Source organism: Pseudoalteromonas sp. PA2MD11 (assembly GCF_017808125.1).
GTDB classification, from domain to species: domain Bacteria; phylum Pseudomonadota; class Gammaproteobacteria; order Enterobacterales; family Alteromonadaceae; genus Pseudoalteromonas; species Pseudoalteromonas simplex.
On record NZ_JADKNF010000004.1, the window covers coordinates 156,866 to 272,208 of the forward strand.

Annotated in this window: 103 protein-coding genes (1 of these 103 cut by a window edge); 48 read left to right on the top strand and 55 right to left on the bottom strand. The window is 41.7% G+C overall.

Annotated elements, in window-relative coordinates; translation table 11 throughout:
* The 3 genes from tsaD to ISP07_RS07045 all read right to left on the bottom strand — a co-directional run.
* Positions 1-473: the 5' portion of a tRNA (adenosine(37)-N6)-threonylcarbamoyltransferase complex transferase subunit TsaD gene (tsaD, locus tag ISP07_RS07035; protein WP_054551076.1), read on the bottom strand. It extends 541 nt beyond the left edge of the window; the window shows 473 of its 1,014 coding nt (coding positions 1-473); it begins with the start codon at positions 471-473; the stop codon falls past the left edge of the window.
* Positions 474-535: 62 nt separating this feature from the next.
* Complete coding sequence (locus tag ISP07_RS07040; protein ID WP_054551075.1) at positions 536-1,126, bottom strand: YjaG family protein; 591 nt, start codon at positions 1,124-1,126, stop codon at positions 536-538.
* Positions 1,110-1,475, bottom strand: coding sequence for a DUF2007 domain-containing protein (locus tag ISP07_RS07045; RefSeq protein WP_054551074.1), 366 nt, complete (start codon positions 1,473-1,475; stop codon positions 1,110-1,112). Before ISP07_RS07045 ends, ISP07_RS07040 begins: the two co-directional genes overlap by 17 nt.
* Positions 1,476-1,561: 86 nt before the next feature.
* On the opposite strand from ISP07_RS07045, the gene ISP07_RS07050 reads away from it, so the two are divergent.
* From ISP07_RS07050 to ISP07_RS07065, 4 genes are all read left to right on the top strand, one after another.
* Positions 1,562-1,969, top strand: a complete 408-nt coding sequence (locus ISP07_RS07050) for a DUF2721 domain-containing protein (RefSeq protein WP_054551073.1) — start codon at positions 1,562-1,564, stop codon at positions 1,967-1,969.
* Between the two features lie 51 nt (positions 1,970-2,020).
* Positions 2,021-3,547, top strand: a complete 1,527-nt coding sequence (locus tag ISP07_RS07055; RefSeq protein WP_054551072.1) for a response regulator — start codon at positions 2,021-2,023, stop codon at positions 3,545-3,547.
* Positions 3,548-3,666: 119 nt separating this feature from the next.
* Entirely contained in the window at positions 3,667-4,554 is an 888-nt protein-coding gene (locus tag ISP07_RS07060) for a LysR family transcriptional regulator (RefSeq protein ID WP_054551071.1), read from the top strand.
* Between the two features lie 140 nt (positions 4,555-4,694).
* On the top strand, positions 4,695-5,315 hold the full coding sequence (locus ISP07_RS07065; protein WP_209327190.1) for a 2OG-Fe(II) oxygenase: 621 nt from the start codon (positions 4,695-4,697) through the stop codon (positions 5,313-5,315).
* Here ISP07_RS07065 and ubiA read toward each other — a convergent pair whose 3' ends face one another.
* Together ubiA and ISP07_RS07075 are read right to left on the bottom strand one after the other, a co-directional pair.
* Positions 5,316-6,194, bottom strand: coding sequence for a 4-hydroxybenzoate octaprenyltransferase (ubiA, locus tag ISP07_RS07070; protein ID WP_209327191.1), 879 nt, complete (start codon positions 6,192-6,194; stop codon positions 5,316-5,318). It lies immediately after the preceding gene.
* On the bottom strand, positions 6,191-6,736 hold the full coding sequence (locus tag ISP07_RS07075; protein ID WP_209327192.1) for a chorismate--pyruvate lyase family protein: 546 nt from the start codon (positions 6,734-6,736) through the stop codon (positions 6,191-6,193). The genes ubiA and ISP07_RS07075 overlap by 4 nt, the downstream gene beginning before the upstream one ends.
* Before the next feature lie 201 nt (positions 6,737-6,937).
* Between ISP07_RS07075 and ISP07_RS07080 the strand changes: the two genes are divergently transcribed.
* Positions 6,938-7,306, top strand: a complete 369-nt coding sequence (locus ISP07_RS07080) for a flagellar basal body-associated protein FliL (RefSeq protein ID WP_371351978.1) — start codon at positions 6,938-6,940, stop codon at positions 7,304-7,306.
* A gap of 40 nt (positions 7,307-7,346) precedes the next feature.
* Here the strand turns inward: ISP07_RS07080 and glpG are convergent, their stop codons facing one another.
* From glpG to ISP07_RS07110, 6 genes are all read right to left on the bottom strand, one after another.
* The gene (gene glpG / locus ISP07_RS07085; RefSeq protein ID WP_209327193.1) at positions 7,347-8,162 is read right to left on the bottom strand and encodes a rhomboid family intramembrane serine protease GlpG; all 816 of its coding nucleotides are present in this window, start codon (positions 8,160-8,162) and stop codon (positions 7,347-7,349) included.
* Positions 8,159-8,476, bottom strand: a complete 318-nt coding sequence (gene glpE, locus ISP07_RS07090; RefSeq protein ID WP_054560963.1) for a thiosulfate sulfurtransferase GlpE — start codon at positions 8,474-8,476, stop codon at positions 8,159-8,161. The genes glpG and glpE overlap by 4 nt, the downstream gene beginning before the upstream one ends.
* A gap of 54 nt (positions 8,477-8,530) precedes the next feature.
* Positions 8,531-9,556 (bottom strand): L-threonine 3-dehydrogenase, encoded by a 1,026-nt coding sequence (gene tdh / locus ISP07_RS07095; protein WP_209327194.1) that lies wholly within the window; start codon positions 9,554-9,556, stop codon positions 8,531-8,533.
* A 55-nt stretch (positions 9,557-9,611) separates the two neighbouring features.
* Positions 9,612-10,808 (bottom strand): glycine C-acetyltransferase, encoded by a 1,197-nt coding sequence (locus ISP07_RS07100; protein ID WP_054560964.1) that lies wholly within the window; start codon positions 10,806-10,808, stop codon positions 9,612-9,614.
* A gap of 149 nt (positions 10,809-10,957) precedes the next feature.
* Positions 10,958-11,509 (bottom strand): D-glycero-beta-D-manno-heptose 1,7-bisphosphate 7-phosphatase, encoded by a 552-nt coding sequence (gmhB, locus tag ISP07_RS07105; protein WP_209327195.1) that lies wholly within the window; start codon positions 11,507-11,509, stop codon positions 10,958-10,960.
* Positions 11,509-12,567: a glycosyltransferase family 9 protein gene (locus tag ISP07_RS07110; protein WP_209327196.1), complete on the bottom strand. Its 1,059-nt coding sequence runs from the start codon at positions 12,565-12,567 to the stop codon at positions 11,509-11,511. Before ISP07_RS07110 ends, gmhB begins: the two co-directional genes overlap by 1 nt.
* A 124-nt stretch (positions 12,568-12,691) precedes the next feature.
* Here ISP07_RS07110 and ISP07_RS07115 point away from each other — a divergent pair, with 124 nt between their 5' ends.
* Entirely contained in the window at positions 12,692-13,414 is a 723-nt protein-coding gene (locus ISP07_RS07115) for a 3-deoxy-D-manno-octulosonic acid kinase (RefSeq protein WP_209327197.1), read from the top strand.
* Here the strand turns inward: ISP07_RS07115 and hldE are convergent.
* The 3 genes from hldE to ISP07_RS07130 are packed head-to-tail and all read right to left on the bottom strand — an operon-like array spanning position 13,404 to position 16,920.
* The gene (hldE, locus tag ISP07_RS07120; RefSeq protein WP_209327257.1) at positions 13,404-14,843 is read right to left on the bottom strand and encodes a bifunctional D-glycero-beta-D-manno-heptose-7-phosphate kinase/D-glycero-beta-D-manno-heptose 1-phosphate adenylyltransferase HldE; all 1,440 of its coding nucleotides are present in this window, start codon (positions 14,841-14,843) and stop codon (positions 13,404-13,406) included. The genes ISP07_RS07115 and hldE overlap by 11 nt on opposite strands.
* The gene (locus ISP07_RS07125; RefSeq protein WP_054560969.1) at positions 14,843-15,433 is read right to left on the bottom strand and encodes a D-sedoheptulose-7-phosphate isomerase; all 591 of its coding nucleotides are present in this window, start codon (positions 15,431-15,433) and stop codon (positions 14,843-14,845) included. The genes hldE and ISP07_RS07125 overlap by 1 nt, the downstream gene beginning before the upstream one ends.
* 32 nt (positions 15,434-15,465) lie before the next feature.
* Positions 15,466-16,920, bottom strand: a complete 1,455-nt coding sequence (locus ISP07_RS07130; RefSeq protein WP_209327198.1) for a capsule assembly Wzi family protein — start codon at positions 16,918-16,920, stop codon at positions 15,466-15,468.
* Positions 16,921-17,074: 154 nt separating this feature from the next.
* On the opposite strand from ISP07_RS07130, the gene waaA reads away from it, so the two are divergent.
* Entirely contained in the window at positions 17,075-18,334 is a 1,260-nt protein-coding gene (waaA, locus tag ISP07_RS07135) for a lipid IV(A) 3-deoxy-D-manno-octulosonic acid transferase (protein ID WP_209327199.1), read from the top strand.
* A 63-nt stretch (positions 18,335-18,397) separates the two neighbouring features.
* Positions 18,398-18,940, top strand: a complete 543-nt coding sequence (locus ISP07_RS07140; RefSeq protein WP_209327258.1) for a DUF1415 domain-containing protein — start codon at positions 18,398-18,400, stop codon at positions 18,938-18,940.
* A gap of 74 nt (positions 18,941-19,014) precedes the next feature.
* Here the strand turns inward: ISP07_RS07140 and ISP07_RS07145 are convergent, their stop codons facing one another.
* The 4 genes from ISP07_RS07145 to purL form a co-directional block, all read right to left on the bottom strand.
* Complete coding sequence (locus tag ISP07_RS07145; RefSeq protein ID WP_054551056.1) at positions 19,015-19,350, bottom strand: YdbL family protein; 336 nt, start codon at positions 19,348-19,350, stop codon at positions 19,015-19,017.
* A 9-nt stretch (positions 19,351-19,359) separates the two neighbouring features.
* A complete protein-coding gene (locus ISP07_RS07150; RefSeq protein WP_054551055.1) occupies positions 19,360-19,542 on the bottom strand; it encodes a YnbE family lipoprotein in 183 nt (60 codons plus the stop codon).
* Positions 19,535-22,018, bottom strand: coding sequence for a YdbH domain-containing protein (locus ISP07_RS07155; protein ID WP_209327200.1), 2,484 nt, complete (start codon positions 22,016-22,018; stop codon positions 19,535-19,537). Before ISP07_RS07155 ends, ISP07_RS07150 begins: the two co-directional genes overlap by 8 nt.
* Positions 22,019-22,186: 168 nt before the next feature.
* Positions 22,187-26,071, bottom strand: coding sequence for a phosphoribosylformylglycinamidine synthase (purL, locus tag ISP07_RS07160; protein ID WP_209327201.1), 3,885 nt, complete (start codon positions 26,069-26,071; stop codon positions 22,187-22,189).
* Between the two features lie 311 nt (positions 26,072-26,382).
* Here purL and mltF point away from each other — a divergent pair, with 311 nt between their 5' ends.
* Positions 26,383-27,852 (top strand): membrane-bound lytic murein transglycosylase MltF, encoded by a 1,470-nt coding sequence (mltF, locus tag ISP07_RS07165; RefSeq protein WP_209327202.1) that lies wholly within the window; start codon positions 26,383-26,385, stop codon positions 27,850-27,852.
* 102 nt (positions 27,853-27,954) lie between these two features.
* Positions 27,955-28,125, top strand: a complete 171-nt coding sequence (locus ISP07_RS07170; RefSeq protein WP_165385080.1) for a hypothetical protein — start codon at positions 27,955-27,957, stop codon at positions 28,123-28,125.
* Here ISP07_RS07170 and tadA read toward each other — a convergent pair whose 3' ends face one another.
* On the bottom strand, positions 28,126-28,623 hold the full coding sequence (gene tadA, locus ISP07_RS07175) for a tRNA adenosine(34) deaminase TadA (RefSeq protein ID WP_054560975.1): 498 nt from the start codon (positions 28,621-28,623) through the stop codon (positions 28,126-28,128).
* Positions 28,624-28,803: 180 nt separating this feature from the next.
* Here tadA and ISP07_RS07180 point away from each other — a divergent pair, with 180 nt between their 5' ends.
* Positions 28,804-30,108, top strand: coding sequence for an inosine/guanosine kinase (locus ISP07_RS07180; protein WP_054551050.1), 1,305 nt, complete (start codon positions 28,804-28,806; stop codon positions 30,106-30,108).
* A gap of 6 nt (positions 30,109-30,114) precedes the next feature.
* On the opposite strand, the gene glsB is transcribed toward ISP07_RS07180, so the two are convergent.
* The 5 genes from glsB to ftsY form a co-directional block, all read right to left on the bottom strand.
* The gene (gene glsB, locus ISP07_RS07185) at positions 30,115-31,035 is read right to left on the bottom strand and encodes a glutaminase B (protein ID WP_209327203.1); all 921 of its coding nucleotides are present in this window, start codon (positions 31,033-31,035) and stop codon (positions 30,115-30,117) included.
* Positions 31,036-31,115: 80 nt separating this feature from the next.
* The gene (gene rpoH / locus ISP07_RS07190; RefSeq protein WP_054551048.1) at positions 31,116-31,979 is read right to left on the bottom strand and encodes an RNA polymerase sigma factor RpoH; all 864 of its coding nucleotides are present in this window, start codon (positions 31,977-31,979) and stop codon (positions 31,116-31,118) included.
* A gap of 272 nt (positions 31,980-32,251) precedes the next feature.
* On the bottom strand, positions 32,252-33,238 hold the full coding sequence (gene ftsX, locus ISP07_RS07195) for a permease-like cell division protein FtsX (protein WP_209327204.1): 987 nt from the start codon (positions 33,236-33,238) through the stop codon (positions 32,252-32,254).
* A complete protein-coding gene (gene ftsE, locus ISP07_RS07200; RefSeq protein ID WP_054560978.1) occupies positions 33,235-33,912 on the bottom strand; it encodes a cell division ATP-binding protein FtsE in 678 nt (225 codons plus the stop codon). Before ftsE ends, ftsX begins: the two co-directional genes overlap by 4 nt.
* Positions 33,913-33,965: 53 nt before the next feature.
* Complete coding sequence (gene ftsY / locus ISP07_RS07205; protein ID WP_209327259.1) at positions 33,966-35,918, bottom strand: signal recognition particle-docking protein FtsY; 1,953 nt, start codon at positions 35,916-35,918, stop codon at positions 33,966-33,968.
* Positions 35,919-36,127: 209 nt separating this feature from the next.
* Here ftsY and rsmD point away from each other — a divergent pair, with 209 nt between their 5' ends.
* From rsmD to ISP07_RS07270, 13 genes are all read left to right on the top strand, one after another.
* Positions 36,128-36,745 (top strand): 16S rRNA (guanine(966)-N(2))-methyltransferase RsmD, encoded by a 618-nt coding sequence (rsmD, locus tag ISP07_RS07210; RefSeq protein ID WP_209327205.1) that lies wholly within the window; start codon positions 36,128-36,130, stop codon positions 36,743-36,745.
* Between the two features lie 145 nt (positions 36,746-36,890).
* Complete coding sequence (gene rpsU / locus ISP07_RS07215; protein WP_002957797.1) at positions 36,891-37,106, top strand: 30S ribosomal protein S21; 216 nt, start codon at positions 36,891-36,893, stop codon at positions 37,104-37,106.
* Between the two features lie 21 nt (positions 37,107-37,127).
* Positions 37,128-37,574 (top strand): GatB/YqeY domain-containing protein, encoded by a 447-nt coding sequence (locus ISP07_RS07220; protein WP_054551044.1) that lies wholly within the window; start codon positions 37,128-37,130, stop codon positions 37,572-37,574.
* A 136-nt stretch (positions 37,575-37,710) separates the two neighbouring features.
* Positions 37,711-39,462: a DNA primase gene (dnaG, locus tag ISP07_RS07225; protein ID WP_209327206.1), complete on the top strand. Its 1,752-nt coding sequence runs from the start codon at positions 37,711-37,713 to the stop codon at positions 39,460-39,462.
* Between the two features lie 123 nt (positions 39,463-39,585).
* Positions 39,586-41,445 carry an RNA polymerase sigma factor RpoD gene (rpoD, locus tag ISP07_RS07230; RefSeq protein ID WP_209327207.1) on the top strand — a complete coding sequence of 620 codons (1,860 nt, stop codon included), beginning with the start codon at positions 39,586-39,588 and terminating at the stop codon, positions 41,443-41,445.
* A gap of 64 nt (positions 41,446-41,509) precedes the next feature.
* Positions 41,510-42,391: a 50S ribosomal protein L11 methyltransferase gene (prmA, locus tag ISP07_RS07235; RefSeq protein WP_209327208.1), complete on the top strand. Its 882-nt coding sequence runs from the start codon at positions 41,510-41,512 to the stop codon at positions 42,389-42,391.
* A gap of 270 nt (positions 42,392-42,661) precedes the next feature.
* A complete protein-coding gene (gene dusB / locus ISP07_RS07240; RefSeq protein WP_054551040.1) occupies positions 42,662-43,633 on the top strand; it encodes a tRNA dihydrouridine synthase DusB in 972 nt (323 codons plus the stop codon).
* Between the two features lie 21 nt (positions 43,634-43,654).
* Entirely contained in the window at positions 43,655-43,945 is a 291-nt protein-coding gene (gene fis / locus ISP07_RS07245; RefSeq protein ID WP_002957804.1) for a DNA-binding transcriptional regulator Fis, read from the top strand.
* Between the two features lie 230 nt (positions 43,946-44,175).
* Complete coding sequence (purH, locus tag ISP07_RS07250) at positions 44,176-45,762, top strand: bifunctional phosphoribosylaminoimidazolecarboxamide formyltransferase/IMP cyclohydrolase (protein WP_209327209.1); 1,587 nt, start codon at positions 44,176-44,178, stop codon at positions 45,760-45,762.
* 102 nt (positions 45,763-45,864) lie between these two features.
* The gene (locus ISP07_RS07255) at positions 45,865-46,686 is read left to right on the top strand and encodes a class I SAM-dependent methyltransferase (RefSeq protein WP_209327210.1); all 822 of its coding nucleotides are present in this window, start codon (positions 45,865-45,867) and stop codon (positions 46,684-46,686) included.
* Between the two features lie 15 nt (positions 46,687-46,701).
* Positions 46,702-47,988, top strand: a complete 1,287-nt coding sequence (gene purD / locus ISP07_RS07260) for a phosphoribosylamine--glycine ligase (RefSeq protein ID WP_209327211.1) — start codon at positions 46,702-46,704, stop codon at positions 47,986-47,988.
* 93 nt (positions 47,989-48,081) lie between these two features.
* A complete protein-coding gene (locus ISP07_RS07265) occupies positions 48,082-50,580 on the top strand; it encodes an EAL domain-containing protein (RefSeq protein WP_209327212.1) in 2,499 nt (832 codons plus the stop codon).
* A gap of 47 nt (positions 50,581-50,627) precedes the next feature.
* The gene (locus ISP07_RS07270; RefSeq protein WP_188728008.1) at positions 50,628-51,437 is read left to right on the top strand and encodes a DUF2797 domain-containing protein; all 810 of its coding nucleotides are present in this window, start codon (positions 50,628-50,630) and stop codon (positions 51,435-51,437) included.
* Here ISP07_RS07270 and ISP07_RS07275 read toward each other — a convergent pair.
* Positions 51,434-53,938, bottom strand: a complete 2,505-nt coding sequence (locus tag ISP07_RS07275; protein WP_209327213.1) for an EAL domain-containing protein — start codon at positions 53,936-53,938, stop codon at positions 51,434-51,436. The two genes, ISP07_RS07270 and ISP07_RS07275, sit on opposite strands and share 4 nt — an antisense overlap.
* 78 nt (positions 53,939-54,016) lie before the next feature.
* Here ISP07_RS07275 and ISP07_RS07280 point away from each other — a divergent pair, with 78 nt between their 5' ends.
* The gene (locus ISP07_RS07280) at positions 54,017-54,310 is read left to right on the top strand and encodes a hypothetical protein (protein ID WP_209327214.1); all 294 of its coding nucleotides are present in this window, start codon (positions 54,017-54,019) and stop codon (positions 54,308-54,310) included.
* Here the strand turns inward: ISP07_RS07280 and ISP07_RS07285 are convergent.
* From ISP07_RS07285 to ISP07_RS07310, 6 genes are all read right to left on the bottom strand, one after another.
* Positions 54,307-55,227 carry a histone deacetylase family protein gene (locus tag ISP07_RS07285; RefSeq protein WP_209327215.1) on the bottom strand — a complete coding sequence of 307 codons (921 nt, stop codon included), beginning with the start codon at positions 55,225-55,227 and terminating at the stop codon, positions 54,307-54,309. The two genes, ISP07_RS07280 and ISP07_RS07285, sit on opposite strands and share 4 nt — an antisense overlap.
* Before the next feature lie 67 nt (positions 55,228-55,294).
* Complete coding sequence (locus ISP07_RS07290; protein WP_209327216.1) at positions 55,295-56,842, bottom strand: serine hydrolase; 1,548 nt, start codon at positions 56,840-56,842, stop codon at positions 55,295-55,297.
* Positions 56,839-57,354 carry a gamma-glutamylcyclotransferase family protein gene (locus ISP07_RS07295; protein WP_209327217.1) on the bottom strand — a complete coding sequence of 172 codons (516 nt, stop codon included), beginning with the start codon at positions 57,352-57,354 and terminating at the stop codon, positions 56,839-56,841. Before ISP07_RS07295 ends, ISP07_RS07290 begins: the two co-directional genes overlap by 4 nt.
* A gap of 7 nt (positions 57,355-57,361) precedes the next feature.
* Positions 57,362-57,982, bottom strand: coding sequence for a LysE family translocator (locus tag ISP07_RS07300; protein ID WP_209327218.1), 621 nt, complete (start codon positions 57,980-57,982; stop codon positions 57,362-57,364).
* Positions 57,983-57,988: 6 nt separating this feature from the next.
* Complete coding sequence (locus ISP07_RS07305; protein WP_054551028.1) at positions 57,989-58,771, bottom strand: hypothetical protein; 783 nt, start codon at positions 58,769-58,771, stop codon at positions 57,989-57,991.
* 3 nt (positions 58,772-58,774) lie between these two features.
* Positions 58,775-59,245, bottom strand: a complete 471-nt coding sequence (locus ISP07_RS07310) for a CreA family protein (RefSeq protein WP_054551027.1) — start codon at positions 59,243-59,245, stop codon at positions 58,775-58,777.
* A gap of 103 nt (positions 59,246-59,348) precedes the next feature.
* Between ISP07_RS07310 and ISP07_RS07315 the strand changes: the two genes are divergently transcribed.
* The gene (locus ISP07_RS07315; RefSeq protein WP_209327219.1) at positions 59,349-59,936 is read left to right on the top strand and encodes an outer membrane beta-barrel protein; all 588 of its coding nucleotides are present in this window, start codon (positions 59,349-59,351) and stop codon (positions 59,934-59,936) included.
* 10 nt (positions 59,937-59,946) lie between these two features.
* Positions 59,947-60,276 (top strand): 5-carboxymethyl-2-hydroxymuconate Delta-isomerase, encoded by a 330-nt coding sequence (locus ISP07_RS07320; RefSeq protein ID WP_209327220.1) that lies wholly within the window; start codon positions 59,947-59,949, stop codon positions 60,274-60,276.
* A 1-nt stretch (position 60,277) separates the two neighbouring features.
* Here ISP07_RS07320 and ISP07_RS07325 read toward each other — a convergent pair whose 3' ends face one another.
* Complete coding sequence (locus tag ISP07_RS07325) at positions 60,278-62,407, bottom strand: winged helix-turn-helix domain-containing protein (RefSeq protein ID WP_209327221.1); 2,130 nt, start codon at positions 62,405-62,407, stop codon at positions 60,278-60,280.
* 330 nt (positions 62,408-62,737) lie between these two features.
* Between ISP07_RS07325 and ISP07_RS07330 the strand changes: the two genes are divergently transcribed.
* A complete protein-coding gene (locus ISP07_RS07330) occupies positions 62,738-65,758 on the top strand; it encodes a TonB-dependent receptor domain-containing protein (protein WP_209327222.1) in 3,021 nt (1,006 codons plus the stop codon).
* Positions 65,759-65,806: 48 nt separating this feature from the next.
* Here ISP07_RS07330 and zapE read toward each other — a convergent pair whose 3' ends face one another.
* Positions 65,807-66,916, bottom strand: a complete 1,110-nt coding sequence (gene zapE, locus ISP07_RS07335) for a cell division protein ZapE (RefSeq protein ID WP_209327223.1) — start codon at positions 66,914-66,916, stop codon at positions 65,807-65,809.
* A 58-nt stretch (positions 66,917-66,974) separates the two neighbouring features.
* Between zapE and rsuA the strand changes: the two genes are divergently transcribed.
* Together rsuA and ISP07_RS07345 are read left to right on the top strand one after the other, a co-directional pair.
* Positions 66,975-67,673 (top strand): 16S rRNA pseudouridine(516) synthase RsuA, encoded by a 699-nt coding sequence (gene rsuA, locus ISP07_RS07340; RefSeq protein ID WP_209327224.1) that lies wholly within the window; start codon positions 66,975-66,977, stop codon positions 67,671-67,673.
* A 154-nt stretch (positions 67,674-67,827) separates the two neighbouring features.
* Positions 67,828-69,402, top strand: coding sequence for a methyl-accepting chemotaxis protein (locus ISP07_RS07345; RefSeq protein WP_209327260.1), 1,575 nt, complete (start codon positions 67,828-67,830; stop codon positions 69,400-69,402).
* 61 nt (positions 69,403-69,463) lie between these two features.
* Here ISP07_RS07345 and ISP07_RS07350 read toward each other — a convergent pair whose 3' ends face one another.
* Positions 69,464-70,246, bottom strand: a complete 783-nt coding sequence (locus ISP07_RS07350) for a YggN family protein (protein WP_166340496.1) — start codon at positions 70,244-70,246, stop codon at positions 69,464-69,466.
* A 105-nt stretch (positions 70,247-70,351) separates the two neighbouring features.
* Positions 70,352-72,781, bottom strand: coding sequence for a zinc-dependent metalloprotease (locus ISP07_RS07355; protein ID WP_209327225.1), 2,430 nt, complete (start codon positions 72,779-72,781; stop codon positions 70,352-70,354).
* A gap of 160 nt (positions 72,782-72,941) precedes the next feature.
* Between ISP07_RS07355 and ISP07_RS07360 the strand changes: the two genes are divergently transcribed.
* Entirely contained in the window at positions 72,942-73,910 is a 969-nt protein-coding gene (locus tag ISP07_RS07360; protein ID WP_209327226.1) for a class 1 fructose-bisphosphatase, read from the top strand.
* A 146-nt stretch (positions 73,911-74,056) separates the two neighbouring features.
* On the opposite strand, the gene ISP07_RS07365 is transcribed toward ISP07_RS07360, so the two are convergent.
* From ISP07_RS07365 to rplU, 5 genes are all read right to left on the bottom strand, one after another.
* The gene (locus tag ISP07_RS07365) at positions 74,057-74,434 is read right to left on the bottom strand and encodes a DUF3718 domain-containing protein (protein ID WP_054551017.1); all 378 of its coding nucleotides are present in this window, start codon (positions 74,432-74,434) and stop codon (positions 74,057-74,059) included.
* 79 nt (positions 74,435-74,513) lie between these two features.
* Positions 74,514-74,993, bottom strand: coding sequence for a type 3 dihydrofolate reductase (folA, locus tag ISP07_RS07370; RefSeq protein ID WP_228290546.1), 480 nt, complete (start codon positions 74,991-74,993; stop codon positions 74,514-74,516).
* A 79-nt stretch (positions 74,994-75,072) separates the two neighbouring features.
* Positions 75,073-76,227, bottom strand: a complete 1,155-nt coding sequence (gene cgtA / locus ISP07_RS07375) for an Obg family GTPase CgtA (protein ID WP_209327228.1) — start codon at positions 76,225-76,227, stop codon at positions 75,073-75,075.
* 162 nt (positions 76,228-76,389) lie between these two features.
* Positions 76,390-76,647, bottom strand: a complete 258-nt coding sequence (rpmA, locus tag ISP07_RS07380; RefSeq protein WP_054551015.1) for a 50S ribosomal protein L27 — start codon at positions 76,645-76,647, stop codon at positions 76,390-76,392.
* Between the two features lie 16 nt (positions 76,648-76,663).
* Entirely contained in the window at positions 76,664-76,975 is a 312-nt protein-coding gene (rplU, locus tag ISP07_RS07385; RefSeq protein ID WP_036965957.1) for a 50S ribosomal protein L21, read from the bottom strand.
* A 410-nt stretch (positions 76,976-77,385) separates the two neighbouring features.
* On the opposite strand from rplU, the gene ispB reads away from it, so the two are divergent.
* Positions 77,386-78,357 carry an octaprenyl diphosphate synthase gene (gene ispB, locus ISP07_RS07390; protein ID WP_209327229.1) on the top strand — a complete coding sequence of 324 codons (972 nt, stop codon included), beginning with the start codon at positions 77,386-77,388 and terminating at the stop codon, positions 78,355-78,357.
* 90 nt (positions 78,358-78,447) lie between these two features.
* Here ispB and mdh read toward each other — a convergent pair whose 3' ends face one another.
* Complete coding sequence (gene mdh, locus ISP07_RS07395) at positions 78,448-79,383, bottom strand: malate dehydrogenase (protein ID WP_054551013.1); 936 nt, start codon at positions 79,381-79,383, stop codon at positions 78,448-78,450.
* A gap of 224 nt (positions 79,384-79,607) precedes the next feature.
* Here mdh and argR point away from each other — a divergent pair, with 224 nt between their 5' ends.
* Positions 79,608-80,075 carry a transcriptional regulator ArgR gene (gene argR, locus ISP07_RS07400; RefSeq protein WP_054551012.1) on the top strand — a complete coding sequence of 156 codons (468 nt, stop codon included), beginning with the start codon at positions 79,608-79,610 and terminating at the stop codon, positions 80,073-80,075.
* Here the strand turns inward: argR and ISP07_RS07405 are convergent.
* From ISP07_RS07405 to ISP07_RS07425, 5 genes are all read right to left on the bottom strand, one after another.
* Positions 80,072-80,971 (bottom strand): Dyp-type peroxidase, encoded by a 900-nt coding sequence (locus ISP07_RS07405; RefSeq protein WP_209327230.1) that lies wholly within the window; start codon positions 80,969-80,971, stop codon positions 80,072-80,074. The genes argR and ISP07_RS07405 overlap by 4 nt on opposite strands.
* Positions 80,972-81,032: 61 nt before the next feature.
* Positions 81,033-82,076 (bottom strand): ABC transporter ATP-binding protein, encoded by a 1,044-nt coding sequence (locus ISP07_RS07410; RefSeq protein WP_209327231.1) that lies wholly within the window; start codon positions 82,074-82,076, stop codon positions 81,033-81,035.
* On the bottom strand, positions 82,073-83,707 hold the full coding sequence (locus tag ISP07_RS07415; protein ID WP_054551009.1) for an ABC transporter permease: 1,635 nt from the start codon (positions 83,705-83,707) through the stop codon (positions 82,073-82,075). Before ISP07_RS07415 ends, ISP07_RS07410 begins: the two co-directional genes overlap by 4 nt.
* Positions 83,708-83,784: 77 nt before the next feature.
* Positions 83,785-84,789: a Fe(3+) ABC transporter substrate-binding protein gene (locus ISP07_RS07420; protein ID WP_209327232.1), complete on the bottom strand. Its 1,005-nt coding sequence runs from the start codon at positions 84,787-84,789 to the stop codon at positions 83,785-83,787.
* 957 nt (positions 84,790-85,746) lie between these two features.
* Positions 85,747-86,406: a tRNA-uridine aminocarboxypropyltransferase gene (locus ISP07_RS07425; protein ID WP_209327261.1), complete on the bottom strand. Its 660-nt coding sequence runs from the start codon at positions 86,404-86,406 to the stop codon at positions 85,747-85,749.
* A 479-nt stretch (positions 86,407-86,885) separates the two neighbouring features.
* On the opposite strand from ISP07_RS07425, the gene rluA reads away from it, so the two are divergent.
* Positions 86,886-87,539, top strand: a complete 654-nt coding sequence (gene rluA / locus ISP07_RS07430) for a bifunctional tRNA pseudouridine(32) synthase/23S rRNA pseudouridine(746) synthase RluA (protein ID WP_209327233.1) — start codon at positions 86,886-86,888, stop codon at positions 87,537-87,539.
* Between the two features lie 80 nt (positions 87,540-87,619).
* Complete coding sequence (locus tag ISP07_RS07435; RefSeq protein ID WP_054551004.1) at positions 87,620-88,555, top strand: DUF3530 family protein; 936 nt, start codon at positions 87,620-87,622, stop codon at positions 88,553-88,555.
* Here the strand turns inward: ISP07_RS07435 and djlA are convergent.
* From djlA to ISP07_RS07450, 3 genes are read right to left on the bottom strand one after another with little or no spacing between them, the layout of a single operon-like run.
* Positions 88,538-89,410, bottom strand: a complete 873-nt coding sequence (gene djlA / locus ISP07_RS07440) for a co-chaperone DjlA (protein WP_054551003.1) — start codon at positions 89,408-89,410, stop codon at positions 88,538-88,540. The two genes, ISP07_RS07435 and djlA, sit on opposite strands and share 18 nt — an antisense overlap.
* Positions 89,411-89,433: 23 nt before the next feature.
* On the bottom strand, positions 89,434-90,090 hold the full coding sequence (murU, locus tag ISP07_RS07445) for an N-acetylmuramate alpha-1-phosphate uridylyltransferase MurU (protein WP_209327234.1): 657 nt from the start codon (positions 90,088-90,090) through the stop codon (positions 89,434-89,436).
* Entirely contained in the window at positions 90,087-91,088 is a 1,002-nt protein-coding gene (locus tag ISP07_RS07450; protein WP_054551001.1) for an aminoglycoside phosphotransferase family protein, read from the bottom strand. The genes murU and ISP07_RS07450 overlap by 4 nt, the downstream gene beginning before the upstream one ends.
* A gap of 103 nt (positions 91,089-91,191) precedes the next feature.
* On the opposite strand from ISP07_RS07450, the gene lptD reads away from it, so the two are divergent.
* From lptD to ISP07_RS07485, 7 genes are all read left to right on the top strand, one after another.
* Positions 91,192-93,438, top strand: coding sequence for an LPS assembly protein LptD (lptD, locus tag ISP07_RS07455; protein ID WP_209327235.1), 2,247 nt, complete (start codon positions 91,192-91,194; stop codon positions 93,436-93,438).
* A gap of 36 nt (positions 93,439-93,474) precedes the next feature.
* The gene (gene surA, locus ISP07_RS07460) at positions 93,475-94,767 is read left to right on the top strand and encodes a peptidylprolyl isomerase SurA (protein WP_054550999.1); all 1,293 of its coding nucleotides are present in this window, start codon (positions 93,475-93,477) and stop codon (positions 94,765-94,767) included.
* Between the two features lie 5 nt (positions 94,768-94,772).
* Positions 94,773-95,765, top strand: a complete 993-nt coding sequence (gene pdxA, locus ISP07_RS07465; RefSeq protein ID WP_138619076.1) for a 4-hydroxythreonine-4-phosphate dehydrogenase PdxA — start codon at positions 94,773-94,775, stop codon at positions 95,763-95,765.
* Positions 95,762-96,568, top strand: a complete 807-nt coding sequence (gene rsmA, locus ISP07_RS07470; RefSeq protein WP_054550997.1) for a 16S rRNA (adenine(1518)-N(6)/adenine(1519)-N(6))-dimethyltransferase RsmA — start codon at positions 95,762-95,764, stop codon at positions 96,566-96,568. Before pdxA ends, rsmA begins: the two co-directional genes overlap by 4 nt.
* Positions 96,552-96,941 (top strand): Co2+/Mg2+ efflux protein ApaG, encoded by a 390-nt coding sequence (gene apaG / locus ISP07_RS07475; protein WP_054550996.1) that lies wholly within the window; start codon positions 96,552-96,554, stop codon positions 96,939-96,941. The genes rsmA and apaG overlap by 17 nt, the downstream gene beginning before the upstream one ends.
* A gap of 6 nt (positions 96,942-96,947) precedes the next feature.
* The gene (locus ISP07_RS07480) at positions 96,948-97,763 is read left to right on the top strand and encodes a symmetrical bis(5'-nucleosyl)-tetraphosphatase (protein WP_209327236.1); all 816 of its coding nucleotides are present in this window, start codon (positions 96,948-96,950) and stop codon (positions 97,761-97,763) included.
* 141 nt (positions 97,764-97,904) lie between these two features.
* Positions 97,905-99,920 carry a methyl-accepting chemotaxis protein gene (locus ISP07_RS07485; protein ID WP_138601742.1) on the top strand — a complete coding sequence of 672 codons (2,016 nt, stop codon included), beginning with the start codon at positions 97,905-97,907 and terminating at the stop codon, positions 99,918-99,920.
* A gap of 188 nt (positions 99,921-100,108) precedes the next feature.
* Here ISP07_RS07485 and lpdA read toward each other — a convergent pair whose 3' ends face one another.
* The 6 genes from lpdA to ampD form a co-directional block, all read right to left on the bottom strand.
* Positions 100,109-101,533 (bottom strand): dihydrolipoyl dehydrogenase, encoded by a 1,425-nt coding sequence (lpdA, locus tag ISP07_RS07490; protein WP_054550993.1) that lies wholly within the window; start codon positions 101,531-101,533, stop codon positions 100,109-100,111.
* Between the two features lie 188 nt (positions 101,534-101,721).
* Entirely contained in the window at positions 101,722-103,614 is a 1,893-nt protein-coding gene (aceF, locus tag ISP07_RS07495; RefSeq protein WP_187490275.1) for a pyruvate dehydrogenase complex dihydrolipoyllysine-residue acetyltransferase, read from the bottom strand.
* Between the two features lie 9 nt (positions 103,615-103,623).
* A complete protein-coding gene (gene aceE / locus ISP07_RS07500; RefSeq protein WP_209327237.1) occupies positions 103,624-106,290 on the bottom strand; it encodes a pyruvate dehydrogenase (acetyl-transferring), homodimeric type in 2,667 nt (888 codons plus the stop codon).
* A gap of 85 nt (positions 106,291-106,375) precedes the next feature.
* Complete coding sequence (pdhR, locus tag ISP07_RS07505) at positions 106,376-107,125, bottom strand: pyruvate dehydrogenase complex transcriptional repressor PdhR (protein WP_036965924.1); 750 nt, start codon at positions 107,123-107,125, stop codon at positions 106,376-106,378.
* Positions 107,126-107,603: 478 nt separating this feature from the next.
* On the bottom strand, positions 107,604-108,455 hold the full coding sequence (ampE, locus tag ISP07_RS07510; protein WP_209327238.1) for a beta-lactamase regulator AmpE: 852 nt from the start codon (positions 108,453-108,455) through the stop codon (positions 107,604-107,606).
* Between the two features lie 21 nt (positions 108,456-108,476).
* Positions 108,477-109,019 carry a 1,6-anhydro-N-acetylmuramyl-L-alanine amidase AmpD gene (ampD, locus tag ISP07_RS07515; RefSeq protein ID WP_209327239.1) on the bottom strand — a complete coding sequence of 181 codons (543 nt, stop codon included), beginning with the start codon at positions 109,017-109,019 and terminating at the stop codon, positions 108,477-108,479.
* Between the two features lie 187 nt (positions 109,020-109,206).
* Here ampD and nadC point away from each other — a divergent pair, with 187 nt between their 5' ends.
* The 6 genes from nadC to coaE all read left to right on the top strand — a co-directional run bounded on the left by nadC (position 109,207) and on the right by coaE (position 115,270).
* Positions 109,207-110,055 (top strand): carboxylating nicotinate-nucleotide diphosphorylase, encoded by an 849-nt coding sequence (nadC, locus tag ISP07_RS07520; RefSeq protein WP_209327240.1) that lies wholly within the window; start codon positions 109,207-109,209, stop codon positions 110,053-110,055.
* Between the two features lie 491 nt (positions 110,056-110,546).
* Positions 110,547-110,981, top strand: coding sequence for a pilin (locus ISP07_RS07525; protein ID WP_209327241.1), 435 nt, complete (start codon positions 110,547-110,549; stop codon positions 110,979-110,981).
* Between the two features lie 270 nt (positions 110,982-111,251).
* Complete coding sequence (locus tag ISP07_RS07530) at positions 111,252-112,358, top strand: O-antigen ligase family protein (protein WP_209327242.1); 1,107 nt, start codon at positions 111,252-111,254, stop codon at positions 112,356-112,358.
* Positions 112,359-112,421: 63 nt separating this feature from the next.
* On the top strand, positions 112,422-113,651 hold the full coding sequence (locus tag ISP07_RS07535; protein WP_054550985.1) for a type II secretion system F family protein: 1,230 nt from the start codon (positions 112,422-112,424) through the stop codon (positions 113,649-113,651).
* Between the two features lie 123 nt (positions 113,652-113,774).
* Positions 113,775-114,671, top strand: coding sequence for a prepilin peptidase (locus ISP07_RS07540; protein WP_209327243.1), 897 nt, complete (start codon positions 113,775-113,777; stop codon positions 114,669-114,671).
* A 2-nt stretch (positions 114,672-114,673) separates the two neighbouring features.
* Complete coding sequence (gene coaE, locus ISP07_RS07545) at positions 114,674-115,270, top strand: dephospho-CoA kinase (protein WP_209327244.1); 597 nt, start codon at positions 114,674-114,676, stop codon at positions 115,268-115,270.
* Positions 115,271-115,343: the final 73 nt, after the last annotated feature.

Sequence of the window (115,343 nt, forward strand, 5' to 3'; positions counted from 1 at the left end):
ACTGACTCTCCCAGCACTTCGTATTCACCAATGCCAGATACTTTTACCATCATAGTATGGCCGCCAGACACCAGTAGTGCGATAAACGGAAATTCCGGTTTGTCCTCTTCAAGCATTGGCGCAAGTAGGTGACCTTCCATATGATGTACAGCAACCGCTGGAATATTCCAACCATAAGCCAGTGAGCGACCAATTGAGGTTCCCACCAAAAGTGCACCAACAAGTCCAGGGCCTGCGGTGTATGCAATGCCATCTAAGTCTTCAGGACCACAACCCGCTTGTGCAAAGGCAGCATCAATCAAAGGTAAGGTTTTACGTACGTGATCGCGTGACGCAAGCTCAGGTACCACACCGCCATAATCAGCATGTACTTTTACTTGGCTATACAGTTGATGTGCTAATAAGCCTTGTTCATCATCATAAATGGCAATACCCGTTTCATCACATGATGATTCAATACCTAAAATTCGCATCAATTACTCCGCCAAGAAAAAACAAATGCGTATTTTACAGTGAAAATACGCATTACTGAATATTAAATTGCAATACCAATATTGGTTTGACCGTCAGATACCGCAAGTTGCTTAAGCTCTTTTACGTTCTCTGAGGTAATTCGGCCCATTTGCTCTACAAAATCAATAAGCTCTGCAAGCACATCAATTTCATACTGCATTAAAGGGTGTTCACGAACAGCTTTGTTATCAGCAATTTCACCATCCACTGTTAGTTGATATTCAATGAAACGAGCCACTGAAGCCTGTGAAATTTTACTAATATTTAAAAACTCTTGTTCATCTTTGGCTATCAAACCGTGCAGCATGCCAAGCAAAGCTGTCGCTGTATCGATTGCGGGATAGGTGCCAAACATGTCAAAGTCAGTAAGCTCTGGCACGTTTGGTTCAATTTTTTCAATTTGCTTTTCAAGGCTGATTTTACTTTTTGGCAGTAAGATTTTTTCCCAGCAAACACTCAATGCGCTACGAAAAACCGCGGCATCACCGAACCCTGTTGCTTCACTAAATAAGCTATAATTAGGCAACATACGCTCAAGTAATGCGCCACCTAATACCGCTTTTTGCAAATAGTTTAATTCTCTAATACGTTGAAAATTATTCGCTTTCGTCATTCTTTACAGTCCCACAAGACCAACATATTTCAAATGTTGCTCCGTTAAGCTCATGACATTTTGGGCATACCCAGTCAGGAGCCGATTGTTTTAATTGCCGGTAGTTTAGCAATATTTCTTGCGCCTGGCGCTCTTTTAATGCGTAAACAAGTATATCGACCCCTGTTTGTTCAAATGGGATCTCCCCAAGCGCCCCTTGCAAAAGCTCACCTTGCAGTTGCGATTCGATCCCTTTACTTTTTAGAAGCCCTTTAATAATGTTTGCCTCTAAGCCATTTTCAGCCTGAAACACTTTTACCCAAGTGAATGGGTCCTGCTTCGCAGGTTGATTTAAATTACTGTTTTGCAAATCACTTCCCTTTTACTTTTCTATCTTTAAATCCTAAACTACGCTAGCAACTAACTTCGCTGCAATGCTTATTTCAAGGTAGCCACATGACTTTAACAACACCGGGATTGTTATTCCCAGCAATTTCTTTACTGTTACTTGCTTACACCAACCGTTTTTTGGTGCTTGCTCAGCTTATTCGAGAGCTCAATGCACGTGAAGGAGAAAGTATCCGCCCATTAGTTGTTGCACAGATTACCAATTTAAGAAAACGCATTAAATTAATTCGCGTAATGCAAGTTTATGGTGTTGCCTCTTTTTTAATGTGTACCTTATCAATGTTTGCATTATTTATAGAATTTAATACTACTGGAATCATTTTATTTGGCATCAGCCTCGCGTGCTTAGCCTTGTCGCTTCTCACCTCTTTGTATGAGATCCACATTTCTTGCGATGCAATCGAGATTGAATTGAAAAATATCGAAAAAAAACCTCTTTCAGATAAGGCAGAGTAAAATTCACCCTCTATACTTATTGTATGAGATACAACAATAAGTGGTGCTTTTGTGGATGATTTTTTATTTTCTGAAGAATCCTTAGAAGAAAATAATGTAGGTACGGAAGAGGCTGAATACTGGCATATTCTTGTTGTTGATGATGAAGAAGATATTCATCAAGTTACGAAACTAGTATTAGCTGGGTTCACTTTTGAAAATAAAGCGCTTCGCTTTTATCATGCCTATTCTGCTGCTGAAGCGAGAGAGCTTTTAGGTAAAGGTACTCCATTTTCAGTGGCACTTGTTGATGTGGTAATGGAAACAAACCACGCAGGCCTCGATCTCATTCAATACATCCGCGATGAAATAGAAAACCATGATATACGTTTAATACTGCGTACAGGTCAGCCTGGGGAAGCCCCTGAAGAAGCCATCATTCGTGATTACGATATCAATGATTACAAAAATAAAACTGAGCTCACCGCGATAAAAATGAAAACTTTGCTCTATTCAGCGCTACGTTCACATCGTGATATTCAGATTATTGATCATCATAAACATGGCCTCGAACAAATTATCAATGCCTCAGCCAATTTCCTAAAATGTGATAGTGTACAAGAGTTTGCCTCCACAATTTTAAACCATGTTACTAACGTAATGGGGATAAGTGACAGAGAAATATATTGTGCCGCTGCGGTTAACCTGCAATCATCGCCAGCTAATGACTTTCAATTACTTGCCGCTTCAGGTGTTGAGCCAACTCCATGTAAAAATAAAATTCCTGAGGATGTAAAAAACTTATTTATTGATGCGCATGAAAGAAAATCGTCTTTAAAAAACAGCACAGATTACATTGGCTACTTTCCAACAAAAGCAGGCCTTGAAACTATGTTGTATGTCAATAAAGGTTCAAAGCTGCAAAATACAGACTATCAACTGCTAGAATTTTACGCCAATAATATCGCACTTGCTTATGACAACTTAAAGCTTAGAGAAATGGTCAAAGAGTCACAAAAAGAGTTGTCGTATATTCTTGGTGAAGCAGTCGAAAAGCGCTCAAAGGAAACTGGCTCACATGTTAAACGTGTCGCTTTGTACAGTGAGTTACTCGCAAAATTATATGGCTTGGATTCGTTCCGCTGTGAAATCATTAAACTGGCTTCACCATTACATGATATTGGTAAAATTAGTATTCCAGACAAGATTCTAAATAAGCCTGGTAAACTCACTGATGAAGAATGGGAAATAATGAAAACTCATGCCGAAACTGGCTATGAAATACTAAAAAACTCAACAAACGAAATATTAAATTGTGGGGCCTTAATTTCCTACCAACACCATGAAAAATGGGATGGAACTGGTTATCCGCAAGGACTAATTGGTGATAATATCGATATTGTTGGTCGAATTACTGCAATTGCAGATGTATTTGACGCACTTTGCAGTGACCGATGCTACAAAAAAGCATGGCCACTCGATGATGCTCTCTCATTGATAAAAGAGCAACGTGGGAAACATTTTGATCCAATTTTAGTCGATCAGCTACTTGAAAATTTAGCGCTTTTCTTAGAAATTAAGGAACGTTATCCTGATTGATGTAACTTTTCTGTAAAACAAGTACTTCCCAATACGGGTACAATACTTTACTATGCCTCTCGTGATGTAAAATTGTACCGCCTGGATGTAGGGCTTACTTATAACAAGGGACTATTAAAGTGAGATTTGAACAACTTGAACAATTCGTAGCATTAGGCGTGCTAAGGCATTTCCGCCAAGCTGCAGAGAAAACTCAAATAAGCACTTCTGCATTAACTAGAAGCATTCAAACACTTGAAGATGAAATTGGTTATGAGCTAGTTACTCGCTCTACTCGCTCAGTAAAGTTAACCAAAGAAGGTGAGCTTTTCCTAGAGTATGCAAAACAAACTCTCGACAATCTTGAAGAAACCAAGAAGCATTTATTTGAATCATTAAACGGCTGCGCAAGTGAAAAACTGATTATTGGCTACACCAACAAAGCGAGCACGGTTGTGCCTGTTTCTTGCGGTCAGTTTTTAGCGCAGTACCCTCATGTGAAAATCGAGATGCAGTTGCAAGAGCAAAGTGAGCTAGTACGTAAACTGCAATTAGGTGAAATTGATATCAGTGTATGTTCGCAAGCGATGAACAGCATTGGCAGCGATATACATTTACCTGATCAACTAATCATTTTCGTGGCTAAAAACCACCCGCTTGCAAATAAAAGTGACATTAGTAAACGCGACTTAGCTGACTACCCTATGTACAGCTGTTTTTCACAGTCAAAACAAGTGCAATCTATGCTAAACGATGCAATTGATTCTTTTGATAAAACATCAAGCATCAAAGTAGGCAGTATTGAACAAGTTATGGATGGTCTGAAAAAATCAAACCATATCGCGATTGCCAGCATTGAGCATGCTAATAGTGTGTCATCTGATCCGGAGTTACTATTATTAAAAACTAATAAAGGTATCGCACACGACCAGCTAATAATCCAAACAAACCAACAAATCAATGAGAATTCTCACGTTAGCCACTTACTCGATCTCATTGAAAAAACGGCCCTTTCAAGCCAAGGTTAGAAGCTATTTAATCTACTGCTAGCCTGTAATTAATCAGGCTAGCCAATCTTTTTTTATTTCTTCATTTTTACTGCATAAAAAGCGTGCATCACACAATTTTTCATATACACTTACGCACCTTTTTTTGATTGTGTACATGAATGACCGCACCGCTTATTACCGACACATACTTAGATGCTATTGAACGTACTGGTTATGCTGTTGTTGAAAACGCGATTAATGAAAGCTTAATTGCTGATTTAATTGCCGATTGCTATCGCATTAATCCGCATTTTAATACCGCAGGTATTGGCCGATTAAACGACCAACAAATAGATAAAACTGTGCGTAAAGATAAAACCTTTTGGTTTGATAGCTCAAGCCAAGCACAAATTACTTACCTGGCGACCATGGAAGCAATAAAGACACAGTTAAACCGTGGCTTTTATTTAGGCTTATTTGACTATGAATGCCATTATGCAAAGTATCAACAAGGTGACTTTTATAAAAAGCACTATGATGCCTTCAAAGGCCGTTCTAATCGCATTTTTACAACGGTTTGTTACTTAAATACGCCAGAATCTGGCGGTGAATTGGTGATCTACAAACCAAAGAGTAAAGAGATTGAAATAGTCATTAAACCTCAAGCGGGCTTATTGGTGATGTTTGAAAGCGAACGCTTTATGCATGAAGTATTACCCGCAAACGATGTACGCTACTCTATTGCGGGTTGGTTCAGAAAAAATGCCTCAATCAGCGGTATTATCGACCCACCAAGATAATTAAAAGGACAGTGGCAAGGATGCTGCTAAACCGATAAAAATCACTAACCCCACATAGTGATTATTCAAAAATGCTTTGAAGCAAGGCTCTCGCTCTCGTTTATGAATAAGCGTTTGTTGATAAAGTAAAAAACCAACCGCTGCAGCTAAGCCCAGCCAATATGGCAAGCCAAGGTGATGACTCATACCTATGTAAGCAAGAATCGCAATAAATAAGGCATTGAGTAAAAAGATGATATGTCTGTCATAGCTGGCAAACAAGATTGCTGTCGATTTAACGCCAATCTTTAAGTCATCATCTCTATCAACCATGGCGTACATGGTGTCATAAGCCACAGTCCAAACAAGGTTCCCGGTAAATAGTAGCCAGGCCTCTAACGGTACTGACCCTATGGATGCCATGTAGGCCATTGGAATAGCCCAACTGAATGCCGCGCCAAGTACAACTTGCGGCAGCTGGGTGTAACGCTTCATAAATGGATAACAAAACGCCAATGCTAAGGCACCAAACGATAATAATATCGTTGACCATCCAAGTGTTAACACTAAACCAAACGCCACCACAATGAGCAGTACAAATAAGCTCAGAGCTTCACCACTTGATACTAAACCTGCTGCTAGCGGTCGCTGAGCTGTACGCTTAACTGAGCCATCGATTTTACGATCGGCAAAGTCATTAATTACACAGCCGGCACTGCGCATCACAAAGACACCCAAACTAAATACCACAAAATTTAATAAGCTAGGCGTGCCAAGCTCGGCAAGCCATAGCGCCCAGTAAGTAGGCCACAATAATAATAAAGTGCCTATTGGCTTATCGGTACGCATTAATTGCTTATAGTAAGCTATATGTGCGACCTTAAGTGCAGCTAGCTTCATAGGTAAATATACGCTCCAGGTAAGAATACTTCAGCCACGAGAAAATGAGCATTAGATAAGCTAAATACACTGCGCCTTCCCCACAATGCTTGTGAAGAGTAGCCTATTTCAGCTGTTAAAGCTTGAATAGCGTGCTGCTGTGAAAACTCAGCAACTTCTATTTCAGTGCGCGATAAGTTTGGGTCTTGAAAAATAACATCACCAAGCGGCCTTGTTCCCATACTTAGTAACTGCTGCTTTTTTAATGTATCATCTGCCGGCAACCAGCTTTGCGCATAAACCATTGGTTTACCATCGCATAGTAGTAACACTTCGCGATTTAATGCCTGACTTAAAGAGGTATTGAGTAATGCTTGTTGCTCGCGGGTTAAGTCAAAAGGTGCTTCGTTTAAAACTTTAACTGAAAAGGCCTGACAGTGACTTTTAAGCTTAGCTGTTAAAGACCCAGCTTCAAGCAGCCAACTTTGCTGTTGTTGCGTCAAATCTGGAAATGCTGAAGCAGGCTGCCAATTTGCAGCTAATGAAACTGGGAATGTGATCACAACGACTCATTATTTTTAAAAACCGTGCAAATGATATCACTGCTGCACGTTTGGCAAAAGTCATGATTTAATCTCAAGCTGGGTTAAAAAACGCAGAACAGCCTGTATCTTAAGTGAATTTGGGTATAGACTAAAAATCATTGAAAGGGTGGAATATTCTTAACTATGAAAAAATCATTGTTATCAATTTACTTGATAAGCATGCTACTTGTTACTGCAACAAGTTGGTCTGTACGCGCTGAATCAAATGTTGGCTACTTTGGTTTTGAGCCTGACATCATCACTAACTACATAGGCCAAGGTAATAAAAAGCTTGGCTATGTTCGTATTACGGTGGATCTCATGCTCAATGATCTATCTGATATCGCAATCGTAGAACACCACACTCCACTATTGCGTGATGCGATTGTTGAAATACTCTCCAAAGAGCCAGAAGAAAACATTAAATCGCTGACCGGCCGCGAAGAAATCAGAAAGCGCTGTACCGAAAAGCTAAAAGCACTACTAAAACAAGAAACAGGACAAGAGATTGTCCGAGAAGTGTTATTTACTAAGTATTTATATCATTAATTGTAAAATGGCGGCATAAGCCGCCATTTTATTTACGCGATTATTTGCGTGAAAGAAGCTTGTCTGACACAGCATAAGCCATACCAGCCAATAACCCCGCTAAATGCGCCCAGTTCGCCATACTCACAGGCAACATATCTACAAAGCCAAGAATAAGCCATACCAGCATAAAACCGACAATGCTATTACTTACTAGTGGCGGCTCTGTTGGCCTCATTACGCTGTAGATCCAACAAAAACCCAGTAAACCATACACAACGCCGCTTAAACCACCAAAGTTAGGCCCAACAACTAAAAACTGTGCCCAGTTACTAATGAATGCCGTCACTAAAAATAAACCCACTAAGGTTAATTTACCGCTGCGTTTTTCTATATCGTTACCCAGCGTCATCCACCAGATCAGATTAAAAATAAGATGAACAGCGCTAAAGTGCACAATGGCAGGTGTAAACCAAGTTAGAGGCTGTGCAGGGTTGAACTGCAACATACTATAAATAGTTTCAAAACCACCCAATAAGAAGGCCACAAATATAGCTATCGAGACTAGAGTAACTGTACGGTTTAGCCAGCTTAATGCCTTAAAACGGGCTTTTAAATTAAGTGATTGGCCTTGATATGACAGAGGCGATTGTGTACTGCCCACCTGCCATGAAGCTTGTTGGTATTTTTCGTCATGAGGGTTAGCCGCAAACTCCTGCCAAAGTGGTTGAGCCTGATGAAAGTGCTCTGGAGCAACACAAATAATCACAGTTTGCCCATCTTGCGAGCGTAGCTCACCATGTAAGCCCTTACTTTTGATGTAATCTATAAAGCCTTGTGCGGCGCGAGGATTATTTATGCTACCCAACTCAATCATCGTTCAATATGCTCCGGAAGTTGCGTCTGCCATGCTGTAAAGCCACCATCCATGCTGTACACGTCTTCAAAACCCTGCTCAACTAAATAGCTAGCAGCACCTTGTGAACTTACACCATGATAACAAACAATGATAATTGGCTGGTCAAACTCTTTATGCATCATAAATTCGCTGATATTGGCATTTGATAAATGTTCAGCACCTGGGATATGCCCAGTTTGAAATGAGTTTGGATCGCGAATATCAGCAATCACAACCTCTTCTTTATCTAACAGCGCAAACGTTTCGCTCACTGAAATATGTTTATACGACATAGTACTCTCTAAACTAAAAAGGCGGCCAAAGCCGCCCTATCAAATAACTCAGTATTAATCCCAGTTGAGGATTACTTTACCTGATTGGCCTGAAATCATTGTATCAAAGCCTGCCTGGAAGTCATCCACAGAGAACTGGTGAGTGATAATTGGTTTCAGATCAAGACCTGACTGAATTAGACTCGCCATCTTGTACCAGGTTTCAAACATTTCACGGCCGTAAATCCCTTTAATTATTAAACCTTTGAAAATAACTTGGTTCCAATCAACTGCCATATCTGAAGGTGGAATACCTAACATGGCAATTTTACCACCGTGATTCATGTTGTTTAACATGCTGTTGAATGCAACCGGCACACCTGACATTTCAAGACCGATATCAAAGCCTTCTGTCATGCCAAGCTCTTTCATAACATCTTCAAGCTTTTCATTCGCTACGTTGACGGCACGAGTCGCGCCCATTTTACGCGCTAAATCTAGACGGTATTCGTTCACATCGGTGATAACCACATGACGTGCACCCACGTGTTTGGCAACAGCGGCTGCCATAATACCAATTGGACCAGCACCTGTGATTAATACATCTTCACCGACTAAGTCAAACGACAATGCTGTGTGTACTGCATTACCGAATGGGTCAAAGATTGATGCTAGTTCATCAGGAATGTTATCTGGAATTTTAAATGCGTTGAAAGCTGGGATCACAAGGTATTCAGCAAATGCACCTTCACGGTTTACACCAACACCTGTTGTATTACGACATAAATGCACACGACCAGCGCGACAGTTACGACAATGACCACAGGTAATATGGCCTTCGCCAGAAACACGGTCACCCACTTGGAAACCACGTACTTCCTGACCCATATCAACCACTTCACCTACATATTCGTGGCCAACAACCATTGGCGTAGGAATTGTATTTTGTGCCCACTCATCCCATTTATAAATATGGACATCTGTACCACAAATTGCTGTTTTGCGGATTTTAATAAGCAGATCGTTATGGCCAACTTCAGGTTTTGGCGCATCAGTCATCCAGATCCCTGGTTCTGCTTTTAATTTAGATAATGCTTTCATGATTTATACTCAATTAAACAAAACCGAAGCAAAAGCTTCGGTTTAGGAAATAAAATTAGATAACACCCATTTCTTTACCAATACGGGTAAAGGCAGCAATAGCGGTATCTAATTGCTCTTTTGTATGCGCCGCAGAAATTTGCGTACGGATACGTGCTTGGCCTTTAGGTACTACAGGGAATGAGAAACCTGTAACGTAAATACCTTCGGCAAGTAATTTGTCAGCCATGGCTGAGGCAACTTTAGCATCGCCTAACATGACAGGGATAATAGCGTGGTCTTTACCTGCACAGGTAAATCCTGCAGCTTCCATTTGTTCACGGAAATACTTTGCGTTATCCCAAAGTTTAGCGCGTAACTCGCCGCCATTGCTTAGCATCTCAAGTACTTTAATTGATGCAGTAACAATTGATGGTGCTAGTGAGTTTGAGAAAAGGTAAGGACGAGAGCGCTGACGTAACCACTCAACAATTTCTTTTTTACCTGATGTGTAACCGCCTGATGCACCACCAAGTGCTTTACCAAGGGTACCTGTGATGATATCAACACGATCAAGTACACCGCAGTACTCCGGCGTACCTTTACCATTTTCACCAACAAAACCAACCGCGTGAGAGTCATCAACCATCACTAATGCATCATATTTATCAGCTAGGTCACAAACCGCTTCTAGATTACAAATTACGCCGTCCATTGAGAAAACACCGTCAGTGGCGATTAACTTAGTTTTAGCACCCGCTTCATCAGCAGCAATAAGTTGCTTTTCAAGGTCGCTCATGTCGTTATTTGCATAGCGGAAACGCTTTGCTTTACAAAGACGCACACCGTCAATGATCGAAGCATGGTTTAGCGCGTCAGAGATGATTGCATCATCTGGGCCTAAGATTGTTTCGAATAAACCTGCGTTGGCATCAAAGCATGATGAGTAAAGAATAGTGTCTTCGGTTTCTAAGAACTCAGAGATCTTTTGCTCTAAAGTTTTATGAATATCTTGAGTACCACAAATAAAGCGTACAGACGCAACCCCAAAACCATGATCGTCAAGGCCTTGTTGAGCTGCTTTAATTAACTCTGGGCTATTTGCTAAGCCAAGGTAGTTATTAGCACAAAAGTTAATGACCTTATCACCAGAGGCAACTTCAATTTGAGCCTGTTGCTGTGACGTGATAACACGCTCGCTTTTGTATAAGCCTTCAGCTTTCACTTCATCAATTTGCTGCTGCAACTGATTAAAAAACGCAGATGCTCTCATCTGTAATCTCCACATATTCTTGTATCTAACCAGAAATGATTAGCATGACATTAAATTTTGCGCCTATTGTAAAAGCTTAGACGAACAATTGCACTGTTTGCAGTTCGTCGCAGACCTTAAGGCTTGCGAAATAAAACTGGTCTTACCTGCTAAGACTGTAAAATTAAAGCAGGTAACTCAGCTAAAGACTCACAGACTACATCGGCATGTTGTTCTGTTGACTCGGCATAACTTTGCCCTGAACGAACTAAAACGCGGGTAGCGATATTGGCTCTCTCAGCGGCAATAAGGTCGCCAAGCTTATCACCAACCATAATACTTTGAGATGGATCTATTTGATGCTCATCAATGGCTTGTAAAAGCATACCTGGGGCAGGCTTGCGACAATTACACTCTTGCAAATAGGCAGGTTCTGCTTTGCTTGGATGATGCGGACAAAAATAGACATCAAGAATAGTAACGCCGTTACTTAAAAACTCGCCCTTCATCCACTCTGTGAGGTTGGAAAAATCTTGTTCTGAATAATAACCACGGCCAATACCCGACTGGTTAGTTACCACCACAATTTTATAACCAGCATCAGCAAAAGCTTTGCATGCCTCGAATACACCGGGTACAAATTCAAACTCTTCTGGTTTGTATACATAGCCATGATCAATATTGACCACACCATCGCGGTCTAAAAATAAAACTTTGCTCATTACAATTGCTCTTTATCTACCACGTGGTCAAACATCGAAACCACCTTTTCAACACTTATTTGCGCCATTAAATCAGCCCCTTTAACGCGTGTTCCCCAGGGTAGCTCTTGCGCCGTTTTGCCTGTTTGCTCTCGTAAGTTTTGGTGATAAACCTCAACAACATAATCTTGGTACAAATAAGGCCCTGTGCGTTTTGGGTTTGAGTGGGCATACAAACCAATAACAGGCGTTCCTACCGTTACCGCCATATGTGCAGGCCCAGTATCAGGAGCTAACACTAACGCCGCACGTTTCAAAACACATAACAACTCTTTTAGCTGAGTTTTCCCTACTAAGTTAAGCACAGGTGCCGAACTCTGCGCGATAATTTGCTCGGCAAGTTCAATTTCTAAAGGGGTTGGGCCACCAGTAATAACCACCGAAAAGCCTTGTTGATGAGCATGTTCAGCAAGTGCAGCATAACGCTCAGGTAACCAATTACGCTCTTTTTTACTTGCCGCAGGCGAGATAACAAAAATACGCCCGGCTAAACGCTCATTGCCTAATAGCGCATCGGCTGCTTGTTGGTGCTGTTCAGTTATTGGCATTTGCCATTGAGGTTTGTAATCAGGGGTCCCTATTGCTTGAGCAAAACCTTTAAAACCTTCTAATACATGCGCCTCTGATTGCGTGGCAATACGCTTATTAATAAACAAGCTATGTAACTCTTTTGAGCGCGCCCAATCAAACCCCACTTTGACTTTTGCAGGAATACAACGGGCTGCTAGATTAGCTCTGAGTGCGACTTGCATATGTAATAACACATCAAATTTACGCCCCTTGAACGTATCTTTTAGTTGCTGATAAGCCTGTTTGCCCTGCTTTTTATCGAACACAACAAACTCAACGCCAGGTAAATCAGCCAGTAACATGGCCTCAACTTTACCAATCACCCAGGTAATTTTTGCCTTCGGATGTGCCTTTTGAATTGCTTGCACTGCTGATACGGCATGACATACATCACCAATAGCCGAAAGCCTTAAAATACAAATATCTGAATAGGAGGTTGATTGAGTCACGTGCGCCCTTAGCTACAGCAAATAATATGCGATCTTAAATTAACTTGATGCTAATGCAAGCACTTATGCGAAAAGCTAAAAATACGGTAAGATAGCGCTAATTTTATTTAATCTTGAAGTTGTTATGTTTGAAACTCAGCATCTGCAAAGCACCACCCTTTTGTGTCACCCAGCTTATAAAGACGAGCTCACGCAACAGTGGTTCGATGCCAATTATTGGCAACAACAAGATAAAATCGTTGGTGCCAAAAAAGGTCGTGCAACAGCGTGGTTTTTTAAACATCAACAGCTTACAGGCGTTCTTCGTCACTATTGGCGTGGTGGTTTAATTGGTAAGTTACTGAGCGATCAGTACCTATATGTTGGTTTAAAGCAAACTCGTGTCTATAAAGAGTTTACACTGATGATGCGTTTGCTTGAACTTGGCCTAAATGTGCCGACCCCCATTGCAGCAAAAGTTACTACCCATGGCTTAATCTATCGCGGCGATATCATCACCGAAGCAGTAACAGGCGCCAAAAGCGTGTTAGATATTTTAATCACGCGTCCACTTAGCCAGTCTGAGCTAAAAGCGATAGCTGTCACTCTCAGCGAGTTTCACAATCATGGCGTCTATCACGCAGATTTAAACATTAATAACATCTTGTTCGATGATACAGGTAAGGTATTTATCATTGACTTTGACCGCGGTGAAATCAAACAGCCACATGCTAGCTGGCAAACAGAGAACATTAAGCGCCTTGCCCGTTCGTTTGCAAAAGAGCAAGGCCGTAATGAAGTGATGCATTGGCAACAAAGAGATTGGCAGTCACTGGTGTGTGACTACCAAGCATTGCTTAAGACTTAATTTTGCTAATTACGTTTGATGTTGAGCATCCATTAAGAAACTCAAGTACTTCGACTTTGCCGCCATGGCGTAATACATGATCGGCACCGGCAATTTGGTCAACGGTGTAATCACCGCCTTTAACCAGTACATCAGGGCTAATTTGCTCAATCAGCTTAGCTGGTGTGTCATTTTCTTCAATGCTGCCAAATGGAATAACCCAATCAACTGACGCTAGCGCACTTAACACCATGGCACGTTCATCCAGTGGATTAATTGGTCTTTCTGGGCCTTTTAAACGAGAGATTGATTCGTCATTATTTAAGCCAACAACAAGTCTATCGCCTCGCGCTTTAGCCTGAGCAAGGTAGCGCACATGACCTGCGTGAAGGATATCAAAGCAGCCATTAGTGAAAACTATTTTTTCACCATTTTGCTTAGCAAACTCAATGTGCTGAAGCACATCTTCAAACGGCGTTTGATAATGCTCGCCGGTTTGCTGTAAATATTGACCAAGCTTTCGGCTCAACTCTTCTGGGGACACGGTTGCGGCACCCAGTTTACTCACCGCAATACCAGCAGCGAGGTTGGCAATTTCAACCGCATCTTTTGCAGCCATACCCGCACCAAGCATCACTGCAAGCGTCGCGATTACAGTATCGCCAGCGCCGGTTACATCGCTGACTTCAAGCTGCTGGGCTGCAAAATCATGTTTTTCTGCTTGGCTGATTAACGACATCCCCTGCTCTGAGCGAGTTAACAACATAGCAGCAATGCCCGCTTCACTAATTAACTTACGAGCGCTGTCAGTCAAGTTTTGCTCAGAGTCCGTCAAACCACCAGCAAGCTTAAATTCGTTTAAGTTAGGCGTAATGTAATCTGCACCACGATACAAGCTTAAATCAGATGATTTAGGATCAATAAGAACCGTTTTACCTGCTTTCTTTGCAACCTGAACCATTTGTTGAATTAAGCTCAGTGAGCCTTTGTTATAGTCAGAAAACAACACAAAATCGTAGTCATTTAAAACCAGCTCTAAACGGTTTAATAACAGTTGACTGTGTTGCTCAGTAAAGGTCTCTTCAAGATCAAGACGCACAACTTGTTGATGGCGGCTGATTACTCGCATTTTAGAAATAGTCGGTAAATCGCAAACACTCACTAATTGCGAATCAATTTTCTCTGAACTTAAAATTGTTTCGAGGATTTGCCCACTTTCATCTTCACCAACTAAGCCTAGTAGGCCCACTTTACCATCTAAACGGGCAATATTTTTTGCAACGTTTGCTGCACCACCGGCTTTGTCTTCAAACTTACTGACTTTTACAACAGGTACAGGGGCTTCAGGCGAAATACGACCTGAGTCGCCATGCCAGTATCTATCTAGCATGACATCACCAACGACTAAAATACGCGCCTTTGAAAGGTTTTTTAGTAACGCTAAATCCATTACTTTTGCTCCGCTACAACCATATCGATGGCTTCGCATAACCAATGCCCGATAAACATGTGCGCCTCTTGGATACGCGCGGTTTCATCATTTTTAATAATAATAGGTAGCTTAGCGATATCTTTTACCTTACCACCATCTCGACCTGTTAATGCCACAGTAAAGGCGCCGATTTCATTTGCCGCTGCCAGTGCAAGATTGATGTTAGGGCTAGTGCCAGATGTGGTTAAGCCAATCACCAAATCTTCAGGCTTACATAACGCCTGCACTTGGCGCTCAAATACAGTATCAAAGTGATAGTCGTTACTATGAGCGGTTAAAATTGAGGTGTCTGTTGTTAATGCGATAGAAGCAAGTGGACCACGCTCCAATTTATAACGCACAACAAACTCAGCAGCTAAATGCTGCGCATCAGCCGCACTACCGCCATTACCAAACCAAATTACTTTACCACCTGCTTGCAAAGCACTGTGACAGGCTTCTAGTAGTTGCATTACTTCAGGGTGGTAGGTTTCCATCGTCTCAAACAACATTTGATGACGATTTAAACTTTCTAGGTAGCTTGCCGCTACAGAATCAAGATTTGACATAAATATTCCTTAAAAAGTATTAACGGCTTTGCTTACCAAAAATAGGCTACAGATAACCAAGTATAGTTATCGCCAAAAACATCTTCACCATAGGTAAGAGTTGTCTCTAATGTATGCTCGTTTAATTGACGCGTGTTACTTAGTTGAAGTTCAATTGCATCATCATATTCTCGACTAAATCCACCTATATCATACTCGTAGTTACTTTTATTCGAAATGGTTGAAACTTTAGCACGCCATAGAGACTGAAAAGATTCAGAATAAGTCACTTCTAAAACATTTACTTCAGACGGTACGCCGTCACCAAAGTAACGCTGATCTGCAGCAAAATGTCCAACAACAAATCCATCTACCGTATTACCCTTAGTAGGATAAATATAATTTTTATACCAAAAGCTGTGCATATTGGTATGTTCAAATCTAAAACTTATTGAGTCTGTTAATTTTGGGAAAAAAGCCCCTAAACTATAAGCGACATTACCAAACTGATAGTTTTTGTGCTCTTTAGTATCTTCACCACCGTATTCAAAATAAAGCTCTGTTGGCAATCCCCAATTAAAGTTAATTACATTTGTAATTGAAGCGAACTGATCGCCCAGCTCCGCATCAGAGCTACCTACTAATGCAACATTATCATTTCCGGCAGGATCAAAAAAAGCGTCAAATACATCTCCAGCATCTACTTTACGAGGCCCACCGCCAAACTGCATCATTCGGTTAAGGCCAATTTTCCAACCACTAATAGGTTCAATACTGAAGTGAGTACCCGCAAGTTTAGGCGTACCACTATGAAGTTCACCTTGATATAAAATACCATTCTCAACATGTTCTAACTCTGAATAATACAACTCAAAATCAAAATTCCACCAATTATGAGCAGGCTTTACCATACCGATCGAAATTGACGGGGCTGTTTTTGCGTTGGTTGAAATGATTTGTGCAGAATGCTTAAACGGCGAGAACCAATGTTCTTTATACCCAAGGTTTAACTGTAAATCTTCACCAGCAAAACTAATAAACGAATTGTAATTTACAAACTTATTTGCCTTGGCTCGGTAATCAACTCCAACCTGTACTAGCGTGTAATCATTGGCACGCCAAATACCTTCAAAAAAGCCTTGTCCCCATTCATCAGAGCTAAGTCCGCGTTGATTTGCTATTTTTTTACTGTTGTCTGTATCAACTTGTAATTTAACACCAGCACGTGTTACTGCATCATCACTTTGATAAGGCTTTATTTTATAACGGATAGCTGCGACTAGTCCTGGCTCTTTTTTTTCAAGCTCAAGAAGCGCACTTTCTACTTCCGATAAACGATAAGGTTTAACCATAGGCGCGCCTGTGGTTAAGGCAAACAAAGTATCTAATTGATGATCAAGCTGTGCATCCATACCCAGAGGTAAATAAGCGGTTGGTGCTGCAAATAAAGGCATTGAACAACTTAGAAAAGCACCAATTACCGAGGCTTTTATCATTTTAAATTTCATAACTGCTTCGTTGATTTATTAAGTAACCGAAATATTACCAAATTAGCTAACAGTAAACACTTTAAAACTTTCTTTAATAACCCTTTTTAACATTTTATATTTAGATCCCAAAGGTTCCACGCTATCATAACGTTTTACCTATATAGGCTAAGCAATGGCGCGCATTTTATACTCTTTACTTTTATACCTACTAAGCCCACTGGTTGTTTTTTACCTGTATGTTTTACGCGGCAAAAAGAATAAGGGTTACCGTGAGCATTTTGCTGAGCGCTTTGGCTTTTCGAACTTATCTCATCACGATGTTGTTTTTCATTGTGCCTCTGTAGGGGAAGTGTTAGCAGCAACGCCGCTTATCAAGGCCGTTCAATCAGAAAACCCTGCACTTACTATTTTAGTAACCTGCAATACCCCAACGGGTCGCGAACAAATAAAAAATAACTTTAAAGATGCGGTTAGCTGTAGTTATTTACCGATTGATTTTTTCTTCGCTACGAAGCGATTTTTAAAACGAGTCCAGCCAAATGTACTGTGTATTTTAGAAACTGAGCTTTGGCCAAACCTGATGGCACAAAGCAACAATAACGGCACAAAAGTACTTGTTTTAAATGCCCGGCTTTCAGCTAAATCACAGCAAGGCTACCAAAAGGTAATGCCTTTAACTAAAGTGATCATGCACTCTATTAGCGATCTGGCCAGTCATAATCAAGATGATGCAAAACGCTTTATTGAACTTGGTTTAAAGCCTGAAAAGGCACGCGTATTTGGCTCAATTAAATTTGATATCATGCCTACAGATGAGCAATTAAATAAAGTTGCAGCACTTAAAAACCAATATAACAACGAGCGATTTATCTGGGTTGCAGGCTCTACTCACCCTGTTGAACATGAGCTTATTTTAACTGCTCATAAGAAGCTGTTAAAAGCGTTACCCCACGCACTTTTGATTATTGCACCACGTCACCCAGAGCAATTTGATAAAGTCGCTGAAGTTTTAAAAAGCTCAAATTTGAGCTTTAGTCGTCGCAGTGAAGATAACTATAACAAGCAACAAGTTGTGTTAGCTGATACGTTAGGTGAGTTACAATGCTTATATGGTGTGGCAAACATCAGCTATGTTGGTGGTAGTTTAATCGAGCGAGGCGGCCATAATCCGTTAGAGTCAGCAGCGTTTTCTGTTGGCGTATTAGCAGGTCCTCATACCTATAACTTTGACCATATTTATCCTGAGCTGATTAGTGCTCAAGGAGCAAAAACCGTTACCGATGAAAATCACCTTGCTGACACACTTATCGCTTTGAGCACTGATGTACAAGAGACGATTAAGCTCGGTCAACAAGCTGCGAAATGCGTTGCTAACAATCAAGGCGCCATTAGTAAAACGGTTAAATTAATTCAGCATTACTTAGAAAAGTAAGATAGAAAAGTAAGATAGAAAAGTAAGATAGAAAAGAGAAATAATGTGACTTCAAAGCAAGCGATGAATCGCCCAGAAATACAAACGCGCGAATGGGTATCAAGCGTAATCGTAAAATACAATTTCTGCCCGTTTGCCCGTAAAGAAGTAGAAAGCAATTGCATTCATTATCAAATCAGTCAGTCTATTACGCTTGATGATGCAGTAATGGATATGCTTGAGCAATGTAGCGCGTTAGACCAACAAGCAGAGCGCGAAACCACTTTGTTGATGTTTGAGCAAGGCTTTAAAGATTTTGAAGAGTTCTTAGATTTAGTCGATTTAGCCAATGCGCTTTTAGCTGCACAAGGCTATGAAGGTAAGTATCAAATAGCCAACTTTCACCCTGACTATGTATTTGCTGATAGCGATGACAGCGATGCTGCAAACTATACGAATCGTGCACCTTACCCAACACTGCATTTAATCCGTGAAGCCAGCATGAGCGAAGCGTTAGACAGCTACGATGAGCCCGAATCTATCCCAGAGCACAACATTAAACTTGCAAGACGCAAAGGCATCGATTTTTGGCAGCAGCTACTGCAAAACTGCATCGATAAGCGCTAACACCTACCAGCGTTCTATAGATAAAAAGCCAGTAATGCTGGCTTTTTGTTTTTATAGCTATTAAATTTAGTGAGTTATTTTTTTACCCACTCACCGTTCACTTCAATGTAGTGACCCGGCTTCGTTTTCTCGATAGTTTTAGCAGCTGCAAGGGCTTCAACTTGCGCTAACGAAAGATTGTTCTTTTTCGCAAGTTTTAAATATTGCTCTTTACGCTTTGCATTAATTTCATCAACGACCGCTTTTGCTTCGCTGTTATTAACCACTAAACCTAAATAGCCTGAGCTGTCTTCACCTACTAAGCCTTGGCTTTTTGCATCATCAAGGCTGATAGCCCAAGCAGAGAAAGATAAACAAACAGCACTGATCAAGGTGATCACATTTAGTTTTTTAAGTTGTAATTTACGCATGTGTGCTCCTTAGAATAATTCGCTGTCATCACTGAATAAGGTATCTAGTTCTTTATCCACTTTTACGCGGATCTCATGGTCAACTTTTACATTTAAGTTAATTGTAATCGGCTCTTTTGCTGCCACTTCAACACGGTGGGTACAGGCACTCAGCATGCCTACCGCCGTGAGCATTACTAACCACTTAGCCATCATTGCTTCCTTTTTTTGCATACTCTTTCTCAACTCTTTGAGTAATTTCATCACTTAAACGCAGCGCTCTAAGTAAAGTAAATACATTCTCTTCATGATTATAATTAAAGTTCACTGCTTGCTGCTGCGCTTCATTATAACCCTCTAAATTAACACCTAAATGTAACCAGCCATCCGGTTTAAGGTTAACACTGCTACGTAACTTTTTAATATCTAAATTCTCAAGCAAACTCAGCGTGGTACTCAGCTCTTGTTGCTGCGCTTTTACAGCTTCAAAACCCGCATTATTGGTGATCAGTAATTTGCCATCCCCCTGATTAACTAACTGCCCTTGCTTTACCTCGATACCCTGTTGACTTATTACAACGGGTAAAGTGCCTGCTAAGCGCCCACTTAAGCTAATCCCTGATTCAGCATCAAGGGTGACCAACTTACTGGCATCAATATTTTCAAATTTAACAGTCGCGGTTTGGTTATCATTGAGTGGGCAATACTTATTAACCACAAATGCCCCGCCCATAACCTGACCAGTTAGATTAGCTGCGCAAGGCTGATTAGCTGTTACCTGCAACTGACCTTGTATATTTTTGACCACGACACCTGCGCGCAGTTCATTGAGTGTAAATTTAGTCGCTGCAATATTAAGCTGCCCTGAATTAAACGTGCCGTTCAAATTCACTGCAAAATCATTCGCTAGATAATCATTATAAAGCGCACTGAATTTACTTATTTGCACGTGCCCTTGTGCTTGCTGAAGATTTACATCCCCTTTTATATTGCCCGAAACGACTCCGTCGGTGACGGTAACTAGCGGCTCAAACTGAGCAATTATTGGGTTTAGCTTGGATACGGCCTGCTCTGGTATCACCAATTCAAATGGATGGGCAACCTCTGACATATGATGGCTAACAAGCGCTTCAAAGCCATCGGCAAATACATGATGTGTTGCCTGCAAGGCGCGGCTTTGAAGAGCTTTTGACACAACAGACAACTTATTTAAGCTAAGATCTGCTGTTGATAATTTAGCGGCTGTGGTTTTGGCATCAATATCAGCAAATAATTCCCCCACACTGAGATCTGTACTAAGAGTAAGCTCATTGCTAATTTTTGCTGCGTTAATATCATCATAAGTTAATGATTTAACCTTGCTATTAGCGTTAACAACTAGGTGCTGCTGGGCATTATACTCAGTGTTAATTGCGCTGCTAAAATCAGCTATCTGAGCCCCCGATATTAGGGCATTTTTAACACTAATATTGGTATTCAGTTTAGCTGTAGGGCTAGTAAATAACCCTTCAATATTTAGCTTTCCTTTAGCCCCAATACCTTCAACCCCAAAACCCTCAGTCAAAGCGCCATCAGACTGAAAATCTAAAAATGCAGGTAGTGAATCCACCGACAGTTGAAAATCAGCGCTAACGCTACTTTCATGCAAATGCGCGTTGAGCTTAAGCTCATCTATATCTTTACTATTAAAATCAATGCTAACTTGGCTATTCAGTGATGTGAGCGGATCCAGCAAAGAAAGGGATGTATTACTGACTGTCACCTCACTTTGCCCTTCTATAGCTTGCAGCTTTATGATTGGGGCTGAAAGATTTTTATCTTCTATACTCACTGGTTTTTCAATGTGTAACTGCCAAGTAAGCGGTAACTGCGCTTCAATAAATGATTGATGCTGTTGGTCTGCGATGCTGTTTAAGCAGTCTCGCTTTGCGCTCAGTTGATTTTGTAAAGCTGATAAATCCGCGTATAAATGCTGTTGATTTAATTGATACTTAGCACTCAATTGCCCTTCACTGGCAAAACCTAGGTCACACTCCCCTAAAGCATGCTGATAACTTGCATTGATTGAGCTTTCAATTGCAACTGTAATTCCATCAAACTTAATCTGTGACTGAATAGTAAAATGGCTGCTTTTTGGCAATGTTACGAACCTCTCTGCCACTTGCTCATCAAAGGTGATGTTGGCTTTGACTTCATAATTAGATATTACAACGTCTGCATTGAGATCCCGTGAAATCGTAAAATGATTTAGGCGTTTTTCTTGTATCGCCAGCCTAACAGGGGTGTCGGTAAACGGTGAGACTACGTCAAGCTGCTCAATGCTTATTAGCGGTCTTTGCTCGGGTAATACCAAGGCAAGCTTTTTAAATTCAGTTTGTGAAGCGTCTGGTTGTTGTTTATTTGTAAGGTCACTAACAATGAGGTTAGCGCGAGAAACACTAACCTGTTGCTTATTCGCAATAATGCCAGCTAACTCAATTTGCTGCCCTTGATAAGTTAAGCATAATTTCTCGATATTCAAATCAAGCTTGCGAGTTAATGACCAATCAACACAGTGAAGCGCAATGCCATTTTTACTGAGCATAGGTGTTAAATACCACGATGTCAGTGGTAACCTGAACAGATACGCCAACAGCACCATGCTTAGCACGATACCTAGTAATCCAACACACGCTCGCTTAAAACTCAAAAAACTCTCCTTGCTTCTCGCTTCTCGCTTCTCGCTTCTCGCTTCTCGCTTCTCGCTTCTCGCTTCTCAGAACATTATAAACAAAAAGGCCGCACATGATAGTGCAGCCTTTTTAGTTTAAACGGTTTGTATGAACCTAGCTTGTATAGCTAGGTACATAACTAAGTTCTAGCCAACGTTTTTACGAGCGTTGCGGAACATGCGCATCCATGGGCTATCTTCGCGCCACTCATCTGGGTGCCATGAGTTAGCAACAGTACGGAATACACGCTCTGGGTGCGGCATCATAACCGTTGCACGACCGTCAGTAGAAGTAATACCTGTGATACCTTCTGGCGAGCCATTAGGGTTAGCTGGGTATTGCGTTGTTGGGTTACCGTAGTTATCAACAAACTTCACTGCCACTGTACCTGACTCAAGCGCTGCTTTAACTGCATCAGCGCTTGCGAACTCAGCATGACCTTCACCGTGAGAAACAGCGATAGGCATACGTGAACCTGCCATACCATTAAAGAATACCGATGGGTTTTCTTGTACTTCTACAAGGCTAAAGCGAGCTTCAAAACGCTCTGACTTATTCGTTACGAAACGTGGCCAATGCTCAGTGCCTGGGATCAATTCTTTCAATGTTGAAAGCATTTGACAGCCATTACACACGCCTAAGCTGAATGTATCTTCGCGGTGGAAGAAGCTTTGGAACTGCTCACGCGCCATCTCATTAAATAAGATTGACTTAGCCCAGCCTTCACCTGCACCTAATACGTCACCGTAAGAGAAACCACCACATGCTACTAAGCCTTTAAATTGCTCAAGTGTTAAACGACCTTCAAGTATGTCGCTCATGTGCACGTCAACCGCAGCAAAGCCTGCACGGTTAAATGCCGCCGCCATTTCTAAGTGAGAGTTAACACCTTGCTCACGTAGAATCGCCATTTTCGGCTTCGCACCAGTTGCAATGTAAGGTGCTGCAACATCTTCGTTTAAGTCAAAGTTTAGTTTTACGTTAAGACCTGGGTCTTTTGCGTCAAACTTAGCGTCAAACTCTTGCTTAGCACACTCTGGGTTATCACGACGCGCTTGCATTTGGTAAGTTGTTTCTGCCCAAATAGTACGAAGCTCAGTGCGCGTGTGGTTAAGAACCACATCATCACCACGAGTGAATACCACGCGGTCATCAGCGTTTAGTGCACCAATTTCATGGCTGATAGCAGCTAAGCCGTGATCAGCAAGAACCGCTTTCACTGCGTCTAAATCAGCGTTTGCTACTTGGATAACCGCACCTAGCTCTTCATTATAAAGCGCTTCGATGTCTGAACCTGTTAAGCCTGCAAGGTCAACTGTTACACCCGTGTGACCAGCAAATGCCATTTCAGCGATAGTTGTGAATAAACCACCATCTGAACGGTCATGGTAAGCAAGTAACTTGTTATCAGCAACAAGCGCTTGCATTGCTTCATAGAAACCTTTTAATAGTGCTGGGTTATCAACATCAGGCGTTACATCACCTAGTTGCTTATAAACCTGTGCAAGGCTTGATGCGCCCATGCGGTTTTGACCCGCACCTAAATCAACTAATAATAGTGATGACTCACCTTTATCAATGCGTAGCTGTGGCGTTACTGTTTTACGCACATCTTCAACACGACCAAAGGCAGTAATGATCAGTGATAATGGCGCAGTAACCGATTTTTGCTCACCGTTTTCATCCCATTGAGTTTTCATCGACATTGAGTCTTTACCCACAGGGATAGTTAAACCAAGCGCCGGACAAAGCTCTTCACCTACCGCTTTTACAGCTTCGTAAAGGCCCGCATCTTCGCCTGGGTGACCTGCTGCGGCCATCCAGTTTGCAGATAGCTTGATATTTTCAAGGCCACCGATGTTCGCACACGCGATGTTCGTTAGTGACTCAGCCACAGCTAAACGAGCAGAAGCACCGTAGTTTAACAGTGCAGCTGGTGTACGTTCACCTAGTGACATTGCTTCACCGTGGTAAGTATCAAACGCAGCGGCTGTTACCGCACAGTTTGCTACTGGCACCTGCCAAGGACCGACCATTTGGTCACGCGCAACTAAACCCGTTACCGTACGGTCACCAATGGTGATTAAGAATGTTTTCTCAGCAATCGTTGGTAAGCGTAATAAACGCTGTGCAGCATCTGCCGCATCAATGTTAGCAACGTCTAATGGTTGCGATTGTGCTTTTTTCGATTCAACTTCGCGGTGCATTTTTGGTGCTTTACCAAGTAAAACATCAAGCGGAAGATCAACTGGGTTGTTACCGAAGTGGCTATCTTCAACCGTTAAGTGACGCTCTTCTGTTGCTTCACCAATAACAGCGTATTCTGCACGTTCACGTTTACAGATTGCTTCAAAGCGCGCGAAGTCTTCTGCTGCAACTGCTAATACGTAACGCTCTTGAGATTCGTTACACCAAATTTCGTGTGGTGCCATACCCGGCTCATCGTTTGGAATGTCACGAAGTTGGAATTTACCACCACGACCACCGTCGTCTACAAGCTCAGGGAATGCGTTTGAAAGACCACCTGCACCCACATCGTGGATGAAAGCGATTGGGTTTGCATCACCTAGCTGCCAACATTTATCGATAACTTCCTGACAACGACGTTCCATTTCTGGGTTTTCACGTTGTACCGATGCAAAGTCTAAGTCTTCGTTTGATTGACCTGATGTCATACTAGACGCAGCACCACCACCAAGGCCGATGTTCATTGCCGGACCACCTAGTGCAATTAGCTTAGCACCTACAGGGATTTCGCCTTTTTGAACATGCTCAGAACGAATGTTACCTAAACCACCTGCAAGCATGATTGGCTTGTGGTAACCACGTACCTCGATACCGTTATGGCTTGATACTTTCTCTTCGTATGTACGGAAGTAACCAAGTAGGTTTGGACGACCAAATTCGTTATTGAATGCCGCACCACCTAATGGGCCTTCAGTCATAATATCAAGTGCATTAACGATACGACCTGGCTTACCAAAGTCTGTTTCCCATGGCTGCTCGTAGCCAGGAATACGTAGGTTAGATACAGTGAAGCCAACTAAACCAGCTTTAGGTTTAGAGCCGCGGCCTGTTGCCCCCTCATCACGGATCTCACCACCAGAACCTGTTGATGCACCAGAGAATGGCGCAATCGCTGTTGGGTGGTTGTGCGTTTCAACTTTCATCAAGATTTCGATGTTTTCTTGATGATATGCATACTCGCCTTCGTTATTCGGGAAGAAACGACCTGCTAACGACCCCTTCATTACTGCTGCGTTATCTTTATATGCAGATAGTACGTTTTCAGGGTTTTGCTCGTAAGTGTTTTTGATCATTTTGAACAATGATTTTGGCTGTTCGATGCCATCAATTGTCCAATCAGCGTTAAAGATTTTGTGACGACAATGCTCAGAGTTTGCTTGTGCAAACATGAATAATTCGATGTCGTTCGGGTTACGCCCTAACTTTTGGAAGTTTTCTACCAAGTAATCAATTTCGTCATCTGCAAGCGCAAAACCTTGCTCAACGTTTGCTTTAGCAAGCGCTTCACGGCCACCACCTAAAATGTCAACTGATGACATTGGACGCGGCTCATCGTGACGGAATAATTTAGCTGCATCAGCCATATCCGCGTGCGTTGCTTCAGTCATACGGTCATGTAATAACGCTGCAACTTCAGCTGTTTGCTCAGCTGATAAATTACCTTCTACGTAGTATGCAATACCACGCTCAACACGGTGAACTTGGCTTAAGCCACAGTTATGTGCGATGTCAGTTGCTTTTGATGCCCAAGGCGAGATAGTACCTGGACGCGGCGTTACAAGAATTAACGTGCCAGCAGGGGTATGCTCGGCAATTGTTGGACCGTAAGTAAGCAGTTTTTCCAGCTTGGTTTGCTCATCAGCTGAAAGCTCAGCTGTAAGATCAGCAAAATGCATGAACTCTGCGTAAACGTCAGTGACTGGAAGTTGTGCCTGTTGGCAACGCGCTAAAATTTTCTGAACTCTAAAATCGGAAAGTGCTGGTGCACCACGAAGGATCAACATAGGTATTTTCATCCGGGGTTAGGGATTGAACGATATTTTAGGCGCATATTATAGTGCAAATAACGTCTAGATTTAACTCAAAATTACGCTTTTATTTAAATAATCTTCATAACCGCTTTTAAGGTTGCAACAATTAACTAGCTTAGTCGTCTTTATTTCTCTGCAGGTTCTTGTTCTGTATGACTTATCTACCATCTGCCTTGTTATAGTTATTAATTTTTAAATAGATCTATAACACTATTCGCCAAGTGACGTGGCTTAGAAGTTTTGTTATAACACTAAGGTAATGGTTTAAGGGGCATTTATAATTTATGCAAAAGTTACTCGCTATTTTTAGTTTAGTGCTCATGTTATGTGCGTGCGATATGCAACAGCAACCGTCGCAACTTGCTCATATCAAGGCGCAGAACAAAATTAGAGTCGGCACATTAGCTGGTGCGAGTAATTACTATCAGGCTCCACAAGGTGTGCAAGGCTTTGAATATGAGCTCGCCCAAGAATTTGCTGACTATGTTGGTGTAGAGCTCGAGATGGTGCCTTTTTTTAATCTATCCGATATGTTCGCACGCTTAGAAAATGGCGATTTAGATATTATAGCGTCAGGTCTTACCTATAATACAATTCGGGCAGAGCATTACCGCTTCGGCCCAACCTATCGCACCATAAGCCAAAAATTAGTTTATAAACAAGGCCGTAATAGACCCCGTGAATTTGCGGATTTAACCGGCAATCTGACTGTTCTCGCCAAAAGCAGTCACTCGTTGGCACTACAACAATTAAAACAACTTAATCCAGAACTTAGTTGGAACGAAACAGAAGATATGGATGAAGAAGAGCTTCTGCAAGCTGTTATCGACGGTGAAATTGATTACACCCTAGCAGACTCGCACACCTTATCGCTGTTTCGCCGCTATCACCCAAACTTGAGTATCGGCTTTTCGGTTACCCGCAATGACCCTATCGCTTGGCTACTTAGAAAAGATGGTGACGACTCATTATATGCCTTAATGGTGCCATTTTTTGGCGATGTAAAACAAAGCAACCAGCTTTATGTGCTAGAAGAAAAATATTTCGGCCATGTTCGCCAGTTTAATTATGTGAACACACTTGCTTATATCGAAGCAATAAAAGACACTTTACCTAAATACCAACCTTGGTTTGAGCAATACGCAGGTAACATAGACTGGCGATTACTGGCAGCTTTGAGTTATCAAGAATCAATGTGGAACCCAAGGGCTAAGTCACCAACCGGTGTACGTGGCATAATGATGCTAACCCAAGCAACAGCAAAACAGGTCGGCGTAACAAATCGACTAGAGCCTGAGCAAAATATTAAAGGCGGTGCGCAGTATCTTGCCAAAGTAATTTCTTGGATCCCTGAACGCATTCCGCAGCCCGACAGAACCTGGTTTGCTTTAGCCTCTTATAATGTTGGCTGGGGACACGTCAACGACGCACGGATTATTACCGAGCAAGAAGGTGCAAGTCCCGATAAGTGGGCTGATGTTAAAAAGCGCTTACCGCTTTTAATTAAAAAGCGTTACTATCGAAAAACCAAATATGGTTATGCCCGTGGCGATGTTGCAGTAAAATACGTTGATAATATTCGTCGCTATTACGACGCACTGGTTTGGCTTGATGAAAATGATGCGATTGCTAACCCAAGCGAAGAAGAGCAAAGCACTGATGAAGCTAAACCTGAAGCGCAAGCGAGCGAACCAAAGCCAAATGACAACACGCAACAAACCAACTCAGAGCAGCAAGAATTAGAAAACAACTAACCTCAAGCACCGAAATCTGTTTACTTGTCATCAAATGATCATTATCTTTTAGTAGAAATGGAACGGACCATGCCATGCTTTACTCTCACTTAAGGAGCACTCATGTTAAAAAGAAGACGTACGACACATAAGTTCAAGCGTAATGTTATTTACTCAACGGCGACCCGCCGTCGTATCATGCTACGTAATACACACAAAAAAGTTATTTGGCGTCGCCGCTTATTTGCGATGCAGTTAATGGAAGCACAAGTTCCTGCAACGCCGGTTGTATAACTAGGCGTTGCGAGCAGCCTGCTTTGCCGCCTTTTTCTCTTCTCTACGACGCTTAAAAAACGCTGAAATTACCGCCCCACACTGCTCACTCATGACATCACCGGTTACTTCAACTTGATGATTAAGCCTAGGTTCTTGCAGCAGATTCATAATTGATCCTGCCGATCCCGTTTTGGCATCTTTAGCACCAAATACCAATCGCTTAATACGGCTATGTACCAACAGGCCTGCGCACATAGAACAAGGTTCTAACGTTACATACAGGGTGCAATCGATTAATCGGTAGTTATTAAGTACTTTACCTGCTTCGCGGATTGCCATCATTTCAGCATGAGCGGATGGGTCGTTATCAATAATTGAGCGGTTATAACCATAAGAAATCAGTTGATTGTCTTTTACCAGCACAGCACCAACCGGAATTTCATTAATCGCAGCCGCTTCATTGGCGTAGTTTAATGCTTTTTCCATCCAATATTGGTCGCTAAATTGTTCGCTCATATATCACACAAATCTTGTAAAACTGTGAGTAATTATACCTAGTTAGTGAAAAATGTCGGCATTAAATACTGCTACACTTAAAAATTAACGCAAAATTTAGTGGCTTTTTCATGGCTCAATGGACCCATATTGCGCTATAATCTCGCGCTTTTTTTATTTAGCTTACAACACGGGTAGCAAATGAAATTTCCTGGACGCCGCAGGCATAAACATTATTTTCCGGTGGAAGCCAAAGATCCACTGACAAATCAACTTAACTCTACCGACCGACTACAACGTAGTTATATTACGGGTATCGACCAAATTGTGGTGGATATTGAAGCGAAAGTTGATCAAGCTTTCCTAGATGAATTTCAATTGCGCCGTGGCATGTCGCAAGTGATCGATAACGATATTACCAACGCGCTATACGACAGACTAAAACTCGACAATATGATCGATTATGAGTTTGCCGGTGGTACGGTGGGTAACACCATGCACAACTACTCTACCCTAGCTGATGACCGATCAGTACTTTTAGGGGTAATGAGTGAAAATATCAAAATCGGCAGCTATGCATACCGTTTTTTATGTAACACCTCTAGCCGCGTTGACCTTGACTACCTTCAGCCTGTAGATGGCCCTATTGGTCGTTGTTTTACCTTAATTGACGAGACCGGTGAGCGTACCTTCGCAATCAGCGCGGGGCTTATGAACCATCTTCGCCCTGAATCAATCGATCAGGCACTTATTGAGAATTCATCAGCACTGGTGATCAGCGCATACCTAATGCGTACTCAAGGTGATGAAACCATGACAGAAGCCACCATGCAGGCAGTAAAATATGCCAATGATGCAGGTGTCCCTGTGGTTTTAACCCTTGGCACTAAGTTTCTAATTGAACAAGACCCTACTTGGTGGGCTGATTTCGTAAAAGAACATGTTGATATTCTTGCTATGAACGAAGAAGAAGGGCTTGCGATTACTGGCTTTGAAGATCCGCTTCTAGCTGCCGACAAAGCGCTAGATTGGACTGATTTAGTTATTTGTACAGCTGGCGAAAAGGGCTTGTTTATGGCCGGTTACGTCGACGATTCATTCAAGCGTGAAACAGAATATCCACTATTACCTGGTGCGATTGCTGACTTTAACCGCTATGAATTTTCGCGCGCAATGCGTAAAGACGATTGCCAAAATCCTATTCGTGCGTATAGCCACACCGCACCGTTTATGGGCGGCCCTGACAGCATTAAAAATACCAATGGCGCAGGCGATTGCGCTCTGGCTGCGGTATTGCATGACCTATCAGCAAACGTTTACCACAAACTTAATGTGGCAAACTCAGCGAAGCATCAACAACCAGCTATGACCTACTCATCGCTTGCACAAATTAGTAAATACGCTAACCGTGCAAGTTATGAAGTACTTGTTCAGCACTCACCACGTTTATCGCGTGGCTTACCTGAACGTGAAGATTGTTTAGAGCAAGTTTACTGGGATCAGTAACCGCTTTTAGAAAATCGAAATATCCAGTTTCTGGGATAAACGCTCAAGAGCCGCAATCCCAGCTACTGAGTTACCATACGAGTTAAGTCTTGGCGCCCACACAGCCACAGTAAATTGATTTGGTAACACAGCTAAAATAGTACCCGACACCCCAGACTTGCCCGGCATACCAACACGGTAGCCAAAATCCCCAGCAGCATCGTACAAACCACTGGTAAACAGTAACGAGTTTAACTGCTTATTTTGTCTTGCACTGAGTACTTCTTGGCCATTGGCATCTTTACCTTGGTTTGCTAAGTAATTGTAGGCTTTTGCTAACTCTACGCAGTTTAGCTCTATGGCACAGAAGTTAAAGTAAGCCCATAACACATCATCAACTTCATTATTAAAGTTGCCGAATGACTTCATTAGATGCCCCATCGCGGCGTTGCGATGACGAAACTCATATTCAGAATTTGCCACTTTCTTATCAATAACAACCTGAGCATTTCCTGATAACTGGCGAAACGACTCAAGCATAGAGTGCATCGGCGCAGATAAACGGCTATATAACGCGTCACAGGTGACAATCGCGCCGGCATTAATAAATGGGTTGCGTGGTATGCCCTGTTCAAACTCAAGCTGTGTAAGTGAGTTAAAAGCGGTGCCTGAAGGCTCTTTACCGACTCGTTGCCACAGCTCATCACCATAACGCTGAAGTGCTAAAGTTAAGGTCATTACTTTCGAAACAGATTGAATTGTAAAACGCGCACTACAATCACCCGCACAATAGGTTTGCCCATTCACTGTATGAATAGCAATAGCGAACTGGTTTGGCTCAACTTCTGCAAGCGCAGGAATATAATCAGCAACCTTACCTTGGCTCAGTAATGGTTGAACTTCTTTTGTGATTTCATCTAATACATGTTGATAATCAATCTGTGACATACCGCGTCCTTTAAAACAAAAAGCCCCGCATTTGCGAGGCTTTGTAGTCTACTAAAGATGGTTTGCTATAGCGATTGCTATTAGCTCATAGCTGATTGCAGTTTTTTCATCGCTGTTTTTTCTAGCTGGCGAACACGTTCTGCTGAAACGTTATATTTCTCAGCAAGCTCTTGTAATGTTGCTTTATCGTCAGCTAACCAACGTGCACTTACGATGTCTTGAGAACGTTCATCAAGGGTTTTTAACGCGCTGAATAAACGTGCATGAGACTGTTCTTGCCATTGCTGCTCTTCGATATCATCAGCAAGGTCAGCACTGCCATCCGTTAAATACTGTACTGGCGAGTATGTGCTTGTCGGTGCGTCGTCATTGTCGTCGCCCGTTAAGTCAAAGCCCATATCTTGGCCACTCATACGTGATTCCATCTCACGTACTTCTTTTTCACTTACACCTAGCTCATTAGCAACTGTGCTAACCTCAGCTTGGTTAAACCAACCTAAACGTTTTTTGTTTTTACGTAGGTTGAAGAATAATTTACGTTGCGCTTTAGTAGTTGCAACTTTCACGATACGCCAGTTTTTCAGTACGTATTCATGAATTTCAGCTTTGATCCAGTGTACTGCGAATGAAACTAAGCGAACACCTACACTTGGGTCGAAACGTTTTACCGCTTTCATCAGACCGATGTTACCTTCCTGAATTAAATCAGCTTGCGGTAAGCCATAACCTGAATAGCTTTTCGCAATATGAGCAACAAAGCGTAGGTGCGACATAATGAGTTGCTTCGCAGCTTCAAGATCACCTTCTTCCTGAAGACGTGTCGCCAACTGCTTTTCTTTCTCTGCATCAAGCATAGGAATAGTGCTAACCGCTTGAAGGTAGCCGTCCATACTTGCGCTCTGTTGACCTGCAGTAAGTGCCATTGCGTATAAATCTTTACTCATTTTTCACCTCAGTGATAAACATTTGAAACCATCTTAGCACTCTTTAAGCGAGAGTGCTAACTTCAATTAAAAACTTTTTTAAAGTTCAAATCAAGTGGTTTTTTTAAGATAATTTTATTTTACTTTAAGGCGCTGAATAAGCGATGAATTCTAGCTTTTAAAGGTATTTTGAAAGATATATAGCCCGCCATTCAAAATCTAAACAAACAGCATAAAGACTTAATATGACAAATTAACGACAAGCAAAAGCGCTAAAATAATAGCGCTGATAGCTACACTTTATCGGGTTCAATTTCTTTTATGTAGCGGTTAACTGATAAGTATGAACCAACAAATCCTAAGCCTGTTGCAAGAGCGACTAAAATGCCAAACTCTGAGAGTGTTAAACCAATTAAGTCAAAGCTGGTTTCATAAACACCCGCAACATCACTTACAGCAGCACCAAGCCACCACATCATTAATGCAACACAAATAAAAGAGAACAAACCGCCAATAATACCGTACCAAATTCCTGTCCACAAAAATGGCGCATGAATAAAAGTGTTTGTCGCCCCAACTAACTTCATCACTTGAATTTCATCTTTCTTATCCATGATTGATAAGCGGATAGTATTACCAATGATCAAGGTGACGGAGGTCAATAATAATAGAGCAATGGTGATCACGCTTTCTTTTAATAAGCTTAAAAGTGCATTTAATCGCTCAAGCCATGCAATATCGAGTTTACCAAAATCAACTTCTCTTTCGGCTTCCAGCTTTTGCAGTAATTGTTTTGCCGTATTTGGCTGACGGTATCGTGCTGTCGGCGTAACAATAACAACATCCGGTAACGGGTTCGCATCTAAATATTCAAGTGCTTGGCCAAATCCTGATACTTGTTTAAATTCAGTGAGGGCATCGCCCTTTGATATAAACTCCACTTTATCTACTTCAGGGTAGAGTGCTAAACGCTTAACCAAGGTTTGCGTTTGCTGTTCGCTCATAGTTTCTTTTACGAACAACGAAATCTCTGCTGCATCTTCAAAGCCACTGCTCACTTGCGAGACATTTTTAACCACTAAATAAAGCGTCGCTGGCAGTGTTAAGCTTAATCCTAATACCGCAATGGTCATCAATGAGGCTAAAGGCGTTCGCCACATTTCACCGAGGCTATGCACACCTTGGCGAATAAGATTAATAAAGAAGAAATAAGGCGCTGCTAAAAATGACTTTTTCTGACGTTCGTTTTGGCTGTTGCGGCTTTTAAACAATAAACTCATAGTGCCCCCTCAGCTAACGGGTCGTCAATCATACGGCCATCTTTCAGTGTTAAACTGCGATAACGCATACGCGCAATTAAACCAATGTCATGGGTTGCAATCAGTACGGTTGTGCCATGATTATTAAAGTCTTCGAATAAACGTAATATGTCCATTGAAAGCTCAGGGTCTAAGTTACCGGTTGGTTCATCAGCTAATAGAATTGGCGGTGAATTGACAATAGCGCGAGCAATACCAACACGCTGCTGCTCACCACCTGATAAGGTTGCAGGATTACACTTAGCTTTATCAAGTAACCCGACTTTATCAAGCGCACCATGAACACGCTTAGCTATTTGCTTGTGGTGCGTACCTTCAATAATTAAAGGTAAGGCAACATTATCAAACACTGAGTAACGTTCTAGTAAGCGGTGATTCTGAAAGATGATACCAATATCGCGGCGCACGTAAGGGATCTGACGTGATTTAACAGCATTTAAATCAACACCATTAATAAGCACCTGCCCTGCCGATGGACGCTCCATCAAACTAATAAGCTTCAATAGGGTACTTTTACCAGCGCCACTGTGCCCAGTTAAAAAGGCCAGTTCACCAGGCTTAATATGAAAGCTGACTTTTTCAAGGGCACGATGGCCACCTGGGTATGTTTTACTGACTTGCTGAAAATTTATCATTTTAGTTATCAATCATCTTGCAGCGAAAAAGGGAGCAAACTCCCTTTAGTTAATTAGGCGTCATCCTCGTCTTGGCTAAATAGTGCATCAATAAAGTCACTACTATTAAAGGTACGTAAATCATCAATACCTTCACCAACACCAATGTAACGAATTGGGATATTAAATTTATCTGCAACGGCGAAAATCACACCACCTTTAGCGGTACCATCTAGTTTAGATAAAGTAATGCCCGTTAAACCAACACATTCATTAAATAATTTAACTTGGCTAATTGCGTTTTGACCTGTACCTGCATCAATAGTTAGCATAACTTCATGCGGCGCATCTGGGTCAATTTTCTTCATTACACGGGCAATTTTCTCAAGCTCTTGCATTAGGTTATCTTTATTTTGCAAGCGACCTGCTGTATCAGCGATTAACACATCAACATTACGGGCTTTTGCCGCCTGAAATGCATCAAAAACCACTGACGCACTGTCTGCACCTGTATGCTGGGCAATCACAGGAATGCTATTACGCTCACCCCATACTTGCAGCTGCTCAACCGCTGCAGCACGGAAGGTATCACCCGCAGCAAGCATCACTGACTTACCTTCGTTTTGGAACTGCTTTGCTAATTTACCAATCGTGGTAGTTTTACCTACCCCATTTACACCCACCATTAAGATAACAAATGGCTTTTTGTCATTGCTTACAACTAACGGCTGCTCAGCGGTTTTAAGCATACTGGCCATTTCTTGCTTCATTAACTCGTATAAAGCATCGCCATCTTTTAACTGCTTACGATCAGCGGCATCGGTTAGGTTATCAATCAACTTCATTGTTGTATCAACACCTAAATCGGCTGTTAGTAATTGTGTTTCTAGTTCTTCAAATAACTCATCGTCAATTTTCTTACCACTAAAAATAGACGCAAAGCCAGAACCAATATTAACGCGAGTTTTTAATAAACCTTTTTTAAGGCGTGCGAAGAAACCTTCTTTCTTAGGTTTTTCAGCAGCAGCTTGAGCAGCTTTCTCTTGCTCTAAACGCTCAGCTTCTGCTTGTTCTTCAGCAATGCGTTCTTGCTCTAAGCGAGCAGCTTCAGCCTTCTCTGCAGCAATGCGTTCTTGCTCTAAGCGCTCCGCTTCTGCCTTCTCTGCAGCAATACGCTCTTGCTCTACACGTTCCGCTTCAGCCTTCTCTGCCGCAATACGTTCTTGTTCTAAACGCTCAGCTTCCGCCTTTTCTGCAGCAATGCGCTCCTGCTCTAAACGTTCCGCTTGTGCTTTTTCTGCAGCAGCTTGCTCTGCTTCACGCTGCGCCTTTTCTGCAGCAATACGTTCTTGCTCTAAACGTTCCGCTTCCGCTTTCTCTGCCGCGATACGCTCTTGTTCTAAACGCTCAGCTTCTGCTTTTTCAGCGGCAATGCGTTCTTGCTCTAGACGTTCTGCCTCGGCCTTCTTCGCAGCAACTTGCTCGGCTTCACGCTGCGCCTGTTCTGCTGCAGCACGCTCTTGCTCTAATTTCATTGCTGCTTCTTGCTCAGCAAGACGAGCTTGTTGTTCTTGACGTTGTTGTTCTGCCGCTTGCTGCTCTTGAGCTAAACGCTCAGCTTCTGCTTTCTCTGCCGCAATGCGTTCTTGCTCTACACGTTCAGCATCGCGTCTTTCTGCAGCGATACGTTCTTGTTCTAAACGTTCAGCTTCTACTTTTTCTGCCGCAATGCGCTCTTGCTCTAAGCGCTCCGCCTCAGCCTTTTCTGCCGCAATGCGTTCTTGCTCTAAACGCTCAGCTTCTGCCTTTTCTGCAGCGATACGCTCTTGTTCTAAACGTTCTGCCTCTGCCTTTTCTGCAGCAATACGTTCTTGTTCTAAACGTTCAGCTTCTGCCTTTTCGGCTTCAATTCGCTGTTGTTCTTCTATTTGCTTCTGGTTATCAGCCTCTTTTGCTGCTTGCTCTGCTTGTTGCTTATCTGATTTGCCAAAACCAAACCAAGACAGGAATTTACTTTTTTTTGCCATACTTGCTAATAACCACTTATAAAAATCTGATAAACTTACATGAATAATAGTTTGGTGACAGTTCAGCTTTTTAGCCAAACATAAACAGGTACCATCTATCGCTAAGGTCGCAATACTATCACTTTTAGCGCAGTAGAAAAATGACACGCTAGCTATTGCATACAATATTATCTGAGCTAGGGGTCAGTTACCAATGATTAGTGAGTTAAATGAGAAAAAAATCAACAGCTAACCGCCAAGCAAAAGCAGCGAACAATAAATCAGCAAATGGTTTTATTCGTATTATTAGTGGGCAATTTCGCGGTAGAAAATTACCAGTAAAAGATGTGCAAGGCTTGCGTCCAACCACAGACCGTATAAAAGAAACAGTATTTAACTGGCTCATGCAAGATACCCGAGGCGCAGCGGTACTTGACTGCTTTGCCGGTTCTGGCGGCTTAGGGTTTGAAGCTTTATCGCGCTTTGCTGATCATGCTGTGTTTTTCGAACTAGATAAAAGTGCCGCTAGCCAGCTAAAAGAAAACATTAACATGCTTAAATTGGATAATGCCGTCGTAAAACAAGGCAATAGCCTTTCATTATTAGAACAAAACACGCAAAACGAGCAATTTGATCTAATTTTTGTTGACCCGCCATTTCGACAAAACTTGGCTGAAAAAAGTTGTTTTTTACTCGAAAAAAATAACTGGTTATCTGCCCAAGCACTTATATATGTTGAGGTCGAAAGCGAACTAAGCGACCTAAGCTCACCAGATAACTGGATGCTTTTAAAAGAAAAAACTGCCGGACAAGTAATTTGTCGGCTATATCAACGCGAGACAAATTAACCCTGTTTTGCAAACCTAGTTTCTGTTAATATTGTTCTTTACATGTGGTGTTGCTTCGGATTACAATACCGCACCATTTTTGAACCACTTGGTCGTTATTCGATCAACTTGAGCAACGCTCATTATTTAGGTAGGTGAATTTTTAATGCCAGTAATTAAAGTAAGAGAGAACGAACCGTTTGACGTAGCACTTCGTCGCTTCAAGCGTTCATGTGAAAAAGCAGGTATCCTTTCAGAAGTTCGTCGTCGCGAGCACTATGAAAAACCAACAGCTGAGCGTAAGCGTAAAAAAGCTGCTGCAGTAAAGCGTCACATGAAGAAGCTTTCTCGCGATAACGCACGTCGCGTTAAATTATACTAATCAGTATTTGGTCTTGTATAAATGAGCCTTTTATTAACGCTAAAAGATGCGCAAAAAGATGCGATGAAGGCAAAAGACAAAGAACGTCTTAAACCTATCCGCATGGTACTTGCTGCAATCAAGCAACGTGAGATTGACGAGCAAATTACGCTTGACGACGACGGTATTACCGCTGTTTTAGTAAAGCTTGTTAAGCAACGTCGCGATTCTTACACCCAGTACATTGATGCGGGTCGTGAAGATTTAGCTGAAATTGAAGCCAGTGAGATTAAAGCACTTGAAGAATTCTTACCTCAACAATTGAGTGAAGAAGAAATCATTGCTCTTATTGACTCGGCTATAGCTGATACAAACGCAGCGGGTATGCAAGACATGGGTAAGGTAATGGGAGTTATCAAAAGCAAAGCTGAAGGTCGTGCCGATTTAGGTAAGATTTCTGGCTTAATCAAGCAACGATTAACTGCCTAACCCCCACATACAGATGTATGATTCAAGCAAACCGAGCCTAGTGCTCGGTTTCTTGCTTTTAGTCTTTCATAAACACAGTAATTGTGTTCAAATCTTATTTTACAACGCATAGATAGCGCAGGAAAAAACAACAGCTATGGCCGGAAAGATCCCTCGACAGTTTATTGATGATTTACTCGCTCGCACAGATATTGTTGAGTTAATTGATTCGAGAGTTGGCCTAAAAAAAGCAGGTAAAGACTACCAAGCCTGTTGCCCATTTCACAACGAAAAATCCCCCTCTTTTACCGTTTCTCAAGATAAACAGTTTTACCACTGCTTTGGTTGTGGTGCCAATGGCAATGCAATTTCGTTTGTCATGGAATACGACAAATTAGAGTTCGTTGACGCCATTGAAGAATTAGCGAGTATGCTGAATTTAGACGTACCTCGCGAACAAGGCACAAGTTCAGGCCCGCAACGCACCGCAGAACAAAAGCGCTCTGATTACGATTTAATGTTACATGCTGCTCGCTTTTACCAACATCAATTAAAGCATCATGCCAACTCGAAAACGGTTATCGACTATATCAAGGGTCGTGGTTTAAGTGGTGAAACAGCGAAAAAATTCATGATTGGTTATGCGCCGAGTGAATGGGAAGCGCTATGCCAGCAACTTGGCCGCAACAAAGAACAAAAAGAGCAGCTTGTAGAACTAAAACTAGCCTCTGAAAAGTCGCCTGGTCGCCAATTTGACTTCTTCCGTGATCGACTTATGTTCCCTATTCGCGATAAACGCGGTCGGGTGATTGCATTTGGTGGCCGTGTTATGCAAGCGGATCAAGGTCCTAAGTACCTTAATTCACCAGAAACCCGTATTTTCCATAAAGGCTTTGAGCTTTATGGTTTATACGAAGCCAAGCAAGCGCATAAAAAACTTGAACATATTCTAATTGTTGAAGGATATATGGATGTTGTTGCTTTAGCTGAGCAAGGCATCGAATATGCCGTTGCCGCTCTTGGCACAGCAACGACCGCAGAACATATGCACACTTTATTTAGAACCACAGATAAAGTGATTTGCTGCTACGACGGTGACCGTGCTGGCCGCGATGCAGCTTGGCGTGCACTAGAAAATGCACTGCCTTATCTTGGTGATGGTAAGTCGTTAAAGTTTGTTTTTTTACCAGATGGTGAAGACCCTGATTCACTGGTACAACAAGAAGGTAAAGACGCTTTTGAAGCTAGGTTAAGCGAAGCGGATGATTTTACTAAAGTGCTGTTTAATAAACTCAGCCAAGAGATAGACCTTACACAAGACGCAGGTAAAGCAAAGCTCCTTAGTAATGCTCTACCACTAATTGAAAAAATCCCTAGTGATTTTTACCAAGAAAATATTTTGGAACATCTTGGCCGCTTAATTGGTCGAACAAGAGAGCAATTAAATAACCGCGTTAAGTCACCAAAACAACAGCATGCGATTGAGCGTAAATTTAAAATAACACCGATGCGCCAAGCGATTGGTATTTTATTGCAACACCCCAATTTGGCGACCAGCATTGCTTATATGCCAGAATTGGCTGAGATGAAAATAGCCGGAATAGAGCTATTTTTACGCATTCAGCACTTAGCACTAGAACGTGAAGGTATCACCACCGCACAAATTTTAGAGTCATTTAGGGATGGCGCTGAATATGACGCGCTAGTGAAACTAGCAACTTGGCAGCACCAAATAAATGACGATCGTTTAGAGACGGTTTTTAAAAATACTTTTAAATTTATTGAAGACCAGTGTTTAAATTATCGACTAGAGACCCTATTAATAAAAGACAAGACCCAAGGCTTAAGCAGCGAAGAAAGGCTGGAATGCCACTTACTGACGCAAGCGTTAAAAGGCAGCAACAGCTAGTCAGAATTGAATAATGCTGTTATACTGTGCTATTCACTGCGTCTAGTTAGTTTTCGTGTCGCTTAATTAGTAAGCGAGCTGGCGCCTGTTGTATCAACTTTCAGAGTGGAAGAATAAATCTCTATGGATCCAACTCCTCAGTCACAATTAAAGCTTCTGATTCAAAAAGGTAAAGAGCAAGGTTATTTAACTTTTGCAGAAGTTAATGATCACCTTCCACAAGACATTATCGACTCAGATCAGGTAGAAGATATCATTAGCATGATTAATGATATGGGTATCAAGGTAAGTGAAAACGCACCTGATGCCGATGAATTAATGATGCAAGAAACAACGACAGACGAAGACGCAGCAGAAGCCGCGGCAGCTGCACTTGCGACTGTAGAAAAAGAGATCGGTCGAACAACTGACCCTGTACGTATGTATATGCGTGAAATGGGTACTGTTGAACTTCTTACGCGTGAAGGCGAAATCGTAATCGCTAAGCGTATTGAGGAAGGTATTAACCAAGTACAGATTTCAGTTGCTGAATACCCAGAAGCAATTACTTATCTACTAGAGCAATGGGACAAATTCGAAGCTGAAGAAATGCGCTTAAGCGATATTATCTCTGGCTTCTTTGATCCTAATAATGAAGACGAATCACAAATTTCTGCAACACACATCGGTTCTGAGTTAAACGAAGAGCAACTCGACGAAGAAGACGACGAAGACGATGATGACGAAGATAGTGATGATGATAGCGATGATGATAACGATGGCGACACAGGTCCAGATCCTGAAGAAGCCCGTATTCACTTCGAAAACTTACGTGAGCTTTATAATAAAGCACGTGATACATTCGAAGAAAAAGGTCGCTCACACCCTGACTCACTTGTAGCTATTGCAGAAATCGGCGAACTATTTAAAACATTTAAATTAGTGCCAAAACAGTTTGACCGCATGGTTAACAACATGCGTGAAATGATGGACCGCGTTCGTGTACAAGAACGTATCATCATGAAGCAAGCTGTACAAATTGCTAAGTTACCGAAAAAGAACTTCATCAAGCACTTTGCAAATAACGAAACAGACACAAGCTGGATCGACCTTGAGATTGCTGCAAACGAGAAATACTCAGTAGCACTTGAATCAGTTAAACCAGAAATCATTCGTTGCATCAGCAAACTAAGTGCAATTGAAGAAAGCACTGGCCTTAGCATCGAACGAATTAAAGACATCAACCGTCGTATGAGTATTGGTGAAGCGAAAGCCCGCCGTGCGAAGAAAGAAATGGTTGAAGCGAACTTACGTCTTGTAATTTCAATTGCGAAAAAATACACCAACCGTGGTTTACAATTCTTAGACCTTATCCAAGAAGGTAATATTGGTCTAATGAAAGCGGTTGATAAGTTCGAATACCGCCGTGGTTATAAGTTCTCAACTTATGCAACATGGTGGATCCGTCAAGCAATCACACGTTCGATTGCAGACCAAGCACGCACCATCCGTATTCCTGTGCACATGATTGAGACGATCAACAAGTTAAACCGTATCTCTCGTCAAATGCTACAAGAGATGGGTCGTGAGCCGAGCCCAGAAGAATTAGCTGAGCGTATGTTAATGCCTGAAGACAAGATCCGTAAGGTACTTAAGATCGCTAAAGAGCCAATTTCAATGGAAACACCAATCGGTGATGATGAAGATTCGCACTTAGGTGACTTCATTGAAGATACCACTATCGACTCACCTATTGATTCTGCAACCATGGAATCACTACGTGGCGCAACAAACGATGTACTAGCGGGCTTAACAGCACGTGAAGCTAAAGTATTACGTATGCGTTTCGGTATCGACATGAACACTGACCATACATTAGAAGAAGTAGGTAAACAATTTGACGTAACACGTGAGCGTATTCGTCAAATCGAAGCGAAAGCGTTACGTAAATTACGTCACCCTTCTCGCTCTGACTTACTGAAAAGCTTCTTAGATGCTAAGTAATTTAGTATCGCGTTATTAACTAAAAGGCCGCTGTTGCGGCCTTTTTTCTATTCGAGAGATATTCATGGCTTGGATCCAAATTCGCATCAATGCAAACGCAGACAACGCTGAATTAATCAGCGACTTACTCATGGACACTGGCAGTGCCTCAGTCACTTATGTTGATGCCAAAGATACTCCTATTTATGAGCCAAAGCTTGGGACTGTGCAGTTATGGGCTGATACCACAGTGATTGGCCTGTATGACGCAAACCATGATATGGACAGCGTTGTAGCAACATTAAATGCTGAAGCAACACTCGCCGATAAGCTCGTTTATAAAATTGAACAGCTTGAAGATAAAGATTGGGAGCGTGAGTGGATGGATAACTTCCACCCGATTCAATTTGGTGAGCGCTTATGGATCTGTCCAAGTTGGCGTGATATTCCCGATCCTGATGCGGTTAATGTATTGCTCGACCCTGGCCTTGCTTTTGGCACAGGTACCCATGCAACCACTGCGCTTTGTTTGAAGTGGCTAGAAAGCCAAGATTTAACAGGTAAAACCGTGGTCGACTTTGGTTGTGGCTCAGGTATTTTAGGAATTGCGGCGATCAAACTCGGCGCTGAACGTATGATCGGTATCGATATAGATCCTCAAGCCCTTGAAGCAAGCCGCGATAATGCAAAACGTAATGGCGTTGCAGATAAACTTGAAGTGTATTTACCTGAAGATCAACCAGAGTTTACAGCCGATATTGTGGTTGCAAACATCTTAGCTCAACCACTTCGTGAACTACATGAAGTGATTTTAGGTCTTTTAAAACCGAATGGTAAAATTGCTATGTCAGGCATTTTAGAAGAACAAGCTCAGTCTGTAGCCGATGTTTATGCCCCGTTTTTAGTACTTGATGAAGTGGCTGTTGAAGGTGAATGGACCCGTGTCAGCGGCGTCAAAAAAGCTTAAACAGCACTAGAGTATTTACTCAAACATAATAGGTAAAGCCTATATTTAACAGGCTTTACCTTATTTTTACAGTTAATCGTTTCGCACTTTTTTGCGACTAAAAAAAATTCTGTTTAAATATCAAACAAATCAACCTACCCGTCAAACTGTTATCAAAAGTCAATACGAAAAGGGCAAAAAAAAGTCACTTTTGTTCAATTTATAGCCTTTGATTTTTGCAAAAAAAACCGTAAACTTAGCGCCCCTTGAAAAGAGGCCAATTGAATAACAGTGCGTATCGGTTCATACCAACTTGAGAACAATGTAATTGTCGCGCCAATGGCAGGCATTACAGACAGACCATTTAGACAACTTTGCCGTCGCTTAGGTGCGGGCCTTGCTGTTTCTGAAATGCTCTCGTCAAACCCGAAAGTATGGAAAACTGAAAAATCGATGAACCGTATGGATCACAGCGGTGAATCGGGAATTCGTTCGGTGCAAATCGCCGGAGCCGATCCTGAGCTTATGGCACAGGCAGCACAATTCAATGTCAGCAATGGTGCACAGATCATAGATATCAATATGGGGTGCCCAGCTAAAAAAGTGAATAAGAAACTCGCAGGCTCAGCCTTATTACAGTTTCCTGAATTAGTACAAGAGATACTCGATGCCGTTGTTAATGCTGTCGATGTCCCTGTCACTTTAAAAATCCGTACTGGATGGGATCAGGATAACCGTAATGGTGTCGAGATTGCGAGAATAGCTGAACGTTATGGCATTGCCTCACTGGCAGTACATGGGCGAACGCGCGCATGTATGTATAAAGGTGAAGCAGAGTACGCCACAATTAGGGATATTAAACGTTCAGTGTCTATCCCTGTCGTTGCCAATGGTGATATTACTTCACCAGAAAAAGCAAAGCAGGTTTTGGATTATACGGGTGCAGATGCCATTATGATTGGTCGAGCCGCCCAAGGTCGCCCTTGGATTTTTAGGGAGATAGACCACTATTTGCGAACTGGAGAACATTTGCCAGCACCTGAAATTGCAGAGGTGCGTAGCATTTTGATGGAGCATTTAGACAATCTTCATCAGTTTTACGGGGAGCCAATGGGAGCGCGTATCGCTCGAAAGCATGTATCTTGGTATTTGCAAACCCATGACAGTGACGGTCAGTTTAGGCGAGTATTTAATGCGTTAGATAACCCACAGGCACAAGTCGACGCATTAGAAGAATACTTTAAAACACTAGCAGCTAACTAAGAAAGAAAGAGACATATAACGATGTTCGAACAAAACGTGACTTCTCCATTTATCACAAACCCTCATGTACAGTCACACGAGAAACCACAGCCGTTACGTGATGCAGTGAAAAAAGCTGTTCATCACTACTTAAAGCAACTTAATGGTCAAGACGTACAAGACGTATACGACCTTGTTCTTTCTGAGCTAGAAGCACCATTACTTGAAGAAGTAATGACGTACACGCGTGGTAACCAAACTCGTGCTGCAATCTTACTAGGTATCAACCGTGGTACTTTACGTAAGAAGCTTAAAAAATACGGCATGAACTGATACCCATTATATTGAATCCGTAATCAGTTTAACGAGCTATCGTTATAATTGCTTACAGCTTCATAGTGACTGGTAATAAGTTATTTGAAAAAAGCACCTTAGGGTGCTTTTTTTATAGCTGTTAAAAACTATGCAAAATCCTCACGCTTTAAACGTCGTTTTTTAAAGCAGATTCAGTTAAAATACCGCCTTTCTAAGCTAGCTCAAACATTGAGGTAATCAAAACTACAATGGATACACATCGTCCAATTCGTCGCGCACTATTAAGTGTGTCAGATAAAACCGGTATCGTTGAATTTGCTCGCGCTCTTGAAGCACAAGGCGTGGATATTTTATCAACTGGCGGTACTTGCAAATTACTTGCTGATAACGGCATCAAAGTCACTGAAGTATCTGACCATACTGGTCACCCTGAGATCATGGATGGTCGCGTAAAAACACTTCATCCAAAAATTCACGGCGGCATCTTAGCGCGTCGCGGTCAAGATGAAGACGTAATGAGCGAGAATAACATCTCTGCTATCGATATCGTTGTAGTTAACTTATACCCCTTCGCAAACACTGTTGCGAAAGAAAACTGCAGCCTAGAAGATGCGATTGAAAACATTGATATCGGTGGTCCAACTATGGTTCGCGCTGCGGCGAAAAACCATAAAGACGTAACTATCGTGGTGAATGCAAAAGATTACGACCGCGTGATCAGCGAAATGCAAAGCAACAACGGTTCAACAACGTATAAAACACGTTTTGATCTAGCTATTGCTGCTTACGAGCACACAGCTCAGTACGATGGCATGATTGCAAACTACTTTGGCAAGATGGTTCCTGACTACACAGAAGAAGCAGCTGAAGAGACTAAGTTCCCACGTACTATCAACATGCAGTTCACTAAGAAGCAAGATATGCGCTACGGTGAAAACTCACACCAAGACGCTGCTTTTTATGTTGAAAACGACTTAACTGAAGCATCTGTTGCGACGGCAGTTCAACTGCAAGGTAAAGCACTTTCTTACAACAACATTGCTGATACTGACGCAGCATTAGAGTGTGTAAAAGAATTCGACGTACCAGCGTGTGTTATCGTAAAACATGCGAACCCTTGTGGTGTGTCAATTGGTGACAACATTCTTGAAGCTTATGATCGTGCATTCAAAACTGACCCTACATCAGCATTTGGTGGCATCATCGCATTCAATAAAGAACTTGATGCAGACACAGCTGAAGCAATTGTTGCTCGTCAATTCGTTGAAGTTATCATTGCACCTAAAGTATCTGAAGCAGCTGCACAAATCGTATCTGCTAAGCAAAACGTACGTTTACTAGAGTGTGGTGAGTGGTCTGGTAATGCAACAGGTCACGACATCAAGCGTGTTAATGGCGGTATTCTAGTTCAAGACCGCGACCTAGGTATGGTAACGCAAGGCGACCTTAAAGTTGTATCTAAGCGTCAACCAACTGAGCAAGAATTAAAAGATTTATTATTCTGCTGGAAAGTAGCTAAATTCGTTAAGTCTAACGCAATCGTTTATGCACGTGACGGTATGACGATTGGTGTAGGTGCAGGCCAAATGAGCCGTGTTTACTCAGCGAAAATTGCGGGTATCAAAGCCGCTGACGAAAACCTTGAAGTTAAAGGTTCAGTTATGGCATCGGATGCATTCTTCCCATTCCGTGACGGTATTGATGCAGCAGCAGAGGCTGGCATTACCGCAGTTATTCAACCAGGTGGCTCAATGCGCGATGAAGAAGTTATCGCTGCAGCTGACGAAGCTGGTATGGCAATGGTATTTACAGGTATGCGCCATTTCCGCCACTAATCACATAAAGGGTTAAGCAAATAGCTTAACCCTTTTTGTTTGCCACAAATTCACGTATTCTGATTAATAATAATAATTACCCATATAATGAAGGAACAGATGATGAAATTTGCCGTTAAGTCGTTACTTGTTGCAAGCCTTGCACTGACATCAGCACAGGCTTTAAGCCATGGCCATGAATCAGCGCTTACACAAGCCGTGCAATCAAGCGAACGTGATACTAAAAATAGCGCACGTGATCAATATCGCCATCCAGTTGAGACACTTGAGTTCTTTGGCTTCAAGCCAAGCATGACCGTTGTTGAAATTGCACCGGGCGGTGGTTGGTACAGTGAAATTCTTGCACCGGCTGTTAGAGGCCATGGTGTTTACTACGCGGCACATTTCCCTGCTGATTCTGACGTGGGTTATTACCAACGTTCATTAGCTGGTTTTAAGAAAAAGATGAGCGATGACGCACGCTTCAGTGAAGTTAAACTAACTGAATTTGCACCAGTAACACATCTTGATATTGCACCAGCGGGTAGCGCAGATCTTGTCTTAACATTTAGAAATGTACACAACTGGTACATGGGTAAAGATAAAGAAGGCGCGTTAAGTGCGTTTAAAGCATTTTATAAAGCACTTAAACCAGGCGGCACTTTAGGTGTGGTTGAACACCGTCTACCTGAAGCGCGCAGCGATGAAGATCAGAAATCATCAGGTTATATGAAGCAAAGCTATGTAGTTGATATTGCAAAGCAAGCTGGCTTTGAACTGGTGGCAAGCAGTGACATTAATGCAAACCCACTTGATACAGCAGATCACCCTAAAGGGGTGTGGACACTACCACCAAGCCTTCGTTTAGGCGAGCAAGATGCCGCGAAGTATAAAGCGATTGGTGAAAGTGATCGTATGACGCTGAAGTTTAAAAAACCGCTATAAATAGGATTATACGCCATGAATGTACTTGTCATCGGCAGTGGCGGCCGCGAACACGCTCTTGCGTTTAAGGCTGCACAAAATACTAAAGTAAACACCGTTTTCGTAGCTCCGGGTAACGCAGGTACTGCACTAGAGCCAAAACTTGAAAACGTAGCTATCAACGTTGAAGACCTAGCAGGTTTAGTTACTTTTGCTAAAGAAAACAACGTTGAGTTAACTATTGTTGGTCCAGAAGTACCGCTTGTTTTAGGTGTAGTTGATACATTCCGTGAAAACGGTCTAGCTATCTTTGGCCCAACAGCAGGAGCTGCACAGCTAGAAGGCTCTAAGTCATTCACTAAAGACTTCTTAGCACGTCACGACATTCCAACAGCTGATTACCAAACGTTTGAACAAATCGCCCCTGCACTTGCTTACCTAAAAGAAAAAGGTGCGCCAATTGTTGTTAAAGCTGACGGCTTAGCAGCTGGTAAAGGCGTTATCGTTGCGATGACTGAGCTTGAAGCTGAAGAAGCTATCCGCGATATGCTTGCAGGCAACAGCTTTGGTGAAGCCGGTAGCCGCGTGGTTATCGAAGAGTTCTTAGAAGGTGAAGAAGCTTCTTTCATCGTGATGGTTGATGGCAAAAACGTACTGCCATTTGCAACTAGCCAAGACCACAAACGCGCTTACAACGGTGACCAAGGTCCAAACACTGGTGGCATGGGTGCATACTCGCCGGCTCCAGTTGTTACAGATGAAATTCACCAACGTATTATGAACGAAGTGATCAACCCAACAGTTGAAGGTATGGCAAAAGAAGGCCACCCTTACACTGGTTTCTTATACGCTGGTTTAATGATCACCGCTGATGGTACACCAAAAGTAATCGAATACAACTGTCGTTTTGGCGACCCTGAAACACAACCTATGATGCTTCGTCTTAAGTCTGATCTTGTTGAACTTATCGAAGCGGCTAACCGTGAAGAACTAGATAAAACATCAATCGAGTTCGACCCACGTGCAGCAGTCGGTGTTGTATTAGCAGCTAAAGGCTACCCAGATAGCTACCCGAAAGGTGATGCAATCAGCGGCTTGCAAGTTACTTACCCTGAAGGTGAGAAAGTATTCCACGCAGGGACTAAGCAAGACGGCGACAACGTAGTAACAGCTGGCGGTCGTGTACTGTGTGCTACGGCACTTGGCAACACAGTAACTGAAGCGCAGCAACGTGCTTATAAACTGGTTGATCAAATCAGTTGGGAAGGCATGGAATATCGTACTGATATCGCCTATCGAGCAATTGCTCGCGAACAGAATTAAGGTCAAACCAGTCTAATTCTGAAAAAAGCGCAGTTTATCTGCGCTTTTTTAATGCTACACTATGAGAATATTTACCTAGATAAAGAACTAATTTTGAATAATAAAGCACTGAAATATAACTTTGTTTCATTTCTTATTCTGACAATTTTGTTTTTTATCATTGCTACCCTAGCTGCACATTTAGCCAGCCCTACCCGCTACACCATAGATAAAACAGCCCCCATCTACAGTAATACGGCGTATCGAATAGATAGCAGTAAAGCGCTAACACTCGAGCAGTTTTTAGCTGAGCCAGACAAGCTTAAACATCGCCCTTTTAAAGATGTTGAATGGGATTTAGCAGCGCAAGATTATTGGTTAAAGCTTGATTTAGAAAACCGTCAAGCTAAGCCTGTGGAGCTGGCGATTCACTTTGACAACCCTATGGTTGATTACCTTAGCGTTTATCATGTTGATGATACAGGGCAGCTTATAGATACAACCGAGCTAGGTGATAAAGTCTCTGGCCTTAGTTTGTTTCAATACAGTACACCGCACAGCATGCTCACCATGCAGGGCTATGAACAAACATCCCTCATTATAAAAATAGATACGGTTGGGATTAGCAAAACACCTATTAATATTTATGGTGAAAAAGAGTTTCAAGACCTACTACGTTCGCAATCAGGAATTTGGGGGATCTTCATTGGTGTGCTGATCATGGCAGCTCTGTATAACTTGGTATTATTTTTAGGGATCCGTGACCGCGTCTATCTTATTTATATAGGCTACATCATCTCAGCACTACTACTTATGGGCTCAGTGCTAGGCTTTGGTTTTTATTTATGGCCGTTATCGTGGCAAATCTTTTTTAATGAGCAAGTGGTCTTCAGTAACTACGCGATTGCATTTTTCACCGTCGCCTTTTGCACCATGTTCTTACGCTACCATAAAGACAATTGCCACTTATACAAACTCAGTATCAGCTTTTTAGCCTTGCTGTTCAGCCTCGGTTTGCTCAGCTTTTTTATGTTGGAATACCATTCTTCAAAAATCTTTTTTGCCATCATGGTGCCGTTATACATTTTATGTATTTGCATGATTTACAAAAAGTTGGTGAGTGGTTTTCGGTGGGCAAAGTTTTATGTCATGTCGTGGGTGCCACTGATTGTAGGCGCTGCCATTCAGCCGTTAGAACTAACGGGCTTTATTCCCTACAGCTTTGCTGTTAGGCACATATTTTTAGTCGCCATTCTCTGTGAGATTGTGCTTATGGCAATGGCGCTGGCAGACCGTGTTCGTTATCAACGTGAAAAAGCGCTGTATCATGCAACCCATACGCAACAAACTGAGCTACTCAACCAAGCAATGCTCAAACAAGCCTATATGGCGATTACCTCGGAGCAAAGACTCGCTAACCTTTGTTTAGTGAAAATAGAGCAATTCAATGCCCTTATGAGCATTCTAAAGCCAAGTCAAAGCAGCCAAATAATTATTACTGTTGCCCAATCGCTAGAGCATCAAATTAATAAAAATAGGCAATTTATTAATTTAGAATCAGCGTTAGATAACAGTCCAAAAGTGGCTGACTTAGGCAATGGTGTACTGGCTTTTATTTCGACCAAAATTCAATCGAAAGCAGAAATCTATCAAGAACTTAGCAATATATGCAAGCAGCTACCTAAGCAATATAAAGTGGCAGGCTTAGACCTTCAGCTTTATTACCGCTATAGCATTACTGAACCGGTGAGTGATGATGGCTTTGATATTTGGCTGCAACGTGGCTACTTAGGTTTATCGCAAAAACAGCAAAATATAGACTTTAGTAAAGCTCATATTGATATGGATGTGAGCCTTGCTGCTGAGTTACAACAAGCAATGCGAAGTAATACCTTAGCTATTTACTTACAACCCATTATTAGTTTACGCAGCGGTGCTATTTCTGGTGCAGAGGCATTATTACGCTGGCCAACAGCAGGTAAACATCTTGATATTGAGCAACTCATTTTATTGGCTGAGCGCACTGGTTTAATTAACGAATTGAGCTTATGGGTGATTGATCAGGCTTGCCTAGCCGCTGCAAAGCTTAATCGACAAGGCTATCGCGACCATACCATTAGCGTTAATTTAAGTGCTAAGAATCTCGCGATCCCTAAGCTGGTCGAAAAAGTCGAAAACACCATTCTAAAACATGGCATTACTGCGGATCAGTTAAAGTTTGAATTAACTGAGTTTGCGCTTATAAAGAACCATGATGAAATGGTCAGCTTTATCAGCGAACTCAATAAACTCGGTAGCAAGGTGGTACTCGATGATTTTGGTACTGGTTACTCGTCGTTAAACTACTTAGTAAATTATTCTTTTAGTACGATTAAAGTCGATAAGAGCTTTATTCTGGATTTAGTGAATAACACTACCAACCAAGTGGTGGTAAAAACGGCCATTGATATGGCCCATAACCTTGATATGAATATCACCATCGAAGGCATTGAAGACCAAGAAACAGAAAAAATGCTGATCAAGATGGGCGCAGATCAAGGGCAAGGCTATTATTACAGCAAAGCGGTGCCGATTAATGAGTATCTAAGCTTTATTGCCTCACAATTTAAATAGGCCGTGTTACACTGCCCTTTTTTAACATCTTTAGGGGCCATGTAAAGATGCAAGGTACGATCAGAAAATTAAAGTCGACACTGACCTCTCCTGTCGAATATCAATTACCTATCGGTGATGAGCTAGTTTCATTAAATGACTATATTGGTAAGCCGCTCACGCTGACTTTCACCGGCAATATTTTTTGCTGTAACTGTGGTAAGAAAACCAAGAAAAGCTACTCTCAAGGCCACTGTTTTGTGTGTATGCGCAAACTGGCTAGCTGTGACATGTGTATCATGAAACCTGAAACGTGTCACTTTGATAAGGGCACCTGTCGTGAGCCACAGTGGGGTGAAGAAAACTGCATGATCCCGCATTACGTGTATTTAGCCAACACCTCAGGCCTAAAAGTAGGTATTACCCGCCATACTCAAATTCCTACACGCTGGATTGACCAAGGTGCGACGCAAGCTTTACCTATCTTCAAAGTACAAACCCGCCTTCAATCGGGTTTAGTTGAGGTTGCTTTAGCCGAGTTTATTGCTGATAAAACCAATTGGCGAAACATGCTAAAAGGCCAATCTGAAGCGATTGATTTAAAAGCTGCGGCAGCAGAGTTGATCCCACAAATTGATGCTAAGCTGAGTGAGCTTGCAGAGCTATTTGGCGCAACAGCCATTGAAAAGCTCGATGAAGAGGTGGTCGAGCTAGACTACCCAGTAAGTGAATACCCAAGCAAGATCAGCTCTTTCAATTTTGATAAAGCACCAGAAGTATCGGGTATTTTAAAAGGCATTAAAGGCCAGTACTTAATTTTTGATACTGGCGTCATTAATATTCGTAAATTCACTTCTTACGAAATTAGCCTAGCTTAGGCTCTTTTTTCGGTATTGAGATAAAAGTCATACCATTGTTGCTTCGCTATTGGGCGGCAAAAGTAATAGCCTTGAATGGTATCGCAGTTAAGTGAACGTAAGTAATTTAACTGCTCTACCTTCTCTACCCCTTCCGCGACAACATGAATACTCAAGCTTTTCGCCAGGCTAATAATCGCCGTAACAATTTCACTATTACCGTATTCATCTGGCACTTTTGCGATAAAGCTGGCATCAATTTTTAACGTATCAATTGGCAGTTTGGTTAAGTAGCTTAAAGCAGAATAGCCCGTGCCAAAGTCATCTAACGTAATATGCACACCTAACTTTTTAAGCGCGAGTAACTCTTGCTTAGCTTCACTAAAGTGGCTGATAAAACAGCTTTCAGTAAGCTCTACTTCAAGCTTGTGTGGGTCTACATCGTAACGCTCAAGTAAGCGCTCAACATTCGATGCTAATTGCCCCTGACGTAAGTGATTAGCCGAAATATTAATTGCTAAGCGCCCTGCTTCAATGCCTTGTTGCTGCCATTTTTCTAACTCTTTACAAGCTTGCTCGATGACCCATAAATCAAGTTTCACAATTAGGCCTAGTTCTTCAGCAAGGGGAATAAATTTAGCGGGTGATATCACCCCAAGGTTTGGCTCATGCCAACGTAACAGTGCCTCTACCCCTAAAATTTTGCCAGAATTTAACTGCTGCTTAGGCTGGAAATAAAGCTCAAACTCATCGCTTTCGATGGCGTTTTGTAATCGGCTCATCATAGCCAATCGCTCTAAAGAGCGTGCATTCATGGCAGGTTTGAATAATTGAAATGAATTACGCCCCACTTCTTTAGCACGGTACATAGCAATATCGGCATGCTTGAGCAACGTAGCGCTATCTACGCCATCATCAGGGAAAACTGCAGCGCCAATTGAGGCTGTAATTGCAACTACATGCTCGTTAATAGCAAGCGGCATACTCACTTGCTGTAATACTTGTTCGGCAAAGTTGAGCAATGTTTCAACCCGATTTACTTCGCATAATAAAACAAACTCATCGCCACCTAAGCGCGCAAGAGTATCCCCTTCAGGAAGAATTGATAAAATACGCTCAGCCACTTGCTGCAATAAGTTATCACCAGCGTCATGCCCTAAACTGTCGTTCACCTCTTTAAAGCGGTCTAAGTCGATAAACATCACCGCTAATAGATCATGGTTTCGTTTGGCGCTGCTAAGAGCTATTGAGAGCCTGTCATGAAATAAGCGCCGATTAGGCAAGCCTGTCAGTTCATCGTAATAGGCGAGCTGGGCAATTTTTTCTTCTGCACGCTTGCGCTCTGTAATGTCGCTAAAAATTGCCGCATAAAGTACTTCATCAAAGTTAGGATCTTTAATCTGGATAATGGTGAGCCACTCGACAAACTCTTCACCATCTTTTTTGCAATTGCAGATCTCCCCCTGCCAAACCCCTTCGTATTCAATGGCATGCCACATCTTTTGATAAAACGAACGGCTATGTTTTGTAGAGCTTAAAATATTAGGGCGCTTTCCAATTACTTCATGCTCAGCAAAGCCGGTCAGTTTAGTAAAAGCAGGGTTAACTTGAATAATCGTGCCGTCTTTACGGGTTAGCATGATGCCATCGAGTGAGGCATCAATAATTTTATTTGCCAAAAACAAGTTACGTTGTGACTTTTGCAAAGCAATATCACGCTGCTCAATTGCCCGCTCAAGTTCGCAGCAATAAGCTGATTCAATCTCAGTGATCAAATCAGCAAATGAAATCACCCCGCAAATTTCATCATCTCTGACCACCAAATGACGCACATTACGATCTGTCATAGTGCGATACGCATCAAATAAACTGCTTTCACAATCAATTTCAATGAGCGGATAGCTGGCATATTGCCAACAAGAATTTAGCCACTCGGTTTGAATGATCAGCTCAACAATATCACGCTGAGTAATAATACCGTGCAGTTCAAGCTCTTGGTTATAAACCAGTACACTATCAAGGCGGCCTGCCCGCATCAGTTGCACAACCTCTTCTATCGGTGTTTGCGCATCAACTATCTCTAGGTCAGTGCGATACTGCTCATGAATAGGCCGAAATTGTAGGTAGTGGTCCAAACCTTGGTTATGCACAATATCAGATAAGTTCAACATACCTGCAGGCTGATTCTCACTATCCATCACCAATAAATGACGAATGCCATGCTGTTGAAAACGCAGGGTTGCATCACTGACAGAGCATTGATTTGGCACTGTAATAACAGGTGCTGACATGACCTCGTGAATGGCAAGGTTCTTATAGAGCGGGCTGCTGATGTCAATTTTTAAACAATCAGCTTCCGTCCAAATACCAACAACAGACTGCTCATGCTTGATAAAAATCGCCGTCACATTGTGAACATGCATCAACCTCACCGCATCGACCAAAGGCGTATGCGCAGGACACGATACCAGCTTTTGCGAAAAGACATCACTGACCTTTTGATGTCGTCTTGGTTGATTCATAAGTCGACTTTCCTAGTTCTTACATGAATTGGCAATTATAATCATTTCAACCTTGGCAACTTTGACACAGGACAATAAATGCACTCATCATTTCCTAAGATTATTTTTACAGACCATGAATTAGCATTAGTAGAAGATGAAGCCGATATAGAAAGCTTTTTATATGGCTTAAGTGAAGAGCAGCAACATGAAGCGATGCTACTTTTGGCAACAGGGCACTATGTCAACTTGCAGGGAGAAAGCGTGAAAGCGTTAACTGACGTTGAACTTGCGAATAGAGTGACAGAGTATCTAGCACAAGAAGGAGTGTGCTGCTTAAGTAAGGTTACTCGGCTTACATCAGCGCAAGCCTTTGCGATGCTGGCAGATTAAGGGGCATCCACCAGCGCTTTAATGTGCGCAACGGCACTACGGCCAAGGGCTGATAAAGCATAACCCCCTTCAAGATAAGAGATAATCCCTTTGCAATCTTGCTGCTGACAAAACTCAGCTAATTGCGTGGTTAGCCATGCGTAATCGTCTTCAACAAACTTCAGGCTTGCCATGTCATCTTCAAGGTGAGCATCAAAGCCGGCGCTTATAAACAATAGTTGAGGTTTAAATTCATTGAGTTTTGGTAGCCACTGCTCAAGGTAAACAGCTTTTAAGTCATTACCATCACTGGCAATTGGCAGCGGTGAGTTAACTAACGTCGCGTTATTTTCAACGGCGGTATTTGGGTAAAACGGGTGTTGAAACAAAGAGCAAAACAACACAGTGTCATCATCTAAAAAGATATCTTGTGTGCCGTTGCCGTGGTGTACATCAAAGTCCAAAATGGCGATGCGTTTTACACCTTTGCTTTGCGCGTACTTCACGGCAATGGCTAGGTTATTAAAAACGCAAAATCCTGCAGAGGTACTGCGGTTTGCATGATGTCCAGGTGGTCTAACCGAGCAAAATGCGGCATCTAATTTATCAGCAAGGATTTCATCAACGGCGAGTAATCCAGCGCCAACGGCTCGTTCAATCGCTTTCATTGAATCTGGGCACAGCCAAGTGTCGCCATCTAATTCAGCAAGCCCTTCAGTGGGAATTGCTTGCTCTACATGGCTTACCAAAGGTTCATCATGCGCACGTAAAAAGTCGTCGCGGCTGGCTTTAGGAGCTTGTAAGTGAGTAATTGCTATATCAATACCACTTGCTAGCAAGCGGTCGGTGATCACATCTAAACGCGCGGGGCATTCGGGGTGATCCTCAATCATTTTATGTTTACGACAAAATGGATGTGAGATAACAGCCGTTCTCATAATACGCTCCTTGAATTATTTTCCCCAGTATAACAAAGCCACCTAACGGTGGCTTTGCGACTTTGGTTTACTTTTTAGCGCGTAAATCTAAATTCCTAAAGTCAAAACTAAAGTCTGTGACCGCCGTTGAGACAGCGCGCATTTTTGCACTACTCACGCGGTTATCTGGGCTCATTTGAAACTCAATGTAAGCATCTGCTTCAAGTAACTTTTCATCCCACTTCACAATAAACGTATTGCCCGTGTAATGCTCAAGCTGACCTTTCAAACGCTTTGTATGAGTAAAATCAATACGTAGCTGACCATTTAACTCCTCGATTACCACATCACCATACCAGTTATCGTGTAGCGTGCCTGTGTAATTGATGTTCGGCAATTTTGGTTGATAATCCGCAGGTGTTTCTGGTTTTGCGTTTGCGTAAGCTTCTTTTTTACCTTCAAAGTGCTTTTTAGCAAGATCTTCAACCCAGTCTTTATCTTCAAGATCTAATGCATCTTCTAATACTTCATAGGTCACTGCAGAGAGCGCACTAAATGCTTGCTGGTTACTCAGAATAACAATACCGAGGTTTTTCTCAGGTAATAAAGTCACTTGAGACACCATGCCTAAGATACCACCACCGTGGCCTAGCTTTTTAATGCCGTGGAAATCTTCAATGCTCCAGCCTAAACCATAACCCCTAAATTGTTGGTGGTAAGCTTCATAAGCACTTTTTGATGCCATTGATGTGATGTGTGGATGCCACATTTGTTGCTGCTGTTTTTCAGTGAATAATTGCTGGCCATTTGGCATTTTGCCATGAGCAAGCTGCGTGCGCAGCCATTGACTCATATCGCTCACGCTTGATGCAATCGCACCTGCGCCACGGAAATCTTCAAGGTAGTTCACAAAAAATGGATGAAGTTGGCCATCCATTGGAATATGACCCGTCGCCCAGTTTTTATTGCTACTAGGGATACGTGAAAAACCTGCGCGTGAGTTTTTCATATCAAGTGGCTGAAGAATATTCTTTTCAATGTAATCATTCCAGCTCATGCCTGAAACACGGGCTACTACCTCACCGGCTGTTACAAACATTAAGTTGTTATAGGCGTATTTACTACGAAAGCTACTCGCTGGTTTTAAGTATTTTAGCCCTGCGATAATTTCATCAACTGATTTGTCAGTATCTGGCCAAATCATTAAGTCGCCTTGCCCTAAACCCAAACCGCTACGGTGGCTTAATAAGTCGCGAATGGTCATTTCACGTGTTACATAAGGGTCATAAAGACGAAACTCTGGTAGATGATCAATTACTTTGTCATCCCAGCTAAGCTTACCTTCATCAATTAATTTAGCTAACGCTGCTGCGGTAAATGCCTTGGTGTTTGACGCGATACCGAATAAAGTGTCTTTATTTACTTTTTTACCGGTATCAAGGTGAGATACACCAAAACCTTTTGCTAGCACGACTTGGTCATTTTCAACAATCGCCACTGCCATACCTGGCACATCAAAACGTGCCATTGACGTTTCTATTACTTTTTCAATTTTTTGAGTATCAATATCGGCATAACTGTAAAACGAACAGCTCGATAACAGCGCCGCGGCAGCGGCTAATTTACGAAATGTCATAATGTCCCTTGGTGATTTTTATTGTTGTGAATAGCGAACTCTCTCGCTGCTCGGGTTTTATCTGGATCATCGCAACTTGGTCTTGCGAGTATTGCTTCACTGTAATGATTTGGTACACCTGCTTCAAGCGCTCCGCGATGAACATGCTGAAGATACCAGTCGAATGGCAATAATGACTCATCTAAGGTGTTAGCGATATAACAATGGGCAGCAAGTTGCTCGCCATCTAGTAGTTCAACAGTGATATCTACACAGTCATAACGCGGCCCTTCGATATCATCAAGAATCGACTTTTCAGCTTCGTTTAACTGATACACAACACCATATACCAAGGCATCTGCCTGATCTGTTTTGCGCACGCTACACTTTGCAGAGCCGTCGGTACTGACCATATCAAACGTCAGCTCATAGCCCTTTAGAATAGCTGTGCCTACCCGCTTTGCTTCAGGTAACCTTGCCAGCAATCTGCTCGATGACATATTTGAACCAAATGAAAAGTTATATAACGCCATACTTACCTCACACAACAACGCGAATAGCTAAAGCAATTAAGATCACGCCAATGCCTCTATCAAACCAGTATCCGCTTTTTAAGAAAAATGCTCGCACTGATGCTTTTGATAACACCAATGATAAAAATGAAAACCACAGCCAAGTCGCCATTGCCATATACACGCCATAACCAGCCTGCACTACAACAGGTGTTTCAGGGCTTATTACAAGAGTAAACAACGACATAAAAAACAGTGTTGCTTTGGGATTAAGGGCATTGGTAAAAAAGCCGCGTCGAAATGCTTTATACACAGATTCAGGCTCAGCAGGAGCAAGGGTTTGCTGTTCACTATCGCTAGGTTTTGCGCTTCGTAATGCTTGCACACCCAAGTATGCCAAATAAGCCCCCGCAAGGTATTTTAAAGCCATGAATAAGCTAGGTGACTGGGATAAAATTAATGCCACACCTAATACACAATAAGCAATATGCAGCAAAATAGCCGCACCAACCCCTGCACTGGTCCAAAGCGCATTTTTACGACCTTGTTGAATACTTTGCTTTAGTACAATTGCAAAGTCAGGGCCTGGGCTTGCTACTGCAAAAAAGTGAGCAATGGCTATCAATAAAAACTCATCTAAATACTGCACTCAATATTACCCTACTGCTTGTTCATCTAATGCTAATAACAACGGATTTGCACTGTCACTCACCAATGCTTTAATTTGCTTTTGTGCTTTTTTATATTGGCTGCGTAAATGAGGCTTTAAAAACTTCTTCGACTGATTATCCCCTTTAAAATGCGTAACCAGCGCATGCATAAATAGCGTTTGTGGCTCAGTCAACGCCGCTTGGCGATTAGCATAAGGGTTATAACCGCAGCCGCAGCCTCCTTTAAATTGATACACCGTATTACTCATCATTACCCCAAAGCCTAAATAGCATGCCAACGCATCGCTTGCTTGCGGTAAGTACTCTTTACCACCGGGAGGTAAGACACCCACATGGTGAATCAAAATGGTTGCTAAGGTACCAGCAAAACTTGCCACTAAATCTTGCGGTTGATTGATTTGGTTCGGGTTAAACGAGATATTCACCGGATGATTTGCCGGCACAATTAAACTCGCCTCGCTACCGCGTAAATTGTCTTGAAATTCAAAGTGTGGAAACACCTGAGGTGTAAGCCCAGATGGCGCAACTAAGTTAATTGGCCACGCCTGCATCCCCGCATAATCAACAACTCGGCTAAATACTTTTTCAGCCATTTCACTGACGCTCGATACCCTATCCGGAAAGAACTGCCCGTTAGGTAAAATGATTTGTGTGTGTTTTAAAAAATATTCACTATCAAAGTGTTCAACAGCCCATAAAAAGGTATCGATTAACCACTGCTGCTCTTGCTCATCAACAAGTGGGGCTGACTTAAATAACGCTAACATAAATTACTCTTGTGATTGTGCCCACTGCCATGCATCCGTATTGTAAAGAGGCACGGTTGATAAAGCATGATGATGGCTGCCGCTCGACTCTTTCGTTGAATAAGACAAATATAATAAAGTGCGTGTTGGCGCATCATAAATACGACGCACTTTTAACGACTTAAACAAAATACTTTTCGATGACTTAAACACCACTTCGCCCGATTTACTGCGGTCAATTTGTTGTAATTGTTCAGCGGTTATAGGTCCTGTTTGACGACAAGCAATAGACATATCAGATGGATCAGCAAAATCAAGATTCGCTTCAATATGGCTAATGTGGCAAGTAACACCGCTTATAAGCGGGTCTTGTTGCGATACCACTTTAATATCTTTGGTAGTGAATAGCCCCAAACTCACCGAAGCTGCGTCATCCGAGCAACCGCTCAACAAAATCAGTGGCGCAGTAAGTGCAGCTAATTTTAGTAACTTCATCCTAGTGTTCCTTATTAAAAAGCGATAGTTGTCCGTTTACAACGATTTGCTTGCTATGTTTCAATACTATCTCAAAATATCTTCAACAACGAGCACCTAAACAATGAAAAAATCGCTTGGTTTACTGTGTTTAATGTTCTTAAGTAGTACCGCTCACGCTGACTACTCTATTAGCGCTGGTTTCGGCAAAAACTTTACTAACTCGGTGCAAACCGAAGAAAACCTAAAAATTGAGCTTGAGGATGACAGCCATTTTACTGTCAGCCTAGATAGAACCATTGATAATGCTCGTTATGGCTTCTTTTATTCAGCAACCGAACTTGATATGAAAGACCAAACTGACAAGCAAGTCGAGATGCAATACCTGCTATTTCAAAGTGCTTTAGAAGTACCACTGGCTAATCGTATGATTGGTTTTATTGGCGCCCAGATTGGTGCGAATCACATCAGCACTAACTTTACTGACTCTGATACATATTTTACCTCTGGCCTTTATGCTGGCGCAGATTATTTATTTACTGAACAAGCTCGGGTTTATGTTGAAACTCGCTGGCTGGCAACTATTGTAAATAATGCAAGTAACGTATCATGCACATTGCCAACATCAGAAGACAATCAATGCCTTTGGCACTTTGATGGTGATGTGTTAAATCAATTTCAGACAAACATCGGTTTTAGTTACCGCTTTTAAGGAAGACCCCATGCCGCACATTGTTATAGAACACTCAGAAGACTTGCCAATTCTGCCACAAGTGTTAGTTGAAAAAGTTCACCAAGCCGTTTTTGACTCAGGCTTATTTGAGCTTTCGACCATAAAGACTCGTGCAATTGCTTATCAGCATTACGAATTAGGTGAAGGCAAAGATGGCTTTATTCACATCGGCGCATCAATCATGGCAGGCAGAACCATAGAGCAAAAGCAAATGCTCAGTGAGCAATTACTAAGTTGCTTAAGAACATACTGCCGCCGCTCATATAGTTTAAGTGTCAACATATACGATATGAATGCTGATATTTATCGTAAGTGCTAGCTTACTTTGGTAAATAAGCTGCGGGTAAACGCTTGATTTCTATCTCAGGCGATAGATACGCAGTGTAAACCAACCAACGTTCATTGGGTATGTAGGTCAAGCCTGATGAGCGGCTATAAGCACGCTCAGGTAAAGCAATTAAATCATGATGTTGGTTACTAGCTAAGTCGTAGTAGCTAATACGGTAATCACCTAAGCGTTCTTTATAATAATAAATACGCCCCTCATGGTAGGCGTTCTTTGCTACCAGCAACCATGCATAACTGCGCGCTAATTTAATATTATTCACCAGCATTTCTTCAACACCCGTATCATGATGTTTTATCCAAATAGCATGGCGCGAGTTGGTAAATAAAATATCGCCTACTTGTGTTTCAACACCATACTGTGCTGGTACATCAACGGCTTTACCTAGACTTTTTCCTGTTAAGTCATAACGGTATAAATAGTCACCATCAGACACTAAAATATGCTGGTTATCAGCGCTGAACTTGGGTTTCACAGCATGGCTAAATGGCAGTGTGATTTGTTGGCTTTGCTCTACTTTGAAATCATAAAAATATAACCGAGTTCTACCATTGTCATATAATGAAAACAAAATATAGCGTCCATCGGCTGACCAGGTCGGGTCACGGATCTCAGCGGTACTATGTGAAATATTAGTAAGCTGTTTTCGCGAGCTGCTATCGGGGTTTACAATCCAAAGCTGTGAGCTTCCCGATTCATTCGACACATACAGTAGTTTATTTTGCTGTTGATTATACTCAGGAAATAGCGAGCTAAAGTTGGTCGACAACATAGAAAATGGTGAGCTTGCCACTTGCTCGTCTATTTTTAAACGTGTGATCACCTTATCTAGATCCCACTGATGATAATAAATACTGCCATCGCTCGCGTAACTGGGTGAACTCATGCCAGCAATTTGTGTATTTATTAAGTTTTGAGTGTGAATATCGTAAAAGTAGCCGTAACGTTTGCCTCCTTCGACTGCACTGAATGCCAACTGTCCTTTACTTGGGTGCCAATCTACACCGTGGATATCAGTAAAGTCATGTGTTAAGCGCTTGCCTTGTCCAGTGTTTATATCGATTAGAAATAACGCTTTTTGATTAACTTTTATGTTTCGTGTTACAACTACCTGTTGTGCATCCGGAGAAAATGAAACAGATTCATATATCATTTCACACTTGCCATCACAGGGAATAAGTGTCTCAGTGGTTTGTTTTTCTTGTAACTTTAAAAGTTTAATACGTGTTACATAATCACCTGACTGGTTGATACGATCAACAATATAGGCCAAAGTTTTGCCATCATTACTGATATCGAGATCTGGGGTATAGCGGCTACTACACTCCCCTAATACAACACTCATGGCATTAACCAAAGACAGCTTTACAATTTCACACCTATCTGATTTTGTGCGGTAATAATATAGCGTGCTTGCATCTGGGCTAAAGACTGAGCGACCTTCAGTAAAAGGAGAATCAGTTAATTGCTTGGCTGAATGCTCAGGAAAATGTAAATCACGTAGATATAAGTTATTTCTTTTTCCAAGCTGCCGCCACGAATACACTAAATAATGCTGATCATCAGAAATTGAAGGATAAATCTCACGACCAGGGCTTGCCGTCACACTTTCGATGCTATTAAGTGGCAACACAAAGCTTGAATTGATTTGCTCTGAGGGCGATGAGAACAACCAATATATTCCCACTAGGCTTATTAAACAAAAAGCCACAAACAACTGCCTTATTTGTACTGCTGTGATACTAAAGCTCTCGGTTTTTACTTCATCGGCTGTAGCTATTGGTTCAGGCTTTAACAGTACCCGGTAACCCGTTTTACGTAATGTCTCTATATAAGTTTGTTCTGGGTCGAGTTCTTTAAATGTTTTTCGTAAATGCCAAATAGCATTCGTTAACGCTTTTTCCCCAACATAAAAATTACCTTCCCACACATGGTTGATAAGATCTTCACGGGTGATAGGTTCAGGGTAGCGCCCAACTAAACAGCCTAATAGCTCAATGAATTTAGGCTGCAAAAGCTGTTCACTGCCATTGCATATCAGTTTATTTTCGAGCGGGTTAACAACACATGGGCCCAGCTGATAAGCGCGATTAGATGTTTCCATTAACTCTAAATAAAACCTCATTTTAGATAAACAGCAGTGTAAGCCCCTACCAATCTAACGTAAAAGCCAAGTATTAACCAGTCTAGAATTGCAATTTAATTAACAATAAGAATTTTCCTAACACACTGTTTTTAAATGAATAGATATTCAATAGATATAAAATAGAGACATAAACGAGCAACCTAAGATTGTAGTTAAGTTCACATTTCTATAATTATTTTAACGTCAATACCGACCAACCAGAGTGTTGTTCGCTGTAAATTTTAACTGCCCTTAAAAAGAGCATCACTCTGGTTCTAAAAACTAAAAATATAACAACTAGGAACGCCTGTGAGAAATCTACTAACCAAACCTTGTGCCATTGCACTTGCCGTTGCCAGTGGTTTTAGTCAACATGCTTTTGCAGATGAGGCTGAAATAGCTCGCACTGCCAATACCACCCCAACAGCCAATGAGCAAACTGAAGAACCTGAAAAAATTGTCGTGACAGGTTCACGAATAAAGCGTGATAGTTTTTCCATTTCAACCCCCTTAGTAACGATGGATCGTGACGCTATTTCCGATACAGGATTAAGTAACTTATCAGATATTTTAGTTGATAACATGCCAGCTCTTAGCGAGAGCATCGGTAACACCACCAGCCAATCAAGCGTTTCAACTACCGGTCTATCAACAGTTGAACTACGTAACTTAGGCCCTAATCGCACCTTAACGCTGATCGATGGCCGTCGTGTAGTTTCTAATAGCTACAGCGGCAACTATGTCAGTTTAAATACTATTCCGAGCGGCATGGTTGATCGCGTTGAAATAATCAGTGGTGGCGCTTCTGCAACTTATGGTGCCGATGCTGTGGCCGGTGTTGTTAATATCATCACTCAATCAAAAAAAGAAGGGTTTGATTTTAAAGCTAAAACTGGCGAGTCAACTGAAGGAGGCAGTAAAGAGTTTAGCCTCGATTTAAACTATGGTACGTCATTCGATGATGGTCGCGGCTATGCTTATTTCAGTTCAAACTGGGACCGTGATTTCGGGATGACTTTTTACGACCGTAAACGCGCACAAATAGAAGATAGCTACGATTACGATAAAGATCGCATGTGTAATGTAATGCAAACAGCAGATGGCGATCAATGTATGCGCGACATCACGCAAGCTGATTGGGTGAGTAAAAGTGATGGTCTTCCTGGTGGTGTGTTTTTAGAAAATGGCAAAAACGACACACAGTTCTGGTACGACGGACAAACCCTGCGTGATGATTGGAAAGGTAATGAAGAAATTTATGGTATCAATTCAAATCAATATGTAATGCTTGATGTACCAAGCGATAACTTCTCTACTGCAGTTAAAATTGATTATGACCTTACTGACAATGTGATGTTTTACGCGCAAGTGCAATACAGTGACAGTGATTCGTTCAATCATAAATCACCAGAAGACGAATATGAGGGTGCCACAGCACCGCAGTTTGATCCGGCTACAGGTGAGCCTTTAGGGCTTGTAAAACCGGGTTATATTCCAATTGACAATCCGTATGTTCCACAAGAGATTCTTGATGCAAACCCATACAAAGACCGTATTTATTGGGATCGTCGCTTTCATGAGGTTGGTAACATCACTACTGACAATAGTCGAAAAACTATTCGCAGCTGGGCTGGCCTTCAAGGCACTCTATTTAATGACGAGTGGGACTGGGATTTTTCAGTCAGCTATGGTCGATTTAAACAACATCAAGTACGAAGCAATGAATTAAATACAGTTAGACTTAATCAAGCTTTACAAGCTGAAGAGTTAGCTGATGGCACCATTCAGTGTATTGATGAAGCGGCTCGCGCAGAAGGCTGTGTAGCAATTAACTTATTTGGTGAAGGCTCTATTACCGAAGAGATGGCCGCTTGGATCCGCAGCAACCCAATTATTGATACCGAGATAAAACAATATGGTGCGGTAGGCTACATTACTGGTGACCTGTTTGAGCTCCCTGCAGGGCCAGTTGCAGCTGTGTTTGGTGGTGAATACCGCAAAGATAGCCAAGACCTCAAAACCAGTGATGATATAAAAGCAGGCGGTATTACTTTTAATTATGTGCCTACTTTTTATGGTGAAGTTGATGTATATGAAGCTTTTGCTGAGCTTGCACTACCGCTTTTAAGGGATGCAACATTTGCAAAGTCACTTGATACAGACCTATCTTTACGTGTAGCTAACTACAGTATGAATAATGTCGGGACTGTTGCCAGTTATAAATTAGGCGTAATGTGGGAAATTACTAACGGCTATGCTTTTAGAGCTAACTATGCCCGTGCTCAACGTGCCCCAACTATCACAGAATTATTATCACCACCACGCGGCGACTATGACAGCTATGATGATATCTGTGATGGCCTAACAGCTACATCAACTGACGCAGGGCATGATAACTGCCGCAAAGAGCCAACACTTGCAGCCCTAATTGCAGAAGATCCTAACTTTGAATTTGATGATGATAACAACCGTTATTCACCGGGTGTGGGTAATAAAGAGCTCAAAGAAGAAACCGCTGATACCTATACTTTCGGTGTGAGTATTGCCCCTCAGTTTATCCCTGATTTTAATCTTGCGATTGATTTTTATGACATATCTGTCTCAGATGCTATCTCTGAATTAAGTAATGATAATATTCAACGAGAGTGTTATGACTCAGGTACACAATGGGGTGAAAATAATTCTTTTTGTAATGATATTACCCGTAATGATGAAGGTAATATCATTGAAATAGTACAACGTAAATACAACCTCGATGAGCTAACTGCACGTGGTTATGATGTTTCAGCTCAGTATGAATATGATTTACAAAGTTTAGGTCAGTTGGCATTTAAACTTGACTACAATCATGTCATCGAGAACTCGCAAACATACCAAAGCCCTGATGGCGGTAAAGTGACTACACATTATGCGGGCTATGGCGAAAGTAAAGATAAAGCTTCAATGTCTTTAACTTGGCGAAAAGATGAGTTACGGATCCGTTGGCGTACTAAATACTTAGGCTCATTTAAAGCAAGTCAAAGTAGAGAAGAAGAATACTTAGGCTACTTAGCAGATAATGATGAGCGCTGCGCAGAAGGAAGCGATGAATGCGTTACGAACCCTGAAAAACTAGCTTTTCAAGATTACGGCTCATACCTAAGACATGATTTGTCAGTTTCTTATAAATTAGAACTGTCTAACAAAAGTGATTTACGTTTATTTGGTGGTGTGAATAACCTTTTTGATAATAAAGGGGACTTTTACCCATCAGGCCGCGGTAATTATTATTCAAAATACGGTGGTGGCAAGGGGCGCTATGCATACATAGGTGTATCATACAGCTTCTAGCCTCAGCGCTCGAAAATAAGAAGCACGCCTCAGTGGCGTGCTTCTTTATCAATGCCAGCTTTGCATCTCAACTAATCGAGACTCGGTCCTCGCATATTCAAATGCCAGTTTTTGTCCTTGATATAAATCGCTAATGCCCACCTCGGCCGAAATCACCAATAATCGGCTGCGATCATAAAACTCATCAACCAAAGCAATAAAGCGCCGCGCTTCATCATCTAAAAAGTGTTCTTGTAAATCTTGCTTTTCTCGCTGGTAGCTATCTTCAACACCATGCACAATTTGTTTGCCTGTGGCTCCGCGCCCCATTACTGGCACATTGAGTAAATACACCCGCTGAAAACGCTCTGCCAAATAAATATAATCCGCGGTGCACCTAGGTCCTGAGCAAAGCGTCATAAAATCAAACATAATGGCGTCTTGAGCGAGCAAGATACAGCTAAGCTCGCGGTGGCAAACCTCTATCGTTGTTTGCCTTTGTATTACTTGCTCTTGCTTTAAAAAGCGCTCTGTTAGCGCCTCTTTGTTATTAATAAAATAATGTGCAGTTTGTTTGCCAAAGCGAAAGCGATGATCTGTATCGCCTTCAACACTTAAAACATGGCAATGCTCATTTAATAAATCGATAGTGGGTAAAAATCGTGCTCGCTGTAAACCGTTGCGATATAACTGCTCCGGTTGACAGTTTGACGTTGCCACTAACACTACTTGTTGCTCAAACAGGGCTTTGAATAAGCCACCCAAGATCATGGCATCGCCAATATCAGACACAAAAAACTCATCAAAACAAATCAAGCGAATGTGCTCTGCCCACTCTTTAGCAATCACAGTCAGCGGATTTTTCTGCCCTTGCAGCTGAATTAAGCGCTCATGCACTTGCTTCATAAAATGATGAAAGTGCAAACGCTGCTTAGCGTCAATATTAACAAGCCGAAAAAACACGTCCATTAACATGGATTTACCACGCCCTACTGGACCATACAAATAAACCCCTTTTATTGGCTTAGCGCTTTGCCACCAATGGCTTGGTGCAGCCAGTTCTATGGCTAGATTATCAAGAGCATTTATCGCTGTGCGCTGGGCACGGTCTTCTTGCAAATCACCTTTGGCTATTTGCGCTTGGTAATGCTGTAATATTTGTCCTTGCTGTACTGTCATAGGTAACTAGTATCCGCTATACTCGCCGCCATTGTAGCCGACTAAAAATGTGATCCCAATGAAATTTCCATGCCGTTTAGATAAATTTATTAGCCATATTGCCGAGATACCTCGCAGCAAAACCAAAGCAGGTATCAAACGTAAATACGCCACTGTTAATGGCGAGGTGATCACCTCATTTGATTATTCAATCAACCAAGATGACGACGTGCGCTGGCAAGGCGAGCCGCTGGTGTTTTTAGGCAAACGCTACTTTATGCTCCATAAACCAGCGGGCTATGTGTGTGCCAACAAAGATGACCTTCACCCAACTGTATTCGACTTACTTGATGAACCAAACATGAGCGACTTTCATGTTGCCGGCCGTTTAGATATCGACACCACAGGGTTAGTGATCATCACCAATGACGGCGACTGGTCACACAAAATTACTGCACCAAAGCATAACAAATTCAAAACCTATTTAGTTGAAACTCAAGAACCTATTGATGAAGAAGCCATTGCAGCTTTAGAGCAAGGGGTGCAATTACACAACGAAAAAGAACTAACCCGCCCTGCTATTGTTGAAAAGCTTGCAAGCTACAGCTTACGCCTTTCAATTTGCGAAGGTAAATACCATCAAGTTAAGCGAATGCTTGCAGCTGTAGGTAATAAAGTTGTTGAATTACATCGTGAAAAAATAGCAGACATCACCCTTGATGAAAACCTTGCAAGCGGTGAATATCGTGCCCTGACAGAAGCCGAACTGAAGTTCTAAATAGGTACTTGAGTAAAAATCATGATAACGCTGTCATTTTTCCTTAATAAAACCAGACAAACGTGGTAGAAGTTAACAGGGGAAATAATAAAGGAGGCTGACTGTGTTATCAGGATTAGCTTTAAAAACAAAAATCACCTTATTTGCTATCGCTATGTTTATTGCGTTATCGGCGATAGCATTACTTGGCTTACAATCTTTACGCCATGCCAGCGAAAGCGACAACATCGCGCGTATCAACCAGCTCATGAAGAGCACCACCAATATTGTTGAGCAATTTGAGTTGATGGTTAAAAGCAATCAACTCGAAGAAGCACAAGCAAAGAAACTCGCTATTCAGGTACTTCGAGAAAATAAATACCACGACTCAGAATATGTGTATGTCGTCGACAACAACTTAGATTTTGTTGCTACTCCGCACGACCCAGAACTACAAGGTACCAGCTTTAACGATTTTAAAGATGCCAGCGGCAACAGTATCGGCCGTATGGTCGAAAAGCTGGTAGGCAACACTACCAATAAAATCATCACCTATCACTGGGATTCAGTGCGAGATGGTGAAACCGTTGATTTAACCTCTGTAGTACAAAAAACACCGCTGTTTGGCTGGTATGTTGGTACTGGTATTAGCGCCAAAGAAGTTGATGAACGTTATTGGAATACTGCAAAGTGGTTGCTGGGCTTATCTATGCTTATTGCCATTGCACTGACCTTTGCCATTGCTCGCTTTGGCTCATCACTCACCAATGCCTTAGGCGGCGAAATTGATGAAGTAATTGGTATTGTTAAGAATGTCTCTCGTGGCAACTTAAACTCACATATTCGCCAAGATACCCCACCTGAAAGCATTATTGCAGCCATGCATTATATGCAGCAAGGGTTACGCGGCGTTGTTGGTGGCATTAAAGGCGTTACAGATAGCTTAAAAAATCAAAGTGTCGATAACGAATATCGCTCTGTTGAGCTCGACAAACTCACTCGTAGCCTAAACGAAGAAACTCAAATGGTAGCTTCAGCTATTACCGAGTTAACAGCATCAGCACAAACTGTTGTAGAACATGCTGAGCAAGCCGCTTACTCAGTGCAAGAAGCTGAGCAACAAGGTCAAAGTGCCAGCCACTTAACCAGCGAGGCTGCTGATACCATCGCGCTTTTAGAGCAGCAAATTGACAGCGCTGGTAATAATATTCAAGTGCTTGATGATGAAGTAAATAACATCGCAAATGTGCTGAGTGTTATTCAAGGTATTGCCGAGCAAACTAACTTACTTGCGCTTAATGCGGCAATAGAAGCTGCCCGTGCAGGTGAGCAAGGACGAGGTTTTGCTGTGGTTGCTGATGAAGTTCGTGGGCTTGCCCAACGCACACAGACCAGCACTGAAGAAATCCGCAATATGATTGGCAAACTACAAGCTGCAACCCAAGATGCCAAGTCATCTGTTTCGCTCAGTATGAGTACCAGTGAACAAACCGTAGAAAAATCGACTAAAGCCAATGAAGAACTAAAACGGGTTGCCAGCTCACTCAGCGCAATCGCGCAAATGAGCCATCAGATAGCTATTGCTGCAAAAGAGCAGCTTGATGCTGGTGAAGACACCGCCAAGCGCATCGTAACTATCTCAGACACGGCTTCACAAACGGCTAATGTATCTAATCAGGCTCATACAGCAACCGATTTGATCAAAGGCCTTACTAGCGATTTAGAAACTGAAACCGCTAAGTTTAGCTAATTCAAACAAGTAAAAACGAAAAAGCCCAGCAACTGCTGGGCTTTTTCGTTTTAAGTTCGTATTAAGACTTTATTTGTACCAAATCAAAATCGGCCATCCCCGGCACCATTTGTTGTAATCGTGACTCGGTGACATCTAATGAGTTCAAACACTCACAGTATTCTGAGGCTTTCATCTCTAATTGCTCTGCTTTCTTTTGTAGTGATTTATCAATTTCTTTTGAGATGATGTCCATACGCTGCCCCATATCATTGATACGGTCTTCGATGTTACCTTCGCGCGATTTAAAGGCATCGCCAAGCGAAACTAAAATAGCGCCAAGTGAGCCATGCACTGCAGAGTGAATTTTTTGGCTGATTTCTTTGGTAAAAAAGTCATCGATTTTCGACAGCGACTGCGGAGCAATAAAGAAAAAGTCATCGCCACGCTTAAATTTATCCATTAGTGCACGCTCAACATATTGCAGTTGAGTTTTTAGCACTTCAGGCTCTTTGTCTGACATGCCCTCAACAACTTGCTCGATAGCACTTAAGCCAAGGTTTACACCATCGGTCGCCAGGTCAACAAGCTCAGGAACGGTTTGCCTGATACCACGACTGAATTGCTCCACAACTTGGCTTTCTTCTGGGCTTAAATCAACCCAATAACCACGTATAAACAATTGGTTATCGTTGTTGATTTGTACGCGAGTTTGACCTTTATCAACAATACGAATGACATCATCAGTGATGATCAAGCCATGGCTTAGCTCTACATCGCATTGTTTTTTTTCTAGGGTTGCGTAACTGGAAAAGCTAGAGAATGTAATGGCCGCTGCTAACAACGAGCGAGAAAAGAACGCCATATACACCTCAAGAAGACAAAAAAGGAAGGCCGCTAGATTAGCAAATATCCAATTTTATGCAAGTAAAACGCCTAGCTATGCTAGGCGTCTTAAAAGAAAGGTGAGTTAAATTGGTGAGCCCGGTGGCATTGGCAACACTTTAAAGTTTGCAGGCCATTCACCGTTTTCTAAAAAGTGACTGATTTGCTCGCTTAAATATTGCTTAAATGCACTGTTACCAACGGATGCACTGCCTAGCATTGATTCTTGCTGGTAACTCTTTGCAAGTTTAGCTAAGTAATAACGAAGCTGTGCTTGTACTTCGGGTGCTACCTCATTGCTTGCAACTAGGTCAGCGAATTGTTTTGCTGTTAAAAATTGCACACGTTGACTAATTTTACCTGCCATCCCAGAAGCAATTTTTTGCTCGAAAACTTGCTGATAAGTTTGTGCTAATAGCGCATCTAAACCATAAAATGCATCGCTTCGTGCTTGCTGCTGTGCTAAACGGTTAATGCGTTGGCTATTAAAAAGTAGGCTCAAGCTATGTGCTGCAGCAACCTCAGGCAGCGCCATCGCATCGAGCGTTAGTCCTGTGCGACCAACAATGCTCTCCCGTGATTTTGATTCACCATACGCTTTTGGTGGAATAAGCGCTAATACCGACTCAGGCAAAACAAGGTTCTCAGCTTTTAATGTCGCAAGTACGGCATCCACTGCCGCTTGCTGTGTTTGCTTTGCCACAACCTGTGCCCCTTTTGGTTGTGAACCATCACGAACTTCGTACTCGTAATTTACACCGGCAATTAATTTAACCGCCGCTTCAACTTGATAGCGGTGGAACAAATAAAGTGGCACCAGCATTTCTTCTAGTTGTGATAAAGCAGTGCCCGTTTTGATGTTTTCGATACCAAAGCTCGTCAGCGCTTGTTTACGAACATCTAGTACCCGCATAAGCTCATCACTCGGTGAACTGCCGTTATCCCATAAATGCCCAGTTGGGTGAGCGCCCCCTTGAGAGCGGGCATCACTGTCTGAGATAAACTCCAACCCTTTACTTTTGTTCTCAGCTAAAATTGCAGCCAATTGCTGTGCTTCATCTTGATTGGTGAAGTCGCTATAACCGTATTTGACCACTTGGGTATCCCATACGCCCATGCCAGCAACATAGCCTCGGCTTACATCTAATTTACCTTGCTCATCAAAGCTCAGTAGTGGGTGTGGATAATCCATTACAGAGGCTCTGTCTGCCACTGACGCTGCAAAGTTATGCGAAATACCTAAAGTATGCCCGACTTCATGGGCACTTAATTGACGAATACGATCAAGTGCCATGGCTTGTAAGCGCTTAGCCACTTCATTGCCTTCAAAATAGGGAGCTGCTAATGCTTCTGCAATTAAAATATCTTGACGAACACGCAGTGAACCCAGTGTCACATGGCCTTTGATAATTTCGCCTGTTCGAGGGTCTATCACTGAGCTGCCATATGACCAACCACGCGTTGCACGATGCACCCATTGAATTACGTTGTAGCGTATATCCATAGGGTCGGCATCATCAGGGAGCACTTTGACAATAAATGCGTTCTTATAACCTGCTGCATTAAAGGCATCATTCCACCATTTAGCACCATCAAGTAACGCTGTTTTAACTGGCTCTGGTACACCCGGATCTAAGTAATAAACAATCGGCTCAACGGGCTCGCTGATTGGCAGGCTCGGATCTTTTTTTGCTAAACGATGACGCGGGATGTAACGCACATACATAGACTCACCCAGCGCTGCCGCATAATCTTTGTGCTCAATGCTCCAAAAACCTGCTTGAGGGTGGAACTTGCGCGGGGTGTAGTTATCATCAGGTAATTCAATTAATGAGTGATGCATATGTACTGTCAGCGCATAAGGGTCTGCGCTCACTTGGCGTACATACTTTCCTGGGTTATTACCTTGAAAAGTAAGCACGGCTTCTAATTCTGTATTTTTTTCAAACGCTTTTGAACGTGCTAAATATACCGCACTGCGGTTACTATCTAGACTAAAACTTCCCTGCCCGGTTGCCGATAAACGACGGCTTACACCATGAACATCGCTTAATAAATAAGGGGTGTAATCCACAAGTACCGCAGTATCTGACTGAGCTACAACACTAAAACCCGCTAAAATACTCGATGCGAACGCCTCTTTAATACTTTGTTGTTCCGCAAGGTTATTAGTATTAGCGCGGTAATATGTATTGATGGCTCTTAGCATTACCTTATCGCCAAAACGCTCAAACTGTACTAAATGTGTGTCACCTAACTGACCGCGATCTAAGCCAATATCATTTGAACCAACACCGTAAGGTAGGCTTTGTTGTAGTAAAAATTGTTGCTCGAGTTTATCCACTTCAAGATACAATTTGCCGTTTTCTGTGTCGTAGTAAAATGAAAAATAGCCTGAAAAATGAGTCATTTTTTCAGTAAAATCATTTATAGACTTAATTGCTGCGTGTGCTTGAGTTATCATAGTAAGTAGCACAGCTAAGAGCAGATATCGTAGTAATGGTATTTTTTGCATAATCTTATCTTTGTTATTCGCGTTTTAAATACTGTATAGGTATTAAGCAGTATAAAGTACCGTTTATAAAAATCAGCTATTTAAGACGAAATTCAGCGCTTGCTAAGACATTCTCTCTCACACTAAAAATGTCTGGCTACAACGTTATCAGGAAAATAGAATGCGTAGACTCCCACCGGTATTGTTAGAAGATGGTTGCCCTCGTGAACTGATCTCATTGATCAGAACGGTACTTGCGGCATGTAAAGAAATTTCATTTCGTGTTGGTCAAGGCGCCCTATCTGGCGTATTAGGCTCAACCCTAGACGAAAACATTCAGGGTGAAACTCAGAAAAAACTCGATGTTCTAACTAACCAACTTTTAAAAGATATTTTATTAGAATCGGGCTACGTAAAAGCCATTGCCTCTGAAGAAGAAGACTTCACCGTTGCGGGTAATCCAGATGCCAACTACATTGTTGCATTCGACCCACTTGATGGCTCATCAAATACTGATATCAACTCACTCGTTGGTACGATTTTCTCAATTATGGTGGCGCCTGAAGGGGCTGATCCGGCTGATCCTAGTATTTTTATGCAACCGGGTAAAAACCAAGTTGCAGCGGGTTATGTATTATATGGCCCATCAACCGTGCTGGCGTTAACAACCGGCAAGGGCACACGCTTTTTCACCTTAGATAAAACGCACGGTACCTTCTTATTAACACAAGATTTTGCAAGCGTACCTGAAGAGACCAGCGAATTTGCTATCAATGCTTCAAACCAACGCCATTGGCAACCGGCGATGCAAAATTACATCAATGACTTAATTGCTGGTGACACAGGCCCACGTGGTCGTAACTTCAACATGCGCTGGATTGCTGCAATGGTGGGTGATGTGCACCGTGTATTATGTCGTGGTGGTATTTTTACTTACCCAACTGACACGAAAGATCCAAATAAACCTAACAAATTACGTTTATTATACGAAGCAAATCCAATGGCAATGTTAATCGAACAAGCTGGCGGCATAGCTTCTACAGGCACTGAGCGCATCATGGACATTCAACCTGACGCTATTCACCAACGTGTGGCGGTGATCTTAGGTTCGAAGAACGAAGTAGAAACCTGTTTAAGCTACCATAAATAACAAGCAGTAAATGCCTCAAACTGGAAGGCTTCAACTTTAGAAGCTTCCAGTTTTTAATAAACGAGAGATTCTCAACAAGTTACTTACCTTACAGGCACAAAAAAACCGCAACGAGTGCGGTTTCTTAAATTCTTTTGGCGTTTAAATTAAAGGCCTGCGCGGTCTTTAATAACAGCGATTAGTGGTGAACCACCGTGGCCGTTCGACTCAGCCCAAGCAATATCAGCACCATCTTCTAAAGAGCTTTTTGATAAGTTCTTAACAATATACTCACCAGTATCTGCCGCGCCGCTTTCGATTGCATGACGAAGCATGTTATTGCCATTGCATTTCACAGCATCAAAAATGTTACGAATTTTCACACGTGAGCTTTTAAGCTTACTACGCAAACGGTTTTTATCATCAGCTGCGATATATTCACAGATAGAAACCGCTAATTGATCATCAGCTTTTGCTGGTGCTGTATACGCAACTGACGCTGATACAACAGCCGCTGCAAGTAACATATTTGGTAACTTCATCATATTTTGCCCTTATGTAATACTTTCTTCTTACCAAGATTGTGTAATATTGTACCAACTAATTAATTTTACCGCAATAATGTTACGAATTTTTGTACAGGGTTACAAAAGTATACGAGTGAGGGTTTTTGTTATCAGGCTGATGCTGCTCTTGCTCGGAAACCGTCCAATTAGCAACACTTTCGTAATCTGGGAATTGCGTATCACCTTCCACTTCAAGGTCGATAAAAGTTAAGTATAGACGATCTGCTTGAGACAGGAATTGTTCGTATATATTTCCGCCACCAATAATCATAACTTCTTCAACATCAGCAACCAATTTCAGCGCAGCTTCTGGAGAAGTAACCACCTCAATACCCTCTGCTGTGTAATCAACATTACGCGTGATAATAATATTTTGACGACCTGGTAAAGGGCGGCCTATTGATTCAAACGTTTTGCGGCCCATGATCACAGGCTTTGCCATGGTTACTTTTTTAAAGTGTTGCAGATCGGCGGGTAAATGCCATGGCATTTGGTTGTCTTGGCCAATTACTCGGTTATTTGCCATCGCAGCAATCATTGAAATTTTCACACTAAACCTTAATACTTTTTTCTTATTAATAAAAAAGGAGCGCATGGCTCCTTTTCAGTTTTAAATTTTATCGTTGGTAGATAACTTCTACGTCGTAGTCATCATCATCCCAGTCGTCATCCCAATCATCATCGTCTTGAGAGGTCGCTTTCTGATGGTAAGTATCCCACTTAAATTCAACTTCTTCTTTCTCTTCTTCAGCGAATTTCTCTTTCGGCATACTATCAAGTAGCGCCATAATGTCATGACACAATGCTTGAGTATTTTGTTTATTCGCAGCAGAGATACGGTAAACATTAGCCTCTTCACCTAGCTCTTCGGCAATTTCATTACACAGGGCTTCAGCTTCATCTTCTGGTAATAGGTCAATTTTGTTAAATACTAACCAGCGCGGCTTTTCAGCAAGTTTAGGGCTGTATTGGTGTAGCTCATTAATAATCGCAAAGGCATTATCAACCGGGTTTGTACCATCAACAGGCATAACATCAATGATATGCAGTAATACACGACAACGTTCCAAATGCTTTAAGAAGCGAATACCAAGGCCTGCGCCATCTGAAGCGCCTTCGATTAGACCTGGGATATCAGCAATTACAAATGACTTATTCGCATCTGGGCGTACTACACCAAGATTAGGAATAAGCGTCGTAAACGGGTAATCTGCCACTTTTGGTTTAGCTGCAGAAACACTGCGGATAAACGTTGATTTACCAGCATTTGGTAAACCAAGTAAGCCAACATCAGCAAGTAGCATTAGCTCTAGACGTAAGCTGCGAACTTCACCAGGTGTACCTAGTGTTTTTTGACGTGGAGCGCGGTTTGTACTTGATTTAAAACGTGCATTCCCCAAGCCATGGAAACCACCTTTTGCAACAACAACCCTTTGACCATGCTTGGTCAAATCACCTAATGACTCTTCAGTGTCAACATCAATGATACGTGTACCAACAGGTACTTTAAGCGTTAAATCAGCGCCTTTTTTACCTGTCATGTTACGGCTTTGACCATTTGTGCCGCGCTCTGCTTTATGAAAACGCTCAAATTGGTAATCAATTAACGTATTTAAGTTTTCATCGGCTTGTAGATAAACGCTGCCGCCATCGCCGCCGTCGCCGCCATCAGGGCCGCCATCTGGTACATATTTTTCACGTCGGAAAGATACGACTCCGCTGCCGCCATCACCCGCGTCACAACGAATTTCTACTTCATCTACAAACTTCATGATTACTCACTTTAAGATTGGCTTGTTAATAACTCTATTATATACCTAAGTGCCCTATTCAGCACCCAATGCCAAGGCGCTTAGGTATATATTTATACGCACGATTATGTGCCTTAAAACAAAAAACCCCGCAAAGGCGGGGTTTTTCAAATATCGAGATGATTACTCAGCTACGATATTTACGTATTTACGGTTTAAAGGACCTTTCTGTTCGAATTGAACTTTACCATCTGCTTTTGCGAAGATAGTGTGGTCTTTACCGATACCTACGTTTGCGCCAGCGTGGAAACGAGTACCACGTTGACGAACAATGATGCTACCCGCTAGAACTGATTCGCCACCAAAACGCTTAACACCTAGGCGTTTGCTTTCTGAATCACGACCGTTACGAGTACTACCAGCTGCTTTTTTATGTGCCATTTCTCAGTACCTCTAATTAAGCGCTAATGCCAGTGATTTTAACTTCAGTGAACCATTGACGATGGCCCATTTGCTTACGAGAATGCTTACGACGTCTAAATTTAACAATCTTAACTTTCTCACCGCGACCGTGTGAAACAACCTCAGCTGTTACTTTACCACCGTTTACGAACGGTACACCGATCTCGATTTTCTCACCATCAGCAACTAAAAGTACTGAATCAAATTCAACTGCTGCACCAGTTTCAACGTCTAATTTCTCAAGACGAATTGTTTGACCTTCAGTCACACGGTGCTGTTTACCACCACTTTGGAAAACCGCGTACATAATTAACTCCGTCTGTGCGCCCTCAAATCGACGCAACTAAAATATTCTTCAATAGGGCGCGAAGTTTACGCTAATGTGCAAAAACTAGCAAGCCTCTTTTTCGATAAAATGAATAAAAAATAGCTGCATTGAGAGCAATTCAATATTTTTCCCTATTCTATCCTAAAAACACCACATGCCAAGCGGTTTTTACGATCTCATGACAATTAAATTACGCTAATAATACGCACCTTTAAAATTCAAAAAGCTGATCACTTATTAATCAAGGTTATAAATTTATCTTGGCAAAATTGATCTCAAATAAAAAACTTTACAGTGTTTTTTTACTGAATCATCACAAAATATCGAGCAAGCGCTTTTTTTGTTGTACAATCAGCCCCGTATACCCATAAATATTGGCTCGGAGATCAATGGATATAAAAGCTATCCAGACGTTAATCGAAAATGAAATGGATGACGTCAATCAACTTATACATGCCCAAATGCGCTCAGATGTCGCATTGGTTAACCAACTCGGTTTATACATAGTAAACAGTGGCGGTAAACGCGTTCGTCCTATGTTGGCCATTTTAGCGGCAAAAGCACTTGGTTATGAGGGCAAAGACCATATTACGCTTGCCACTATCATCGAATTTATTCATACCGCCACTTTATTGCATGACGACGTTGTCGACGAGTCACATTTGCGCCGTGGTACGCCTACAGCCAACGCAGAGTTTGGTAATGCAGCGAGCGTTTTGGTCGGTGACTTTATCTATACACGTTCATTTCAGCTTATGGTTGGCCTAGGAAAAATGCCAATCATGCAAATTTTAGCGGATGCAACCAATGTCATCGCTGAAGGTGAAGTATTACAGCTAATGAACTGTAATGACCCTGACACCACAGAACAAAGCTATATGCAGGTTATTTACAGCAAAACGGCAAAATTGTTCGAAGCTGCAACCGGCCTTGCTGCAATTATTACCGAGCAAGACGAGCAAACCCTTGAAGCATTAAACTTATATGGAATGCATCTTGGCACTGCATTCCAATTAGTGGATGATGTACTTGATTACAACGCCGATGCCGAGCAACTTGGTAAAAACATTGGCGATGATTTAGCTGAAGGTAAACCTACCCTACCGCTTATCTACGCAATGCAAAAAGGCACACCAGAGCAAGTTAAGCTAGTACGCGAAGCTATTGAGTTTGGTAATGGTATGGACCATTTAGAGAGCATTCTAGCGGCATTAGCTGACACTAAGGCCCTTGAATTTGCAATGCAAAAAGCTGAGCAAGAAGCTGACAAAGCAATTGCTTGTATTGCGTTCTTACCAGATACACCGTACAAACAAGCCTTAGAGAGTTTGGCCCGTATCGCCGTTGCCCGCGATCACTAAACACTATTTATTCGAGCCATTAAAAAAGCCTGCATTTGCAGGCTTTTTTGTTTTCGGCGATTTAAAAAATCGCCTATCATCTGTCGGGAATTAACCGTTGATGAAATCAACACCTTCTTGGATGTCTTTGTTAAGTGTAGCTAGCATGTCGTTTTTAGCTTGCTCTTCGAATGCACTTAACTCACCGTAAGAAAGGATTTCTTCAACGCCGTTTTTACCTAGACGAACTGGGTGTGCGAAGTATGCTGCGTCACCGTTTTCAACTGCAACGTATGCGTAATCAACTACTTCTTCACCTTGTAAGCCTTTAACTAAAGACATACAGAAGCGTGCTGCTGCAGCACCCATAGAAAGAGTCGCTGAACCGCCACCCGCTTTAGCGTTAACAACTTCAGTACCTGCGTTTTGGATACGTGGAGTTAATGCCGCAACTTCTTCGTCAGTGAAAGTAACACCTTCAACTTGAGATAGAAGAGGAAGGATTGTCGTACCTGAGTGACCGCCGATCACTGGAACTTTAACGTCAGTTGCGCTTAAACCTTTAAGTTCAGCAACAAATGCTTCTGAACGGATCACGTCAAGCGTTGTGATACCGAATACACGGCCTGCATCGTAAGTACCCGCTTTTTTGAATACTTCAGCAACGATTGGCACAGTGCCGTTTACTGGGTTAGTGATGATACCTACTAACGCTTTAGGACAGTTTTTAACGATGCCTTCAGCTAATGTTTTGATGATACCTGCGTTTACGTTGAAAAGGTCCGCACGGTCCATGCCTGGCTTACGTGGCATACCCGCTGGGATAAGAACGATATCACAACCAGCTAATGCTGCGTCTAAGCTGTCAGCACCAAAACCTTCAACTTTAACGTCTGTTGGGATGTGAGAAAGATCAACCGCTACACCAGGAACAACAGGGGCAACATCGTATAACGATAATTCAGAACCTGCAGGTAAACTTGTTTTTAATAATAAAGACAATGCTTGGCCGATACCGCCAGCTGCGCCTAAAACAGCAACTTTCATTGGAATTCTCCGTAATTTGAGGTAGGAAATATTTGTGGCCCTAAAGATAATGAAATTAGCGGCTAAAAACAAATTTATCCTGCTTATTTCGCGTATAATTTCGACCATAGTTGTAAACTTGGCTGTAAAGACACGCATTTTGGACGACTTTGTAAACTAATACTGCATAAATATGCAGAGTTGTGTAGAATTACCCTACATTTTATGAATAAAGAAACGGCAACATGCAACCACAAGACAAACAAGAAGCACTGATCAAAGCGTTTAAAGCGCTATTAAAAGAAGAAAACTTCGGCTCACAAGGTGAGATTGTCGAAGCATTAAAAGAGCAAGGCTTTGATAATATTAGCCAAAGTAAAGTCTCTCGCATGTTAAGCAAGTTCGGTGCAGTACGTACTCGTAATGCAAAACAAGAAATGGTCTATTGTTTACCGGCTGAAATGGGTGTGCCAACAGCGAAAAGCCCACTGCGTCAGCTTGTTATTGATATTATGCATAACGAAATGATGATTATTATTCGCACTAGCCCAGGCGCAGCACAATTAATTGCTCGTTTACTTGATTCACTCGGTAAAGCAGATGGCGTACTAGGCACGATTGCAGGCGACGACACTATTTTTATCGCCCCTGCGAAGATTTCTGAAATCGATGTGACGCTTGATCGCGTGCGCACTTTATTCGATACCGTTTAAAGTTGCTTTAAGAAGTTTACTGACGGGGCGAAAAACGCAGATCCCATATCGGCTTGAGTAAAATCGAGCCAATGATCATAGCAATCGCCCTGCCCCAAGCGACTCTTTAATACCTGCTCAAACACATCCCCTTGCGCCGCGCACGAAACCATTAAAATCCCCTGCTTATGCACATCACCAAATGGCATGCTTTGGTTTAGCAAGAGTGGCTGGCCATGCTCATCTTTTAATTCACTGCGAACCGCATGACTGGTTTCTACAGCAGGCATAATCAAGGTGTTATCTAGACGCGTGCGCCCCATGATTTGCTCTTGCTCAGACAGCGATAAATGCTGCCAGACACTCAGATCATGCACAAAGCGCTGAACATGAACATAACTGCCTTGGTCTTCAAAGTGACCCGGTTTGTCGATAAGTGCAGTACTTCGCTTTTGACGGCCATGGGGTGTATCGCCTGCATAAATAAAGCCGTTAAAATCACGCCCGTCTAAAAACCGAAAATTACGGACCTGCTCCACCAGCTCAACATCCGGTGTTAATAATTTTAGAATTTGCAGAGCAAATAGATGGTTTACATCTTCACGGTCTGAGCGAATTTGCACAAACAAGTCAAACGGCTGAGCACTCATCACATGCTCACTGTGAGTTACATTCGGAAAGCTTTGCAATTGGCTAGGGATAAACTCGGGCAAGATGTGCGGCCAATACTGAGCACCAAGGGCAACCACGCACGATAGCATGGCTTCTGAGAACTGATCAGCAAACTCATCTTGAATGACGCTAACGCGTTTTAGTTTTTTACGTAATGACTCATCGTGGCCATCGTAAACATTAAAAAACAGGTGCAAACCATGTAAGTTTGCTTCAGCACAAATCCCAGATTGCGCTTGCGCCATAGTGAATCCTTAGCTTCTCGTTATTTGCACAAAGCCAAGGATTCAAGATTGTTAGTAATTACTAATCATGAAAAAAATTGACTGTGTGCGGCATTATTTTTATTTTTACAGGCTGCTCAACAGCTAACACGCGGTCTTGCTCTGCTGCAACTTCACACTCTTGCCCTGCAATATTGATTCGATATACATAACGCGTACCGATAAAGCGCCTGTGCAAGATAGTTAAACTGCTTGCGTCACTGTGCGCAGCTTCACACAACTGAATATAATGTGGCCTTATATACACTTGACCTTGTTGACAATCTGCATTGTTCGCCGTCAATGAATGAATCACACCAAACGCCGTTTCGTATTCAGTTGGCGTTAATACTTTTGCCGTTAAGTATATGCCCGTACCAAGAAACTCTGCAACCACCTTTGAGTTAGGTTGACTAAATAACTGCTCAGGAGAGCCTTGTTGGGCAATTTTTCCACCATGCATAACCGCAAGCGTGTCGGCGAATGCGAAAGCTTCTTCCTTCGAGTGGGTAACGAATACCGCAGACACCTGCTGAGCTTTAATAATGCGGCGTATATCAGCAATAAGCTCAAAACGCACTTGTGTATCAATATTCGAAAATGGCTCATCAAGTAATAATAAACTTGGTTTGTAAGCAAGTGCACGGGCTATTGCTACTCGTTGCTGCTGTCCACCAGAAAGCTGGTGCGGATATCGCTGTGCACAACCATCAAGTTTAACAAGGCTAAGCATTTCATCTACACGCTCGCGCTTTTGCGCTTTACTCATATTGCTTAGCCCAAACGCAATGTTGTCGCTTACCGTTAAATGAGGAAACAACGCATAGTCTTGGAACATCATGCCAATATTACGTTTTTCCGGTGCAACAAACAGCCCACTATCGTTGACCACTTTTGAATCAATACTCATATAGCCTTGCTCAGGCTGTAAAATTCCGGCAATTGCCTTTAAGGTGGTGGTTTTACCGCAGCCACTTGCGCCAAGCAAACAGACGATTTCATCTTGTTCTACATTGAGGTTTAGTTCACTCAACACCTGAGTCGCATTGTACTGATAAGCTAAGTCTTTAATTATCAAATGACTCATGAGTGATTTTGCTCCATCGAACGATTAACGAAATACAAAGGGATTAACCCAACTAACACGATAAACAAGGCTGAAATTGACGCAAGCTCCAATTGCTCATCACTAACATATTGAAAAACATGAGTTGCTAGGGTTTCAAAATTAAAAGGTCTGAGTAATAGAGCTGCAGGTAACTCTTTCATGCACTCAATAAACACTAACAAACCAGCTGTTAAAATACCGCGTTTTAATAGCGGTAAATGTACTCGCCAAAGGGTTTGCATGGGCCCTTTGCCCATTGATTGGCTGGCCATATCTAACGATGGGCTAATACGTAAAAAACTGCTTTCAAGCGCGCCATGCGCAATCGCATAAAAACGTACAACATAAGCAAAAATCATCGCAAATAAAGTGCCGCTTAAAAGTAATCCTGGTGATAAACCAAAAGGCTCAAGCCAATTATTTAATGCATCATCTAGCTGAGTTAATGGGAGCAATACAGCAATCGCTAATACAGTACCAGGTAAGGCATAGCCAGTACTTGCTAAACGCCCAGGGATCAAAGGGTAAGCTTGCTTAGCGATGCGCTGATAAAACAATACCAATAAGCTCAATAGGATAGTTGCAATGCTCACCACTACAGCCACTTTAAAGCTTTGCCAAGCGTAATTAAAAAATGCCCCATTCCATGCTTCATCTGCATAGACAATGGCATATTTAACTAATACCCCAACCGGCAGAATAAAAGCCAATACCAGCACAACTGTGCAAGCCAAGCTTGCAGCCCATGCCGCACCGCCTTTTAAGCGATACAAAGTTGCGCTGTTTACGCTTGACTGACGTTCATACACAGCTTGATTGCGACGACTAAAGCGCTCAACCATGATGGTTAAAAACAAAATCAGTAACATAATACCTGAGATTTTCGCCGCTGCGGTTAATGAGTAATAGCCAAGCCATGTATCATAAACAGCGGTCGTCAGTGTACTCACAGCAAAGTAATTGACGGTAGCAAAATCAGCCATAGCCTCCATACTGATCAATGTAACCCCTGCCACAATCGCCCCACGACCAAGAGGCAAACTAACGCGTAAAAAACTTTGTAATGGTGATAGCCCCATTAGTTGACTAGCTTGCACTAGTTTAAAAGACTGCTCTCTGAGTGCCGTTTTAAAAATTAGGTATAAGTAAGGATAGAGTACCAAGGCAATCATAAAAATAGCCCCAGTCAATGTACGAATATCAAAAAACCAGTAATCGTCTGGTGATTGCCAACCAAACCAGTCTCTGAGTGCGATCTGTACAGGCCCTGCATAATCAAGTAAGTCGGTATACACGTAGGCGATAAGATAAGTTGGCATTGCTAAAGGCAGCATTAACGCCCATTCAAATTGCTTACGCCCGGGAAAGTCACAATATGCAGTTAACCAAGCTAACGGCAATGCAATTACACAGCTTAACAGCCCTACCCCTGCAATGAGTATGAGAGTATTACGGGTATAATCCCACAGCACGGTATCGAAAAGGTGCTGAAATACATCTGAATCTCCTTGCAGAGACTCAAATAATAAAAAGCCTAATGGCGTAACAAGCAACAGGCCAATAAGCCAGGCTATAAGCTGCCAACGCGACAGCGAAAACTTCACATGCATAAGTGGATTAATACCAGATAAAATAAAAGCTGTTAAAAAACAGCTTTTATAAAATTGTGTAACGAGGAGTGTTCTCGTTATAAATCAAACTTTACTTCATCAATCAGCTTCAGTGCCACAGGGCGATATTTGCTGATCTCATCAAGAGGTAGACTGTCTTCTTTAAACTCACCCCATGATGCAACCATCTCTGATAATGCAACCCCTTGCTTTACAGGGTATTCCATATTCACTGAAGCATACATATTTTGCGCCTTATTGTCGGTCATATACTCAATCAGTTTCAAGGCATTTTCAGGGTTTTTAGCATAACGGGTCATAACAACGCCCGATACATTGATATGAGAACCACGGTTTGTTTGGTTAGGGAAGTTAATATATACCGCTTCTGCCCATGATTTTTGCTGCTCATCTTGCATCATTTTGCCAAAATAATAGCTGTTGCCTAACGCCAGATCGCATAAACCTTCTTTTACGGCTTTGACTTGCGCTCTGTCATTACCTTGCGGTTTACGTGCTAAATTGGCTTTTACGCCCTCAAGCCATTGCTTAGTTTTTGCTTCGCCATGGTGAGCAACCATAGAAGCAACTAAACCTAAATTGTAAGGATGTTTACCAGAGCGAGTGCAGATCTTACCTTTGTATTTTGGGTCCGCTAAATCTTCATATGTTAACTCACCAAGCGCACCAACGCGCTCTTTTGCAGAGTAAACATTACGTACACGTTTAGTAAGTGCTATCCATTGACCGTCGGCATCGCGAAAAGTACTTGGCACATTCGCATTAACTACATCACTATTAATTGATTGCGTTAAGCCTAAATCTTCTAATTGAATCAGCGCACTAAAATTTGAGGTTAATACTAAATCAGCCTTGCTATGTTTACCTTCACGCTTTACACGTTCAATCAGCCCTTTTTTGGCAAAAACCACATTGGTTTTAATACCTGTTTGCTTAGTGAAATCATCCAAAATAGGCTGAATTAAGAATGGTTGACGAAACGAGTAAATATTTACTACATCTGCAGCAAATGTAGGCGCGCTTAATAATGCGCTAAGTAATACTAAGGCTGTTTTTTTCATTTTATAGCACCTAAATAATAACAATTATCAAAATATTTTACCTAGAGTTAGGGCAAAGTGCACCCGTTTAAACTTATATTTCAATCAACATAGCTGCCATTTAGGAATTTACATGTAAGACATATCTCACCCACATGGCAGTTATTGAGTAAAAAGCACCAGCAAACACTGCATAAAAACACTTAACCAACTGAAATTTAATGAAATATATTAAATGACAATAAAATAACCAGCAGATTAAGTAAGATTTTGACCTACTCAGCTTTGCCTATTTCTCTATAATTACTTACATCAACTAAGCAAGAAGCTTAATGAGTAGATGGATAAGGAAGCATTACTCATAATACCGCGGAATAAGGTTCATTAGGAGAATAAGGAATCAAGGACAGGCTCAGGAAGAGTAACGCAATGGAGTGACAACCTACGGACAGCATCAGGATGATGTGGAATGGCATAACAACAGGATGTTGTTATACAGGAAGTTCAAAAAAGTGGAATAAAGGACAGGCCGTTAGGGCATCGCAACGGATTTGCAAACAAAGGGATAGTGTCAGGATGGCACGTAAGGGAGTGGTAAAGTATTTACCAGCAAGGATGTAAAGGACTAACAAGGAAACAAGGCGGGATTGCCTTATATTACACAGAACCAATAAGTAAAGTGTAATAGCATGGATTGGCAAAGTTTAGGGAGTTGATTAGATTCAATTGCAGGATGCAAAAAATTAAGAAGATTCCGCAAGCGCGACTAGAGATAGTACGCGCTTTTCTTTTGCCTACAATTTAGTAAAGAGTTATACCAATTCGCTTAATTAAGTGGTCTATTTTGAGGCAATAAAACCTCGTCGATAACAAGGCAAAAATTTCGTTATTTAGTTGTTCTAAATCAGTAATTTTTAACGCAGGTAGCGACAGGTTTAATCCCTCAAAATGATTAAGTATTATTGCGGATTGGTACTATTACTCTGGGCGTCCCTTATTTCGCTTACCAAGCAGGTAAGCATCTCTAAACTTAATAAAATGTTGCTCAAGCTTTTGTGTAGCGTCTTCCTCACCAGCAAGAGCAAGAACCATAATAGCCACCTCAGCAGTACCTAGTTGATGCTCATGCGGGGCAACACGCAATCGATAATCCGAAAGCTTTTCAGGTGTAATTGAAAGCACAGGAAAATTATCTAGATAAGGGCTTTTACGGATCATTTTCTTTGCTTCGCGCCAAGTACCATCTAAAAAGATAAACAATGGACGCTTACCTTCAACAGGGGTTACTTCGGTGATCACCCGCTCTTCGTCGTCTACATCGCTGGCAGGAAAAATAACCATTGGCTGATACTGGGGATCTGCCAATAAGCTTAATAAGGCTTCATCTGGATTTGTTCTATCCCATTTAAAGGCATGGTTATCTGGCACGATTTCAGCAATTAAACGGCCAGTATTTGACGGCTTAAAACTCTCATTATGGTACATAAGTAAACAAACCGCGGCATCACACTTTGCCTGTTCAACACCATCACAAATACAATAGTGTTCGGCTAATAAACATCGCTCACAACGCGTTAACTTTGCTCCTCGCGCTTTAAATACACGACGAGACTCAGTCATTTGCTGAGCACGAAGCATTAACACGGAATTATTTGAGATAGTAGCCACTGTATTTACCAGATAATTAAACGGCGCGTATTGTAGCTAAAAATAAGGGGAATAGATATCTGCAAGCCCAAAGAGCAAGCTATTCCTAAAAAATGAAGAGAAGTAGTGTTATAAAAAATGCAACAAGGGTTAGCTTCCAAAAAACGGCTATTAAATCGCTATTTTTATTACGTAAATCATCTCTGTGGGACTTCTTCAAAAACACGACCTGTAAATCTGATAGGCCTTTACAGTGCGGACACTCTGGCTCAAGATAATTTACTTCTAAGCCACATCGTGAACAAGGCTTACTGCGAATTAAACCAAAGCGAAACATTTGTTTGTCCTTTTCTTAAAACTCCATAGCTGAATTTACTGTATCTTAACTACTTTTCTAAAACCAGCTCTGGCATTGTGTATGCGCTCATACTCCTTTAAAATAGCGTCCTTGCATATCATCGAGGCTGGCTGTGTTACTCAATTATAATCCCCCAATGACACCTTATTTAAGTATTGTTTATCAAGACGATGACTTACTTATTGTGAATAAACCAAGTGGTTTACTTACTGTGCCGGGAAAAGACCCAAAACACGCCGACTGCCTTATTGCCCGCATTAATCGCGTTTTCCCAACGGCAAAAATTGTTCACCGCCTTGATATGGCGACCTCTGGCATTATTTGTTTAGCTATGCATAAAGAAGCGCATCGTAATTTAAGCATTCAGTTTCAAGATAGAAAAACCGCGAAACGCTACATTGCTCGTGTATTCGGTAAGCTTGAGCAAGAAACTGGTTCTGTAGATTTACCACTTATTTGTGATTGGCCGAACCGCCCAAAGCAAATGGTTGATCACGACAATGGCAAACCGTCATTAACCCATTTTAAAGTACTTGAGCATGAACAGAATGCAACTCGTGTCGAGCTGACCCCTATTACTGGGCGTTCTCACCAACTACGTGTGCACATGCTGTCATTAGGTCACCCTATTTTAGGCGATAAGTTGTATGCTCACCCCGAGGCATACGCCATGTCTCCCCGCTTACAACTGCATGCCGAAATGCTTACCTTAGCTCACCCTGCAAGCGGTGAAACACTGATTTTTGAAGCCGCTCCTGAGTTTTAAGACAATTCGCTAAATATTTAATAAAGACTGCCGATAGTTAATTAATCACTGATTTAATTAAAGACTCAGGTAATATCGGCATGAATTTAAAACCCGCACATCGCTTAGCTTACGCAGCCTGTTTTGCGTTGATGGGCAATGTGAATGCTGCCGATTTTATTAAACCCACCCCTTGGTCAAGCTTGGTCACTAACGATATTCAACGCTTTTTACCAAGTGATGAAGTACGTACTCTGCTTGCCGGTGAAGATGAGTTCATTAGTTTATACCGTCAATCGATGGCAGCCAGTCAACGCGGAATTGTGCTAATCATTCCTGATTGGCAGCACTTACCCACTAATAATGCTGGTATTAACTTTTTGCGCAAGCAGTTAAACGAAATTGGCTATGCAACCCTTGCCATGACCATGCCTGACATTGATTGGCACCCTGTCGATGTGACAACGCCCGAGTCACCTGAAAGCTCTGAAGCTGAGTCAACAACACAAAGTAGTCAACAAGGCGATGAGCAATCAACTCCTGCTCCACCAGCCGAAACACAACAAGCGCCGCATTTTGTTACAGGTGAACCTAATATTAGTGAAGCCGTACTTGATGATTATAAATTAAAGCTAATTGCCAGATTCAATGCCTTGTATAACAGTGCCATGGATGAAGGCGGCAACATTATTGTAGTAGCACAAGGTGCCAGTGCGGGGCTCTTGATTGAACATTATGCGAGCTTTCCAAATAACGAACTAAACGCTTTTATTAGCCTAGGTAGTTATTTACCTAACAGTGTTCGTAACCAGCATCTCAATGCGACGCTTTCGACTATCAGCCCACCGCTACTGGATATTTTCTATAGTGAGGGCAACCCTGACACGCTGCAAAGTGTTAAAGACAGAAAACGTTGGGTAAGAAAACACGCAAAATATGACTACCGACAAAGAGAGTTATTTGGTGTGCCTTCAGAGCCTGAGCAGCACCAGCGACTGCTCAAAGAAGTCGACGGATTTTTACGCCGCCTTTTTTAAATACTCATAAGCCGCTTGAATATCTTGGCTTTTCTTTACCGCAACTTCCATCATATGTTTTGGTAAACCTTGCGATACCAGCTTATCGGGATGGTGCTGAGCCATGAGCTTTCGATAAGCAACTTTAATATCTCTCGCAGAAGCATCATTGTTTAAGCCTAAAAGAGCCAACGCTTGGGCGCGATTCATACTATTATTCGGTGGCACACTGTGCCCTCTTTGTTCACTATGACTGCTGCGATTTTGCTGACTTTGTTGACGTTGTTGTTCATAAAAACGCTGTTGTTGCTGACGAAATGCAAATTCGGCTTGGTAGCGTTTTAATAAAATTGCAAACTGAGTACGTGAAATACCTAACTGCTTACTCACCTCTTGCAAAAGCTGCTTTTCTTGCTCTGCAAGGTGACCATCAGAAAAGGCCATTTGAATTTGTATTTCGAGGAACAGTTGCAATAAATCATGGCGTCGAGCAAAGCGCTCTTTAAAGTCATGAACGGTTTCTTTTAATGAAAAATCGCTTTCTTTACCACTACGAAAGGCATCTTGTGCTTCTCTTCGCTCATCACCTGAGAGCCCCATCTCGTCCATAAACAAACTTGCAGCACGAATATGCGTTTCACTAACGCGACCATTCGATTTGGCGATATGCCCCATCACTGCAAAGCAGCTAGAAAAGAAAAGTGCTTGGCGCTCGTTAATATCATCGCCTTTAAACAAACCAGAAAAACCACCTGCTTTATCAAAATCTTGTTTTAAGCTGCGATCGAACATATGGCCTAGGTAAAGGCCCAGTAAGGCTCCTATAAATTTGCCAAACATAAAGCCAAAACAAAAACCGAGTACTTTTCCCCACATAATTTGGCAAACCTCTGTTGTTTTTACAAAGCGAAACGCTGATTGATTTCGTCGAGTCTGGCTGGTGTGCCAATGTCATCCCACTGACCCAAATAAAGTTCAGTCGAAACCTGGTACTCACTAAGCTTTTCGCGCAAGATTGGCCCAAGCGGGCGAATACCTGTGCTGAGACCTTTAAAGAAATCAGCATGATAACGACTTATACCGGAAAAAGTATACTTTTGACTATCTGGGCTTAGGTGACTCAGTGCAAAATCACCATCAGGGTTATGCGCAGGATTTTCAACAAGGACAATATGCGCCTCACCGGCTTGCAGGTGTAACTGCTTCAACGAAGTCACATCGTAATCAGTAAACACATCACCATTGATGACAATAAATTGCTCACCCAATAACGGCAATGCTTGAATGATCCCCCCGGCGGTTTCAAGCCCCCCAGCCTGCTCTTGGCTGTAAGTGATCGATACACCAAACTGCGAACCATCACCGAAATACTCTGTTATTTTGTCGCCCTGCCAGGCAAGGTTAATAACAATATCGGTAACCCCGGCTTGACGTAAGTTATTAATATGATGCTCTAATAGTGGCTTGCCGTTAATCTTTAGCATCGGCTTTGGTTGCGTTTCGGTTAGCGGCATCATGCGTTTACCACGCCCCGCAGCTAGGATCATTGCTTTCATTTGGACTCTTTCGTTAAACGCTGCTTAGTCTGTGGCATAATTATCTGCTCTATCCACTGACCAAGGGCTGTTAACTCTGGGTATTCTTTACTGACATTACTGATGTATGTAAGGGTTGGCAGCACATTATTCAAATAGCCAGACTTACCGTCACGTAATTTTAAGCGGCAAAATATGCCCGCAGCTTTTAAATGACGCTGCACGCCGGTTAAGTCAAACCAACGTTTAAACATCGCAAACGAAGTGTCTTGCAATAGCTGCTGCTCGCTAAATTCGTCATAAGCGTAATGTAAAAGGTAGTCGAGCTCTTGTTCTGGTAGCTTGAAATAGCAATCTCTTAATAACGACACAAGGTCATAACACACCGGCCCTTGTACGGCATCTTGATAATCGATGATTGCCCATTGCTGCCCTGTGCGCATAATATTGCGACTATGGAAGTCTCGGTGCACCGTAACAATTGGTTGCTCAAGGGCATTATTAATTAATAACTCACAGGCTTGTTGCCACATTTTCTGCTCATCAGCAGAGAGTTGCTCACCGATAAAGTTATCGACTAACCAATCTCTAAAAATACTTAGCTCAAACTGTAAAAACTCGCCATCAAATACTTTCATATATTGGGCAGGCGGGATTTGCGCCCACTGTGCACTTAACTTTATTAGATGTTTGTAGTGTAAAGTGCGGTCTTCGTCGCCCAGTAAATCAGCCAAATGAGTATTGCCTAAATCACTCAGCAAGAAGAAGCCTTGTTTTTCATCAGCCTGAAGAATTTTTGGTAATTTAAAGCCATGCTGAGAAAACACTTTGTTGAGTTCTATATAAGGTGTGTTATCTAGTTTGTCTGGATCTGAGTCCATGACAATATAGCTCTGATCACTTGTGTTTACGCGGAAATAACGGCGAAAACTCGCATCCCCAGTGATGGCGGCTAATTGATATTCATCCTCTTTAAAGTGAGGATTTAAAAACTGCTGTAAACTTTTATAACGATTCATTTAGTAAGATATCTATTTTTCACTAAGTCAATTACTGTATTTGCCATTGTTTTCCTTTATTATGTCTAGCTTATATCCAACCAAAGAGCATTAAGGTCATTAAATGAGCAAAACCTGGGGCATAATGATGCTAAGCGTACTTAGCGCACCATCGTTCGCCGAAACTGAACTGGCACACAATTTTTGTGGCACTTCAATGCAAACCAGAGCTTGGCAACCGCTCCCTGGCCTTGAACTTAATACGATCGATATCAAATCCGATGATATTGAACTATTGGGTACCCAAAGCGCAGAATTTACCGGTAATGTAGATATTAACACCCTAACGATGAATTTGTCCGCACAAAGTGCACTGATTGACAAACAACGTGGGTTACTTAATGCAACCGGTCCTATCGTTTATCGCGATAAAGTAAGCCAAATTAATAGCTCTGGACTCAATGCAGATTTAAACAATTCTGAATTGAGCTTGCTAGGCGCAGACTATAAGTTTACTGATCAACTTGGTCATGGCGGCGCAGAAAAACTAACAGTTAATGAGTCTGGCCTAAACCTGATGAACGCAAGCTTTACTACCTGTCCGGGTGAAACACCTGTGTGGGCCATCGAAGCTGACGAAATCGACTTATCAAGAGAAGAAGGTTGGGGCGAAACACATAATACTGTGCTTAGAGTGTTTGATACCCCAGTACTTTATGTTCCTTATTTTACTTTCCCATTAGATGACCGTCGTAAGTCAGGTTTACTAACACCTAACTTCTCGAGCTCAGGCCGCTATGGTATCGAAACCATTACTCCTTATTACTGGAATATTGCACCAAATTACGACGCGACTATAACACCGCGCTATATGTCTAAACGCGGTTTACAAATGATTGGGGAATTTCGTTACTTAACTGAGCAAAATAATGGCTTAGTTGCTGTTGAGTACCTAGACAAAGATGACGAAGAGCCAAATGTAGACTCTCGTTACCTGTTCCACTGGCAACAGCAAAGTTATTTAGGTGAAAACTGGCGTGCTAATATCGACATAACAAACGTCAGTGATGATAACTACTTAACCGATTTAAACTCTGGTTATGCGACTCGCACCGATACTCAGTTGTACCGCACCGGCTCTCTAACCCACTTAGGTGACACTTGGCGCACCAATATCAAGTTGCAAAGCTTTGAAGTACTTGGTGATCACCGTGAATCATATGCGGCGTTGCCACAAATTAGTTTTTCGCAAACTGATGCATATGATTTTTATGGCATTGATTTAACCCTTGATGGTGAGCTCAGTTATTTCACTAATGATGAAGCTGTAATTGATGAAGCAAGCCGTGTTCATATAGAGCCTAAAGCAAGTTTTGGTTACCAAGAATACGCATGGTCATTTTTATCTGAGTTCAGCTTATTACATACTGAATACAACCAACATGGTGACTTAGCTGGTACCGAGTTTGATGAAAGTGTCACTCGAACCCTACCTAAAGTGCGTTTATACAGCCAATTAAATTTTGAGCGTGATACTGCATTTTTCTTTAAAGATGGTATTCAAACTCTTGAACCACAAATTCAGTACTTATATACGCCAAATAAAGACCAATCAAATATTGGTCTTTACGATACAGCAAAATTACAAGACGATTTCTTTGGCTTATTTAGAGATCGCCGTTTTTCAAGTATCGACCGGATAGCAACTGCAAACCAATTTACGTTAGGTGCAACAACACGCTTATTTAGTAGTGAAAATGAAGAAGTATTTAACTTCAGTGCCGGACAAATTTTTTATTTAAGTAATGATGCCAAGCCTACATCACAAGGTATCGACTCCGACACTAACTACAATGCCTTGTTTGCAGCGCAAACAATGTTACATTGGCACCGTCGTTGGTATTTATCAGGTGGTATCCAGTACGACACTGATGGTAAAGAAATTATTCAGTCAAATATCACCTTAGATTATAAAGGTGACGATAAACAGCTCGTGCAATTGAACCATCGCTATGCAAATGATGTCTCAGGCAATACAATCGAGCAAGTTGGTCTATTTACCAGCATTCCGCTATCAGAAGATTGGCAGTTTGTTGGCAGCTATCACCGCGATTTAGAGAGCGGTCGTAGCATTGAGGTTTTCAGCGGTCTTCAGTATGAATCATGCTGTTGGGCGTTTCAAATCACAGGCCGTCGTCAAATCGAAACTGATTTGAACCAGGCGATTGGTCAAGAACAAGCAACCTTTGACACAAGTATTGGTTTCAATATTGTGTTAAAAGGGCTTGGAAGCAAAAGCCGTTATGATGCACAAAAATTATTACAACAAGGTATTTTTGGCTATCGTAGACCGTATTTTCTTAATAACTAGTACCGCAGTACTATTAGCAAGAGTATTAGAAAAAGTATGAATTTAAAAAAATTATTTGCATCAGCATTATTAACAGTTGGCCTATGCCAAAACGTTTTCGCAAAACCAGTTGAAATTGACAAAGTGGTGGGCGTTGTTAACCAAGGTGTTATCTTACAAAGTGAAGTAGACACCATTGTTAATCGCGTAAAGACTCAGGCTGCAGAGCAAGGTCAAGAATTACCTTCTGATGATACACTGCGAATTCAAGCCATTGAGCGTTTAGTTAGCCAAGAACTAATGATGCAACTTGCTGAGCGTATGGGTCTTGAGATTTCAGACTCGCAATTAGACCAAACTTTAGAAAATATGGCGCGTGAGCAAGGTGGCAGTATTGCTGACTTACGTCGGACAATTGAAGCGGCTGGAGACAGCTACCCTGCATATCGCGAAGAAATCCGTAAAGAGATCACCACGCAACAAGTAACTCGCATGAACGTTGATCGCCGTATTTATATCAGTACGCAAGAAATTGATAACCTGTTAAAAATCATGGAAACACAAGGTAAAAATGCCGAAGAATATGACATTGGCCATATCTTGATTGATATTCCTAGTGATGCTACTGCGGATGAGATTGCGAGCGCTAAAACGCGAGCTGAGAAAGTTATTGAGTTTTTAAAAGAAGGCAAAGAGTTCAAGCGTATTGCTATTTCATCTTCAAGCGGCTCAAAGGCACTTGAGGGTGGCCAGCTTGGTTGGATGAGCATCAACGAAATGCCATCGCTATTCGCAGAAGCTGTAAAAGGTCATAAAAAAGATGACATTGTTGGTCCGCTTCGTTCAGGTGCTGGTTTCCACATCATCAAAGTGCAAGATGTTCGCGGTCGTCAAGTTGTTGAAACAACAGAAGTTCGTTCTCGCCATATCTTAGTTAAACCATCAATTATTTTAAGCGAAGAAAAAGCGCGTGACATGCTTAAAGGCTTTGCAAAAGATCTTCGTGATGGTAAAGCTGACTTTGCAGAACTTGCTAAAGAGTACTCTGAAGATCCAGGTTCAGCACTAAAAGGTGGTGAGTACGACTGGACTGACCCAAGCACCTATGTACCAGAGTTTAAGAATACCTTGCTTTCTCTAGATAAAAATGAAATCAGTGAGCCATTCAGAACTCAGTTTGGTTGGCACATTGTACAGCTACTTGATAAGCGTGTAGCTGATAAAACAGAGCAAGCTAAACGTAACCGCGCTCACCAACTACTGTTTAATCGTAAATTTAAAGAAGAAAGTTTCAACTGGCAGCAAGAAATGCGTGAGCAAGCACACGTTGATATTTTCCCAACAGAATAATAATTATGACCATTAGAATTGCAATTACCCCAGGTGAGCCAGCTGGTATTGGCCCTGATTTACTTATCAAGTTAGCGCAGCACCAGTGGGATGCCCAACTGGTGGTGATTGCTGATGGCGCGTTATTAAAACAGCGCGCTAAGTTGCTTGGTTTAGATATCAATTTAATTGACTTCGATGACAGCCAAGCCCCAAGCATTGCCCCTGCAGGCAGCGTTTACTTACACCAAGTAGATTTAGGCTCTGATGTTGAAGTGGGCGTACTTAATGACGCCAATGGTCAATATGTGTTGGATACACTGCGCATTGCCAGTGAAAAAAATATGGATGGTACCTTTGCCGCTGTTGTTACAGGCCCTGTGCATAAGGGGATTATCAACAAAGCAGGTATCTCATTCAGCGGTCACACTGAGTATTTTGCACAGCAATCGAATACTGCCGATGTCGTGATGTTGTTAGCTACAGAAGGCTTACGCGTGGCGCTTGTTACAACGCATATACCGCTTGCTTATGTATCGCGCGCAATCACCGTTGAGCGTTTAAGCAAAGTAGCCACAATATTAAATCATGACTTACAAACAAAGTTTGGCATTGAAAAGCCACGCATTCTCGTATGTGGCTTAAACCCACATGCCGGCGAAGATGGTCATTTAGGCACTGAAGAAATTGACACTATAACGCCAACTCTTGAGCTATTAAATAACCAAGGTATGAACTTAATTGGCCCATTGCCTGCTGATACCCTATTCCAAGATAAATATCTTTCGCAAGCAGATGCAGTGCTTGCAATGTATCACGATCAGGGATTACCTGTGCTAAAATACAAAGGTTTCGGCAATTCGGTCAACATCACTCTTGGCCTGCCATTTATTCGCACCTCAGTAGATCACGGCACGGCTCTCGATTTAGCCGGCACAGGTACTGCTGATGTAGGTAGTTTTGAATTAGCGATCCGCGAAGCAATTAAGCTCGCCCATGAAAAAGCGCAGAATCAATGACAGATAAAGTACATTTAGGACACCGCGCGCGTAAGCGTTTTGGTCAAAACTTTTTAAACGATGACATGATCATCGACAAAATCGTCACGGCCATTGATCCTAAACCTGAAGATAATTTAGTAGAAATCGGCCCGGGTCTTGGTGCTATCACTGAGCCAGTCGCTGATTTAAGTGGCCACCTAACGGTTGTTGAGTTAGATAAAGACTTAGCAGAACGTTTAACGAGCCATCCATTCTTAGGGCCAAAGTTAACAGTGCATCAAGGCGATGCAATGAAGTTCGACTTTAGCTCTTTGATCAAGTCAGACGAAAAATTAAAGATTTTTGGTAACTTACCTTACAATGTTTCGACCCCGCTGTTATTCCATTTATTTGAGTTCGCAGATAACGTAGAGCATATGCACTTTATGCTGCAAAAAGAAGTGGTTAAACGTATGGTCGCAGGCCCAGGCAGCAAAGCTTTTGGCCGCTTGAGTGTAATGACACAATATTACTGTCACGCAATGCCAGTGATTGATGTGCCACCAGAGTGCTTTAAGCCAGCCCCTAAGGTCGATTCAGCAGTAATTCGTTTGATCCCTAAAAAGCCTGAACAGCGTTCAGCTAAAAGTACAAAACTTCTTAACACAGTATGCTTAGAAGCCTTTAATCAGCGCCGTAAGACTCTGCGTAATAGTTTATCTAACTTACTTACAGCTGAAGAACTAACAAGCATCGGCATTGATATCACGCTGCGTGCTGAAAGCCTGTCTTTACAACAATTTATTGATATAGCTAATTGGATTTATGACAACAAGCAGTAATCTAGGTTCTCCAATTAAGGTGTCGGTTGAGACCTTCTACGTAGAAGGTCAATCAGAGCCTGAACAAGATAAATACGTTTTTGCTTACTCTATCACCATTAAAAACCACAGTTTATGCAGTGCTAAGCTTTTGAGCCGTTATTGGTTAATTACTGATGCTAACGGTAAAGAAGTGGAAGTACAAGGTGAAGGTGTTGTTGGTGAAACCCCAACCATTGCCCCAGGTGAAAGCTACAAATACACCAGTGGCGCTGTGCTTGATACCCCAGTTGGGACAATGCAAGGTCATTACACCATGCGTAACGAATTTGGGACTGAATTCGAAGCACCAATTGAGGTGTTTCGTTTAGCTCGCCCAAACATATTGCACTAAATAACGATGGCTGATTATGCAATTGGTGATTTACAGGGGTGTTATAGTGAATTTGATGCGTTATTGAAACGGGTCAACTTCAATCCAAGCCAAGATCACCTTTACTTAGTCGGCGATATAGTCGCTCGAGGTCCTGACTCACTCGCCTGTCTCGAGCGTCTTCATACTATGCAAGGCAGTGTAACTATTACCCTTGGTAATCATGATTTACACCTTATCGCTTGTCATTATCTAAATAAACCTGCAAACCCCAAAGATAAGCTGGCCGATGTTTTTAATAGTCCAAAACGCGCTGAATATATTCATTTTTTACAGCAACAGCCATTAGCTATTTGGCTTGAACGCCATAACATGCTGATAAGTCATGCTGGCCTAAATCCTAGCTGGTCAATAAAAAAGGCATTGAAACGTGCTAGTTTTGCCCAACAATGCTATCAAGGAGCTGATGCAACTCATTACTTCGCCAATATGTACGATCCCCATCCGTTACAGTGGCAATCGAATTTAAGTAGTGAAGCTAAATTTCGCTATATTGTTAATTATTTCACTCGGATGCGGTTCGTAAACCTTACAGGTGAACTCGATTTTGCAAACAAAACAAGTATTAGTGAAGACAGCTCAATAATACCTTGGTTCGATCACCCTGATATTTCTAAGTTAAAACAGCATATTGCATTTGGCCACTGGGCTGCTTTAGAAGGTAAAGTCAAACAAGAAAACATCCACGCTCTTGATACAGGCTGTGTTTGGGGTGGCGCAATGACCCTAATGGAACTCAACACAAAAGACTATTTCGTCGAAAAATCCCACTCTTTTATCTAAATAAACTGAAAAATAGCTGAACATCTGTTAGATTTATAACAATTAAAATAAATTTAATTTAAAGCTAATTAAATTTAAATACTTAACTAATTGGCAACCTTGCCGATAAGTGTTGATTAGTACTATTTTCTGGAATTGCATATGAACTTGACCGTTAGACAGCGCATTTGGGGTGGCTTTATTGTTATTACGTTACTCCTGCTTTTTATTGGTGGTAACTCGTTGGTAAAAATTACCAACATAGATCAATCAACACAGCGAGTTAACCAGCTTTCGCTGCCAGCTCTCGATAAGAGTTATGAGTTACAGGTTGAATTTATTTTAATGAGTAAGTCAGCTCAGGCAAGTTTTTATACTAGTGCGCAAGATGAACTGGCGACATTAAGAAAAAATTTCAACCAACAAAAAAAACGATATGATAATTCCTACCAAGAGCTTCAACAAATTGTTAGCAACGATCCAAAGCTAAAACAAAGCAGCCAACAAGTTGAGCAAACTTATAAGCGCTTTGTTAAGTCTGTCGACAACCTGTTTGCAGATAAACAAACTCAACTTGAGCTAAATAAAACACTACGCACCCAGCTTGAAAACATCGAAATCAGTGCTGAAGATGCAAATTCAGTGGTGCTTGATATTATTGATATAGATGGACTTGAAGAAAACCATTCACGTGCTTATCAAGCCGCCAATAACATGGAAAACAACTTCCAATCAGTCGTCACTAACAGCACTGATATGCTAACGGTGAAAACTCTCAACACATTAGACATCGTAAAAAATGAACAGGTTTATTACTTAGAAGAAGTTGAGCGTAGTTTAGGGCTCATTCGCCCAGCAATTATTGATAATAACGCCGGTTTGTATAATGATTTAAACGGCTACTTTGAAACGCTTTCAGATAATGTTCGTGGTAATAACAGTTTATCTGCAAATAAAAAACGTTTAATTGATGCAATTGCTAAAACAGAAGCTGAATTAGCAAACGCAGAAAACTCTACTAGTGAAGCATTAAAGCAATTAAAAGAACTAGTTGACCAAGCTACAGTGCTGGCTTTTGACTTGCAGCAAGATGTCAGCGGTAATGTCTCAACAGCAACTATTTGGACTTGGGTTGCCATGGTGATTGCTACTTTAATTGCTATCATCGTTGCTGCTGTGACTGTTAATCGTATAACCAAGCCCCTTTCTGAAGTAAACCGTATCCTTGATATCGTGGCAAGCGGTGACATGACACAGCGTCTTGACGACTCAGCTAAAGACGAATTCGGTGAACTATCACGTAGCTGTAATACGCTAATTGAAAGCTTGCGTACGCTTATTCAAGGTATAATCTCTCGCTCTACACAGCTAGCTGCTGCTTCTGAAGAGACATCGGCAATCACTGAGGAATCTAGCCAAGCTATACGTAATCAACAAGCACAGGTTGAACAAGCGGCAACGGCAACAACTGAGATGAGCAGTACATCACAAGCGGTAAGTAGCAGTGCTCAACAAGCTCTTAGTGAAATAAAGAACGCTGACAAAGAGGCAGATCGTGTCAAAGGCATTTCATCACAAAATAAAGCAACCATTGAGCAACTAGCTCGTGAAGTCGATGATGCATCGCAAGTTATCAACCAACTTCATAAAGACAGCGCTTCAATCGGTGGCATTTTAGATGTTATTCGTGGCATTGCTGAGCAAACCAACCTACTTGCGCTTAATGCAGCCATTGAAGCAGCCCGTGCCGGTGAACAAGGCCGAGGCTTTGCCGTAGTTGCTGATGAAGTACGCTCTCTAGCAAGCAAGACTCAAGAGTCGACCCAAGAGATCCAAGCAATGATTGAATCGCTTCAGGTTGGCGCAGAGGCTGCTGTATCGGCTATGTCGAAAGGTAAGCAACAAGCTGAGTCGTGTGTTGAGCAATCAGACCTTGCAAACACGGCCCTTGATTCAATCACTGCTGCCGTTGCACAGGCTCATAACGTAAGTGAAGAGATTTCAACAGCCGCTCACGAACAGCAGCAAGTATCTCAAGAGATCAGTGAACGTTTAGAGTCGATTGTAGCAATCGCAGAGCAAACAGCTGAAGGTGCAAACCAAACTAATATCTCAAGCTCTGAAGTAGCAAAACTGGCTGAAGAACTGCGTTTATCGGTAGATGCGTTTAAAGTATAGTAAGCTACAAGCTAATGAAGAATAGAAGCCGTGTTTGTGAAAGCAAACGCGGTTTTTTTATAGTAATTCTAACGAAGTTAACAGCTGGCTTTTGATTCAGTCTTATTGCGAATTACTAAAATGTGCTGACGGTTAAAAACAAAAAACCCAGCCGGAGCTGGGTTTTTAAAACGATTAGTCAAAAGAACTTACTTCTTTTTAACTGCTTTTTTGTTTGGAAGGTCAGTGATTGAACCTTCGAAGATTTCAGCAGCTAGACCGATTGATTCGTTTAACGTTGGGTGAGCGTGAATAGTTAACGCCAGGTCTTCACCGTCTGCGCCCATTTCAACTGCTAAGCCGATTTCACCTAGCATTTCACCTGCGTTGATACCAACCATAGCACCACCGATAACGCGACCTGAGTCTTTATCGAAGATTAGCTTAGTTTGACCTTCAGTACGTGCTGAAGCGATTGCACGGCCAGAAGCAGCCCAAGGGAATACAGCAGTTTCGATGCTTAAACCTTGCTCTTTAGCTTCTTTCTCAGTTACACCAACCCATGCGATTTCTGGATCTGTGTATGCGATTGAAGGGATGCACTTAGGATCGAAGAAGTGTTTCTGACCAGAGATAACTTCTGCAGCAACATGACCTTCGTGTACCGCTTTGTGTGCAAGCATTGGTTGACCAACGATATCACCGATAGCGAAGATGTGACCAACGTTTGTTTTAAGCTGTTTATCAACATTGATGAAACCACGCTCATCAACATTAACACCTGCTTTATCAGCATCAACAAGCTTACCGTTAGGTGTACGCCCTACTGCAACAAGTACTTTGTCGTAACGTACTGCGTCAGCTGGTGCATTTTTACCTTCGAATGAAACGTATAGACCGTCTTCTTTCGCTTCAACACCAACAACTTTAGTAGAAAGCATTACGTTGAACTTGTTCTTAACGTATTTTTGGTAGATTTTGATAACGTCTTTATCAGCTGCTGGTACTAATTGATCAGCAAACTCAACAACGTCGATTTCAGAACCTAGTGCACGGTATACAGTACCCATCTCAAGACCGATGATACCACCACCTAAAACAAGTAGTTTCTCAGGAACATCTTTAAGCTCTAGCGCACCTGTTGAGTCAATTACGCGGTCATCTTCAGGGATGAAAGGTAAGTTAACAGGTTGAGAACCTGCTGCAATAATAGCATTGTCAAACGTGATTGTTGTTGTACCGTCAGTACCTTCAACAGCAATGGTGTTGCTGCCAGTGAATTTACCGTAACCGTTAACCACTTTCACTTTACGCATTTTAGCCATGCCGTCTAGGCCGCCAGTTAATTGACCGATTACAGACTCTTTCCAAGAACGGATTTTGTCTAGGTCGATTTCAGGCTTGCCAAAAGTAACGCCGTGAGATGACATTTCTGCAGCGTCATCGATCACTTTAGCTACGTGTAAAAGTGCTTTTGAAGGAATACAACCCACATTTAGACATACACCGCCTAATGTGTTGCGAGATTCTACCAATGTTACTTCTAAGCCCAAGTCAGCAGCACGGAAAGCCGCAGAATAACCACCAGGACCACCGCCTAGTACAACAACTTGAGTTTTTAATTCGTTGCTCATGCTATTACCTTAAATGTTTGAACGGGACACTGCCCCTAAGTTTAACTGCCATGTTTCTGCAAGGCAGAAAGGGAGAGCAGATATCTATACCAAGATTGTTCTATGGCAAAGATTGTATCATTGCCAATGGTAAAAATCCCAGCAAAAAACAACTTGCTGGGATTTGATTCTTATAAACTGTAAAACGACTACATCACTAGTTGACGAATATCGCTCATGTAGCTTGCTAGCGTCACAGTAAAGCGTGCTGCTAGTGCACCGTCAATAACCCTATGGTCGTATGACATTGATAATGGAACCATTAATTTAGGTTCAAACTCTTTGCCATTCCACTTAGGTTTCATTTCTGACTTAGATACACCCAAGATAGCAACTTCTGGCGCATTTACAATTGGTGTGAACGCTGTACCACCAATACCACCAAGGCTTGAGATTGTGAAACAACCGCCTTGCATATCAGATGAAGTTAGCTTGCCGTCACGTGCTTTCTTAGAAATATCCATTAACTCACGAGAAAGCTCAATGATGCCTTTCTTATCAACATCTTTGAACACTGGAACAACTAAGCCATTTGGCGTATCAACTGCAACACCAATGTTGATGTATTTCTTCAAGATTAAGCTTTCGCCGTCTTCAGACAGTGAAGAGTTAAACGTTGGGAATTCAGCCAATGCTTTCGCCGCTGCCTTCATCACAAATACAAGTGGTGTGATCTTAACACCCAGCTTTTTCTTCTCAGCAAGGGCATTTTGCTCTTTACGGAATGCTTCAAGGCTTGTGATATCAGCTTCGTCAAACTGTGTGACATGCGGGATTTGCACCCAGTTACGGTGTAAGTTTGCACCTGATAGCTTCTGGATACGAGAAAGTTTCTTCTCTTCAATTTCACCAAACTTAGCAAAGTCAACCTTAGGCCAAGGGATAAGACCTAACTCACCGCCACCGGCATTACCTTTACCTGCAGATAGCTGACCTGACTCAACTTTCTTCACAAGATCTTTCACGTAGTTTTGTACGTCTTCTTTCACAACACGATTCTTACGACCCGTGCCTTTTACGTTTGCTAGGTTAATACCAAATTCACGCGCTAAACGACGTACAACAGGCGATGCATGTGCATACGCTTTGTTATCTGCAAAGCCTTCGTTGCTTGCAGGTGCTGATGCAGGCTTTTCAGCCGCAGGCGCTTTTGCTGCAGGCGCTGCTTCAGCTTTTGCAGGAGCAGGTGCCGCTGCAGCTGGTGCACTACCCGCTACTTCAAATACAAAGATAAGTGAGCCAGTTGATACTTTATCCCCAGCTGCTACTTTGATTTCTTTAACAGTACCGGCAAATGGTGCTGGTACTTCCATTGATGCTTTATCGCCTTCAACGTTTAAGATTGACTGATCTTCTTCAACCTTGTCGCCTACAGCAACCATCACTTCGGTTACTTCAACTTCGTCACCACCGATATCAGGCACGTTAACTTCTTTAGTGCTTGATGCCGCTGCTGCCGGCGCTGCTTCAGCTGGTGCTGATTCTGCAGCAGGCGCTTCTGAACCGCTTGAAGCTGTTTCAAAAACGAAGATTAGAGAGCCCGTTTTCACTTTATCGCCAGTCGCGATTTTGATCTCTTTAACCGTACCCGCAATTGGAGCAGGTACTTCCATTGATGCTTTATCGCCTTCAACGCTTAATAAAGATTGCTCTTCTTCAACCGTGTCACCTACCGCAACCATGATTTCAGTTACTTCAACTTCATCATCGCCGATATCTGGCACAGTTACTTCCTGTGTAGCAGAAGCTGCAGGCGCAGCTGCTGGAGCTGGCGCTTCTTCTTTGGCCTCTGCAGGAGCCGCAGCTTGTTCTTCACCTTCGAAGATCATGATAAGTGAACCCGTCGTTACCGTATCACCTTCAGCTACTTTAATTTCTTTAACCGTACCTGCTTGTGCAGCAGGTACTTCCATTGATGCTTTGTCGCCTTCAACCGTTAATAACGATTGGTCAACCTCAACCTTATCACCAACGCTAACAAGGATTTCGGTTACTTCAACTTCATCGCCACCGATATCTGGTACATTAATTTCAATACTCATTGGAACCTCTTATGCGTATAGCGGGTTAACTTTGTTTGTGTCGATGTCGAATTTCTTGATTGCTTCAACAACCACTGATTTCTCAACTTCACCACGTTTAGCAAGCTCAGATAGTGTTGCAACCACAACATAACCAGCATTCACTTCGAAGTGACGACGTAAGTTTTCACGGCTATCAGAACGACCGTAACCATCAGTACCTAACACTTTGTAGTTGCTACTTGGTACGAATGAACGAACTTGTTCTGCGTAGTTCTTCATGTAGTCTGTTGCAGCAACAGTCACGGCATCTGTTAATGCGTTCGTGATGTAAGCAGTCTTTTGTTCTGCTTCAGGGTTAAGCATGTTGAAACGCTCAGCGTCTTGACCGTCACGCGTTAACTCGTTGAATGATGTTACAGAGAATACATCTGAACCAATACCATACTCTTCGCTCAGGATTTGTGCCGCTTTGCGCACTTCAATCATGATAGTACCTGAACCTAGTAACTGTACTTTCGCTTTATCGCCAGCCACAGTTTCAAGTCTATAGATACCTTTACGAATACCTTCTTCAGCGCCTTCTGGCATTGCTGGTTGATGGTAGTTTTCGTTCATTAGCGTTAGGTAATAGAACACGTTTTCTTGATTTTCGCCGTACATGCGACGGATACCGTCTTGCATGATTACCGCTACTTCGTATGCGAATGTCGGATCATAAGAAATACAGTTAGGAACCGTGTTAGCAAGAATGTGGCTGTGACCATCTTCGTGCTGTAAACCTTCACCATTTAGTGTAGTACGACCTGCCGTAGCACCTAGTAAGAAACCACGTGCTTGTTGGTCACCGGCCATCCACGCCATATCACCTACACGTTGGAAACCAAACATTGAGTAGTAGATGTAGAATGGGATCATTGGTAAATCGTTAGTGCTGTATGATGTTGCAGCAGCAACCCATGATGACATTGCACCTAACTCGTTGATACCTTCTTGTAGTACCTGACCTGATGTTGCTTCTTTATAGTAAGAAACAATGTCACGGTCTTGTGGTGTGTAGTTTTGGCCATGCGGGTTGTAAATACCGATTTGACGGAATAAACCTTCCATACCAAATGTACGCGCTTCATCAGCGATGATAGGAACGATGTTTTTACCAATGCCTTTGTCTTTTAGTAACACGTTAAGTGCACGTACAAAGCCCATTGTTGTAGAGATGTCACGTTTTTGCTCTTCAAGTAGTGGCTTGAACGCGTCAACTTCTGGCAATGTTAAGCTTTCAGTAAACTTAGGAATACGCTTAGGTGTGTAACCTTGAAGCGCTTCACGGCGAGCGTGAAGATACTTGTACTCTTCAGAACCCTCTTCAAGAGTAAGGTATGGTAAGTCTTTAATTTCTTCATCAGAAACTAAATCTTGTAGACCTAAACGTGAACGTAGGTGCTCAACGTGGGTCATGTCCATTTTCTTAACTTGGTGCGCGATGTTTTTACCTTCAGCCGCTTCACCCATGCCGTAACCTTTTACAGTTTTAGCAAGGATTACAGTTGGACGGTCTTTAGTTTCTTCCGCTTTTTTGAATGCAGCGTAAAGTTTTGAAGGCTCATGGCCACCACGCTTAAGTGCGAAGATTTCTTCATCAGTCATATCAGCAACAAGTGCTGCTGTTTCTGGGTAACGACCGAAGAAGTGCTCACGAACATATGCACCGTCTTTTGCTTTATATGTTTGGTAATCACCGTCGATCGTTTCATTCATTAACTGCAGTAATTTACCTGATGTATCTTTAGCAAGTAGGATATCCCAACCACTACCCCATACAACTTTAATCACGTTCCAGCCTGCACCTTTGAATAGGCCTTCAAGCTCTTGAATGATCTTACCGTTACCCATTACTGGGCCATCTAAACGCTGTAAGTTACAGTTTATTAGGTAACATAAGTTATCTAGCTTCTCACGCGCAGCGAATGAGATTGCACCACGTGATTCTGGCTCATCCATTTCACCATCGCCTAAGAAAGCGTATACACGTTGGTTTTTAGTGTCTTTTAAGCCACGACCGTCTAGGTATTTTAAGAAACGAGCTTGGTAGATTGAAGCAATTGGACCAAGACCCATAGATACCGTAGGGAACTGCCAGAATTCAGGCATTAATTTAGGGTGTGGGTATGAAGGAAGACCTTTACCATCAACTTCTTGACGGAAGTTATCAAGCTGCTCAGCAGTTAAACGACCTTCAACAAATGCACGTGCATAGATACCTGGAGAAATGTGACCTTGGTAATAAACTAAATCACCGCCATCAACATCGTTTGGTGCTTTGAAGAAGTGGTTAAAACATACTTCATAGAATGCAGCTGAAGACTGGTAAGACGCCATATGGCCGCCTAAGTCTAGATCTTTTTTCGACGCGCGTAATACGATCATGATCGCATTCCAACGAATGATTGAACGAATACGACGTTCAATGTTTACGTCACCTGGGTAAGCAGGTTCTTGATCTACCGGAATGGTATTAACGTAGTTAGTGGTTGTGCCAGTAGGCATATCAACACCGTCTAAACGGGCTTGCTCTAACACTTGCTCAAGTAAGAATTGAGCACGTTCAACACCTTCTTCACGCACAACAGACTCAAGGGCTTGTAACCACTCTTGTGTTTCTAGCGCGTCTACGTCAATTTTATTGACTTCAGACATATGGAGGTTTCCTTATGTTTAAAATACTAATTATTTTAATAAATCTTAAAATTAAGTAGTTAACTAAACTTAGCTAATCACTTGCTTAATGTTGTTTGGTGCGTCTTAAACTACGTTCAATCCGCGAATGCTCTTTGCCAGCCTCAAGTAAGGCTTCTTCGATAAAGGCTAAGTGAGCATTACTAGCAAGACGTGCTTGCTCTGGGTTTCCTTCAATAACCGCATCCATCAACAGTCGTCTATGTTCTGCGAGCTGCTGACTGATCTGTGGTTTTTTTAACAGTACAGTTAAATTCTGTAATACATTTTGCTCTAGCAAGGCCTGCATACCACGTACTAAATGTAGCAGTACAACGTTATGAGACGCTTCTGCCACACTAAAATGAAATGCATTAATTGCTTTTGCTTTTTGCACAATGTCGTCATTAACGAGCGCAATGTTGTCAAAGCTTTGTTTTACTTTTTTGAAGTCATTCGTTGTGCCGCGCATAGCTGCATAATATGCTGCGATTCCTTCAAGGGCATGACGAAATTCGAGTAAATCAAATTGTGACTCTGGATGCTTACTAATCAAATCAAAAAGCGGATCAGTGAGCCCCTCTTCAAGCTGATTTTTTACGAACGTTCCGCCACCTTGGCGACGCGTTACTAACCCCTTAGCTTCTAGCTTTTGAATCGCCTCACGCAGTGAAGGTCGCGATACTTCAAATTGTTTCGCTAATTCACGTTCCGGAGGCAGCTTTTCGCCTGGCGCTAACGACCCCTCAAGAATCATATTCTCAAGTTGTTGTAAAATTACATCAGATAATTTTGCTGCTTTAATCTTTAAAGACATTTATTAACGTCCGCATTGTTATGCGCTAACCCCATAAATATCGGGTATTTAGCCTTGTGCTTTGACCAAAAAGGTAAATTGGTCATACCAAATTTGTCGCATACGTTATCAAAAACCCGTATTTCTGTCAATTTCACTACGTTCAGCGCCTAGTTACACCCTAACGTAATTCGTCTAAAGATTAAACAGTATGGATTAAAGTGGCTTTTTCTGAAGGAAAAAACAATAAAAAATAAATGGTCAGACCAGATTGAGCGACAAAAGCTTTTAGAGGTCAGGTTTTAGATGTTAGATAAATTGATTAGCTTTGTAACAACGGGTTTACCCCGCGTCGTTGAATTGAGTACTGAAAAATATTCGAAGTAGGATGCACTTCAGTGCTGAAAAAATCAGAACTCAATCGAAGTGCATTAGTAGAGCAATTAATGAATAAAGTTATACAACAAGCTTTACTCTTTCAACTCGCTAACTTTACACACTACGCCAAACCACCAAATAAGGTAAGCGCTGCGATGATCACTAAAAAGAACAATACATTTCGTTTTACAAGCTTCATCATGCAAGTAGCTTCATAAGTACAACCAAAATGTTGTTGCTCTATTTGCTCAGCGGCAAGTGCGGTTTGCGTAACAACTTTGCGGTTACTCACTGAAAAGTCGAGCACATATTTGAGCCAACAACTGGTACCTTTATTAAAGTTACCAATCACTAAATAACCAAAGCTTGCAACTCGTGCAGGTAACCAATCAAGCCAGAACAATAAGCTATGGATCAGTTTAAAACGCTTAGCGTACGCCACTTTATGGTCGCCTCTGACTTTGTCAGCAAAGGTTCGAACTAGCGCATAAAGAACCGCGCCAGGCACACCTAAAACCACAAACCAAAAAATGACTGCGCAATAAAAGCGAAAGTTAAGCCAAGCTAAAGTTTGGCCAAAAGTCTCACCTTGAGGATCATCTTCTATTTTCTTTTGACCCATTTGTAATGCATATAAGGTAGCCGCTTCTTGGTCGTTGCGGGTTAACGCATTTAAGTAAGACTTATATAAAGCACGTTGTTTAGCACAGCCAAAACAAACCAGCAGCACAGCAACATTCACTGCCAGCTGCCAAATAATAAAATCAGAGAGTTGATAGACTAAACCTGCGGCAACGACAGGCAACATTAACCAAATCAAAAAGCCAATTGGCGAATTAAATAAGCCTTTTTCTGAGAGTTGTTTTTGCGAGTGTTTAAGATATCTATTGGCATAAAAACCGATTTGCCAATAATCTGCTCGAGCTCCTAAACGCTCAATCACCAAAGCAATAATTATTGAAATTAAGATCATGCCTTTACCTATATCCTTTAACTAAAACACTAAATCAAAATAGTATTGCCAATCAAAACTCGCACCTGGGTCAGTTTTTCGGCCCGGTGCAATATCACAATGGCCAACAATGCGCGAACGGTTTATCTCAGGGTACTTTGCCATCAACGCCTTAGTCACTAAGTGTATTGCATTATATTGGGCTTGGGTATACGCTTTGGTGTCTGTACCTTCAAGCTCAATGCCCACGCTAAAATCATTACAGCGCTCTCTACCTTCAAACGTTGAGATACCGGCGTGCCAAGCTCGTTTCTCAAAAGGCACGTACTGAATAACTTCACCGGTACGACGAATAAAGCAATGTGCAGACACTCTTAAGCCTTTTAAATCAGCAAAGCTTTCATGCGCCGTACAGTCAATTGTTCCCATAAATAAATCATCAACATAAGGCGTTGCGAACTGCCCTGCTGGCAATGAAATATTATGAATAACAAGTAATGATACCTCGCCTTCTGGGCGTTCATCGTAATGTGTACAGGGCCTTTGTAACACATTGTTTAATTGACCCAATTCATTTATATGCATATTAAAAACTAACGATGACAATAAAGTTAAATAGTGTAAAGGGTTAAAATCTCAGGGTCTAGTTGCTTTGATTCAATCACTTAAAGTAACAGTGAGGATACTTTACTGTAGCCAATCTTTGTCTTCTATTGAGGGGTTAAACATAGTAAAATTTCGCCAATTTATTAATAAACAATGAGCTTTCGACATGTCAGTCCCACACACATTAATTAGCCAACTGGTAAAACTCGCCCTTGATGAAGATTTAAATTACCAAAGCGCAAATGACGGTGATATTACCGCGCAACTAATTCCAGAAAACGAGCTAGCCAATGCCAAGGTAATTACCCGTGAAGACTGCGTATTTTGTGGTAAAGACATTATTTTAGAAGTTTTTAACCAAGTCGATCCTACAGTAAACGTTGAAGTACTTGTAAATGATGGCGACAAAGTAGCAGCCAATAGCACGCTCTTCACCGCATCAGGCTCAGCTCGCGCAATTTTAACTGCTGAGCGCACTGCCCTTAACTTTGTACAAACACTCTCAGGTACAGCAACAACAACCGCTCATTATGTAAAAGAGCTTGAGGGCACGACTACGCAGCTACTCGACACGCGTAAAACAATTCCAGGTTTACGTGCGTTACAAAAATACGCTGTAAAATGTGGTGGCGGTGCGAATCATCGCATCGGTTTGTTTGATGCGTTCTTAATTAAAGAAAACCACATCGCTGCCTGTGGTGGCATTGATAAAGCAGTAGCTCAAGCTAAAGTAAACCACCCGACTAAGCCTGTTGAAGTAGAAGTAGAATCTCTTAATGAGCTTGAGCAAGCAATCACAGCAGGTGCTGATATCATCATGCTTGATAACTTTACCGTAGAGCAAATTCAACAAGCAGTCGTGCTGACAGACAAGCGAGCAAAGCTCGAAGTATCTGGCAACATGACACTCGAAACCTTAAAAGCCTATTCACAGGCTGGCGTTGACTTTATTTCAAGTGGCGCACTTACAAAAAATTTACAATCAACCGACCTTTCAATGCGTTTTAGTGCTTAAAAATAGCTAGCCACGTATTTAATGCTTACCTAATCCGTTGACAACGAAATAAAAAAAGCATTAAATACGTACAAAGCTTGTAATAGTAACAAAAAACAAACATTTATACGGCAAAATATCACTCTTTAGTATGTCTGCACCCTAGGCTCTTACACACATTTTAGTTTCACTCTTCAAAGTATTAGCAAGGATGCCATATCAAACAGTGCAATAATTGAATTAGCTTGACCTGTCTCAAACTAAAGTAGGAAAGTTCTGAAAAAACCTCTAGCTAACAGGAAAATAGCTTTCAAAATCATTGAATAATGCTAAAGTTAACTAATGTTTTCAGAACATGGGAAGTTCTAAGAGTTTTATGTTATCAATCAAGCTTTATTTAAAGAAGTTTTAATTAAAACTGTAAGATTTATCCTGTAAATTGAGCCTTGGTTTACAACGCTGAAGTTACAGCTAAACTTACAAAATCATCATATCCTTTAGGAGAGGAACAAATGACAAAACAAAACCAACAGGGTTTCACCCTAATTGAATTAATGATTGTAGTTGCAATCATCGGTATTCTTGCTGCAGTAGCACTTCCTGCATACTCTGACTATCAAGCATCATCTAAATTAACAGCTGGTTTAGCTGAAATCACTGGCGCAAAAACCGAAATGGAAATTGACGCTAATAATGGTGAAGCGATTACTACAGTTTCGGATCTAAAAGCTATCAAAAATGATAAAACTCAAAATTGTACAATCACTGCTAGCTTAGCAACTGATGGCACTGGCGAAATTAAATGTGATATCGTTAATGCACCTTCTCAAGTATCAGCTGCAGAAATCACTTGGACACGCGCCGCTACAGGTGAATGGACTTGCGCTACCACTGGTTTAACTGGTGATGCAAAAGAATTAGCTCCAAAGAGCTGCCCACATTCATAATATGTGAATCTACTAAAGCGCCTTTCAAAGGCGCTTTTATTTTAACTAATGATAAAGTTTCCTTTAATATTACTTTTTAGTACATTATATTTCTCATTAACGCTTCTTCCATTTGTTCCGGTACTCTCTTTTGATTATCATAATCATCAAAGATCACTACAGATAATTTTACTTTTTTTAACGTCTATACTTTTTTTAATAAAGATTATTAAAAATAAACAGCTATTATTCCCTCCCACAATAAACAAGTTAGTATATTTATTTATTGTAATGGGGCTTATTTCATCTGCTTTTTCTAACGAAGCTACTTTTAGTTTTTTTTATGTGCTTCACTTTGTGCTACTATTTTTTCTCTTACTCATAGTATTCAATGAAGAAAGCGAAAAAAGAAGCCTTTACTTTATAGCTTCTTTAATAACAATACATGGTATCCTTGTATTAGTTTGCTTCTTAAATGTGATCTTCTCTATCGTTGACCAAGTAAAACCGAGCCCATTCGTTATATATCAAAACTTTATTAACATTCGATTTTTTAATCAAATTCAGATTTTCATAATACCGTTACTTATATACTTTTTGAAATATAGAGACATCAGGCGTGTAGTATATTTTTTTCTTACTTTAAACTTTCTTTTGATTTTTATAGGTCATGCTAGAGGTGCATTATTAACCTTTACTTTCATTTTCTTGCTAACACAACTTTTTGATAAGCATCAAAGAAAAAACTACCAAATTACATTAGGTTGTCTATTTATTGGTTTGCTGCTCTATTACTTTCTCACTATACTTTTTAGTTCTGGTGAGATACCTGTAAATACAAGCTCTTCAGGTAGATTATTTATATGGCAAAAAGTTATTTCTGAATTTACTTGGCAACAACTTTTTATAGGTAATGGTCCTGGCGTATTTCAAGCTTCATTACCAGGCAAACCGCCAATGAGTCACCCTCATTCCTCTGTAATAGAAATAATTAATGAATGGGGCTTTTTAGCTTTTATATTTTTATCGTCAGCTATTTATATAACAATTAAAAATGCAGTCTTTTATCTTACGGTAAATAAGGAAGATGCCATATCAAAAGCTCTTCTTTATTCTTTCTTTTCTGGCCTTTTATATTCATTATTATCAGGTGTACATGTGATGCCTGTTTCACAGACATTACTATATATTATTTGGGGTCTATTAATAGCTAGAACTTCGCGTAAAGTTAAGGTGTTACTGACGTTTAAAAAGTGTAAATTAGTTATTTTTGCTATCATATTTGCTGCAGTGTGGTATTTTTATGGCTGGGTAGCATTAGAAACCTATCAAAAAATGAATCCTGATACTGGTTATATTTTTGGACCAAGGTTTTGGTCAATAGCTCATAGATTATGAATTATATAATTTTCTATTTTCAAAATAATATTTTAATACATTACAACATAACGGGTTTTATCCATGGCTAAGAAACAGGAAGATAAAGACCTAGATACCTTCCAATGGGTAGGTGTTAATGCTAGAGGCAAGAAGCTGGAAGGAGAACTAACTGGCAGTAGTATAGCCCTTATCAAAGCTCAGTTACGCAAACAAGGCATCACTCCATCTAAAGTTAAACGAAAACCAAAACCTTTATTTGGTATAAAAAGCGTACAAAAAGTTACTCCTAAGGATATTGCTTTAATTACAAGGCAAATCGCTACTATGCTTTTAGCTGGCGTGCCTTTAATACAAGCGATTGAGCTCATATCATCAGGAGCAAAGCACAAAGGTGTGGCCAAGTTGATGGAAGGAGTTGGTGATGAAGTCAAAGCCGGTGTGCCACTTTCTCAAGCGCTCCGTAAACATCCGCGCTATTTTGATGATTTATATTGCGACTTAGTGGCCTCAGGTGAACAGTCGGGTGCCCTTGATAAAATTTTTGACCGTGTTGCGCTTTATAAAGAAAAGGCCGAGGCGTTAAAATCGAAAATTAAAAAAGCCATGTTTTATCCTATTGCGGTTTTGGTGGTCGCAGTCATTGTAACTTCTATTCTACTTATATTTGTAGTGCCACAATTCCAAGATATCTTTAATGGCTTTGGTGCTGAGTTGCCGGGCTTTACTTTAATGGTGATTGGTATTTCTGAGTTCATGCAGGAATATTGGTGGATAATTCTAATTGTAATTATCGCCGCAGGTTTTGCTTATAAAGAAGCTCTATTAAAAAGTAAAAAACTCCGAGATGCTAACGATAGAGCCATATTAAAACTCCCCGTTATTGGTATGATTTTGAATAAAGCGGCGGTTGCGCGTTACGCTCGTACTTTATCAACTACGTTTGCTGCTGGTGTACCTCTGGTTGATGCACTTGACTCTGCTGCGGGTGCTTCTGGTAATGCGGTTTATCGCTATGCTATTTTAGAAATTAAAGCAGAAGTGAGCTCAGGTAATTTAATGAACTGGGCAATGCGTAACTCTAAAATATTCCCCGATATGGTGATCCAAATGGTAGCCATTGGTGAAGAGTCTGGCTCACTTGATGGCATGCTAGCTAAAGTCGCTACAATTTATGAGCAAGAAGTTGATGATGCCGTTGATGGTTTATCCAGCCTACTTGAGCCACTCATTATGGCGGTTTTAGGTGTGCTGGTTGGTGGTTTAATTGTTGCTATGTACTTGCCTATATTCCAGTTAGGATCGGTGATTTAACACATGGCTGTAAGCAAAACTCAAAACGCTAGTTGATAACTTGCTATATAAAATAAATAATAAAAACAGTTCAACACAGCGAAATAAATTCGGCCTCTAAATGGTCAGATGTTAGGTATTTTAATGGAAAACTTTTTTCTTGATATAACCACTGCGATGCAAAGTCAGCAGTGGTTTTATTTTTTAACTGTGGGCTTAGTAAGCCTGTGTATTGGTAGCTTTTTAAATGTGGTGATTTATCGTTTGCCACTGATGATGAAAAGAGAATGGCAAACTGAATGCCGTATTGTATTGGCCGATGAGCTAAATTCAAAACAGCAAACAGAACAAGCCCCCTTTAACCTAGTAAAACCTAATTCAACCTGCCCAAAATGCAAGGCTCCGATTAAAGCTTGGCAAAATATCCCTGTGCTAAGTTGGCTATTATTAAAAGGTCGCTGCGCAAATTGTCAATCACCAATATCTGTACGCTACCCTATTGTGGAAATGCTCACAGCAGTTTTAAGCATAATTGTCGCTGTAATTTTTGGCCCAACTAAGCTTGCTCTACTTTATATATTTATTACTTGGATTTTAGTAGCTTTAACCTTTATCGATATAGATCACATGTTACTACCCGACCAACTAACCCTTCCTTTAGTATGGTTGGCACTGATTGCAGCCACTATGGATATTACCATTGCTCCAAGCGACGCTATTATTGGCGCAGCAATTGGCTACTTAAGCTTGTGGAGTGTCTACTGGCTATTCAAGTTAGCCACAGGTAAAGAGGGTATGGGATATGGCGACTTTAAACTATTAGCTGTGTTTGGTGCGCTATTAGGTTGGCAAGATATTTTAACTATAGTGCTGTTATCAAGTGTCGTTGGTGCCATCATCGGTATTACGCAAATCATTATTCAAGGTAAAGATAAAACTACGCCAATTCCATTTGGGCCCTACCTTGCCATTGCCGGTTGGCTAACCTTGCTTTGGGGTGAGCAAATTCAAGCTTACTACTTTAATTATTTGGGCTACTGATTATGGCAAGCTGGATTTTAGGATTAACGGGTGGAATCGGATCAGGGAAAAGTGCAATAAGCGCCATGTTTGAAGAGCTTGGCATTCAAGTGGTTGATGCTGATATCGTGGCTAGAGAGGTCGTTGAGCCAGGCTCTGTTGGCCTTACAAAAATTACTGAACACTTTGGTGATGAGATACTCACTACTGATGGCAGCCTTGATCGTGCAAAACTAAGAGCAATTATCTTTGCTGATGAATCACAAAAGCAATGGCTAAATAATTTATTGCATCCGCTTATTAGAGAGTCAATGCTCGCTCAATTACAGCAAGCCACCAGCCAATATGTAATATTAGTTGCGCCTCTACTTTTTGAAAATGGCCTAGATCAATTCTGCGATCATACTCTGTTGATAGATGTTCCTGTTGAAGTGCAAATAACGAGAACCACAGCTCGAGACAATATCTCTGTTGAATTAGCTAAGCAAATCATCGCTTCACAAATGCCCAGAGCAGATAAGCAACAAAAAGCGACAGATACATTAGATAATAACCGCCTTCTTTCTGAGGTAAAAATTGATGTACAAAAGTTGCATGAGAAATACCTGTCTTTAATTTAACGATATTATTGATTTAAATACTTATTTTTGTAAAAAAGCAGCCACATAAAAACAATACCAAAGTACCAATTAA

Bases quoted from the DNA above. Each gene is read 5' to 3' on its own strand.
- ISP07_RS07040 (WP_054551075.1), bottom strand. From the start codon at position 1,126: ATGACGAAAGCGAATAATTTTCAACGTATTAGAGAATTAAACTATTTG.
- ISP07_RS07050 (WP_054551073.1), top strand. From the start codon at position 1,562: ATGACTTTAACAACACCGGGATTGTTATTCCCAGCAATTTCTTTACTG.
- ISP07_RS07065 (WP_209327190.1), top strand. From the start codon at position 4,695: ATGACCGCACCGCTTATTACCGACACATACTTAGATGCTATTGAACGT.
- ubiA (WP_209327191.1), bottom strand. From the start codon at position 6,194: ATGAAGCTAGCTGCACTTAAGGTCGCACATATAGCTTACTATAAGCAA.
- ISP07_RS07080 (WP_371351978.1), top strand. From the start codon at position 6,938: ATGCTACTTGTTACTGCAACAAGTTGGTCTGTACGCGCTGAATCAAAT.
- glpG (WP_209327193.1), bottom strand. From the start codon at position 8,162: ATGATTGAGTTGGGTAGCATAAATAATCCTCGCGCCGCACAAGGCTTT.
- glpE (WP_054560963.1), bottom strand. From the start codon at position 8,476: ATGTCGTATAAACATATTTCAGTGAGCGAAACGTTTGCGCTGTTAGAT.
- tdh (WP_209327194.1), bottom strand. From the start codon at position 9,556: ATGAAAGCATTATCTAAATTAAAAGCAGAACCAGGGATCTGGATGACT.
- ISP07_RS07100 (WP_054560964.1), bottom strand. From the start codon at position 10,808: ATGAGAGCATCTGCGTTTTTTAATCAGTTGCAGCAGCAAATTGATGAA.
- gmhB (WP_209327195.1), bottom strand. From the start codon at position 11,509: ATGAGCAAAGTTTTATTTTTAGACCGCGATGGTGTGGTCAATATTGAT.
- ISP07_RS07115 (WP_209327197.1), top strand. From the start codon at position 12,692: ATGTTTGAAACTCAGCATCTGCAAAGCACCACCCTTTTGTGTCACCCA.
- hldE (WP_209327257.1), bottom strand. From the start codon at position 14,843: ATGGATTTAGCGTTACTAAAAAACCTTTCAAAGGCGCGTATTTTAGTC.
- ISP07_RS07125 (WP_054560969.1), bottom strand. From the start codon at position 15,433: ATGTCAAATCTTGATTCTGTAGCGGCAAGCTACCTAGAAAGTTTAAAT.
- ISP07_RS07130 (WP_209327198.1), bottom strand. From the start codon at position 16,920: ATGAAATTTAAAATGATAAAAGCCTCGGTAATTGGTGCTTTTCTAAGT.
- waaA (WP_209327199.1), top strand. From the start codon at position 17,075: ATGGCGCGCATTTTATACTCTTTACTTTTATACCTACTAAGCCCACTG.
- ISP07_RS07140 (WP_209327258.1), top strand. From the start codon at position 18,398: ATGAATCGCCCAGAAATACAAACGCGCGAATGGGTATCAAGCGTAATC.
- ISP07_RS07145 (WP_054551056.1), bottom strand. From the start codon at position 19,350: ATGCGTAAATTACAACTTAAAAAACTAAATGTGATCACCTTGATCAGT.
- ISP07_RS07150 (WP_054551055.1), bottom strand. From the start codon at position 19,542: ATGGCTAAGTGGTTAGTAATGCTCACGGCGGTAGGCATGCTGAGTGCC.
- purL (WP_209327201.1), bottom strand. From the start codon at position 26,071: ATGTTGATCCTTCGTGGTGCACCAGCACTTTCCGATTTTAGAGTTCAG.
- mltF (WP_209327202.1), top strand. From the start codon at position 26,383: ATGCAAAAGTTACTCGCTATTTTTAGTTTAGTGCTCATGTTATGTGCG.
- ISP07_RS07170 (WP_165385080.1), top strand. From the start codon at position 27,955: ATGTTAAAAAGAAGACGTACGACACATAAGTTCAAGCGTAATGTTATT.
- tadA (WP_054560975.1), bottom strand. From the start codon at position 28,623: ATGAGCGAACAATTTAGCGACCAATATTGGATGGAAAAAGCATTAAAC.
- ISP07_RS07180 (WP_054551050.1), top strand. From the start codon at position 28,804: ATGAAATTTCCTGGACGCCGCAGGCATAAACATTATTTTCCGGTGGAA.
- glsB (WP_209327203.1), bottom strand. From the start codon at position 31,035: ATGTCACAGATTGATTATCAACATGTATTAGATGAAATCACAAAAGAA.
- rpoH (WP_054551048.1), bottom strand. From the start codon at position 31,979: ATGAGTAAAGATTTATACGCAATGGCACTTACTGCAGGTCAACAGAGC.
- ftsX (WP_209327204.1), bottom strand. From the start codon at position 33,238: ATGAGTTTATTGTTTAAAAGCCGCAACAGCCAAAACGAACGTCAGAAA.
- ftsE (WP_054560978.1), bottom strand. From the start codon at position 33,912: ATGATAAATTTTCAGCAAGTCAGTAAAACATACCCAGGTGGCCATCGT.
- ftsY (WP_209327259.1), bottom strand. From the start codon at position 35,918: ATGGCAAAAAAAAGTAAATTCCTGTCTTGGTTTGGTTTTGGCAAATCA.
- rsmD (WP_209327205.1), top strand. From the start codon at position 36,128: ATGAGAAAAAAATCAACAGCTAACCGCCAAGCAAAAGCAGCGAACAAT.
- rpsU (WP_002957797.1), top strand. From the start codon at position 36,891: ATGCCAGTAATTAAAGTAAGAGAGAACGAACCGTTTGACGTAGCACTT.
- ISP07_RS07220 (WP_054551044.1), top strand. From the start codon at position 37,128: ATGAGCCTTTTATTAACGCTAAAAGATGCGCAAAAAGATGCGATGAAG.
- dnaG (WP_209327206.1), top strand. From the start codon at position 37,711: ATGGCCGGAAAGATCCCTCGACAGTTTATTGATGATTTACTCGCTCGC.
- rpoD (WP_209327207.1), top strand. From the start codon at position 39,586: ATGGATCCAACTCCTCAGTCACAATTAAAGCTTCTGATTCAAAAAGGT.
- prmA (WP_209327208.1), top strand. From the start codon at position 41,510: ATGGCTTGGATCCAAATTCGCATCAATGCAAACGCAGACAACGCTGAA.
- fis (WP_002957804.1), top strand. From the start codon at position 43,655: ATGTTCGAACAAAACGTGACTTCTCCATTTATCACAAACCCTCATGTA.
- purH (WP_209327209.1), top strand. From the start codon at position 44,176: ATGGATACACATCGTCCAATTCGTCGCGCACTATTAAGTGTGTCAGAT.
- ISP07_RS07255 (WP_209327210.1), top strand. From the start codon at position 45,865: ATGAAATTTGCCGTTAAGTCGTTACTTGTTGCAAGCCTTGCACTGACA.
- purD (WP_209327211.1), top strand. From the start codon at position 46,702: ATGAATGTACTTGTCATCGGCAGTGGCGGCCGCGAACACGCTCTTGCG.
- ISP07_RS07270 (WP_188728008.1), top strand. From the start codon at position 50,628: ATGCAAGGTACGATCAGAAAATTAAAGTCGACACTGACCTCTCCTGTC.
- ISP07_RS07275 (WP_209327213.1), bottom strand. From the start codon at position 53,938: ATGAATCAACCAAGACGACATCAAAAGGTCAGTGATGTCTTTTCGCAA.
- ISP07_RS07280 (WP_209327214.1), top strand. From the start codon at position 54,017: ATGCACTCATCATTTCCTAAGATTATTTTTACAGACCATGAATTAGCA.
- ISP07_RS07285 (WP_209327215.1), bottom strand. From the start codon at position 55,227: ATGAGAACGGCTGTTATCTCACATCCATTTTGTCGTAAACATAAAATG.
- ISP07_RS07290 (WP_209327216.1), bottom strand. From the start codon at position 56,842: ATGACATTTCGTAAATTAGCCGCTGCCGCGGCGCTGTTATCGAGCTGT.
- ISP07_RS07295 (WP_209327217.1), bottom strand. From the start codon at position 57,354: ATGGCGTTATATAACTTTTCATTTGGTTCAAATATGTCATCGAGCAGA.
- ISP07_RS07305 (WP_054551028.1), bottom strand. From the start codon at position 58,771: ATGTTAGCGTTATTTAAGTCAGCCCCACTTGTTGATGAGCAAGAGCAG.
- ISP07_RS07310 (WP_054551027.1), bottom strand. From the start codon at position 59,245: ATGAAGTTACTAAAATTAGCTGCACTTACTGCGCCACTGATTTTGTTG.
- ISP07_RS07315 (WP_209327219.1), top strand. From the start codon at position 59,349: ATGAAAAAATCGCTTGGTTTACTGTGTTTAATGTTCTTAAGTAGTACC.
- ISP07_RS07320 (WP_209327220.1), top strand. From the start codon at position 59,947: ATGCCGCACATTGTTATAGAACACTCAGAAGACTTGCCAATTCTGCCA.
- ISP07_RS07325 (WP_209327221.1), bottom strand. From the start codon at position 62,407: ATGGAAACATCTAATCGCGCTTATCAGCTGGGCCCATGTGTTGTTAAC.
- zapE (WP_209327223.1), bottom strand. From the start codon at position 66,916: ATGACAGTACAGCAAGGACAAATATTACAGCATTACCAAGCGCAAATA.
- rsuA (WP_209327224.1), top strand. From the start codon at position 66,975: ATGAAATTTCCATGCCGTTTAGATAAATTTATTAGCCATATTGCCGAG.
- ISP07_RS07345 (WP_209327260.1), top strand. From the start codon at position 67,828: ATGTTTATTGCGTTATCGGCGATAGCATTACTTGGCTTACAATCTTTA.
- ISP07_RS07350 (WP_166340496.1), bottom strand. From the start codon at position 70,246: ATGGCGTTCTTTTCTCGCTCGTTGTTAGCAGCGGCCATTACATTCTCT.
- ISP07_RS07355 (WP_209327225.1), bottom strand. From the start codon at position 72,781: ATGCAAAAAATACCATTACTACGATATCTGCTCTTAGCTGTGCTACTT.
- ISP07_RS07360 (WP_209327226.1), top strand. From the start codon at position 72,942: ATGCGTAGACTCCCACCGGTATTGTTAGAAGATGGTTGCCCTCGTGAA.
- ISP07_RS07365 (WP_054551017.1), bottom strand. From the start codon at position 74,434: ATGATGAAGTTACCAAATATGTTACTTGCAGCGGCTGTTGTATCAGCG.
- folA (WP_228290546.1), bottom strand. From the start codon at position 74,993: ATGATTGCTGCGATGGCAAATAACCGAGTAATTGGCCAAGACAACCAA.
- cgtA (WP_209327228.1), bottom strand. From the start codon at position 76,227: ATGAAGTTTGTAGATGAAGTAGAAATTCGTTGTGACGCGGGTGATGGC.
- rpmA (WP_054551015.1), bottom strand. From the start codon at position 76,647: ATGGCACATAAAAAAGCAGCTGGTAGTACTCGTAACGGTCGTGATTCA.
- rplU (WP_036965957.1), bottom strand. From the start codon at position 76,975: ATGTACGCGGTTTTCCAAAGTGGTGGTAAACAGCACCGTGTGACTGAA.
- ispB (WP_209327229.1), top strand. From the start codon at position 77,386: ATGGATATAAAAGCTATCCAGACGTTAATCGAAAATGAAATGGATGAC.
- mdh (WP_054551013.1), bottom strand. From the start codon at position 79,383: ATGAAAGTTGCTGTTTTAGGCGCAGCTGGCGGTATCGGCCAAGCATTG.
- argR (WP_054551012.1), top strand. From the start codon at position 79,608: ATGCAACCACAAGACAAACAAGAAGCACTGATCAAAGCGTTTAAAGCG.
- ISP07_RS07405 (WP_209327230.1), bottom strand. From the start codon at position 80,971: ATGGCGCAAGCGCAATCTGGGATTTGTGCTGAAGCAAACTTACATGGT.
- ISP07_RS07410 (WP_209327231.1), bottom strand. From the start codon at position 82,076: ATGAGTCATTTGATAATTAAAGACTTAGCTTATCAGTACAATGCGACT.
- ISP07_RS07415 (WP_054551009.1), bottom strand. From the start codon at position 83,707: ATGCATGTGAAGTTTTCGCTGTCGCGTTGGCAGCTTATAGCCTGGCTT.
- ISP07_RS07420 (WP_209327232.1), bottom strand. From the start codon at position 84,789: ATGAAAAAAACAGCCTTAGTATTACTTAGCGCATTATTAAGCGCGCCT.
- ISP07_RS07425 (WP_209327261.1), bottom strand. From the start codon at position 86,406: ATGCTTCGTGCTCAGCAAATGACTGAGTCTCGTCGTGTATTTAAAGCG.
- ISP07_RS07435 (WP_054551004.1), top strand. From the start codon at position 87,620: ATGAATTTAAAACCCGCACATCGCTTAGCTTACGCAGCCTGTTTTGCG.
- djlA (WP_054551003.1), bottom strand. From the start codon at position 89,410: ATGTGGGGAAAAGTACTCGGTTTTTGTTTTGGCTTTATGTTTGGCAAA.
- murU (WP_209327234.1), bottom strand. From the start codon at position 90,090: ATGAAAGCAATGATCCTAGCTGCGGGGCGTGGTAAACGCATGATGCCG.
- ISP07_RS07450 (WP_054551001.1), bottom strand. From the start codon at position 91,088: ATGAATCGTTATAAAAGTTTACAGCAGTTTTTAAATCCTCACTTTAAA.
- lptD (WP_209327235.1), top strand. From the start codon at position 91,192: ATGAGCAAAACCTGGGGCATAATGATGCTAAGCGTACTTAGCGCACCA.
- surA (WP_054550999.1), top strand. From the start codon at position 93,475: ATGAATTTAAAAAAATTATTTGCATCAGCATTATTAACAGTTGGCCTA.
- pdxA (WP_138619076.1), top strand. From the start codon at position 94,773: ATGACCATTAGAATTGCAATTACCCCAGGTGAGCCAGCTGGTATTGGC.
- rsmA (WP_054550997.1), top strand. From the start codon at position 95,762: ATGACAGATAAAGTACATTTAGGACACCGCGCGCGTAAGCGTTTTGGT.
- apaG (WP_054550996.1), top strand. From the start codon at position 96,552: ATGACAACAAGCAGTAATCTAGGTTCTCCAATTAAGGTGTCGGTTGAG.
- ISP07_RS07480 (WP_209327236.1), top strand. From the start codon at position 96,948: ATGGCTGATTATGCAATTGGTGATTTACAGGGGTGTTATAGTGAATTT.
- ISP07_RS07485 (WP_138601742.1), top strand. From the start codon at position 97,905: ATGAACTTGACCGTTAGACAGCGCATTTGGGGTGGCTTTATTGTTATT.
- lpdA (WP_054550993.1), bottom strand. From the start codon at position 101,533: ATGAGCAACGAATTAAAAACTCAAGTTGTTGTACTAGGCGGTGGTCCT.
- aceF (WP_187490275.1), bottom strand. From the start codon at position 103,614: ATGAGTATTGAAATTAATGTACCAGATATCGGTGGCGATGAAGTTGAA.
- aceE (WP_209327237.1), bottom strand. From the start codon at position 106,290: ATGTCTGAAGTCAATAAAATTGACGTAGACGCGCTAGAAACACAAGAG.
- pdhR (WP_036965924.1), bottom strand. From the start codon at position 107,125: ATGTCTTTAAAGATTAAAGCAGCAAAATTATCTGATGTAATTTTACAA.
- ampE (WP_209327238.1), bottom strand. From the start codon at position 108,455: ATGATCTTAATTTCAATAATTATTGCTTTGGTGATTGAGCGTTTAGGA.
- ampD (WP_209327239.1), bottom strand. From the start codon at position 109,019: ATGCATATAAATGAATTGGGTCAATTAAACAATGTGTTACAAAGGCCC.
- nadC (WP_209327240.1), top strand. From the start codon at position 109,207: ATGTCAGTCCCACACACATTAATTAGCCAACTGGTAAAACTCGCCCTT.
- ISP07_RS07525 (WP_209327241.1), top strand. From the start codon at position 110,547: ATGACAAAACAAAACCAACAGGGTTTCACCCTAATTGAATTAATGATT.
- ISP07_RS07530 (WP_209327242.1), top strand. From the start codon at position 111,252: ATGGGGCTTATTTCATCTGCTTTTTCTAACGAAGCTACTTTTAGTTTT.
- ISP07_RS07535 (WP_054550985.1), top strand. From the start codon at position 112,422: ATGGCTAAGAAACAGGAAGATAAAGACCTAGATACCTTCCAATGGGTA.
- ISP07_RS07540 (WP_209327243.1), top strand. From the start codon at position 113,775: ATGGAAAACTTTTTTCTTGATATAACCACTGCGATGCAAAGTCAGCAG.
- coaE (WP_209327244.1), top strand. From the start codon at position 114,674: ATGGCAAGCTGGATTTTAGGATTAACGGGTGGAATCGGATCAGGGAAA.